This is a genomic window from Pedobacter jeongneungensis, assembly GCF_000633455.1.
GTDB classification, from domain to species: domain Bacteria; phylum Bacteroidota; class Bacteroidia; order Sphingobacteriales; family Sphingobacteriaceae; genus Pedobacter; species Pedobacter jeongneungensis_A.
Window position 1 is genome coordinate 173,015 of sequence record NZ_AYMG01000038.1, and the last position, 102,190, is coordinate 275,204.

The window sequence follows — 102,190 nt, forward strand, 5'->3', positions numbered from 1 at the left end:
GTAATCCAAATGGTAGCGGTCGCGATTCCTGAAGTCGAATTATTGATCAAAAAATCATTTTCAAGATGGGTAATTTGTCCGATACTTCCGGATATCTCGATACGGGGAGCTACATTAAGATCCTTCTCAAACTTGTAACGGGCAGAAAATTGATTGGGAAAAGTTAACGCATATTTATAGGGCACTACAACGTTGACATTCAAATTCCTGCCCGCCAAATAGCCAGCATATTCAACTCGAGCTTTAAAATACGGTAATTCAGGATAAACTGCCTGACTGCCCACAGAGATGGAGGTAGAGTAATCGGTTTCATAACCGGCAGGATATCCGGCCGGACCACCCCAGCCATAAAATCCAAACCCAGAGACTTCAACCATACCATAATAAAACCCCGGTAAACTGTAATCCTCAGTAAAAGTGTTATCTGACATTAGTCTATTGATTTTCGGCAGTCCAGCGCTGAAAATCCCCTTCTCCAAAGCATAAGTATTTAAAGCGGCTATAGCCTTTTGGTGAAGGGAAAGTTTTAATAGACTATCCACAAACCTATATTCAGAAAATGATAACCCCTTTACTGCGGTAGGGTTAATCTTGACGGAAAGCGCCGATTTGGCAACTACATCAAAAGATTTATGTTCGTCTTTCTTACAAGAATAAGTTGAAATTACCAACACAAGGATTATTGTGATTAGCATTTTTGATTGTTTAAGAGCGTTGTTTTTTTTCATTTTAATCTATTTTATTTTATTAATGTTTATTCTTATTCTAAAGAATGCCTATTAGTTGTTCTTAAAGAGTAGATGCAGGCGACATCCATCAACCTGCATTACCGTCATCACTAACTATTTAATCAAACTTAATTTTTCTTTATACTTCATTGCTGTTATAGCTATAATTGCAGTTTATTCTTTAGATTTTTCAGCAAGCTGAAAAGCTTTATATGCATTTACAACACCTCCGCTTACGCAGAGTTCAGAAAATGGAACTGAAACAAGCTCATTTCCTTTTCTAAACTCAACCTCATGCTCTACCTTAACTACGGACTGTAAAATAATTCTCTTGATTTCCGCAGCACTGAACCTTGGATAAAGGGATCTTAATTCCCCCGCAAGACCTGCCACAACAGGCGCCGCCATACTAGTTCCATCGAGTTTTTTGTATTGTGAGCCTGGAACGGTCGAATTAATCTGAACACCGGGTGCGAAAACATCAACCTGGGATTTACCGAAATTGGAAAAACCTGCCTTTAGGCTCTTATCATCTTTTAACGAGGATGCCCCTACTGTGATCCAGCAATCTATTGTTTTTTGAGCAACACCTTTACGGTTTGGAAAATTATCCTCCAGGTCTATATCCTTATTTTCATTGCCTGCGGCCTGAACCATCAGTACATCTTTGGATGCGGCATACTTAATTGCCTCCCTTACCAATTCCGGCTCAGCGGAATAGGATTTCCCAAAACTCATATTGATTACCCTGGCGCCGTTATCCACAGCATAGCGGATGGAATTTGCAACATCTTTATCACGTTCGTCCCCATCAGGAACACAGCGCACAGCCATAATCAAAACCTGGTCTGCTACTCCGGAAATACCAATTTTATTTGACCTGTCAGCTGCAATGATGCCGGCGACATGTGTACCATGCATAGCATCCGGTCCGGCAACATCACTGTTTCCATAAAATTTTTCCTTGAAATTTTTAGGATCATCCCCAACGACTGATCTCGGATCGAAAGCAGTATTAAGCTGATATTTCACTTCATTATCCAAATGTTCAAGACCAGACAGAATCTGGTTTTGATAAAATTCAGCATACGAAGTACGCTTTAACTGCTGAATTAAAACATTTTTGATCCGCTCCTCAGTCGGGTTCTGGGGAGAAAATTTTTCAACGTCCTGTATAGAAGGGTTTTCATTACCAATTTTTTTCAGGGTATTGTCCAGGGCATTTTTAAAGCTTGTTATCCCAGCGAGATTCTGTTTGGCCCGTTTAAGTTTCTCTTCCAGTACTGCCTTTTGTTCGATATACAATGCCCAGTCTTTTTTCTCTGCGTCGTTCAAGTCATTTTCTTTTTTATCGCCAAACCTATCTGATGCTGCGCGCACCAGACGGGTCAGTTCAAGGGTTTCTTTTCCAACCGAGCCGCCCGTTCCCCCTAGAAAGTTCCAGCCATGAATGTCATCGATATACCCGTTGCGGTCATCATCTTTTTTGTTTCCAACAATTTCTTTTTTATTGACCCACATGATGTTTTTTAAATCTTCATGTGTGGCTTCCACCCCGCCATCATTCACCGCTACTATGACTTTAATGCCTTTTTTGCCCTTAATCAGTTCTTTGTATGCCTTTTCCATACTGATTCCAAATACCGAATCTGCGGCCAAGTCTAAATTTTGCCAGTTGGTTTTTTGCGCAAGGGCAGGAAGCGAACCTGCACACAATGAAAAGAATAAGGCTACGATTATGCTTAAAGATTTTTTATTCATTTTTGTTGTTATTTTTTTTCCGTAAGAACTAAATCAGTCCAATTTTTTGGGCTGTTTATCTACTAAAATTCTATTATGAAGGTTAATTATGATTTAATAGATGTATTAAATCCCCTTCTTTATTTTACCTTCAAAAATTAATCCTGCTGACTACTGAGGAGAGAAACTGTGTGATTGCAACCGGGGTAATCACTACGTTAGTTGTCCGGCTATAACGGGCAATATTGAGCCCCATAAATGCTCCATCAGCGTTAAATACCGGTCCACCACAGTTGGTAGATAAAATCTTGCCATCGTGAAGAAACACTAAGCCGAAGCCATCTCGCTGCTCACTTTTACCTCCCGGATAGTCGTCGGCTATATTAAGCGGTCTTTGTGGATACTGGGACAATTTAACCTCGATATTTTGTTCAACACCATTCCTGCGAAGCAGAACGCCAAGGGATCCCCCTGGTTTTCCATTTTGTGTCTGTGTAAGAAACTGTTCGCTGGTGTGCACTGGCGTGCTGCCAACTTTCAGCAGTTCATCCCCAACTTTAATAAGAGTATCACCTGCTGCGCTTTTGTTTACAGCGTACACCAGCAGCTTTCCATTTTGCTCTTCAGTAAAAACACCAAGGTAACCGCCCCTTAACTTGCCTGCCATATTAAATATTTCCGAACCCAGTACACTGAAAGAAAATGTTCCGTCAGCATAAGGTGAAACCAGAAATTCGCCCAAAGATTCTTCTGTTTTTTTTACTGTTTTTTTCAAATCGATAGCGATAGCATTTTTTAGCTTATAGTCTACCCCCATCAACACTAAATCGGCTTTTTCATCCCTTGCTACTATTCTTGCCGGAACTTCCTTTTCTTTACCAATATCAACAGTAGGATCGTTTCCAATCAATGAACTTTTACCCAGCAGTAAGCCCTGTCCGACACCTTTATACCTGCCCGTACCTTTTAGGTTAATTGCGGTGGTAAATGCGGCGGTCATTTTCCCCTTTAACAAGCTGTATATTTTAAAGGTCGTACCTTTCCAGGTGCTGTTGCTTTTCCCCAATATTTTATTTATCTGATCAAAATTAAACGGGGAAGTCTCCATCTCAACTTTCTGTTTATTTCCCTCAGGATTAATGGCGGGCAGTCTTTGATAATCTACAGCTTGAAGCAGTGGAGTCCAGTATTTAAGGTATAGATCAACGGGAACATCAAAATTGCTTTGCAAGGCATTGCGTATACTGCTCCGTAATCCGATAACCTGTCCGGCAAGGTTAAAAGTAGGACCTCCGGAATCCCCTGGTTCCATCAGGCAGGTGGTTCTGAGCATGCCTGCCCTGTCTTTACTCTCTACTTCAGCGACATATCCGAATCGTATGAGTGAAATAGCAGGCTCTAACGGCGCAGGGTAGCCAATACTCAGGCAAGGTTCATTTACCGTCAATGCTAGAGTTGTACCCATTTGTGCAAAAGGGTAGCTGTCAGATTGGATGATTTTCAATACGGCGGCATCGATTTCCGCAATGCGCCCTAATCCGCTGGCCAGGCACTTCTGTCCATCGGGAAAAGTAACCTGATATAATCTTTTAGGGAATGCGGCATGAGCAACGGTAAGAATTACCCCTTCCGGACTCACAACTACTCCCGAAAACCTGTTCCCTGTAATTCTTTTGTTTTGCCCGTCATAATCACTAATCAAAACGGTGGCTTTTCTCCCGCGTTCGATGGCCAGCTTCAGCCTGGACTCCATTTCAGGAAGGCTCATTTTCTGGGCTCGGCTGGCGAATGAAAGGGTTAGGAGGAAAATTAGGAATATATAATTAAATCCAGATCCTTTGTGTGTTGGCATATAGATTTTAATGGCTGATGATTATTTGTTTAATTGGTATTGAGTTTTTTTGTTACCAGGTTTTTATCTTCCGGAAACAGTTTTTCCATCATTTCACCAAGCGCCGGACCGCGAAGGTTCCTTGCAATGATTTTGCCGGACGGATCTATCAAAAAATTAACGGGTATAGCGTCCACTTTGTACAAGGCACTAATCACCCCCTTGTAACCTTTCAGTTCAGATCCCTGATCCCATGTGAGTGAGTCCGTTCTGATTGCTTTAGCCCAGCTTGACCTTCCTTTTTCCCCTTCATCTAATGAGATCCCCAGAACCTTGAAATTTTGGTCTTTGTATTTTGCATAAACCTTACGAAGGTTTGGGTTTTCCATTCTGCAGGGCAGGCACCAGCTTGCCCAGAAATCAACCAGTACATAGCCGCCACGATAAGAATTGAGGGAAATCATTTTCCCATCTTCGCTGGGAATAGCGAAATCGGGCGCCTGAATCCCGATCACAATGTCAAAAAGCCTCGAATATTTTCTACCTGCGACAGATTCTCTCAAAGCTGCTGGAAACCTAAAAAAGTAAGATTTTGCTTTTGGAAGGTTATAAGCAGGATCAACAGTTTTGGCAAGCAGTTCCAATGCCACTAATGAGTTTGGATGGGTGGTAATAAACTGCTCCTGTGCAGGAATCTGACGCCCCGAAAGTTCCTTGTAAGCAGCTTCCACTTTGGGCGCTTCAGTCTTAACCATTTCCGACCATTTTCTGGCAGACTGCAGTGCGGCTTCCTGAATCTGAAATGGTTCTAAAAGCCTGACAAGCTCCTGATGGTCAAGATTCAGTTGCGTTCCACTGACTGCAGCATCTTTCAACAAACCCTTAGAGCTTACTTTAACCGTTCCATTTTCCAGATAGATATCAATCTGGTCCAGGCGATTAGGCTTTCTGGAATAACTGAATTCCGCCGGACGGACAAAAAGAGTTGCTTTTATGGAATAAGGTACTGAACCTGAAACAACGAATTTACCTTGCTCAATCTTTGCGCTATCCCGGTGTTCCTTTCCGTCAATATTGTAATAAACGCATGCCTCAGCTGGCCCGTCAATTGGCTTAACTTCTCCTTTAAGTACATATTTCTGCTGACTGAAAGCTAAAAACGGTATAATGGAAAACAGGATAATTATGATTTTTTTCATTATTGTGTGTTGCTGCTAATCTGTTGTTATGGATTTATTAGTATGCCGAAGCCCTATTTGGTCTTTGAAAAAATGTCTGCAAGCTTATCACTCAGCTCGGCTCCCCTTAAGTTTATGGCAATCACTTTTCCGGCAGGATCGATGAGAAAATTTGTCGGGATTGCAGTTACCCCGTACAGGATTGCTGCTGCATTTGAGTTACCCAGAAGATCTGAAAGCTGCTCATAAGGCAAAGCATCATCCTTGATCGCTTTAAGCCAGTTTTCCTTTGTTGTAGTTCCCCCGTCCATTGAAATACCCAAAACGGTGAATTGCTTATCCTTGTATTGGTTGTAAGCTTTTACCACATTTGGATTTTCTTTTCTGCAAGGTACACACCAGCTTGCCCAAAAATCAAGCAACACATACTTTCCTTTATATGCAGATAGGCTTTTCATTTCATCATTTGCATTCTTCATAGAGAAATCCGGTGCGAGCGACCCTATTTTAACCGGGGTTATCGTTCCTATCGCTTCAAGAAAACGCTGAGCAAACGCAGAAGACTGAAGTTCTTTGCTCAAGAATCCGATGAGCATCCTTGATTTCGGCGGATCGGTTTTAGGATTATATTTAGACCTGATCAAATCAAGACTGACTAAGGAATTCCCATGGGATTTAACAAAAGCAACCTGAGCGTCTTCCTTTTTTGAGGCTAGTTCATCAAACTGTCTTCTTAACTTTACCTGCAATTCATCATTACCTTCTGCATTTTTATAAGCGGTATTCAACAGGGTTTCCTCTTTTCTAAAAGCAGATAGTACCTCAACCAGGCTTTGCTGATCCTTATTAAGTTGCGTACCGCTAATCTTGGCATGAAGAAGAGAATCTGGAGATTGTATCGAAATTTTTCCACTCTCAAGATAGACGCCTATCTGGTCAGGTGCAGGTGACTGATTTAAAGTCTCTCCCCTTTGCTTAAGAATTACAAACGCTCTGGTTATCTGACCTACTTTTCCCTTCAACTGAAAAACACCATTATCAACTGCTGCTGAGTCTTTGCCCAGCCGACCATTAATATTATAATAAAGGTAGACCTTGGCAGGGTAAGTAATGTTTTTGACTTTACCCGTTATGAAATATTCTTGTTGGGCAAGCGCCGTAATCGGAAGTGCTGCAATCAGTAGTAAAATTAATTTTGTTTTCATTTGTTATATTTATTAGGGTAAACAGTGGGGTTAGGCTGAACAGTTCGTTTTGTTCAGCCTGTATACTAGTAATATCGGTACATGGAATGAAAGAGGGAGGTGAAGGTTGCGGTGCTATTTCCGTTAGGAACTGCATAAATCAAGGACTTAATGCGTCCTGTACCTTCGAAAACGGCTCCTGTCTGAGTCAATGTTGTGCCCAGTACGGTAAACCGGTAAACCTTGTATTTTCCATTCAGATAAGTTGCTACAACCAGGTTTCTAAAGTTGTTGGCAGTAATGGCATCATATTGTGCATCAATAAATTTCACATAAGTGATCTCTTCGCCTCCGAAATTATACATTGATGAACTGTAGACCTGGGTATCGATGTTATAGTATCCCAGGTTGCTTCCTTTTGCGAAATAAATAATTGGGTTATTCTTATTTATTGCAAAGAGACTGGCCGAGGCCAAATCGGGATAGCTGGAACTCAACAGATCACGTTTAAAAGCGATGGGGCTGAAATTACCGTTACCATATCTTGAGGGAAGAAGTAATTCAGTGTTGAGTCCGACAAGCATCATATCACTGCTATTGTCCTTTTTGAGAAGACCATAAGCTCTTCCGTTGGACGACTGTAAGCTATCCAGGGTACCATCGGTATTCCCCATGAAAACCAGCTGAGCGCCCATTTTATTTGAAGAAACATTGTAAGGGTAGCTAAACTTGCTGCCAGTGAGGAACCTGTCGGGAAAGTAGCTGATATCTGTCTGTTTGTAACGCAGGGTTACGAATGAAGCGGATTTTTTATCGAAGCCCAGGATATAACCTACATTGGCGTTATTGAATTTATAGGGTGCCAGTGTAAAGTATGGTGAAAGACTATAATCCCCTGAACGTTGCGGCAGAAAGCTGCTTGAATTGGGGTCCATCCCTTGTGCTGCTCCGTCGTTAACGATACCCATCAGGTTAGGATCGCACACAAGGGCTTGAAAATTACGGGAAGCAGGCACAGGTGGTTCATAGAATAACCCATCGGTACTGGAGAGTATTCTTTCATCTCTTACTCTATAAGCAAGCACTTCTTTGGAACTAACTGGAATCAGACAGGTATTATTGCTAACAAAAAATTTGGTAATGGGATTATACCAGGTGTAAAAAGCTGTAAAACCAATATCTACTGGCAGTCCAGCCATAGGAGCACCATTTTTTGCTGTGATGATATTGGTGACACTTTGATTTCCAACAGCATTAGTATAAAATGCGTCCATCTCTGTATTGCCATCTGCGGTTGCTTTCAGTAAATACCAACCTCGCTCAGCCCTGCTGACCACGTTGAATGAAATCTTCGAGAAGGAGCTCACACCAGTTACGGTATTGGACACTTCAAACTTTAGGTTAAGTGTGCCCAGACTGTCGAGCGTATAGCTCAAGGCTTTCTTATCTGAGATTTGCTTGTAAACCGTCAGGCTGGAGCTTGCCTGTACGGTTTTAAACCACTTGTAGGTGAAATTGGCTTCCTGCCCACCATAAGCCACAGTGGGATTTATACTCAGCACATCACCTATAAATTTTTCGCTTACAGTTGTTGCCGATATTGTGATATCAGGTAATGGAGTAATATCGTTGTTATTTTTTTTACATCCATACATTGCGCAGAAGATAACTAAGGCGGCAATTACGATGGAAAGTTTATATTTTAGACTTAACATGTTCTTGGATTTTATGATTAAAGATTAGGAAAAGTCACCGCAGTTGAAGGCAAAAGCGGATTCTCCCGAAGTTCGGTCAGACCGGCAGCCTTTCGGGTTGCATTTAAGTCTTTCAAAGCCTGGGTAAACTTGAAAAGATAGAATGCCTGTGCATTAAGGTCTACCGGGTTGGTAAGGGTTGTGATAAATGCAGCATCCCATGGTTTACCTGACTGTTCAATCATGAATTGATGTTTTACTGAACCATAGCTTCCCAGGAAAAACGAGGGTGTCCAGTTTGATGGCTGAAACAGGCGATCAGAAATGTAAATGATCCCTTCGGTATGATCGGAGTTACCTGGCTTGAAGTCATCTGAAGTAGTGATTTTAAACCTAAGCTGGTAAACTTTATCTTTCAGGCTGGGGTCCCTTTTAAGTACAACGGGAATATAAGCTTCGTACTTACCCGCATCCACCTTCATTAACTTTTTTATATTTTCATCATCAAAGGAAACGTATTGAACACCGGCTACCGCATCGGGATAGGCAGAGGTTGTATTGGGGTCCGTGAAAGCTGATAATTTAATAAAGCTAGTTTTAGAGGGCACAGTGCCCACTGTCCTAACCCGCAAAAAGACGGTATCGGTAGATCTGGATGAGTTAAGATAATAGAAGGAGGAATACGCCGTAGTGACTTCTTTAATATCGTATAAAGAATAAAATTCAAGATACTGTTGACCTGTATAAGCTGCTGGTAGTTCTTTTTTACATCCAGCCAAAGTTAGAACTGTCAATGAAACAGCGATTGTGTTTATGATTTTTTTGATCATCTCTAATTGAATTTAATGGATAAAATTATTGGCCAAGACCGATTTCTCTACTAGGAAGCGGCAGTACATATTCAGCTTCTCCGGTAGAATGGTCACTCCACATCATATTGGTTATCCCAAGGCGTTTGTACAGGTAAAAAATCTGACCTTCAGCATAAAAGTCTTTGATGTATTCTCTAATCAGGATATCCTGCCTGTTTGTTTCTGTAAGGGTAATCGGTGCGACCTCCCTCGCTGTACGATAGGCGGTATAATAGGTATTGGCATCGGTAAGGCTCGAACACTCCATCATAATCAAATACATTTCCGAGAGTCTGATCATCGGGATCGAAAACACATTACTATTGGGCACTGTTGTGGTCGCTGCCAGAAGATCTGCATACTTCTTGGTGGAGGATGCATTACCCGAAAAATATGAGGTTGAAATTGAATAAAACAGCGCATATCTGAGATCAGAGGTTTCACTCTGATAGAGGTCTGAAATGATCTTGGACTGCTGAATTACCTGAGTAGCCTGTGAACCACTGGAAACCAGGGCATCGTTGAAATTCTCGATGTTAAGGCCAAATAAATGCTCAGTAAAGAATACGTAATTTCTGGAAGAGAGGTTACTTCTAACGCCAAAGGTAAATTTTTTCGCTCCGTTAGGATCGACTGCATCAATAACCATTTTTGCATACCTCGCCGCATTCACTTTATCACCCATCCATAAACGTACTCTTGCCTGAAGACCAAGAACTGCGTAATAATTCATGCGGTTCTGCCTCCAGTACCAGTATTGCTGCTGATATTCTGTGTAAGCTGCGAATGTACGGTTTAGTGATGCGGGTGAGTATTTAGAAATGGGATCATAGGTTGCAAGCAACTGTTCAGCCTTATCCAGATCAGCGGTCAGTTTTGCCATGTAGTTGCTGTAGGAATCATACGAATAAGCGCTTTTATCTACCGTTGTCACATAAGGAAGATATCCCTTGGATCCTGGATTAGAAGGTATCGGGCCAAATAGTCGCATCAGATCAAAGTGAACAAATGCCCTGATTGCCAGTCCTTCCCCTTCTGTACACTTGGCTAGCCTTTCTTCAAGCACATTCTGAGTGGTTAGTGCATTTAAGAGTGTATTGGTATTCAGTATGGTATTATACTGATTTAGAAACATTGTGTTGAGCGCGGCATCCACTTCAGTGCTTTTATAGAGATGGTGAGCGAGCTGATAATTAACCCCATTAGTTGCTGTTGCAGCGGGGTAATACCAAAGCTGTGCCATAAAATCTGTACCACCACTGTTTAAAAACGCAGCGGGTGAATAATTTTTTCTCATCCCGATATAGATACCTGCAAGCGCATCAGTATACCCCTGAGGACTGGCGAATAGTTTATCCGCAGTGGTAACGGTTGCTGGTTCCACGGTTAGAAATTTTTTGCACGAACTGCTGAACATGATCAGGAACATCAGTCCTATTAGTTGAATCTTTTTCATTATGTTAGCTTTGAATTGTTCCATGATTAAAAAGTACAGGAAAGTGAAAAACTTGGTTTTAGGGAATATGGATAGCTTGTACCGCGTTCCTGCTCAATATTGCTCCAGTAGCCAATGTCGCTCATTGTTGCAGATACGGTAATTTGCTGAACATCCAGATGTTTTACCAATTTTGCAGGCAGGGAATAATTGATATTGATATTGTTCAGTAGGAAGGTTGTTTCGGTAAATGCAAACCTGTTATTCGGATATGTATTATCAGTTACTGTCAAAGACTTGAACCCGGTGACATCCCCTGGAGCTGACCAGCGGTAATCTGATACCCTGGCATCAACATTTACCCTCAGAAAAGCATTTTCAACCTTATTTAATAAAGTATAGTTAACTTTTGTCGCACCAAACCTAGCAGCGAAGCCTATATTTGCGGCGAATTGACCGATTCTGATCATCGTACTTAGTCTTCCATCAACTTTTGGAATACTCTGTCCCACTACCACTTTCGGCAAATCCCCTGAAATCGCGGTAGTCAGGGTTCCATCAGCTTTCAGGTAAAGCACTTTACCAGTAGCTGCGTCAACTCCTGGAGACTGGAGAACATATACGGCATCCGTTGACTGCCCCTCCACATACTGATAGTACACCTGGCCGCTTGAATTGGATGATGCTGCAAGCTGGTTGGCTTTTTTGAGTGCATCACTCAATTTCACCAGAATATTTTTATTATGAGCTGCAGATGCTGTCACTGACCAGTAGAATTTCTTTGCTGGATTTCTGACCAGGAAAACCGATGCGGTTATGTCACTTCCGTAATTGTTTACTTTTCCAAAGTTTTCGATGTAGCTGCTAAAACCATGCGAGTAGGAAAGATTAGCTGTAGTAATTGCATTATTAGTCGTTTTGAAATAATAGTTTGCTGAGAGGGTCAGCAACCCATCGAATAGTCCCATATCTATGCCCGCATTGTGCTGATAGGTGTTCTGCCATTGTAAATCCTTGTTACCAAAGGATATCAGGTTTGCACCTGAAAGGGATCTGTAAAGGGCAGTGCGATCATATTGATAACTGGACAGGGACTGATAAGGATCAAAGTTCATCCCTCCCGATACGCCATAGTTATAGCGGATCCTCAATGAATTGACCTTTGGTAGTAGCTCTTTCATAAAGCGCTCATTACTGATTGTCCAGCCCAGACCTGCTGAGTAAAACGTTCCGAACTTAGAGTTGGCACCGAAAGAGGAACCACCTGTAAGGTTGTAGTTGGCATCAACAAAAAACCTTCCATCAAAATTATAACTGGCAGTAAAACTGGCACCCACGGTGCGGGTTGTACTCTCAGTTGTTGTTGGTCTGCCGCTATTGATTGCATCTGCAAGATTTGATTGCTGATCGTTACTGAATCCTGTGGCTGTCAATGCATTGCCATTGGCTTTATCTTCGGTCACCTGACCATTAAAGCCGGCAAATACCGTACTTTTCCCTATAACTGTGCCGTAACTAAGTGTAGTTCTGGCCTGATAACTTTGTTGAAAATCATTAATTAGGTTATAAGATCCTTTAGTTGTAGCCGAGTTCTGCAGAAAAGCACTATTCGAGGGTGACCTAAAAATATCACTGCTCCCAACCTGTCTGTTATAACCTATTGAACTACTGGACTTAAGCCCTTTAATGATATCCCAATCCAGTGAAGTGGTATTTCTGAAAACTGTATATTTGGTTTTGTCAAAATCTGGCAGTGATCCATTATATGCGGGATTGGTGTAAGTGCCGCCAAATCCCGTAAACTGCGCAACCGCTCTACCATTTGCATCGTAGGGATTCCAGTATGGGTTCATGGTAATGTAGCTGCTAAAGTCTCCCCATGTACTATTTGAGGAATTATTGAAACCTACGGAAAGATTATTAGTAAAACGTACTTTCTTTAAGATGTAGGATAAAGTGATTCCACCATTGAAGTTATCCCGTTTGGAGCCTTTCATTACCCCTGTAATCTGATTATAGGAACCATTCAGGGTATATCGGAATTCATTATCACCACCGCTAAGTCCAATTGAATGAACCTGACCGATTCCAACCTGGGTGGGTATTTGCGCCCATTTGGTATCCACGCCTTCTACAGTGGCTTTTAGGTTTGCGTTGTAAAGCTGGTTATAACTATCCTGGGTACTGATACTCGTGCTGGTATACAAACCGGCTTTGCGCTCAATGGCTAGTTTATCAGCGGAGCCGAGCAAATTATAACTTGAAAAATCTGGTATTTCAATATTTAAGCCTGCGGAATAGGAGATTCTGATTTTTCCACCTACCGGCTTAATTGAAGTGATTACCACAACCCCATTGGCACCCCTGGCGCCGTAGGCTGCTGTTGAACTGGCATCTTTCAATATGACTACCGATTCAACATCATTCTGGTTCATATCCATTACACGTTGAAGGGTAACCTCAAAGCCATCCAGGATAAAAAGTGGAACGTTATAGGCATTCCTGATATTGGTACTCTGTATATTGGTCAGGTCAGTTGGAATGGTCGAAGTACCACGGATAGAGATATTGGGTAATGCATTGGGATTGGAACCCGATATGCTCTGCTCCTCGATATTAAAGGCTGGGTCAATATTTCCAATGGTTTTAAGCAGATTTCTGTTACCAAACATTTTGATCTGCTCTTTTGTGATTACTGTTACCGCGCCGGTAAAGCTTTCTTTGGGTTTATCAAACATCCCGGTAACTACAACTGCCTTTAAATCTGCATCCTGTGCCTGCATGACAATTCTGTAATTTGTTTTACCCGGAACAATTCTTACCGACTTCATCGCATAGCCGACATAGCTTACATTCAGCACACTATCCCCTTCGGATGTCATGAACTCAAAACTACCATCTGGCTGTGTTGCCGTTCTGGATATTTTTTTTCCGATAAGGTATACCGTAGCAGCTGGCAAGCCCTTGCCATCCTCTCCGACAACGATACCTTTAATCCTCACCGGTGGCAGAGGTTTATTTTGAGCTTTCGGCTCGATTCTGGATTTCTGTATCGTAATAAGCTTGTCCTCCAGACTGAATTCCAGATGTTGTTTGTCAAGTACCGCATGTAATGCAGCTTCCAGGCTAGCATTGGTTAATTTTACGCTAACCTTTGAATCGGTCAGTAAATCGTTCTTATAAAAAAAGTCGTAACCGGATTGTTTCTGGATCTTAGCCAGTACAATACTTACAGGTGTATTGGTTTCCGAAAGCGTAATTTTCTGCGCATTCGCCGTTGCAAATACCTGTATAACAGTAAATAATATAATTGAAATGGTTAGTTTCATAGCCAATAGTAGTTTATAGGGTAAGTGCCCTGCGAGACAGGACATTTTACCACATAAGTTTATTTGCATACTTTTGTGAAGTTTAGGTTTGGTTTAAGTTCTGTTGAAAGTTTTTTAATCAAGCGGCCTAGGCGGTACTGGATCCTGATAGCAGTCAGGGTTCAGTTTCCTATCATTTCCGCTAATTTGTCTGGTATTATTTGTAGTTATTTATTCCAAATTATTCCTTTCCTTTAATTGTTATCTAATTATTTTAAATTCTATTCTCCATTATTGATTAGTTGGTGACAAAAAGTTTCCGGCCTTCAATGTGGAACTCAACCCCACCTTTTTCCAAAATCTTTAAGATTCTGGACAGACTCGCATTTCTGTCGATAACACCACTGAACGTATCTGTATGAGTATTGCCTTCATAGACCACCTCCAGATTATACCATCGGGAAATCTGTCTCATGATCTGAGGAAGGGGTACTTGTTTGAAATTGAAAAAACCATCCTTCCAGGCAAGAACCGCATCTAAGTCAGCCTCACCGACATAAATTTTACCAGCCTGGTCCGAAATAGCCTGCTGACCTGGTTTTAAAACCATATTTTCATTTACCCTGACAAGCCCTTCGAACAGTGTGGTTTTAAGTAATGCTTCATCCTGATAAGCATTAACATTGAAATGGGTTCCCAGAACGGCTATACGCTGCCTTTCAGTCTGAACAACAAAGGGATGAGCTTTATCTTTTGCAACTTCAAAATAGGCTTCCCCAATCAGCTTGACGTTTCTTTCCTGAAGCCCCTGGAAGTTAGAGGGATATTCCAGCCTTGATGCGGCATTAAGCCAAACTTTGGTCCCGTCGGGAAGCGATACCTGAAATTCCTCTCCCCTTGCGGTACTCAGTATATTGATATTTTTAGCGATCGAACCAGCATTGGTACCGTTGTATATGAGATGTCCCTGGTCATTCTGCTCGATGACCACGCCGTGTTCGCTGGCGATCCTTCCCTTTGCGTTTGGGTTCAAGACAATTCGAGAACCATCAGCGAGGGTGAGCGTGGCTGTTTTTCTACCTGGGGGTAGATCATTCTTAGCCAGTTGATCTGTGGTTATCCGTTCTGGACTTCTGGATAACCAGAGGTAAGCAATTGAAGAAATCAATAGCAGAATTGCAGCAGCTGCCGTAAGCCTGAGCCATAGACGCCTTTTTTTGGGGACGACCGACAGCATTAGCAAATTTCTTCTGACCTCATCCAGATCCTGAGCGGTTTCTTCTGCTCCAAGGACTTTACGGTTGCTGAGATCAAACTGGAGGTGCCACTGTTCCACAATCGCACGATCATGGTCACTTGCACGATTCTGGTTATATTTTTTCAATAAATCTGTTTGATCTTCCATAATGAGGCGGATTTCTATAATTAGTAGATACCTGAAATTAATTTAGGGGGTATAGCCAAGAAAAATATTCTTTTTATTTCATGATAAAATAAAAAAAATGGATTTGAGCTGATATCTGAACTGAAATCAGTCCAAATATCAGTATTGAAAGGTATCAGTAGATTTGAACTTACATTCCTCCCTGGGCATCCGCCTGTTCTATCAGTTTTTGATAGGATTGGCCCGCCGGGGTTGCACGAAGTTCTGAAGAAAGCCCTTCAAACAGTGTTTTTGCAAATGCCGGATCTTTCGCAGGATTTAAAGAGGCGCGCAGCAAATTCAGGCTGACTAAAGAATTGGGATGCTCTTGGATAAACTTCACTTCTACCTGTGCTTTTATAGCAAATAACTGTTCGGATTTTTCACGGATTTCTGTTTGAAGCGCTGGATTATCTTTCGCCTGGGCATAATCTGTATTCATCTGGTCCTGGGTAGATTTGATACTTACCAGTGCATTATTCAACTCCATATGGTCTTTGTTCAACTGCGTGCCGGAGATCATTGAATTTTGCAATACACCAGAGGCAAGTATGTCAATGGTACCATCTTCAAGATAGATACCGACCTGATCGGCAATTGTCCCATTCGTCCTCTTAGTGCTATCCGCCTGTTTAAGTAATACAAATGCTTTCATTTTTGAGGGTACCTCTCCCCTGAAGGTAAATTTATCTCCGGTCAGCTGTATGGAATCTTTCAGTATCTTTCGGTCGATTTGGTACACCAGGTAGGCTTTAGCAGGCAGCTTTACATTCTTTACGGTAGCATTTACGGTATACTTTTGCTGTGCGGCTACCATCATTGGAAGAAATGCAATTGATAATAAAATACTGGTTTTCATTCGTTTGGTTTTTGGTTTTCAGATGATTAATTTTTCCAAAAGAATAACATTAGGTCATGCTAAGGTGCACAGTCATTTTAGGACGATGATCAGCCAGATGGTTATTTCCAGGTCGGGTTTGACTGATCAGTGAGCGCAAAATGCACTGTAATTGACTTCTTATAACTCTTGGTATATAGTTAAGATACCTGAAACCTGTCCAGGGGGTATATGATATAAAAAAATAAATTCAGAAAAATTACCGCATGAGAAGGTAAAGGAAGAGGTAAATCCCAAGCTTGCCCCTAAGTATCTTCAGGGCATTTTTCACATGGGTACGAACGGTCAGTTCGGAGATCCCCATGCGCTCGGCAATCTGGGCGTGACTAAGGTATTCATTTCTGCTTAATTCAAAGACCTCCCTCATTTTTGGGGGAAGGGCAGCAATTTCCTGCTCGATGATATCTTTCAACTGTTTTTCCCTTGCAAGATAATCGGTATTGCTGATCTCCTGGCTGGCAAAAGACTTGAGGGATTCAGCATATTGGTTATCGCGGTCCTGTCGTTCGATTTTTCGCAGTATTGCATTACGGACTGCGATATACAGGTATCCTGAAAGATTTTTTTCAAGAGTTATGCTTTCCCGCTTGATCCAGACAATGGTAAAGATATCCTGGATGATATCCTTGGCGGCATCCCGATCCTGCAACCACTTAAAGGCATACCGATGCAGGACGACTTTATATCTGTCGTAAAGTTCGGCAAAAGCCTGCTGGTTGTTCTCTTTTAGAAGATCAAGCAGTTCGCGGTCGCTGGAATCCTGATATGGAGTAACTACTTTCAATTATATGTCGGCAAATATATACACTGAGATTTACATTCTGTCAGCTAAGATAATTCAAACTGAAGAAGATGCAAATTATTTTCGCTGTTCAGGGTTAATTGCAGGATTAGTCAATTACCGTTTGGACAGTCCGGGGGCAGACTGCTAAGTGGGTCTAAGGTGGGAATTGACTTCTGGGTTACTAAACAGCCAGAGGGAAAGGTTGTTGCTGAGGCTACGTTGCGGGTAAGTCAACTTTGAAGGGGAATGAAACCAAAAGGGGAATATTGCATCTGGTAGGTGTATACCGCGATATTTTGGGAGAGAATTGCTTATTAAATCCCGCTGGCAAAAAGAAATACTTCCATTTGGAATATTCCCAATAAGTATTTACTTTTATTCAATAAAACAAACACATAAACGACTGCATGACAAATAATTACTAAATTTTAACCTCTCACCTATACTATTATGGGAAAAGTCAAATTTACCGCAGCCTTCTCTGGCGGCGAGGGTACTTTGAAGATAACCTTTGAAGACAAAAGTTCCATAACCTTTACTGCTGATGGTTCGCTGGAAGCGGATCTTAAAGACGGATCAAGAACCCTGATGTTCAGCGGAACATCTCCCGAGAGTCCGCAGGGCAATATCCATCTGGAAATTAGTGGTCAGGTTGCAAAAAAATACATATATAACTTCCCGCCGGGAAATATCACAGCAGATCCGGCAATTATCTTCGTAACGGGAAATACTGCTGTGAAGTCCAATTTTACAGAAGCCTTTTTTACTGCTATAGACCCGCAAAAAAGCTTTTTCAGGAAAAGCAAATCCAAAGGGGCTGCGGGGCTGGCTAAAGGAGATAAAAACGAAAAAAAGCAAAGCACTGGAAAAAATAAAAAGCGTAAATGAGAAGGGTTTTGGTCATTTTGGCTTACCTGCTTGGAGCAGTTGGGCCAGTCTTTGCTCAAAACAGTGAGCAGCTCATTAAAAAATCGATTATCGAAGGCGAAAACGAAAAAAGCATGGGCAGGCAGCAAATCCTGACCAATTATTTACAGGGTGTCGCTAAAAACCTGACGAGCAACGAAAAAGAAATTTTGCTGAAAGCCAATCTTTTCGCCCTGGATCCCATGGATTCGGTAAGCAAGTATAAAAGTGAAAACTACCTGAAAAAATCTTTTCAGCGCAACACCCAGCTGCTCATCGGGGGAGGAGTGGATAAAAACACAAAAATAAATTCCTTCACCATTGGTCTAAGCTACAACTTGCTGAACAAAAGGGATCCCTCCAATGTAAATGTTTACCAGGAACTGTTAAGCAAACCGGATTACGACCAGCTTAGCCGAAAGCTTATGGCAATCAACTTCAGGGTACTGGAGCAATACAAAAAAAATAAATGGAATGCGATTGCTCAGCAACTGAACAAAATCGCGGCCGATGCAAAAGGGAGAAATGATGTGTTGAATTTAAAGCAGGACATCCTTGATCTGCTACCTTCCCAACTTAGGGACGGGGTGGGAGATGCGCTGCCATTCCAAAATTCTTATAAAATGTTCGAAGATTCGGTATCCCATTCGCTGAAAAATCCTGGCCAGCCGCCAAAAGCCGGCAATGTCACCCTGTTCGCAGAGTTTCTGATGTCCGAATATTTCGCAACCCCTCTGGCATCCTCACTAAGGTCTTACCTCTCAGAGGCACAAAAAGAAGATGGCAAGCCCAAAAACACTTCTGCCGCTGTGAGTGATAGTGAGTTCAATAAAGTGATTGGCCAGATCAATGATGAGCTTGCCAAAAACACAACATCCGGCGGAGGCATTACGGTAGAATCCGCTTATCAGCAAGTCAGAAAAATCTATGACGACCGGATAAAGTCTATCCAGAGCCGGCCATTGCTGACGCTTGGTTACAATTACAAATATACACCCGACGCCATCTCCCATCAACACATTCCAGTGCTGGATTTTCTGTTGGGCTTTGGAAAAAATGGTCGAAAGAACAATGAACTTGTGATTTCACTGAGTGATACCCTGGGTACGGACACGATTTCTGTCAATAAATCGATCGGCCGAAATGTTACTAATTTAAATATCGGGATAAACCGTATCCTGTTCAAAGATAAATCCTTAGCATCCTTGCTGGAACTAAAATTCGCACTGGAAGAGCGGCTGATATGGAGTGGAAGGCTAAGTTCTGAAAAACGTGATGCTTTTTTCGCCAGTGCTACACTTCAAGGACGGCCTTCGTCAAAATCCCCATGGCTAAAGCTCGTCGTGAAATACAATAAGGACGCGAAGTTCCTGGGTTTTCTGGACGTAACGCTTAATCTGGACAACAAATCAAAATAAATTCTAACTGAAAAAGGTTTTTGTCTCTTATAGAATAAGGTTCTGCCTGGTAGAATCCCCAGCAGAACTTTAACCAAAAAGAGACTTAACAAATCCCTGAACAGTAGGTTTTGTGCCTAATATATAGCCTGCATAGCCAATTAAAACCCCTATCAACGCTTTGCCATTTATGATTACAAAGGGTGCTACGGGCGGAATTTTTTCTCGGGAATATACTATCCAGGTGACAAAGCAGCTGATACCGGTAACTATCACTACCAATCCGGCAATAAGCTGAAAAGTTTCTTTTACAGATTGCTTTGGCTGATCAGGAACCAAACCGAGCAGCCTCGCTGCGAGTTTCCTGAATTCGGCCTTACTCGCCGAGGTGGTCAGTAAAGCGCCCAGATTTATCAATAGCGTAGTATTGAGGGCATTGACCAGAAAATCCAGTGGCGGGTAAATGGTATATCCGATAATTTCAGTGGGTTTTGGTATAGCCGGATCCTTAAAATCTGGCTGTGCATGAAAAATACCGAAGTAGGTTCCCAAAAGATAAAATAGCAGCAGGCAGATCAATGCTGTATATCCGATTATTAACACTGGAGTTTTCATAATCTTAAATCGAATTTTTGATTTAAACTATTTTTATATCAGCAAGTTACGGAATATAAATAACTCCTTTCAATACTAAATATTAATTAATTCCTTTAACGAATAGGATACCAGGTAGACAAATATACTCCAATCCTTTTTTTAATAATAAAGAAAAGTTGAAATTCAGTCTATGTAGATACTTGGGCGTAAAAAAACCTGGTCAGAAGCTTTTTAGTCAGCTTCTGACCACGGATTTAGCTTCGTACACTTCTAAAGATATTTGGCTAGGACATCCTTCAGATGCTCACCCGTCAAGTTTTTTGCCAGGATTTTTCCATCCGGGCCGATTAGAAAGTTTTGGGGTATTGCTTGTATACCATACAATTTTGCGGCAGCATTATTAAAATATGACAGGTCACTCACATGCAACCAGGTCAAGCCATCTGCCTTGATGGCTTTCAGCCAGTCCTGGCGGCCTGCAGCACGATCCAGGGATACGCTGAGTATCGTAAAGTTTTTGTTGCCATATTTTTGATAAGCAGAAACGAGGTTAGGATTTTCCAGCCGGCACGGGCCGCACCAGCTTGCCCAGAAATCGAGAAGCACATATTTGCCCCTGAGGGCAGAAAGTGTCAGATTGCGCCCAGTTGAATCCGGTTGCGTAAAATCAGGTGCTAACTGTCCGATGGCCGTTTTGCGAATGTTATTAAACTGGTTAAGAACCGCCTTTGCGGTGGGAAGATTTCGTATGCTGACATCGAGGGTGCCAAAAAGTGGTTCTGCGGATAGATCCATTATACTTCCTGCGTAACGTCTGAAGGCCAAAAGGCCTACAGGGGTATTTCTATGGCGAGCAATAAACGGAATATATATCGAATCCCTGATTGCCTCTCCAAACCGGTTTGCCTTTTCCCTGAGTTGGGCATAAAGCTCGGGTTCCTTTTTGTGTTTTAACATCTCTTCATATATTGGAGCGGTATATTTTCTGCGATAAGCGGACTCTGCGGACTGAAGCTCATAGAATTCTTTTAAGTGAATGTTTCCTGTAGCCATGGTACCCTTAAGCGAATCCCTTGCCTGAACATTTGACTGGCCAGGATAAAGCAGGAGCTGTATGGAGTTTCTGGATGTAAAATCATAAGGATGAAGCTTATCCTGCGGTCTTTGTGCCAGGGATAATGTTGCCTGAAGCGGTTCATTTATTCTACCCCTGAATGTGGCAGCACCATTATACAGCAGCAGACTATCCCTGACTTTCTGATTATCCACATAGTAATCTAAAAAAGCGATGGTAGCCTTGGGGATATTGTCCAATTTCAGATGAATGGCATACTCACCTGCATACGGCGAAACCTGGGCAAAAAGGGAATAGCCCATCAGCAGTATAGCCAATAGAGAAAGAGTTTTTTTCATTTCGTAATTTTTTAAACGTAATAAATTTGTATTGCAGGCTAATAGCCTGCATTTTGAGTTAAATTAGTCGAATTTCTGATATCGGTCAGCGGGATTGGATAAAGCACTGCGGTTGCTTTCCATCCGGGCTTCACTCTGGAAAGCACATCATCTGCTGTTCCTGTTCTTTTAAGGTCGTTCCATCTTGCGCCATATTCACTAAAAAGCTCTACCCTTCGCTCCTGCGCAATTGCCCTCAGAACAGCCGTTTTTGTCACCGCAGTCGTATTGGAAAGTCCTGCGCGTCTTCGGATAATGTTGAGGTCAGCTACCGCACCATTTAGGTCATCGAGTTGTGCCAGGGCTTCAGCGCGGATCAGGTATTGTTCGGCGAGCCTGAGATAAGTGCAATATTCCCCGCTAGTGGTAGCATTTGTTACCTTCTGACGATATTTGAAAGGATAGTAATAAGTAGTTGTGACCCCGGACAGGGTACTTGATGTTACCCCTACCCAATTCCTCAAACGCGCATCCCCGGTCTCAAAAGCATTGATCAGATCAAATGTAAGCAGATAGTTGGGGATAGTCGCCACGCCCAGGGAATAGTAATAACCCTCATAGGTATAGCCACTGTACACCGCGGGCGAACCGGTAACCTGCCAGATGGCTTCGGTATTGTTTTTAGTAAAAATTGAGCTCAGGTTAGCTGTGGAAAGCAAGCTGTACTGGGTATTGAGTGCAATAATCAGATCAGCATTGGCACGGGCATCAGCCCAGTTTGCGGTATAGAGGTAGCATCTTGACAGGAGTGCTGCCGCAGCATATTTATTGGGCCTGATGCGTTCACCGGAAGCGGCAGAAAAATCAGCAGCAAGGCTATTCTTCGCATCAGTCAGATCACTGATGATTTGCGTATAAACCAGCGATTTAGGGCTGCGCGGCAGATCATTATTAATCTTTGCATCGGTACCCATTGCCAGGGGCACATCCCCCCAAAGGTTTACCAGATAAAAATAACAGAAGGCACGGATGAACTTTGCCTCACCCGTTGCCTGCACTTTCATTGCGTTGCTTAACCCCCCAGTGCTGCCGGCGACGCCGGAAATAATCGCATTGGCCTGATAAATATTGGCATAAAGTGATCTCCAGAGCGAGTATGAGGATACATCCTGGGAGTTGAGTGCATTTGCGAAGAATGGATCATAATATACATTAGTCGTGTAATAACTCATCTCATCGGCCGAAAGTCCTGGAAGCAGGCTCAGTCCTAATTGCAGATCCGGTGCATTGGTTATCGCCAGGGAACTGTACATTCCTGCAAGCGCCGATTTCAGTGTCGCATCGGTTTTGAATGTTGTTTCGGTAACCAGCTGTCCGGTCGGCGGATCAATATCCGTAAATTTTTTGCATCCGCAGAAAATCGAACTTCCGAGTACAAGAAGTGAGATTAGGTTGAGTTTATAGTTGGTCTTATTGATGTTCATAACTAAGGGCTTTTAAAATGAAAATCTTGCACCGGCAACAATTGTGCGCAGTGGTGGAATGTTAGTGGCAGCGGTTTCCGGATCATATCCTGCGTAACCGGATACGGTGAGCAGATTTTGTCCCTGAAGGAACACCTGAGCAGACGACATTTTAAGTCTGCTGGACCATGCCTTGGGAAATCGGTAGGAAAGGGACACATTTTTTAGCCTCATAAAGGCCCCATCACTCACAACGGCATCAGATAAGGCGTACTTGTCATAGGAACTGTATGCTGTGCCATCAGTGTTGATGCCGAATGTTCTGGTTGCGATCTGGCCGTTGGTTTCCTGGAAAAGGTCCCAGATGCCGCTATAGGTATTCACAGGTGTATATCCCGGAGGAGCTGTTCCAGAATAACCCGAATAGCCTACCCCCCATTTTTTATAGTGCCCGACAAGCTGCATGAGTATATCCAGCTGGAAACCCTTATATTCAAAACTGTTGGATATGCTGCCATAGAGGTGGGGAATGGTATTACCGATCTTCACCCAGTCTCCCTGTCCGTTCTGGGCGATGCCCTGTTCGGTCTGAAGGGAAGTTGTACCATTATTGTTCACATCACGGAAAGATGGCAAACTTGTCGCCGCTGAAACGCCGGTATACTGGTAGCCATAAATGGTATTCAGCGATTCACCGACTACCAGCGTATTGAGATAGGGGCTGTTCGCGATATTGTCGAAGGATACGAGTTTATTCTTGGCCAGGGTGAGGTTAAGTACGGTATTCCATTTAAAGGTACTGTTGCGGAAATTTTGTGTAGTGAGTGAAAATTCCGCTCCTCTTTGCTCAATGGTTGCCGGCATATTTGCATAATAGGAGGCAAAACCCGTAACCGTTGACAACGGATAGGTCACCAGGGGATTCCCCGTCCGGTTGAGAAAGAAGCTGCTGGATAACAGAATGCGGTCTTTCAGGAAACCAAGATCGAGTGCAAGTTCGAGTTTCCTGTTTACCTCCCATTTCAGGTTAGGGTTTGCAATTTTGGACGGAATCAATCCCGCGGTCCCATTATATCCATAAAATGTAGCGCTATAGGTATCCAGGTACTGGTAATTACCGATTTGGTCATTGCCCGAAGTCCCGTAACTTCCCCTAAGTTTCCCATAACTCAGTAAAGTTTGTTTATCCTTCAGAAAAGGCTCTTCTGTAAATATCCATGCACCACCCACTGAGGCGAAGTCCCCAAATCTGTTATTGCTGCCGAATTTGGAGGAACCGTCCCGTCTGTAGTTCACGTTGAGAATATACTTATCCAGCCAGTTGTAGTTTAGTCTGCCAAAGAAAGAGGAGTAATTATAGTCTGAGGAAAAATTCGCAGTATAGATCGTTCCTGCTCCCAGTGTTGAGGTCAGGAGTGCATCCGAGCTATACTGGCTCGCCGCTGTGTAAAAGGGCTGCACGTAACGGGTCTGCTGAAGTGTTGCACCTGCTAAAAGATTCAGTGTTCCGCGGCTGATTTTGCGCGTATAATCCATTTGCGGCTCCAGGTTCCAGGTTTCGGTATAGTTCTGCTGAAAATAAGCGTAGGGCTTACTTCCACTGGCGGGGTTCAGGGAGGCCGAGTACACTAAATTCTGTGCGTCGGTAAGGTATTTATTGTAACCGCTGTTTAACCTGATGTTCAGGCCTTGTACAGGTGTATACTTCAGGTTGATATTACCAATCAGGTTATTGGTTTTGGCGGTATAATTCTGATAAAGATATTTAAGCGGATTTTCAAAATAAAGGGCAAAGGTATTGAGATTAAACCAGTAGAGGTTTTGCCCTGATGCATCATAAAGCGGGAAATTCGGTGCCAGTGTAAAGGCATTGTTGGCCAGGTCTGAGGTGGTACCAAATTTTGCCACATTGCTGTTTTTATCGAAAGTCATCGTTGCAGAAACCGTGGCGGTAAACTTCCTGTTGAGTGAACTGTGCTCTACATTGAAATGAACAGCTCCGCGGGTATAATCATAATCTCCTGGTATGACGGTGGTTTCATGGTGATAGTTCCCGCTTAGCAGGAAGCTCATCTGCGCACTACCACCTGAAAAACTTGCTGAAGCATCCTGAAAACGGGCTGTTTTACCGAAAAAGGTATTTTGAAAATCGGTTGATTCGGTCTGGCTCCAGGTCAGCAAATCCGGCGCGAGGGAAGCAGTTGGTGTCGCTCCCGAATTTGCATACGCGGCCCTGCGAATGGTGAGGTATTGGTCCAGTGTCAGATTCGAGATACCGTGCAGGCTGGCTACTGAAGACACCCCACCACTGACATTGACGTCCATTTTGGTGTCTCCGGCCTTACCTTTTTTGGTTGTGATAAGCACCACACCATTTGCGCCCCTGCTACCATAGATTGCCGTTGCATCTGCATCTTTCAAAATTTGCAGGCTTTCGATATCCGATGGGTTGATCGCATTAAGGGGACTGTTGCCAAAGGAAGGCTTCAGGTTTGTTCCGGTGTTTCCTCCTGCAGTATATACTGGTTCTGAAAGGAAGGGAACACCATCAATGATGTAAAGCGGGTTTGTCCCTGCGGTAATTGAACCATTTGCCCTGATCTGTACATTGATGCCTCCGCCAGGGGTTCCACTGTTTTCGGTAATCAGTACTCCTGGCACACGTCCCGAGAGTGCCTGCAAAACATTGGTTACGGGTTGTCTGGCAATATCATCGGCAGTGACCTTGGCAATTGACGAGGTACTGATTCGCTCGGAAACTTTCTGACCATATCCCAATACCTGAACTTCATCCAGCTTTTTCTGGCTAATCTGGAGCTTGACAACCGTCCGCTCCCCTTTGGCATCACTCACGGCAAGTTCCTGATCTTCATATCCGATGTACCTGAATACCAGCACATCAGCTTCATTCAGCTCACCGAGTGAAAATTCACCATTTACCGAGGTGACTGTTCCCTTGTGGCTGCCTTTAACCATTACGGACACACCAGCGAGTGGAGTGAGCCCGTCATATACGGTTCCATTGACGCGGATAGGCGGCGTTAGGAAATCAGCAATTTTTTGGAACGCCGATTTCTCCTTTCTGGATATCACGATAGCGCGGTTATCCACAGTATACTGAAATGGCTGTTTCTCAAAAATCTGCTGTAATACCAGATGAAGTTCGACCTTGTTGACATTTATGGTGACAGGTTTTGCTTCTTTAAGCATATCGGCTGAAACAAGGAAATCGAATCCGGTCTGGTCACTGATCTGATCGAAGATCCTGGCCAGGGGCGCATTGCGTTGTGACAACGAAATTTTCTGTGCGAAGGAAACCGCGCCGGCCTGCATCATGATTGAGAACAGCAACAATATGGTCAGTTTCATGGCTAATAGGATTTTATGGGTGGCATGCGAAGGCCTTCCCCCTTTCTTGTGGTAAAATTTGTACATTTGTAAATACCTGGGTTAATGCGGGATGCCTCTCATTTTTGCGGATGTTAAAGGCAGCTCGCGGTTTTCAATCTGTTAATTATTTTAATGGCGATCCAAGGTCTTGGCCGCTCCAGGAGTCAACTGGGGCGGTTTTTTTTGGACGAGTAGCTATCAGTGTCTGACCAGTACCCTCCTTTCCGTTAGTTCAAAGTGTGCCAGTCCGGTTTGCTCGAGCATTTTGAGCACCTGACTGATGTTTTTGTTGCGTGATATTTTTCCGGTTAGCGCAATTGTGCCCACATCCCCTAAAAGTTCGATGTCGACATTATACCACCTCGAAATCTGTTTCATAACCGATTCGAGTTTTTCATCCTTGAACCTGAAGTATCCTTCCTTCCAGGAAAGGGCTTCTCTGAGGTCTGCATTCGAAACTGCAAATCTTGAACCCTCAAACAGTAGGGCCTGTCCCGGGCTAATCTGCTCAGCTTGACCATCCAAAAGCCTGGTTACCCGAACGCTACCCTGGACCAGGGTGGTTTTGATAAAACTTTCATCCTGATAGGCCTGTATATTGAAATGCGTACCGAGTACATCCACCCGCTGACCTTTCGATATGATTCGGAATGGACGGGCACTATCGTGGGCAACCTCGAAATAAGCTTCTCCCGTCAGCTCAACAGTTCTGTTTTGAGCGGAAAAGGCGGCAGGATAGCGCAAAGAGGAGGCCGCATTGAGCCACACATGAGTACCATCGGAAAGCACGAGCTGGAATTGACCTCCCCGAGGGGTCGCCAGGGTATTAAAATCCTGCCCGCGGGTAGATTGATCAGCAGCTTGTTGATAGATAAGTTCTCCAGCAGCGGTTGTGCTGACACGGGTTTGTCCCTGTTTGGCGAGTAATTTGGGTGCTCCCCCTTTAAGAACGAGCTTTTTGCCGTCAGCGAGTGTCAGCGTGGCGGCATCCTTTGCCGGCTGCACATCGTGGGCAAGGAACTGGTTTTCATTAGCTGGCTTAACCCGGTTCGAAATCAGGTAGGTGGCGAGAAGCAACAGCAGCAAAACCGCGGCCGCAACAAGCCGTGGCCAGAGGAGAACCCGCTTTGGTCTTGACAGGTAGGCGTCAAGCTTCCGGAGGCTTCTGATTTCATCCTGCAGCAGTTCTTCAGGATCTGGGAAAATTCCCTTAGGGGATTTGTCCTGATACCATCTATCCAATAGTGATCGTTCCTGGCTGTTTGCCGTCCCGTCGAGATATTTATCGATCAGTTCTTTTGCTTGTCTGAATCTCATAAAAAGTTTAATTATTTCGAACTTCTAATACCATCACCCCTAAGTAGCAGTAATGGGGTATATAAGAATGATTTTTTCAGAAAAAAACTAGGACGTTCAAGATTATCGGGCATAAAAAGGTAGAATAATCAAACTTAAGGTTGATGATATTAATAAATATTAGCTGTTTTTTTTCAGTATTACCTCCAAAAAGACAGCCTAAATACGTATAAAGAAAAAAATATCACTAAAACACAAAAAAATATCACTCATATTATAAGAAACAATATTTTCACGCCGAGTTTAACCCTAAGAATACGGAGTGCGTTACGGATCTGGGTACGAACGGTCAAGGGGCTCAGGCCAAGTTTTTCTGCGATTTCCTTATGGCTAAGTTCCCCATTCCGGCTGAGTTCAAATATCATCCTCATTTTTGGCGGCAGGGAGGATATTTCCTGTTCAACCTGTTCAAGAAGTTGCTTATTGGTAATTAGCTGGTCTGTAGCTTCGGCGGAATGCTCGATATGATCCTGTATCGATTCAAGATACCGAAGATGTACCTTATGATGGCGATAAACCTTAAACAGGCGGTTGCGCATGGATACAATCAGGTAACCGGTCAATCCTTCCCTGATCTCCAGGGCCTCCCGATTATCCCAAAGCCAGGTGAAAAGTTCCTGAACAATATCCCGCACTTCCTCCCGGTATGGGTACCGCTTGTAGACATGGGTATAAAGGAGCGCATAATATCGGCGATGAATTTCCTTTAGTGCGCTTCCACTGCCCCCTTTCAATTGTTCGATCAGTTCGTGTTCCGAAAGTTGACCGTATTGCTGCATTAGTTGATTTTAGAAATCGAATATATTACATTTATCTATGAATTTCAATACATAGCATACGAAATAATCCCTTATCATTTAAAAGAATCCTATCTTCCAAAAACAAGATCTGCTACCATCCCGGGGTTCACGAAAAAATTCGGTTTAATTATTATTGGACAAACCAATTAGGTTGATCCCTTCCCGACAATTTACTACCATACTGACAAACAAAACTTCACAACAATTTCATTTCTGGTTAGAAGGGGTCAATCTACTCTGGTTTATCCACATAGTACCTTGTTACGTAAAAAGTGTTTTTTTTTGTTACGTGCTTTAAAACTTGTTATTTATCAGTAGAGTAATGTAAGATACAAAATTTGGGGCAAGTAAGGTTTTTTCTTTTTGCTGTAAAGCCTAATTAAGCTCAGATCCGCCAGTACTGTCATTTTAAATGAGAAATAATGAGATTCTACGTTAAGTCAGCAATAACTTATTTCAAATCTTTGAGCTATCAGCAGTATCTGGGTAATCTAAAATCGATAAGGCTTTAAGGTAATACTTTTTGGCCTCTTCTTTTCCTCCTTTGGCAGAATGATAATCACCCAACGCATCATAAACGTTGAAACTATGTGGGTAGTTTATTTCATTTAATCGAAAGAAATTATATGCAGACGCTAATTTATTAGCTCTTAAAAAAGCATAGCCCATGTTATTGATTACACTTTCTGAGGGCAGTATTTCATATCCCATCGATTTAGAGATTTGCTTGTATCCCGATTTCAAGGAATCCAATATTGTATTGTCCTTAACAGCTGTACTGAACAAATCGTAGTTGTCAACAGATAAGAAATTATAGTCTCGGAAAATATAATGAAGTCCATCATATTCACTGATAAATGGAGCCGAGTTGTGACCCTCCGCTTCATAATATTTAATTTTCCAAAGAAGGTTTTTGTTGCTATGCAGCTGTAGTGCGCCTTTTAGTCTGTCCATGGCGAGAACAGCATCATTAAAAGCAGTTTTGGTTTTTCTCAGTTCTGCTGTATCAAGCTTTTTTTTAAAGCCATTAGCTACAGAGATAAATACAGTTCTGTTATCAAACTTTCTATCCGGCAGGATATTCTCTGCTTCTTTTGATAGCTTAGAATTATCGTACCATAAAGCTGGGTCAATTGCAATGTAAGAATTAAATGATTCGGTATGCTTCAATAATGTGTTAATAACAAAAAGCCCACCTAGAGAATGCCCTATCAACATGCGATATGGTGCAGTTGGATATCTGGCTTGAATTTCTGGAATCAACTCGTTCTGCAGGAAGATCGTAAATTTTTCCCCTCCCCCTGATGATTTAGCCGCGACGCTGTCTAAAAATATTCCCGAAGTTATGTGTCTAGGAGTGAAATCTCTTATCCGGTCGATGTTTGGTATAGCTACAATAATGGATTCTTGAAATACCCTGAGTGAACCCAAATTCTCCATCATTGCTACAATTCCATGAAAATGTTCCTCGCCATCTAGCACATAGATCACTGGGTACTTCTGTTGGCTATACATTTTGTTTGACGCACTTTTAGGAACATATACTGAGTATGGCCTTTCCTCTCCCAGTATCTTTGAATAGGTTTTGTAAGTTTTACCAATTGAAATATCATTATTTTCCTGTGAATAGCTGAATATTGGTGCCAGGAAAAGTAATAAAAAAAATATTATCCTCATGTTGATCGTATAGTGCCTTGGTAAAAGACAGGTTTCAAATTGAAATGTTGCACAACATACTAAATTTAATTACCGCGAGCAATTGAATCTAAGCGCATTATCAAGAAAGGGTGAAATAAAAATACAATAGCTTTTTCACTTACCAAATAAGGAGGAATCTATGATGATGTGGAGCAATAGCTCAATTAACGGTTCGTATATCAGCAGCAGCGATATTGGCGGTGGGTTTTAGTTTCCTTTTTATGATTATACTTCGTAAATTCATGAATGGTTTCTCTATTATTAAGTGTAGTAAATATGCTGCCAGTATGCAGGTTATCATACAAATTATAAGCATTAGATGACTTTCCAATTTAAACTGATCTAATAATTTGTGTGTGAGACGAATTATCCCTTTATGTGTCAAATAGATAGCAAACGAAAGGTTTGCAATAAAAGTTGTAGTTTTTGAATTCCACTTATACAAAAAGCTTTTCGGACTAATAGCACCTAAAACTATTAATCCAAAGCCAAGTGCGACCAACGGAAAACCAAAAATTGAAGCGCTAAAGGTTTTTTGGTCTTCACATAAAAAATAGGCACCTGTCAAAATACATAAACTTAGCAAAATAAACTGGTTTGCATATTGTGAAACTTTAGTATAAAATTTCGGCAAGAAGACATAAATGCACGCTAGTGAAACTCCAACTAAAAGCCCGTCCAAACGACTATAGGTCGGGTAATAAATGTATTTGTACCAATACATCCAACTGTCATCATCTTCAAATTTAGGCAAATACAGATAGTTATAACAATAAAGTCTAATTCCAAAACCAAATAAAAACAGCACTAATAACAACCAATATGATTTAGCAAATAATTTGAATCTTTGTAGGAAAATTAAAACTAAAGGAAAAAACAAATAAAAATGTTCTTCTACACATAGGGACCAAGCATGAGAAAAGGTTCCAAAATCCTTTACATCAAGGCCAATATTTTGAGTAAAAGTCAAAACCTTCCAGAGTGGTGGTAATGCTTCTCTTTCTCTGAAAAATGGAAAGCATAAATAAAGTCCGACTGTTACCAAAAAAGCAGGAACAATCCTAAAGAATCGTTTGATAAAAAAGATTTTAAATGAAATGGGTTGTTCTTGTTTGATTTGAGAGAAAATTTGAGAAGAGATTAAAAAGCCACTCAACACAAAAAACAAATCAACGCCTGCCCAACCGAACGAAGCTACATCTGGCAACCATTTAGGTTGTCCATGAGTAACTATAAAATAGTGATAAAAGAAAACTACTATAATCGCTAATGCTCTTAAGTGGTCAAGTCCATATAATTTCTTATAAATATCTAAGCCTGATTCTGTTGTCACTTTATTTTTTGTCTTGTCGGTTGTCTATAATGTAGGCGGCCTGAGAAATTATCACCAATTGATAAAGGTAGACAAGTCTGAGAAGCGTAGTGGGTTCCTTAAATCAAAACTAATAAATAAAAATTATGAAAAAATTACTTTGTGAATAAAACTGAAAAGAGGTTTTAATAAATTTTCTAATCTGATCATTAAAGTAAAATACCCGATTTGTAACGGAAAGTGAATTTGCCAATAATGACGGATAGTTATAGATATTGTATTTATTTTTGGTTTATCATTTACAGGTCGTTTCAAGAATATGAATCCACTTCTAAAAAACGCATCATTAAAACTATCGTTTCACCTAAATTCTTATATAAACTACTAGCCCATTCCACATAATACCAAGTTGGCAGCCTTATAAAAGCAGAGCGGTTTGATGGTATACTGAAGAGTGAACAGATCTGAGCTTACTACCAAATATGACACTGCATTGCAAATATCAGGGATCATTGAGGCCTAAAATACCAAAAGAACTCATTTGAGCATCAATATGATGACGCCAGAAGCAGCATATGCCTCTGAAGGGAACTTGCCTGGAGATTTCAGCTTCATTGACTGGCCGATTTCGTAGCGAATTGGCCAGCCCAAGAAAACACATAACTCAGTTTTAGTATGTTAATTATCAGTTTATTGGAGTAGTCAATTTAGACCGAAATAGACTGACCATAAATTCCGAAATGAGTTGATCAATATTAGCGAAATCTCCACTGGTTGCGTGAACCTAATACGAGTCATAAAGAAGCGGGGAGATTTCGAGCAGAGACGGTTCGTCATCCATGAAAAATATTCTTTTGATTGGCTATAAGTTTTGACAAATGTTAACAATTCAATTAATACTGAAAAATTTAGGTATAAATACGCTAAACGCTTTGCTCTAGTTTTGTCAGTCAAACTTCCTGCAATAACCAACATTAACATTCTGATTAAGAATAATGCAAACTTCGAAAGTTTCCGGTTGTTCTCTGAATTCATTAATACCTAATATCATGAACAACGAAGAAAATAATAACCAGGATTTGAACCGCAAAAATGATCTGAAGGGTGATAACACAGTTAAAAACCCTGACGATTGGACTACCGGCGATGAGCCGATGACAGGAGCACAAAGCTCATATCTAAAAACTTTATCTGATGAAGCGGGAGAGCAATTTGATGAAAATTTATCTAAAGCTAATGCTTCAAAAAGAATTGAAGAATTGCAGCACACGACTGGTCGGGGATTAGATTCAACAGAATAAAAATTAATGCGCTGCGGTTGATTCTCCAGCGCATTTAAATTATATCAGCTATAATTCTGCACCGCTTCCATCTCGGTATACATAGTTTAATACTATTGGCTCCCGGGTTTGCCAGAATCGAGAGTCGATTTCGTTAACCTTCCTAACTATACCTTTTACATCCGTTTCATCATTCAGAATTATATTCAGCTCATGCGGACCAACCTCAATAACATCGAATATATCCTTTTGCAGAGCTGATTCCTTTAATATGCTTATCATGTTTTTCACGCTTGAATAACTGATTTTAATTGAGAAGGTTTTCTGTTTTTAAAAATTCTTTGATGCACTCCTTTTAGGTTTTTCTAACAATGATCTTAATTTATTTCCGTCATTCTTGCGCCTACTTAAGCAAAGTGAGGGTTATAATTTAATGATTAAAATTTGTTAAGTTTTATTGACAATTAATTTCAATGAAAACCCGTACCTTATTGTTGACGATGATGAATTGGTACTTAATTCTCTTCAAATGTTTCTCACCAATGAGAAATGTTTGGGAACGGTGACCAATCCCGACCTTATTTATGCGGCAATATCAGATTTTGACCCCTAGGACATCATTCTGGATATTCGATTTGATCACGAGGATGGGCGGACAATTTGTGATAAACTTGTATTAAATAAGGAAACCGCACACATCTATATCATGCTACTTACAGCACTAAGTTATTATGAAATTGCGACAACAGATTGCATTGCTGCTGCTATTACAGGTAAGCCGTATAAGGGTAGTCCACTGCTTAACACCCATTAATGCAGATAAATACCTAACAGACACATCTTTAAGAGTGTATTTTGGTTTATTCTGATAATTAATTATCAGACAATTAGCCAAGATTCGTTTGCCTTATAATGAATGTATTTTGTATTCAGAATCGACCTGTTGCTGGCTGTAAACATTAATGAATTTACTTATACGGATTAACCTAGATTTCTCATAGTAAAAACTTCCAGATTAAGATTATGTCTCGTCTTGTAAGAGCATTTGTATTTTATCTAAAATATCCTCATTGCCAAAAGGTTTATCAATATAGTCATCTGCAAAGACTGGCTTACCTGCGTTATCAAGATGATAATCTATCACTCCAGACATTAGAATAATGGGTTTATTTTGAAAATCTTTGTTGCTTTTCAAAAGTGAACAAATTTCCCGCCCGTCTTCACATCCTAGAATGACATCGATAAGGAAAAGATCAGGAACAGAATATTTCAAGTAATCAAACATTCCTTTAGACGTAGTTGCGGTGTTCACACGATAGCCTGCCTGAGAAAAAAGTGTACCCAAAGCTTCTAAAATCTCAGGATTATCATCTAAAATAAATATTAATATCATTTTTTGGGACACAAATATAATGATCAAACATATTAAAAAATAAATATTGACAAAACCAAGATTTCTACATAACTGTTTTGTTCATGTACGTAATGCCAATAAAGAAGTGGTTGTGAACCCAAGATGGTCCTATATACCTTTTAATACGCACAATTGAAAAAGTTCAAAAAAAGGGATTAGCAGATAAATACTACAGCTTGAATTAGCCGACAACCTTTAGTTGTGATCAGCATATAAATTTTTGGAAGATGCTAATTTTCTTAGTAGTTTTGAGAGGCAAGCTAATGTTAGGGACAACAAGAGGCTGAGATGCCCTTGCTTAACAATATTTTGTAACCATAATATAGTAATCATAAAGCATTTAGATTGAATAAATTTTCTAATTCAAGTGACCCGGCACCAATGGTCGCGGCCGATATCGTAAAACTTCTAACTGAAGGCGTTCAGGCCACCGTTATATTTTCCTCAAGGGAAATGCACATCGGTTTCATAAACAAAGCTATGCTTGAACTTTGGAACAGGAAATCGATAATACTTGGCTCAAGACTTGCCGTTGAGGCTCCGGAGTTTGATAAATTTATTCCAATCCTTCAGGAGGTCTGGGACACCGGGACGGCTTTTGTAGCAGCCGAGGTCTTTGCAGATATCAATCATGATGGAAAACTAATTCCAACTCCTTTCGATATCGAGTACAGGCCTATTCTTGATGTTACGGGAAATACGATAGCCATCATCAATTCTGCAATGCCTGTGAATGAACGCATGGAAAAAAGCGAAGCTTTAAGAGATAAGGCGGTTGAAGAAAGACTATTGAATGTCAGTCTGGAAGATAAAAACGAGCAGCTGAATGCGGTAAATCAACAGCTTGAAGCATTAAATAAAGAATATGTTGCCACCAATGAAGAATTAAAAAAACTTAATGAGCAATTGGCGGCATTAAATGAAGAGTACAACGCCTCGAATGAAGAGTTACACCTTACACTCGAAGAAGTTGCGGTGCTGAACGAACGATATAATATTTCTAATCTCGTTTTACAGGAATTGAATGAAGACCTCAACCGAAACCGCACGCAGCTGACCAACGCCCTGCGGGCAGCCAGTCTCGGAAGTTACGACCTTGATATAGCGTCTGGCCTAATGGAATGTAGCGATCAATGCAAGCTCAACTTTGGCAGGCCACCAGAGCAGAGGTTTGACTTTAGCGACCTGCAACAATGTATACTTGCCGAATACAGGGATATTTTTTATGAGAAGGTGCAGCAGGCAATTTCTGAAAAGTCTTCATTTAATATTGAATATCAGATACAGTGGCCAGACGGAGCGCTTCATTGGATCCAGGCCAATGGTACCCCCCAATTTGATTCTTCCGGGACTGCTGTTCAGATTATTGGCGTTACTAAACTTATAACCGAGAAGAAAAATTACCAGGCTAAGAAAGATGAATTTCTTTCAGTAGCCAGCCACGAACTCAAAACTCCGATTACTGTTCTCAAAGCAAATCTTCAGCTTCTTGATAGGCTAAAGTCGAAGATTGAAAATACTACTGCAGTATCATTAATCGACTCGTGCAATAGAAGTATGGATAAGATAAACGTGATGCTTGTTGAGCTTTTAGATGTCAGCAAATATGCAGATGGAAAAATTGAACTGAACTTAAGCACCTTCAACGTCAATGATTTTTTACAAAATTCCGTTCTACACCTTCCTTTTGAGGAGTTGCATAAAGTTGAACTTAATTCTCTAAAGTTAGAAATTACAGCTGATGAAAACAGATTGGAACAGGTAATGATTAATTTTATAAACAATGCTATAAAGTATGCTGCAAGCAGCGAAAAAATTATTATTTCCGCGACTGAACATGAAAATCGTGTGAAGTTTTCTGTCCAGGATTTTGGCGATGGTATTGAAGTAGAAGATAGCAAAATGCTATTTGATAGATATTGGCAGGGAGACAAAAAGGGGAAAAACAGTGATGGACTTGGTCTTGGTTTATACATCTGCGCAGAAATTGTCTCAAAGCATAAGGGGACAATAGGCGTGGACAGTATTCCAGGTAGTGGTAGCCTCTTTTGGTTTGAGGTTCCTAAATCACAACATTAACGCTTGCTAAGTACCCTATCTAAAATCATTTAAAACATTTCCAAGAGCCGATTGTTTACTAGAATATTTTTCCGCTGTGTATTCTCGATTACTCGGCAAGTCATCATAAAAAACCAAGTAAGCATTGAATACATTCCAAAAAGGTAAGTTTTTGTTCTCTGGAACTTCAACGACTGAAAGCCTTGAACTCTTAACAAAGGCCCTGGATGCCTCCATATCCGGCATTATATTAACTGATAACAACCAGCCTGATAATCCCATTGTTTATTGTAACGTGGCCTTTGAGAAGATGACAGGGTATGATCGAAACGAAATTATTGGCCATAACTGCAGGTTCTTACAGGCCGATGACAGGAATCAAAAAGAAAGAGATATATTGAAAAAGGCGATACATGAGGGGACTGAGTGCACTGTCGATATAAGAAATTATAAAAAAGACGGAGACTTGTTCTGGAATGAACTTTACATGGCACCGGTGAAAAATTCTTCTGGTGAGGTAACGCACTTCATTGGCGTTCAAAATGACATTACCCTAAGAAAAAAAGCTGAGCAGGACCTTCGCCAGCAAAAGGCGTTCATGGAAAAGAAAGTTGAGGAGCGGACATTGGCGTTGCGGGATAGTGAAGCTTTTCTGACGAGTATAATTGAAACTGTCCGTGAGGGCTTGCTCGTTTTAGACCCTGATTTTACCGTTCTTAGCGCCAATAACCATTTTATTAAGACCTTTAAAGTTACGACTGAAGAGACGGTTGGCAGGGAGTTGTACGCCTTGGGGAACAACCAATGGGATATCCCAAAATTGCGAGAACTCCTGGTAAAAATATTACCTACAAATAACCCAGTAGTGGACTTTGAAGTGGAACACGATTTCCCACACATCGGCAGAAAGCTCATGCTTTTAAATGCATATAGAATAGAATTAGAAGGTTCATATAAGGATCAGATATTGCTAGCCATAGAAGATATTACCGACCGAAAGGAAATCGAGAGACGAAAAGATGACTTTCTCTCTATAGCCAGCCATGAATTAAAAACTCCTTTAACCACGATTAAGGGTTATATGCAAGTGTTACAGAAAAATGTACCACAAAATGCACCTGAGAAGTTCAATACTACTTTGGAAAAAATTAGTCAGTATATTGATCGCTTAAATAATCTGATTTCAGAGTTATTGGACGTTTCAAGGATACAAACCGGGAATATTGAACTGCATGAGGCAAGTATTGATTTTGACAAAATGGTATCTGAGGTTATCGAAGGCATACAAGCCTCTGCGCACAATCATAGAATTGTGCTTAAAGGGCAGACCGGGGAGACTGTCTTAGCGGACGAATCCCACATTATACAGGTATTAAATAATCTTTTATCAAATGCGATTAAATATGGGCCGGATTCAGAGCTGGTCGAAGTTCACATTTCTAATGTTAGCGAGTACGTCAAAGTATCTGTTAAAGATTTTGGCGTAGGCATGAATGCCGAAGATAAGAAAAGGGTATTTGAGCGTTTTTTCCGGGGTACTGAGGTCCAGAAAAGATTTCCTGGAATGGGTATAGGTCTTTATGTTTGTGATCAGATTATCAAAAACCACAAAGGAACATTGTGGGTGGAAAGTGAGAAAGGGCAAGGCTCCACATTTAGTTTTACTTTACCAAAAAACGGGAAGGGTGCTAATAATGGATAACAAAAAAATCTTAATATGTGATGACGATGAAGGAATCCTTGATGTATTGGAGCTTATATTAGAAGAAACAGGGCATACCGTTATACCGGAACAAAATAGTTTGAATGTTAGGTCAATACTTGATAAACATAGTCCCGATTTAGTAATTTTAGATCTATGGATGCCTGTACTTTCAGGGGATCAGTTGCTCAGCATGATCAGGAATAGTCCCTCATACAGCAATCTACCAGTGATCATAATTTCTGCAAGCACAGATGGACAAGAGATTGCGATGAATCATCGTGCATCAGCTTTTATCGCTAAACCTTTCGATTATGAAAACTTAATTTCTGTAGTAAATAAATTTTTGGATTAAAAGAGCCTGATGAATTCAAGATAGGGCATTGGCGATTTGAAATTTTACCTGACTTAAAAAGAAGTCGATATCAAATGGCTTTTGAACAAATCCCTCCGCATCGCAGCCTCTGGTGACTTCTTTAATACTTGCATGAGCACTCATTATAATGACCGGGGCTGTGGATAAACTGCTGTGAGATTTTATATTGCCGCAAACTTCAATACCTGAACCATCCGGTAACATCACATCCAGAATAAAAAGATCAGGAACCTCGTTTATATCCCTGTTCATGAAATCACTTACATTTGCAAATGAGACTACGCTATAGTTTTCAGACTCCAGGATCATCGTCACCATCTCTCTAATACCTTCATCATCCTCCAAAATAAATATTTTTCCCATTTTAAGCTACATCAATTAACCGATTTTAAATACTCTACCTGTGTAAAAGGGAAGCCCCAAATTGGCTGAGGCTTCCATATTACAATTAAACTAATTATCCTTATTTATTTTTCTAACCTGATTTTAATTTGATTTGTTTTAAAAAATTTACATTAATCAATCATAATTGATAAAAATCAAATATCTATTGCTCAGCGAAAGTCCAGACAGAAACAGATCCTGCCTCACAGGTGAAGTCTCCCCAGCCATCTTCTCCGATTACAACCTCTTGCTGAACATGACCTAAAAAATCTGTAAACCTTTTTCCGGCGAACTTTTTCCCGACTTCCATCCTTTTTAAACCTGCATCACCATTAGATAGAACTACTGCAAGTCCAGAGTTTGTATGCTCCTCATCCCCTTCCCTGGTCCATCCGATGCAGCTAGGGAAATCGAAATAATCTGTTTGCACTCCGTATGCCTTATCCCTTCTGAGTGAAAGTAGATTTTCCAATTGGGGAAGAGGTTCCATAGTCACTTCGTGGTCAAAGCCGTCTGTTCCAGTATCAGTATAGCTCGAACCATATACATCAGAATAAAAAACACAAGGGTACCCTGATTCCCGAAGAAGTATTATAGCATATGCGTGGGCCCGAAACCACGGTTCCACGGTCTGTTCTAAAGATTGTAATGGCTGTGTATCATGGTTTTCAACCAGTGTTACAGCAAGTTCCGGCCTTGCTTCAACCAAGCTACCGTGCAGAATTGTTGTCAAGTCAAATTCATTACCCGCTTTGGAAGCACGCGAGAAATTGGCCTGAAGACAGGCATCAAATAATGACATCCTGCCACCAGTCGCTTCAATATAATCCAGCATGGAGCCGAGATCGTATGGCGACCAGTATTCTCCAACGGTAAAAAGTTCCTCACCAGTTTCCTCCCTTAGAAAATCGAGCCATTCATTGTAAAATTCAGCCGGCATGTGTTTGATGGCATCCAGTCTAAAACCATCGAAACCCACCGTGTGGTAGAACCACAAACCCCAGCGCTTCAATTCCTCCCTTACCGCCGGATTTCTAAAATCTATATCCGTTAGCATCAAATAGTCATAGTTTCCATTTTCAGTATCGAGTACATTTTCCCATCCCTCACCATACTGATTTTGGATACTGTATACTGCTGTTTCTTCCGTTCTTGCATCATAATCAACTCCGGTAAAACACTGGAAATCCCATTTAAATTCTGAATACTTTCCACCCCGGCCTGGATAGTCAAATTTTGTAAAAGCATCTATCTCAAAAGGTTCGGAAATAAATTCATTCCTGTTCTCAGGATTGACTTTTCTAACTATAACCGGTTCGTAGTCATCTGCACCACCAAGGTGATTCAAAACAATATCTGCATAAACCTGGATGCCCGCTTCTCTGGCGTGCTTTACCGCCTCAAGATATTCGTCTTTGGTTCCATATTTTGTTGCAACGCTGCCTTTCTGATCGAATTCTCCAAGGTCATAAAGATCATATGAATCATAACCTGTTGATTGAGATCCTTCCATGCCTTTATGGGCCGGAGGAAGCCATATCGCGTCAATGCCAATTTCTTTCAGGCGGGTTGCATCTTCTTTAACTTTTCTCCAAAGGCTTCCATCTTTTGGATAGTACCATTCGAAATACTGCAGCATCGTATTATTTTCCATCTATTTTTTTTACCATAGAACTGGAATTATTAAAAATTGTTTGAAAGAAATTACGGTGGACGCTACATGTCATCAGGCAGGAAAAATAAACTGGTTTTAGGATGTGAAAATAGGCTGTAGAGCATATAGAAAACTTGCAACTTTGTTGTCACATAGCTTACATTAACTATAGAGTTTTAGCAATTACAATATTTTTTCCTTTCTCGTTATATATGCTCAAATTTCTCGAGGGACCTTCGTTTCAAGCTATCATTTTTCAGGTAAGTTACAAGACTGCAAATATTTTCTGGAATTAAAGTCAAGACAAACTATACGATGTTATATTTTATTATAGACTCAAAATCAGGTAAAAAATCTTTGTGCCATGCATGCTGTGGCGAACAATGTTAATGGACGAGATTCCGGTATTATTCGTTATCTTTTGATTGAGCGGATTGCACGCAGTACTAGCGTGACGGAAAAATCTTTACCTGATTTAAAAGTAATTTTAATTCTTAATATCCCCAATTAAGCTCTATTTCAAATAACAAAAACTGGCCAACAAATCTGCTTGTAAGTATCCTGTCAATCTTGATTAGGAGTATAGAAAATAGCACGCAAACCCAAATAGGTCTATATATCAAATGGCAGAACTGCTTTCGAAACAGTTCTGGGCGCGTCTGGAGGTGCTGGGTTCTATAGCCTTAGCATAAATAAATATTGGTCTATAATTTGCTATGGTAAATGCAGTATCTAACCAAAACTTTATGACTACTACAGAATTCAGTAAACAAACATCCATGTTGGCACCACATCTTCTTCAATTCGCAATGAGATATACAAACGACAGCGAAAATGCCCATGATCTAATTCAGGACACCATGGTAAAAGCATTTAAATATCATGCACAATTTGAAGAAGTCAGTAACTTAAAGGGTTGGTTATTCACCATTATGAAAAATACTTTCATCAATGACTATCGCCGGAAAGTTAGATCGCAATCGCTTATCACTAAAACAGACGAGCTCATTTACAGCGACTTAAGTTTAAGCGCGAGCCATAATGGCGCAGAGGGTTCGATGATAATGAAGGATATCAAAATGGCATTGAAAAGTATCCCCGAATGTTATTCAAAACCGTTCACTAGTCATTTTGAAGGCTTCAAATACCATGAGATAGCGGAAGAGCTAAATTTGCCTATTGGAACAGTAAAGACCAGGATTCATGTCGCCAGAAAATTATTAAAAGAATATCTTTTGACCTATGCAAAATTTGACTACAAAAAAGGCATGGCTTAATACAAATCCATCATAACATAAAAGCCGCTAAGTATTGCTAGCGGCTTTTATATTTTATAAAGATTTACTTTTAAGCCTGTGCGTCTCTTAAGGCTCTGATGGCATCGTGGCTAATATTAATGTCGCCCTGTTGTTTTAATAACGCGCTTCTAACGTTTTCTCCAAGCTCGTTTTCGGCAAGCGCATCACGGTATGCTTTTTTGATAGCGTCTTCTCCTCGTTCGCATTCTGCTAAGATGCTGTGACGGTCATCACCGCCGAAACTCGCCTTAATATCTATCCATGCTCTGTGCAGAGTTCCCAAGATGGTATTGCCAGTTTCAGGAGTCTCCGCATTTCTGCCAACCAAACCTGCCAGTTCAATCACATTACTACGGCTATCAGATGAGAGCTTTTCGAAGGTTGCCTTGAGGTCAATATTTTCCTCAGCTAAGTCTGCTGAAGCTTTATCAAAGCCATCAGCTCTGTCATTATTAATTTGGATAAGATCGTTTAATATTTCTACTGTTTTTTCTGAATTTTCCATGGTTCTGTATATTTTCCTATTACAACATGTGAATTAAAAATATGTTTGTATCGTGTCCAGAATTGTAGCAGTCGTCAAGAAAGCACCTCGGATTAAAAACTACAGCCGATTATTTGTCGAAGCAGGAGATACTTAGACTTGAGTAAATAATATTTGATATGTCATGTGTATCCAAACACCATCAATTCTTTATATATCAAAACCATTTATGGGAAGGGGATGTTTAAGCAAAGGGTAAAATATCTTATCCTTAAATTATTTAACGATGAGTACAGGAAGTATTGAATATTTAGACTTAAGGGAATTAGCTCATGAGAACTACAGCATTATTGATGGCGAATCCGACATTACCGGTTGGGCAGTAGTTGACGAAGGTGATCGGCAAGTTGGAAAAGTAAGAGATCTATTATTTGATCCAAAAGAGAATGCGGTGCGTTATGTCATTGTCGACCTTGATGGTTCCGTTTTGGGTATAGAAAAAAAAACAGTGCTCTTACCCATCGGCTTTATAACAATGGGTGAGGAGAAAAAAGAAGTAGTTATTCCAGTGCTTCATGAAAACCAGATCTCACTAATGCCTCAATACATCATCGGGGAAGTGACCCGAGATACCGAGGTGCAAATCCGCTCAGCAATAGGAAGTCCCGCTGCTTTGAGGATAGAAGAAGAAATCACAGAATTGGAACATTCTGATTTTTATCAGCATCACCATTTTGATAGAGGGAATATCCTTTCTGATAAAAAAGAAATTTCACACCCGGAAAACACTGCGGAACCTCGAGCCATTGATCGTGAAGAAGAGCAGACAACCATCCATGAGCTTATCAGAAGTTCTAAGGAAAACGGTAATGATGGAGATAACATTTTGGAAGGCGGAGACGTTAAATCTCTCACAGTAAATACGTCCAGTGGAAGCTTCAAGGTTGAGCCATAAGAAAACGGTACTTACCGAATTTTGGGGAATGAAGAGAAAATAGGCGTTATTTATGCAGAGCCAGGGCACGATGAATCTGTTTGGAGAACAATGGATCAACTGAATGACAACCTGGTTTTAGAAATCGGAAAGGCTGTAACTTTACATAATTCCGGTGAATCGATCTTTAAGTAACCTAATTAGGCTACTCTGATAGAACAGATTCCACCTTGCAATGCCAATGACCTAGATATGTATCTCTGAAAATTAGCAGTTAATATTTCTGTTAGGCAAATGTTTTACATGTTTAAAACTGAGCTAGCGCGCGGAGCGCGTCCGGAAAATCATATAAAAAACAGGTGGCTTAAATGCCACCTGTTTTAGTTTAAGTTGATTTTTCCAGTGCTCGCAAAATCCAATAAAATATCAAAAGCCTTCTGCCCTCTCTGCATCGCAACACCTGAGGTAATGCTTTTGAGTTTGTGCTCATCATTATTAAAAGCTCTAACATTTTGAAAGTAGCCTGTAATGGCATTGTAGGCACCGAAAAATGTGCCTTTTGTGGTCGCATGCTTACGTTGTTCCTACCCGATATATCACATTCGTTCAAGAGTACTTATTACTTCCCAGCAAAGTGATATTCGGTTTCCTCGTTCCTTTAACCAATGTTTGCCTAAACTTAGACTCCTCTCTATACCGCCAGTCGTGTACAAGCTTACGAATACCCTCTAACAGATTGGGCTCCTGTTGACTGGAAGACTGTACCATACGATGTGGGTACAGCGTGCATGCTCACGATACCTTAACGAGGTTATCATATTTAGTTCGTCCCATCTTTCTCATGCGGCATCGCTCCGCTGGATTGACTTTGTTCCGAGCTTCCCACTCCCCGTTCTCTTGGCAGGTTAAGGGCCGGATGGACTTTATTAGATAAGCCGCTAACACCAGCATTCCACTGGATTGATTAAAAGTTAAATCCACCCTTACGGGTGAGACCCGTACAGCTTATTAGGCTGCACAACGAGTCGCACTGTTTTGACAAACTACTCTTACCGGGGTAAAGGCTGCAGATATACTCCCCGAGCCATCGTGTGTGGTAGTAAGAAAAATATATTGCTCAATTAAATCATCCCTACCCACTTTAATATACTCAGGGAGTTTGGCGGTAATAAAAATCCTTTCGCCTTTACCAAGCGCGCCAGCAGTTTCATATCTGATACCGTTGTTTTTTCCTACAATGCTGTCAAAGAAAGAAAAAGCATCTGCATTTTGGACGATTTGGTAGTCTTTGCCAACTACACCTAAGACTTGCTCAGTATCTGTTCTTACATTTGCGAAGTAGTTAGGTACTGATAATTGCGGTTCGACAGGTTCAGCCATTGCAATTGAAAGATCATAATTAATATTATCTAATGTATAAAGTGGACGTTTTTCTACTTTATAGTTTAATCCTGCAAAATCGATTGCTTGTGCACTTGTCGGATAGTCTTGGATTATTGTTCCCAGACTGTGCCATGCTTTTTCCTTAACGGAAAAAAAACTGTGCCTTTGCGTGCGTTCGTTGTAATAAAGATTATGTGCCATGATTTGTGGTTTTAAGATTTCTGCTTTTTGTGGTCAGGATTTCGGATGATATCACTTTTACTTTTGGAGTGTCGGTCATGAGGAAGCGCGAACCGCTTTCCATATCGCGTAGGGTATCATTTATATTTTCGTGTGCGGTCTGCACCTCAATACGGACGATAAAAAATAATTCTTCTGTTTTCATGGTAAGCTAACACTACGGCACACCTCGTGTTATGAATCTGCTTTATTTGTGCTTTTAGGCTGATTTCACTATAACGCCTGTTTGCTTTTTAATGTCACTTTCATGATTTTTTTTCCAGTTATGTGGCAAATAGTTCTGAATTGGGTTGGTTGGATTGCTGGAAAGCTTTTTTAGCACATCTTCAATCCATACCATTGGATTAATGCCATTGAGTTTACATGTTCCCATAAATGAATACAGCATAGCACTTCTCTGTGCGCCATCATGGGATCCACTAAAGAGAAAGTTGCGTCTGCCCAATGCGATTGGTCTGATACTTGATTCCAGGGGATTATTGTCAATATTGAGCATTTCATCTTCCATATAGACTGAAAGGCGTTTGAAGCGCTTCATGGTGTAAGCAAAAGCTTTGTAAATAGCACTTTTTTCATTTAGCTGACCTGCGTTATCCTCCAGCCAGCGTCCAAAGCTTTTCCATATCGGTTTTGACAATTCAGTTCTTGCCCGTGCTCGCTCTTCGGCCGTTTTATCTTTAATCTCCCGCTCAATATCATATAGTTGCCCAAATATTTCAAGCGCGTAAGCTGCCCTTTTAGGATCATTCTTTTCTGCCTCAGAAAAATATCTGCGGCTATGGGCCATGCATCCAAGCAGTTTGATATCCTTATTTGTGGATAGTGTGTCGTAGCAGGCATAGCCGTCCGATTGGAGATAGCCTTTATAACCTGCGAGAATAAGCTGAGGCACTTCCTGATTGCGGCCGGGATGATATTCAAAGTATACCAGTTTGGCAGGAGGAGCCTGTGCTGCCCAGAAATATCCTCTATGAGTGGTTCCCTGCTTATTTTTATCCATTACCTTCATCGTTGTTTCATCCATCATCAGGTAATTGCTTTTCAGAATTTCCTGTTTCAGGCTTTCGTAAAGAGGCTGTAATAGTGTACAGGTTTTTGCGATCCAGTCCAGTAATGTGGAATGGGCGAGTTTGATGCCTACCCGTTCAAAACGGGTCATTTGGCGATAGACTGGGAGGTGATCGCAATATTTCTCAACGATCAGTGTAGCCAGTAGCGAAGCATCAGCCATGCAGTTTTTGATTACCGAGGTAGGAAGTGGAGCAATAATAAATGTGCTTTTTAATCCCGGATCACCCACAGGTGTAGGCAACAGGTATTTATAGCGTATGATCTTTTTGGCACTCAGTCGTGCAGGATTACATTTAAGACGGTAAGAGATTTCACTCCCGGTACATTTGCTTCCCTCTGGAATATTTTACGGGTGGATTTCCTGCACTTCATCCACAAGGGTCTCAGGAATGACAAAGTGTTTCTTTTTTTCTTTTTCAGCTTGCTGTGGCTTGTTTGTGATGGCTTTGGAAGGCTCTGGTACGATAACCTCAACCGTCACTTCGTCAGTCAGTCCAAGGCGCAGCTGGCCGGGAGTTTGTTCCCTGCCCAGATAGCGTTCACTCTTGCTACCAAAGCTGAGCTTAAGCAGTTGTTCCACCCGGTGCAGCAGCTGTTCGTTCATTGCCCGCAATTGCCTGAGATCTTCCCTGATCAGGATATTATCCTGCCTGGCCTGCTCATATAATTCCTTATAGTCAATCTGCTCTGGTGGCTGCATCAATGGCGCTTTCTTACCTTAAATATAAGAAATGACATCGATTTTAGCAAGTGTTTCTTGATGTTTTTTATGCCTTAATGCTCCAGGAACAACCTGTTTTTTTTATTGGCAATACGCTGTTTTTCTTTCTGGAATTCTATGCCCCGTATCACCTGCAACAACTGGATCTCACTGATATGCCTACCCTGGCCATCTGTCCGGAGCGGGGGTACTTCAAAGTTTCCATTGTCCATTTTCTTGTAATAGATTACAAAACCTCCATGCTCCCAAAACAGCAGTTTGATACTCTGGCGGGATCGGCTCAAAAATATAAAAACATCTCCGTTACCGGGATCTTTGTTCAATTCGCCCCGGACAATACCCGCAAGCCCATTAAAACTTTTCCGTCCATCAACACAGTCCGGATAAACGAAATATTTTTTGCCCCCGGGTACCATCATCCCTTATAATTATTAAGTAACAAACCAATGTAATCGGCCTCCACTTGCTGATGAAGATTAATTTTTAGATCACCTATACATAAACTGGCAAAAACTTTTGGTAAAGATGGCACAGGTATTATCGGTTCTTCAACCGAAAGTTCTATAAACTTGCCCTGAGTGACATATTTACCATCTCGCTGATGTTTCTGCCAGGTATAAAAAGTTCCACTGGGTACACCATGGGATTTGCAGAACGCGGCAACGGAGGTGGAATCCTTAATTGTTTCAAATTCTTTTAAAAGCCTGAGGATTTCCTGCTTGCTACGAAAAATGATCTTTCGGCCGGTATTGATATTTTGATAATCCATAGTGAGTATTTTATGGACGTAAATTTAGAGTATCGAAAATGCTGAGTCAATCTGTGCCGTAGTGTTAGCTTACTTTTCATGGTATTTTAATTTTGGTATTCGTTTAGGAATTGATCGTATTGGAGATTAAATGCACCAGGGTTTTCCTCTTGCAGGTTTTGGGCGTAGCCCTCCCAATACAACTGATCGAGTAATTCGGCAAATGCGGCATACATGTTTCAAAGGTTTAGTTAAGCCCTGCCCAATCGAGCAGGGCAAAAAAAAAATTAGGCAGGGATAGTAATTTCGGCTTCGATTTCCGCAAGTCGATTTGTACACAGGTCGCGAACGAAAAGTGCAACGGCCTTAATAATCACAGGGTTTTTTGTAGAAAATTTATTGCGTTTATCATCCGAGATTTCAAGTTCACAGCCTTGATAGTAGTTTGAGGTGGTATCTTCGGCTTCCTCCTTTTGCTCAATCTCAAATTTATCAAGGTTGTCAATGGTATGCACAAGCCTTCCACGCTGAACCATGCGGCGGTGTAATTCTTCCACCAGTTTTAACGTTCCCTCCAGATTAAGAGCAGGTTTTTCAGTTATGACCTCGGCTGTTTTGGGATCTTCGTTTTCTAGGTTAGGTTTTGGCACTTGTAACATTGCTCCAGCGGATTTCGGGGAATCGCTATTTTCCTTTGCATCTTGCACTTTCACAGTGGACAGGGTGTTTTCCTTTTTCGATTCTTCATTAATCGTGGTTTTGTTTTCGGTGCTTGCATTTGCCTTCCCTGCCATCGGCTGATAAAATGGATTTTTGGCACCTTTGATGTCTATAAATTCTGCTTTTCCGTTTGCGCTATTTACATTTTGATTTTTCATGATTTCTGATTTTTAATGTTGATTATAAATTGTTTAATGATTTCCCCGATTGGGGCAATGTTCCGGATTTGCTCCGACTGTGGGAGGGCTGGGGTTGGGGGGCTTCTGTCTCTTAATGGATTCATAGCATAATTTTTTAGTATTCAAAGTCAGTTGGCAGGAGCCTCCTGGCTTTTTGTTAAGCCACCTCTCCTTGATACAATCCAGATTGCAAGGCAAGACTTTGCGAAAAACAAATACGCTTTGGAGCGCAGCGAGAAAGGAAGATTTTTTTTCAGCAAACCCTTTAGGGCCTGGTCTTTCCGGCAAACGGATTGTTCAGAAATTTGCTACTCAAAATGCCTACAGGTTTTTTATTTCAATTAAAAAACTTTTAGCATGAAAAAAAACCTTGAGCAAGAATGATAATTGGGGACACGCAAACCTGTGCGTTTTATGATTTCATCTGAAAAATTAGATAAAAATTTGGAAAGGATGTTTAGGATGTATAACTTAGACTTTGAGAGCGTTAATTTAGATAAACGGAAGAATGGCTACAGCTACGCTTCCGTTTTTTCTTTTAAATATTTTGCTCGCACCGAGATTTTTTGGTACAGAAGAAAGGGTTCTTTTATAGAAACATTGAGGTGGGTGAATAAAAAATATCAATAAAAAATAAGCTCTTACATCATCCTGGAGGAGCTATTTAACTTACATAATTCCTTCATCCATGAAACTATAATAGCCATCGCTACATACGATGATGTGATCGAGTATTGGTAAATCGAGCAACTTTCCCGCTTCGGTAAGCTTTCTGGTCAATCTGATATCGGCTTCACTTGGGTTTGATTCTCCCGATGGATGGCTATGGGAAAGAATTATTCCACTTGCACAGGCTTTAAGTGCAACAGCGAAAATGATTTTGGGATCTGCGATTGTTCCCGACATCCCGCCCTGCGAAATATTGACAATTCCCAGAACCCTATTTCTCCGGTTGAGCAATATGATTTTAAATTCTTCAACAAGTTCTATTTTATTGACATCCCAGTTGTTAAGCAGTAAACTATAGGCCTTACTGGCGCTATCTATCTGTGGGCGTTCAACAGGTTTGAATTTTGGTTTGTAGCTGATTTCGATTTCTGCAAGGTTAAAAAGTGAGTTTTCCATAATATTTTGAATTAATTATGATGCAGACAAAGGTTTGAGGGTTGCCAAAGCAAAAGAAGCAACGGAATAAATGGGAAAAAAGGGGAAGGGTTCAGGAGCGTTTATGCCGGAATTTCTTCTTGCGTGCCAACACTCACACCTAAATTGTACCAAAATTAAATGCCCCCATTGATCTTTATACTTTCAAAAATCGGATTAAGTTATTAAAGGACTATTAAAATAGCCAGGTTTGTTACTATAATATCATAGGTGTTTCTTGAATATTATGGGCAATTTGTCTCTCAAAATCTAATTGACCCCGAAAATGATAACGCAGGTATCTTGTTTTGTTTAACTATCAGATTTCAGCGAATTTCATTTATAAATCCAGTAACGGATCCCAGCGAACCGATGAAATATCAACGATCTGATCATCGACAACCATGATTCTTTCCCAGCTCAATAGCTGTTCCATCGTAAATCTATCTGTGAAATGATGTTTACCCGTCAACAAACCATTACGGTTAACCACTCTGTGCACAGGTAAATCTGGACGTAATTCGTGCGCATGATTCATCGCAATCCCAACTAATCTCGATGAGCTCGCCGATCCCAAAGCTTTTGCAATTGCCCCGTAAGTTGTCACGCGACCGGATGGTATCAAAGCCACCAGCTCATATACTTTACTGTAAAAATCCGGCATTGATTTTTGGAGATTTTGATCTGACATAAATAGAAAACATCGATAAGGTTCGCCAAAGCAAAAAGACCCCTTTGCGCCGATCCAAATTGACCCCCTTGAAATCGCAGATTCGTTTGTGCTGAATGGTTTGTAGGAATATGTTTTTGTTTAGCTTTTAGCCGAACAAAAACTGCTGACTACAATGTTCAATAAGCCTATCAAAATGAATAAACTAAGACAGATCATCCGTCTGATTAAACTGGATAAACAAAGCTCATGATTACTAATTTAATTAGCAATATTAATCTAAACACTGTAGGAATATTTATCTCAAATCATTATTAATCGTCTGCATTATTGCGCTTTAATTTACTTCGGGAGTATAATTAAGATGGTTACCTACTATTTATCCACAAATCCTGTGGATAAATGGTTTAAGAAATACTAATATAATTAGTATTTTTACAACTTAATTTTTTGCAGTATGACAAGAGAAATGGAAATCCCAAGGGATGTATCGATAGATGCATTGGATAACCCGGGTCGTGTTACCGGTTTTATATCCCCTGCTGAGGATTATAAACAACGAAGGCTACATATTGCTCAGAAGATTGTTAACGATCCGACAAACACCTTTTACTTTGAAGCGGATGATGAGCAGATGCGCTATTTCGGTATTTTAAAAGGTAGCATTATCATAGTTGATAAATCGGTCAAGGTTTCTTCTGGAATGCTGATTGTTTGTTGCGTAGATGATGAGTGGTTAACCAGGAAGCTGCTGATAAATGGAGAAAATACTTATTTATGTATTAATGACAGCATGGATGCCTGCCTGAATATTACCGGAAAAAAAATTACCGTATTTGGCGCTGTTACCTGGACCTGTTTACCTCATTCAAAGAACAACAATGTTCGCACTGGCAGACTGTAATAACTTCTATGCGAGTTGTCACCGGCTCTTTGAACCTCAATATAATGGTGTTCCGGTAATCGTATTGAGCAATAATGATGGCTGCGTGATTGCTCGGAGCAATGAAGCCAAAGCATGCGGCATTGCTATGGGGGCACCTTTTTTCAAGATAAGAGAAGAGATCAAACAACATCATGTTGCAGTATTTAGCAGCCATTATACTTTGTATGGAGATATCAGTGCCAGAGTAATGACCAACCTGGCCAGGTTTACCCCGAATGTGGAGGTCTACAGCATTGATGAGTGCTTTCTTGGATTAACAGGATTTAACAACCTTCCTGAATATGCGAAAGAGATTAGGGAAGCTGTTATTTATAATACCGGCATTCCGATAAGCGTAGGCGTTGCGCCGACTAAGGTGCTGGCAAAAGTAGCAAATAAAACCTCCAAAAAACATAATGGTGTAATGGTGTTGGAAACTGAAGATCAGATCAGCGAAGCATTGGCCGACTATCCTGTTGAAGACCTTTGGGGAGTAGGAAGACAATTTGCGCACAAGCTCATAAAAGGCGGAATCGAAACTGCAGCGCAGTTCAGGGCCTTGCCAATGGATTGGGTACAAAGCAATATGACCATTGTGGGACTGAGGATGTGGCGCGAATTATGGGGAGAAAGCTGCATCCCTTTAAAATCAGTTTTGGAGCCCAAAAAAGGCATGTGTACCAGCAGGGCGTTTGGAAAGTTGACCACAGATTACAACGAACTTAAAGAAGCAACCTCAAGCTATGCTGCAAGGCTGGCGGTTAAGCTGAGGAGGGAAAAACTTTGCACGAGCGTTTTATCAGTCAGGCTTTTAACCAATAAGTACAAATCAGAAGCTGCCCAGGCCTTTCCTTCAATTACCATACCTCTGGAGCATCCGGTAAACAATACCGTTGATTTAGTTAAAGTAGCATTACTTGGATTAAAAAAAATATACATGCGTGGTTATCTTTTTCAGAAGGTAGAAGTTACTGCCACAGGCTTGCTACCCGAGTCGGAGGTGCAGCTGAATATATTTAGCGACTGGAATGGTGCAAAGCACGATAAAATATCCGGTGTACTCGATAAGATGAACCGTCACTACGGAGCCGGCACCTTGAGAATGGCGGGTGAAGGCAGTAAGCAAAAATGGTCGATGAAACGGGAGTTTTTGCGCCCGAGCTATACAACGGATTGGAACGATATCATAAAAGTTAAATAATGAGAGAATTGATAGCATTAATAAAACGCTACTTACTTAAAGAAGCAGCTACGCTGAATCAAAATAAGGATAGGCCAAAGGCTAAAAATAAAAAGTAAAACACGGTGAGTTTGGTAATGTTATATTTGAATATTACAAGAAAACTATGTGTGCACGTTATACCTTAACAGCTGAGGAGAAAGAAATCCTGAAAACGCATCCGCACCAGTTGCAGGCTGAATGGACGCCAAATTATAATTTAGCTATAACACAAATGGGCCTTGTCATTACTGCCGATGAGCCAGACATTATCCAACAGATGAGCTTTGGTATTGTACCGCATTTCGCAGAAAGCCTAAAATTAACACGTGATACCTGGAACATCAAAAGTGAAACAGCCTTGGAGAGTAATTTATGGAGACCGCTGCTCGTCAATCATAAAACATGTATCGTCATTGCAGATGGCTTTTATGAATGGAAAGATCTGGGGAAGGGCGATAAGCAGCCATACCGGTTCACGGTTAAGGACAGAAAAATGTTTTGTTTCGCAGGGCTTTGGTCGCAGTGGGTTGACCCGGAGACCAAAGAGAAATTCAGAACCTACGGGATTTTGACTACCGAAGCAAATGCCATTGTTGCAGAGATACATACGAAACCACGTATGCCTGTCATCCTAAACAAACAGGAGGAAGAGATTTGGCTGAGCAAGACACTTTCAGTAGCAAGCAAAATGACCGTGCTGGATACCTTTCCTGCTGAGCTGATGAAACGAACCAAGGTAGGCAAAAGGGTTAATGCAGTTTCTACCTTAAAGAAACCTAATAATGATTCAGATTTACTGTTGCCCTTAAACACAGATGATGATGTCTAATATAATCAGCCGAATCTATTGACCGGATGATAAGGGATTATGAAAATTGAGATAAAAAAAAAGTCCCGACCAGTGGCCGGAACTTTCCAAATTTCCCAAAACAGCGATGTTTTTATTTAGCGCTATTTTTCTTTTCTGTCACTTCAGCTCTGATTTCCTGAGCCAAGACTTTTAGGTCTTGCATTGCTTTACGAACGCGCGTACCTGCCGCAGCATTACCATTTTCATAAAACTTTGTAGCATCAGCCTCGATTGCTGATACCAATTCTTTTACTTTTTCAAACTTTTCCATAATTGTTTTTCTTGCTTACCAGAAGTTCAGCGATTATAAAATTTAATTGTTACTTACAAAAAACAAGCCACTAAAATACAAAAAGAGTCTAAACGCCCAAACCCTGACTGGCAGAAACCTCTTTTCCCTTTGATTTTGTTACCGCTTTATTCAGCGAAGATTCTTTGAGAAACTGCTCCCTTTTCTCCGCCCTACCGTTTGTGGCAAACATATTCAGCTGTGAATAACGGGGCACTGCTTCAACCTGCAACTTCACCTGCTCGCCATTTTTTTCGACGGTAATAGATGGACGGTCACCATTTTTCAACTGCGCTTCCAGTTTCGCACGGTCTTTTGGATTATCGAGCTCTTTGATGTTAAATTTATCAAGGACTTCTTTCAAATTGAAACCATACGATGGATCATGATACTGGTTCATATTGTAATTCATATGCCTGTCTCTGGGCCCGTCCAAATCGAGCTTCATCCATGCTTTATAGGGTAAACCGCCCTGAGTGAGCATATCCTCTCTGTATACTGCCCTGCCTTCAATAAGGTTGACAGATTGGGAAGCGGTAAAACCTTTACCTCTTTCCACCCATATCGTCTGAGGAAGTGGAGGGTTGCGGAACGTCCTGCCGAACTCCTTATCCACATAATTTATCTTACCGTCTTCCATGGTCGCCAGTTTAATTTTGTGGGCAGCATCCTTTCCTACAGCCAATTCGGCGTTGCCGGTATGTTTCTTAAATACCTCAATTGCCTCGGCAACATTTTCTCGTTTAAAGACATTGTTTTTTCCAGCGGTTTCGCTCGGAGAAATCACCAGATAATTTTGGCCAGCCTCTAAGGGCTTACCTTCGTTCAGGGCAATATCGTACTTGTTTAAATAATAATTTTCCGACTGGCCCGATTGTTTGAAATAAAGATTGAGATCTATCTGGCCTTTATGACCATTTACCTGATCCTTTAACACAAACTCAGGAAGATTGGCCTTCATGTTGTCTTCCATTTTCTCCTGTAGCTCCTTACCGAAGCCAAGTGATTTCATCTCGATTTTGAGATCTTCAAGGTTGTTTAAATTCATAACGATTGTTTTATAATTAATGATTTGCGCATTTGCGCGATATAATTTCACCAATAAGGGGTTGAACAGGTCTCATTCAACTAGCTCAAAGTGCGCGAAGTCCTTTTCCAGGACATAATTCTTGTAGGATTGATTCCCGGATCAATATTGGATTTAGACTACTTCCTGATTTGATTATCTCTGAGCAGCACAGGAAAGCCTGCTTTTACTTTTATTTTTATTCGTCTGACCTTTTTGGAAAAAAGTCCTTTTGCAGCATCAATGCCAGCGCCTGCGGCCTGCATCCCTATCGACTGATCCATTGTCAATAGCTGCAAGCTACGCACGGCATCATCAGCTCCCCCTGATATCGCATTGTCGACAATCGCATCCGGGGCAACAATCCCTTTGATACCATCAAGGCTATAAATGGATAGATCCACGGGAATGATACTTTTATCAATGCGTATAGTTTTAATGTCCACCAGCAATCGTTGATTGGTCAAATTGCAAAGGCCGAATAACTCATGCCCTTTGGGAACCAATACCCCGGCAATGGTGACCGTATCAGAGAGCACCAATTTAATCACGGCGCCCTGGACGAGCGTTTGCTTTGCGGCAACTTGCGCCGGGATTGCAGCAAAACGTTCATCGGGTGCGTTATTGACCTGCTTGAGATAGGCATCACGCACACGCTCGGGATGCTGGATGTCCAGCACTTTTTCAAGCATACCACTGAGCTGCTTCATTTCCTGATCTTCACCGGCACCTCCTTGCATGGTAGACATTAGTTTTTCCAGTTTATCCACATCGCTAGCCATACCAGCCACTTTAATGTTCCGGTCCTTTAAAGTAGTCCCTGGACTTTTTTCAATCGGTGCATTAATCTGTGCATTTAGCTGCTGAAGTTTCAGGTCAATATCCTGAGTTGGATCCTTATCTGTTGTAGCGCTAAAGCCCAGTTTTCCTGCCACACTTTCCAGATAGGTATCTGCTGAGTGAATGGAATCTTTTTGATTCTGCTGATAAATCGCCATTTTATCGGCTGCTTTCTCTTTACCAAAAGTCGCCTCAGGAAGTGCAGAATTAATTTCGTGATTTTTAGCAATAATGTATTGATGACCACTTCCCCCACCCATAGCATAAAAAGCCATGCTTAAGAATGGTAAGATCAATATTGGTAGGAAAAGCAAAATTTTTCGCTTCTCCTTGATTTTTTCGTTTTTCATATATTTCATTTGTTTAAGTAGTTGCGTTAATTATCAACCTGATCAGGGCTACGCTCGCCACGGCAATAAAAATGAAGAGCAAGATCAGCGTTGCTTTTGTGGAAATATGGCGGCATTTCAGATTCAGATAATCTGCCAATGACCTTTGACCAGCCAGGATTTTTTGTCGCAACTGATACTGAATATTTTCCCTAGTAATTTGTTTTCTGAGCTCTCGATTCATCTGCTTAAGGGTTTAATGGTTCATCATGGTTATCCAGAGTCTGCCATTGCTGGATTAAAAATCCATGAGGATTATTGTCGGAACGGGACACATTTCTCAGTGTCCCTGTCGTCACCAGTTTCCTTCGAACGGTAGAGGTCGAACGTATCAGGCGCTGGGTGGCATAGCATTTAAAAACGTAGGGGTATGAATCAAGATCTACCTTGGTGCTATCCACTGAGATTTCCTGGGAAATATTGGCAGAAATGAGGCTATTGAAATAACCTTTTTCTTTAAGGTTATCATAAGCCCGCTTGGCACTTTCATCTGCCAGGTTTATTGCTGAAGTGATATTGGCCTGGATTACTTTTTCATCAGGATCAAGGGTAAAAAAATAATGGTGAAACATCTTTACGTGATCGCGGATTTCAACGGCAATGTTGTCTTTTCGTTCGCCGACCGCAGCTTCCAGTACTTTACCGTTGGCCAGGATATATACCCGTTGCTGCGCCCTGTCTACTATGGTAAACCCTTTATAAATGGCGAATACTGAAATCATCAGGCATGCCATAATTACAAGAAGACTGAATCGTTTGATGTGGCTAAAAGCGGTATCAATATTTTTGAATTGTGTAAACATAAGCTGTCTTTTTTAAGTGGATTTACCTGAAATTTTATTTTTATGGTATGATGACTGGTCAGGAAAATAATCTCCCTGACCTGCGGCAGCATAACCCTGAGACTGCAAACGGGCCTTATCACCAAGGGCATCGGCAACCATGCCGCCAGCGCCCATTGCAGCTCCTGCGGCAGAGTTTGGTGCCGCCACCACCAAAGAATTGACTTTGGTCAGGATCGCATTTCCACCGCCTGCATGCACTACGTAATTGGCCACGTTAGGCACCGAGAAATAACCTACAATACCAATGATGAGAAATACTAAATAGGCAGTATCCGTTGCAGAGAAAAATGTATCACCCTGCGCTTCGATTTGAGAAAGATCTACCTTTATCATATTTTGCTGAATTTTTCCCAGGATGCTTCCGAATATATTGGCAATGGGTAGCCAGAGAAAAATGTTCACATACCTGGCGAGCCACACCGTGAGTGTTTGCTGAAACCCATCGAAGACTGCAAACCCAAAAACCAGTGGTCCTAAAATGGCGAGCACAAGGAGAAAAAATATCCGGACGGTGTTGATGCACAGCGAGGCTGCTGCGTATATTACTTCCAGCACTTCTTTCAGCCAGCTTTTGATGGAATTACGCAGGTTATAACTCTGTTTTTCCATCCAAAACTGCATCGAATTACCCAGCCCGTCCAAAAAAGATTCATCTTCCCTGTTGGGATCTTTCGGATGGGTATATTTATACCATTTATCACGATCTCCATTTCCACTGTCTCCAACATACATCTGCCAGTTTTTAGATTTCTTGATGGCCGCCTCTTTTAACTTCAGCAATCTTTCAATTGCCTTGTTACTGTCTGAAACCATTGCACCCGTCGCAGTTACCGTTGGTTTGAGCACGCTATTCATGATGCCAAGCACTGCCGGAAACATGATGATACACATACCCAGCGCGAAGGGACGAAGCAGGGGATAAAAATCGATGGGTTCAGCTGCAGCTAGCTGCCGCCACACCCGGCTGGCGATATACCATAGGGCGCCGAAACCCGCAAGCCCCCTGGCCACATCAATGAGTCTTGAGCTTAAAGGGATCATTTCCTCATAAACATGGTCCAATACGGCCTGCATTCCACTGAGCTCGCCTGCTATTCCTTGCGAAAAAACCAGTGAAGGAAGGAGAAAAAGGGCAAAAGTGATGCCTGCACACTTAAAAAAGCGAGTTAATAATCTTTCCATGATTCAAAATTTTAATTGATTTTAAACAATTCCCTGGTTCCCTGCATATCCGCCAATGCAGCTTTCCGCTGAAGCAGTAATGTGCCTGTCTGCTGATTGAAAATTCGGAGGAAAGTGAGCTTATCTGTTGTATCCAGAAATATCCTGTCAATTGACGAAAGTCTTTCTTCGTCGCTCATTCGAAGGGAGCCTGCGGTGAGTACAAGGGTGAGCTCATCTAGGTTGTCCATGCTTTGAGCAAATAGGCCGGAATATACCCCGGCGATGTAATCTAACTCCTGGGCATTCATCAGGCCGGAGGCCTGAAAATTCTTTAACGACCGTTTATACTCCGATACAATATCCTTTTGAGCGGAAATGATATCAGCAACCCGTGCATACTTTCTTACTACGGGGCTGACCATCATCAGTCCATCGAGGAAAGTTTCATGGAGCGAAAAATTGCCCTGCGAAATATTCTTTACTGCATTATAGCCGCTGGAGATAATGGTATATCCCTTTTTCATATCACTGAGGATATTTTTGAGCTGGCTCAATTTTTCTACATTGATCAGCAGTTGTTGCGCTTCGGTTGATTGGGCACGAATATTTAAAGCAAATAGAATGCTGCCGGCAACCATACATACCACTAACCATAACTTCTTATTTCTCATACCATCCCTCCATTCTATTTAACACATCCAGTTCTCTTGATCGCTCAGCGCCCAAACGGTTTACCGAACCAGCAAAGCTGAAAGCAAAATTCCTTTTATCTGCAATGCGCTGATGCAGATCATCAATCCTCAACAGTCGCTCATCATCAGTTAATTCAAATTTTCCTGAGGTGATGATGAGCAACAACTCCTCTAAATCGGCCAGACAGTCCGAGAGCAATTCCGTTCGTACCAATGCGGCATAAACCTTGTGTTCTTCCGACAAACCAGAATTTTTTGATAAAGCGGCAAGTGTCCCTGAGACATCAATTTGCATCTGGATAATTTCGGCGACCTTGATATTATTCCTAACTGCTGGACTAACCGATTTCAAGGAGCTGAAAAATGCGCGGTGCAGATCAAGTTCACCTTTGCCGGCATCTTTGATGAAACCCAGCCCAGACTTGCCGATCTCGTATCCCTTTTTGAGATAGCCCGCATAAAGCTTCAGTGCCGCGACCTGTTCAATCAAATACTTTTGCTGGGTCTTTTTCTGGGAAAACCATTCCGACCAGGTCTGTGCCTTTGCGCTAAAAGAAAAAAGTATAAGCATACCAAACCCACAAGAAATAAATTTATTCGATTCCATAAAGCTCCTTCAGTTTGGCCACCTCATCCAGAGAGTTTGACCGTTTGATACTTAAATCGATGTTGCCGGCATTAAACTGTTTGAGGTCTGTATAATTCTCCTCCATTTTTTTAGCCGCGGCACCAATGATTTCCAGGCGTTTTCCATCACTCATCTGGGTTTTAAATGAATGGACAACCAACAGGACTTGATCCAGGTTCTTTACACTTTCTTCCAAAATGCCCAGATAGGTCTTTTGCATGGCCTCGAGCTCATCGACCGTAAAGTGCTTATCCTTCTGGAACAGCCCCCAGGCCCATTTGTATTCATCGACAATGGCGATCTGCCGCTGGGTAAGATCCTTTACCCTTTTATAATAAGTAATGGCTGTTTTGACTTTCCAAAGCGAGGTATAATATTCACTATAAAGCTCCTTTTGCCGCTCGGTCCAGTCGGCGATCTCGGTGAGTTTAAGTTTTGAAAGTTGGTTCTCAAGCACCTTCTGTGCATTCTGTAGCCAGATGGTTTCATTTTGTAATCTTTGAACCTTTAGGTCTACTGCACGGATGACCTTCTTTACGCCTGCCTTGATTACCTCCAATACCGCCAGCTGAGCGTTAGCGCCCTTTGGGAGGCTTACGCAAATGGTCATCGCACTGACCGGAAGAATTACCATATAATTTTTCATAATCTTTTTGATTTTGGTCGCCAGCGAGCCCAAGACTTTCCCTGGACCGCATAAGCTGTTTCTGATTTTGGTGCGTGGCCATGCACTGTTTGTTAGAGATCTCATATTTTTTTTGTGCTTATTGTTTGATGTATTTTCTTTTCCCAACCAGCAGGTAGCCAGAATCAGGATGAATGGTGATGAGCTTACCTTTTCTTATTTCGCTCAAGCTTTTCGTAGCCTCATCGTACAACGCTTTCCATTCTTCCCGTTCGTACTGCCTTTTGCCGGTTTTGCCATTTTGAATCAAATTAAATCCCGTTCGACGATGGATGAAGAACATGTTTTCCTCACCTGCTTCAACAGCAAGGGTATCATCAGCCTTACTGAATTCTCCTCCGGCAGAATTGATGAAGGTTCCGGGCAGAAATGATCGCGAATGGTCGGTCTGACATCCAGTTATTTGGATCAGGCTAACCATCGCTAAAATCAATTGGTAATTTTTCATGATTAATTATTTTTAAAGTGTTACGGATTTGTTTCTGATGTCACCGGCGAGGCTTTCAATTCCTTTTCTGACGCTTCCAAGCTTTTCAGCATATTGCTGAACCAAGAGCTTTTCCTTTTCTTCTGTGGTATAGCAGAGGTACTCTTCTAAACTGACCTCAGTTCGGTAGACCTGGCTATGTTGCCCACCCAGAGAGATGAATACTTCCTTGTATTTTTTAGTGGGGTCATTATTCCGGTTCATGGAAAGAATCTGCGATTTTTCCTTTTCAGTGAGCCCCAGTAATTCCTGGATATCATTAAACTTATTCTGGTACTTACTCTGATCAAGCAGGATCTTACAGTCCGAGTTATTAATAATGGCCTGCTTCACCACAGGCGAAGAAATAATGTCTTCCACTTCCTGGGTGACAACGACTGCTTCTCCAAAGAATTTCCGGACAGTTTTGAACAGGTATTTAATGTATTCGGCCATGCCCTCTTTGGCAATCGCTTTCCAGCATTCCTCGATCAGGATCATCTTCCGAAAGCCTTTAAGTTTTCGCATCTTGGAAATAAACACCTCCATGATAATCAGCGTCACAGCGGGAAAAAGGATCGGATGATCTTTGATGGCATCAAGTTCAAAAACAATAAAGCGTTCGGAAAGCAAATCAAGCTGCGAGGTCGCATTCAGCAGGTAATCAAATTCCCCGCCGCGGTAGTAAGGTTTGAGTACATAGAGAAAGCTATTGATATCAAAATACTGGTCACGAACATTATTTTCTTCGAGTACCGAAAGATATTCGCCAGCCAGAAACTCATAGAATGAATTGAAGCAGGGAAAGATATCCGGATGATGCTCGAGGTGTTTAAAATAAAGGGTCAGCCCGTTTGAAAAACCCACATACTCAGAGCGGGTAAAGGTTTCCCCCTCTTTTTTGGAAAGTGCCAGCAGCAGCGTTTTGATGCTTTCCTTCTTCTCGGTATCCAGGACATCCCCTTCCGCTAGATAGAAAGGATTAAAGGCAATGGGACTAGCTTCACTATAACTGAAATAATATCCGCCGACCAGGTCACAAAGCCCTTTATAGCTATGTCCGACATCAACCAGCAATACATGGGTACCTTGTTCGTAATAGCTACGCACCATGTGATTGGTAAAAAAAGATTTACCGGATCCTGAAGGACCGAGAATAAACTTGTTCCGATTGGTGGTAAATCCTTTGGTAATGGGCTCATCAGAAATATCCACGTGTACAGGGCGACCCGAAAGCCTTTCGCCCAACCGAATGCCAAAGCCCGATCTTGAATCCCTGTTGTGGCTTTCCATATTAAAAAGACAGGTAGCCTGCTCTAAAAAGGTATCGAAAGTATCGTTCATAGGAAAGTCTGCCTGATTGCCGGGCAAACCGGCAAACCAGATCTGCGCCTGTCCATCTGTTTCCCGCTTGGCAACAGCTTCAATTGCTGCCATTGCAGACGAAACCCTGTTCTTGATTTCCCTTTGTTCCAATGGATCATCCGACCAGGCCATTATGTTGATGTGCGATTTTACAGGAAGTCTCCCCAGCGCCACTGCCTCATTTAGAAAGTCATTCACAGCGTCCCTTGAAATTGAGTTTTCCCTGGAGTAGGTAGAGAGTGAATGCAGACGAAGTTTTTTAGCTTCCAGGCGTTTGATGGTTTGTTGCGCATCACCCAAGAAAACATATTGATTTAGGATGTGACTGCCTTTCAAAAGCTGTCCAAGCGGACTGGCAAACCCGATACTAAACTTTGATTTATCCGTAGAATAAGGCTCATAATTGATCCGGCTGCCACAGAAAGCTGATAAGTCATCGGTATCTGCCAGGGTGTAGATTTCCATCTTTTTCTCGCCAACTGAAATCCCGTTTTGTAAATTAACATCCCTAATAATGGGCATTTCTCCTTCCCCAATTAAAAAGCAGTAACGCTCTATAACGCCAGCTTTATTGGATGTTCCTGCCAGTTCTTCATCGGATAACCTTTGCAGGCCGACAAATCCCGAATCATGAACGATACGCTGGAACTGTCCGGCTTTGTCCAAAAAATCTGCTACCAAAACCGGATTAATGGTTTGCGGAGGAACCAGGGATTTCCGCAGGATATTGCTAGCTGCTGAGGAGGAGGATTTCTTTCCAGCAGGTTTTTTGGTCAAAAAAACATAACAGCTGTGCTGAATGCAAGGACGTTCATTAAAAAACCGTTCACTGGAGTGTGAAAGAAAGTTTTGCCCATTTTTTTCAAAATCTGCTTTGAACTGCTCGGTTAAAAACCAATCCTGCTTGTGAAATACACTTTCCGGGGGCAAAACTTTAATAGCCTTTACCCAGGTCTGATGATAAGCCTCATAATCCCGCTCGGATAGGGAGAATATCTCGGGCAAGAGTGCTTTAAATCCAATTGTGATATCTCCGCTATGAGACAGGATGCAGCTATGTTCTATTTTATAAATGGGCAATATATTGAAGGCTTCTTTCATAAGTGTATGGTTATTGATAATGCGGATATTTAAGTTTGGTAAAGATTCGTCGCGAAGAGAATCTAATGTATTTAGGCAGCCCCTTTTTCGCCAGGTATTTCATGAGCCCGTGTTCACCAAAGCGGTAACTGAGCCGAAAGGTAGTGATGAATAATGCGCTGCCTAACAAGCCAATCATCGGCAGAACAATCAGCAGACTAAGCCTAGAGATGTATAGGATTGCAAAGGACAAAAGCAGCAGTACAAGCCCGACAGCCAGATAAGCGATATATTGCGCCTTTAATCCCTTAAACACGATTGGCTTCGACACTCCCTTATTGATTTGATAAATGGTTGCCATAATTTTTAAGTTTTTTTATTATCCATCAATTAAAATCAAAACTTAATCCAGCTAAATCCCGAAAAAGGACTTGAGTACGGTGGCGACGACCACCAGAAATATGCAGCTACCAAACCAGGCGGCAGCGACCTTATTGGTATCAGATTCCCCGGCGTTCCACTTATTGAATACCTTGATGGCGCCGATGATTCCTACAACAGCGCCAATGGCATACATCAGATCGCATCCGGTATCGAAATAACCTTTGACCTTGTTTGTTGCTTCCTGAATCCCGGCATTTCCATCCTGGGCAAAGCAGGAAACTGAAAATAGAAAGTTGAGCATCAGCCAGGCAAGCGAGAACATTGCGACCTTTAACAAGGCTATCCTTTTAGCTGCTTTTAATGAATGATTTTCCATGTTAGAATTTGTTAAGTAAAAAATCAGAAAATTAATCCCATAGGTATTCGAGTTCCTCCAGCGTAACCGAAAAGGGTGCGTAGTTACGGATAAACTCATTGATTTTTCCAATATTGGGGTTGGAACCGATGCGTCCATATTTTTCGCTGATCATAGCGGCCAGAGCGAAAAAGTCCTGCTTACTGCCGTCTTCTTTTTCTAGAATCCCGAATATTTCTTTCAGCTCCTGGATCACGTCAGGCACTAAGCCCAGCTGAGCTGATTTAGCTTCTTCGTCGATACCCAAAGGATCTCCAGCAACTGAAAAACTCAGCGCCCCCATCCTCACAACTTCCAGCCCCTCTGGTATCTTGGATTTACCCATAATTTCATGCGCTGGTGGATCAACTTGATTTTCATTAAGTGCGGCAGCACTGCCTGAAATTACTGTTGGTCTGGAAATGGATCCCGAGATAAAATCCATTGCATCTTTACGAAATACTATAAACAAGAGTGCCAGATACCAGAGTGCACTTAATACGGCGAAGAAAATTAGAAAATTTGCCCAGGAAAATTGTTGTAACATAAATTTGAGATTTTAAGTCCTGCACCATTGCCGGCCCTTGTCGGAACAAATTTTGGAATGTGGTGAGTTTTTATTTCTGTATTACGCCCGTACTACCGAACGATTTTTTATAGAGCATGCCCTGGAAGCTTAAAAGACACTTTTGATTAGAGGTGTCTGACCCGTGATGTTGTGTTTTAACTTAGTTAAGTAATCTGAGACAACACTATTTTCGTTTATAGGAGATAGGCCTAATAATCTTAAAACCCTCTAGAATTAACGTCGAAGGTTTATCATTCGGCGTTTACTAATATTTCACCTATATGGAGATTTGGAATAATTATGCTGGTAACAGTTTATTTTCCAGCATTAGCTCCCGCGTCTTTAAATGGAAGGGATGATTTTAAAATCTGGTTCTATCATCTATACATGCAGGAGCATTATAGCGCATGAAATTACTCGGTCTGGACTATCACCTGGTATATACCAATGAATTAATCATCAGGAAAAATTCCGGTATGTTGCTAACTGCGTTGCAACTTCTTTTGCCTGTTGGCAATGAGATGCAACAATATCCTGATTAGAAAGCACGGTGTTAAAGGAGCAATATATTTAAAATTTGAAAATCGACATTTACACACCGAGCATCAGGCATATTCCAATTTTTAATTTTTAGCCCATCATTTAAAAATGTCATTTACAATAGACGATGAACAATTCAGTTGAAAAACGATTCTTTGATGGTATTACTTGATTGTGGATTTGAACTGCATTCTTAGAGATGGTTAATTAGGGCCTTTTTCAACTCTGGAAAATTATTTTTAGAAGGAATCCGGAACACCTTGCGTTCAAATTCAATAGCTAAATTATATAAATATAATTTGTTATATAAATGCAATTAGTTATATTTGTATCAGCATTGCCCAAAGGACAAATGTAATGGCCACGCAGAGCCGTATTTGCGCGCAGCACCGACAGGGTGCTGTTTTTGTTTAAACACAGTCTTTTCCTTCCTCGAAATCTTTGAACCTAGTGTAGAATTCTGCTTTTGAATCCTTGTCCACACAAAAAGTAGTGACGATTTGTTCATCAGGCTTTACATCAACCGTAACAATCATGAAGTCGAGGCTAAAAGCCCAGTAGTGATGTTTACAAACCCCTTTCTCATCCTTCCAACGGTAATAAAGGATATCCTTACAAGGATGTGCCTGTAAGATCGGTTTAATCCAATGCACCCTATTGGCACGCTGGCAATCATACATCCGTTCATGGTAAATTCGCGTCTGTCTGGTAACAATATGGGTAAAAGTTTCGGAGTAATCTCAATATTGTTCCGACCTGGAGCGATGATGAATAATTTTTATCCGTTTGCCATTCACAACCAGCGGATTATAAACAAAATCATTTTTAAAAACTTCATACAATTCATCCAATTGTCCTTTATTAAAGGATACATCTAAGTTATCTTCCTCAAAGTAAGGCCTGAGCTTTATAAGTGCCATTATTTTTTCATGCTAGCCTGATGATCCATGATACTGAATTTTGTTTCCCAGGGTTCACTTCCTTCCTCAAGAAGATAACCCGATTTTTCTTCGAGATAAGAAATAAATTCTTTTTTTCCAGGATGGAAATGATCGAAATCGCCCTTTGCAAATCTGGCTTTGTATGTAATAGCACCCACGAAAAGATCTGTTAACTGAAAAAAGAGATTCTCTGTATTTAGATGCTGAAACGAAATAAATGGTGAATCTCCATGGTGCAGATTGCCAAAAGTCTCCTGAATCTTATTGAGACGTTCTTTGCCTCTTCCATTGATCACGTCAAGATAAGTCTGGTATCTGGAACCATCATTATTATTATTCTTTAAAAGAAAATCGATCATCTTATAGTAGAAGTTCTCATGAGACCCATTATAAAATTCATCCTGACTGAGCCGGTCTTTATGTTTGACCAAAACACATTTAAACTCCATGGAAGATTCAAAAAAAAGGTCTACAAGTGCTTTATAGAAATCAACCCTGGAATTTGAAAATTTATTCCACTTAATTTCAAAAGTTGATTTAAACCTGAGCTTTATATTCTTTATTTCCTCATACAGCCGAGCGTAGTCGTCAACTGAAACCTTCACATATCCGATGCACATGACTGATGATGAGTCTTTTTCAAAGTGACAGCTTTCATCGAGAAATATTCTGTAATCCATATACAAAATTAGCAAAATAACTAAAGTGCAACACTTCCCGAAAAAACAGTTGCTTAAAATATCAATTGTTTTTAATTTAGTCCTGTGAATAAGCAGTAGCCAAACTATCTGAAATTAACCACCCGAAAGCCAAAATAAGTTGAGGAATATTAAAAATAATTTGTTATTTATTCTTAAGTAATCATAGTATCAGACGATTAAGGATTTACTATAGATAACAGACTAATTCAAAACATTTTTGGGATAAGATGTTACGAAAAAAGATTGCTCAAAAAACTGAAGCTAGTTTGAACAAAATAAAGCAACAATTATATTTTTCCTTCCAATAGTGAGGAGTCAAATAATAATGATCAAAAAGTAGATGGTAAAATGCATCCCATATATTTACAAAATATTGAATCTTTAGCAAACGTTCAGTTTCGCATCATGGAAGCCAAGCAGGAGTATGCTCTACTGGCCGACAGCATTTATGAACTCGAGCTTGACCCGCGGGAAAAGCAGCTGCTAATTACCAAGCTCACTGATTCCTATTACAAAATTCTCAAAAATCTTTTTCTGGAAGAAATTTTGTTGAACGAAAAGTTATTTTAAAAATGTCTACTGGACATTGCATATCTTTCACTTATTTCCAGATATATTCTCCGTCAAATCAAAAGAATATCCCTGAAAATTTTAAAACATATTTATTGCTAGCCTGACTTGAAATTCAAGTTAAGGTGAACCGAAATTTAATTTAGATGGGTAAAGCCTCTTGTTAATCTAAAACCTGTTATACAAAAAATAAAGTATACACTTAAAAGCCATAACGGCTCCGTTGATCCTCTGGGATCCAGGCATCGCTGTCTTCAATACGTTTGGATACGAGCTGTTGCATCTCATCAAGATAACGGGTTTTGCTCATCGATTTACGCCTTTTGATATCGGCAAAACGTTTGAAGTATCCGGAGATATTTACCTGAAAAGCGTGACTGAAAAACTCCATGAGTTCCGACAGGCTGATCTTGCCTCCGTTCACCTGCCCCGTTTCATAAACCCCATACACCAGTTCCACCATATTGACTGCCTCCCCTGTCCACTTGATATCTTTGAAAGCATTTTTGTGCATCCCCTCTTCACCACCTTTCTGCATTACGATTTCCTGTTTGATAGATTCCTGCAATTTTTCATAGGCGATAAACTTAGAAAAAAGGTAATCTGCAACAGTTGAAAAAGACGGGTCAACATCCGGAACTTCTGCGAATCCAACCAGCTGGCCACCTCCATTTCTGGTAAAGTACCGATCATCCAGGTCAGTCGCCCCTAGGCGGTAGTATTGATAGATGAACTCATTTTGCCTGAAAAACCTGTTGATAAACTGAAGCTGCGACTCCAGATGGCAGATCTGTTTATCCTTACCCAGGAGCGGCATGCTGTTCTCAATTGCATAAAGCTCAGTGATGAAAATCAGCAGCGCATAAATCCGGGGCTTGCCTTTTTTAAAAAAGTAAATCTCCTCCGCCTCATCTGCGAAACCGGTTTTGGAATGTTCAACCTTTAACTGCACCAGGGCTTTCTGAACGATGGCCAAACCATCTCTGAACTTTTCAAGTGAATGTTGAACAGTGGTAATTTCTTCAATTTGAGGCAAAACCTCGGCATACAGTTTTTCTGATAGTTTTTGTAGTTTCATGACCATTTAGTTTAGGTTAACATTTTGAGCAGCAGCCAATCAGATATCAAAAAAGTATTTTTTCAAAGGACCACACAAAACAAAAGCGAAAAAATTCCGTTAAAAAAGTACCTCCTTCCGACAGGACAATATTAGCCAGGTAAATGCAATGAAAAGTTGATTTGTGACACAATCGACAATGCATGAAAAATCATCCAAGAAATGAGGCCGATCTTTTAGAAATGCTGGGCTTCATCATTCCCCTTCCCGCACCTTTCCAAAAGCGTGTAAACAAAGAGGCTATAACCGAGACATTTAGAAAAAAACAGTTACTGCTCAAACCAGGTGAAACAGCCCGAAGGATATACTTCATCCGCTGTGGTTTCCTTCGCGCCTATTTCATAGACAACAACGGAAAAGAATGTACTACATGGTTTATGGGGAAAGGAGACCTGATGATCTCGGTTTATAGCTTTTTCACCCAAAAACCTGCTTATGAGTACATAGAAGTACTCGAAGACTGCAAGCTCCAGTCATTAACCTGGAACCAGTTGAACAGTTATTATGCTGATTTCGAAGAAGGCAATTTGCTTGGCCGGATTGTTACTCAGAAATATTATTTGCTAAGTGAAGAAAGGGCACTTTTCCTGCGCACCCAAACCCCGGAAAACCGATATGAGATGCTGATCGAAAAACACCCTGATATCGAACAGCAAACGACTCAAAATAACATCGCTTCCTACCTCGGAATTAGTAGGGAAACATTGTCCAGAATTCATCGGAAAAAACTCGGATTGTGTCAGGTGACACAAAACAGCATACAAAATTAACATGATTTTACACCTAAAAATATTATCATGAAAACAAAACTCAAAATTTTCATACTCATCACGCTCACGGTCTATGCCTGCAAAAAAGACGTGACCGAACAGTTACCACCACTTCCCGGAGATGCAAAATCCACCCTGACCTTAGCAGATGCCAAGGCATATATCGAGCAGGAACAAAATAACCTGACGCAAACAAATCCACACCTAACAAATACGGAATTAGACTGGAAAAGTGCAAGCAATACCGAAAGAAAAAATGGCAATATCTGGACGATTAACCTTTCCGGTCAGCCAATATACCAGGGTATTAAGCAAGGCTACCGGCAGCTCGCCATAAAGCGGAACGATAAAACCAATGAAATTGAGGCGCGAATTCTGGAGATCATACCAGATGCAATTTATCTGCAAAAAGGCAATGTTCATCCATCAAACTTCACAGGAAGGATATTCGAGTACGATACCTCATGTAAATTAACAGGAGGGCAGATCTATAGCGAAGGCAAACAGGTGGGAGATATAGGGCCAAAAGAGCATTTCGAGAAACAAAAGATGAGTACTCTTGGCGATCTCAATCCGCTTAAAGGTGTTCAGGGAAAACTAATGAGAATGCAGGTTATCGAAAGCTGCGCGTGGTACCAGGACAGTTATGTTGATGGCAATGGAGATTTCACGGTCCATTCGGAGAGAGTCTGCAGCTATTCATTTTACGATGACGGTACAGGTTTTTGGGGAGGCGGTGGCGTATCTTCCGGCGGAGAAAGTTCGGGCGGTGGCGGCGGGGGTGGCAGTTCATCTGCAACAAACCCCACACCCGAGGCTCCTGCCCCTTCTAACCTGCCTGGGGAAAACAATAATAAAGTCGATCCAAAGAAAATGATGGATTGCTTTTCACAAATCACTAGTCCAAATGCAGCATTTGTGGTCAAGGTTTATGTAATAGAACCCCAGCCTGGAACCTCATTCAACGTTGGATCAAACAGTTTTGGTCACGTTGCCATATCCCTTAGTAAAACAAGCGGCAACACAACCATCACCCAAACCATAGGATTCTATCCTACGGGATCTGGATTAGAAAAACTTGACTCAAAATCTCAGATCCTGGATAATGGTGATATTAAATATAACATTAGTTCTACTTATTACGTTAACAGTGAAAGCTTTCAGAAGGTCATAGAATATTTAAGCAATCCGCCCGAGCGGTATCATTTTACAGATTTTAACTGTTCAGCGTTTGTATACGGAGCCGGTCAGGCTAGTGATATTCCGATCCCAGATCCTACAACAACAATAGGAATTAGTGGCCCAGGGGGTGCAGGCTATGCAAGAACACCTACAGGTATGGCAAATGCTCTGCGAACGCAAAAAGCTAGTAATCCAAACTCAGACATTAATCAGGGAGGTGGAAGAGTTCCAGCTAGTAAAGGGGAATGTTATTAAAAAATACATTATGAAAAGAAAAACAAAAATCATATTGTTCGCTGTCTTAGGACTGGTCGCTATCGCCAATCTACCCCCACTTGCATTCTTTTTTCGAGAAAATTATAGTTATCGAAATAAAGATGGAAGTTTCAAGTACCAAGAACAGTCAGGTAAAAGTTTAGATTACGAAGTTTGCAAGATTAGATTTCAACGATTCAAAATAGAGAACCCAGGCAATCCCAATAAAACCCTTTATAGAACTTTTAGCTTAAAGCCATGGAGATTTTGGGAATGGTCCCAAATGATATTTAACTATGAGAGATTTACCTTGCCATATTATAACAAAGAATATCAATCATTGGAAAGATAAGGTAGTTATTTGATCTGGAAAGCCTCAAAAGACAGCAGCACACTCAACATCATATTCGGAAGAACTTAGTGTTTTTGATTATTAAGTACGTCTATAGAAGCGTCTATCGCTTCGTCTACAATATTCAATAGAAAATTATTCGCTGTTATTAATATTCTCACATAAAATCCCATCATCAACTTTTATATCTTCATAACATACAGGATACTTACTGCAAGCCCCGCAATGCTAAAGACTAAATATTATGCTTCCGTGCCTTGCAAAACTGTCATCATCATAACAAAAATATAGGATAACTTTTTTTCAACTTTGATATTATGGATGATTGTAGATATCGTCTGCTTATCGAATGAATTGGGAAATCATCAAGCACTAGGTTTCAAGCCCTAACAGAGACGAAGCTACAATCTAGATAATTATTTCCATCATATATTAAACAATGTTTCTGATGCGTAGCATCATTAAACACGTATAATTACATAACATTACTAATACGATATTATTTTAATGGATAAATGATTAAAAATCATAATTCTAGTTGAGCTATCTAATATCGATTGCTAAATCCTATCAGATATTTTGGCAATTAAATCGAAATACTGTTTTTTCGAAAACTCTAATTCAGTCTTTAAAAATTCAATCTGCTTATCTTTTTCAAGGATTACAGTATCAATTAATTCTTTTTGAGTTTCATAATAGTTTTGAATGAATGCCTTATCTATTGTATTATTATGAAAGCTAACAACTGGAGTGTCATCAGACAATAATTGTGTGATTGTTATATTATACAACTCTGCTAATTTTTCGGCCTGAGTCTTATTTATTCTTTTTGGATTGTGTTCAAGTCTAGAATAGGTATTCTGACTTATACCTAAAATATCCTCTCCAACATATTTTTGTGTGAAATTATTTAATTCTCTGAAGATTCTAAGCTTAGAATTAGGAATTGTATTAATCGGATTCTGCATAGGATTTAAGGACTTTTCTAATTACAAAGATAGTATAAATTATCCAATTTTTGCGTTTTTTATCCACACTAAAATGCCAATATTTGTTATGTAGCAATAAATACTTAAAGTTTTAAAATATTAATAACTTTGCAGTTCTCTTTTAAAATATAAAGAACTGCTTACAAGCCTCGCCAACGAATCTGGTAAATTTCACGCGAGCGTAAGTGATGCATCTATACCCTATAAAATAGGGTCGGTGCTCGCTTATGTTTAACGTGTGAAACCATTTCGTATGAAATGGTTGGCTTACCAGAGCCAGTTGGCGTTAGACTTTGCGAGTGCCGACCCTATTGTTGCAAAATATTGGTGCCGCTGTTCTATTGTGGCTTGTTATCAAAAATAGCAAGCATGTCAGAATATCAAATTCTTTACGATAAGGACTTATTAATCCAGCTGAAAAACGGAAGCCATTCCGCATACACGGAAATTTACAACCGCTACTTCTATTTGATGTATATTTTTGCTTATAAAAAAATTGGAGACGAGGAGCTTTCGAAAGACTTTGTACAGGAACTTTTCATAACCTTATGGAGCAAAAGAGAATCACTTTCAGAAACCGGTAAACTCTCTTCATATCTCTACATCTCTATCAGAAGCAGGATGCTGGATTACTTTGCACATCAAAAAGTAAAAAACAAATATCTCGATTTTCTAAAAACATATGAAAGCACGGCAGATGAAAAAACTGATCATATCGTGCGAGAAAAAGAGCTTGCCAATTACATTGAAAAACAAATTCAATCCTTGCCGGATAAAATGCGTCAGGTTTTCGAATTAAGTAGAAAGGAACATCTGAGCAATAAAGAAATTGCTCAGAAACTAAAAATCAGCGAAAGCAACGTTTCATCACAAATATCCAATACACTCAAAATTTTCAGAACTAAGTTCGGAGACATAATCTCCATAATACTATAATTATTTCATAAGAATCTTGACATCTCATTAAGCAACTCGTACCAGTTCAAAATCAAATGGATCTGAATGGACAACGAACAAGCTTTTGCGCTTTTAAAAAAATATAATTCAGGGGAATGTACCGAGATTGAAAGGGTATTAGTGGAAGAATCATTTTTCGCCTTTAACGAGCAAAGCGTGGAAATTTCTTTTGAAAAACTAAAGACACTCAAGAAAGAAATTGCAGGAAACCTGCCCGTTAAAAATACCAGGGCAAAATATAAAAAATTAGCTATTGCCGTCACATCAGCAGCAGCAGCAGTAATAGCCTTGGGTATTTATCTTATTATACAAAAAAATGAAACACACACAACAGGCAACCTGGTACTTGCAGAAAATATTTTCCCAAAAGGAAATGCAGCGCTGATTACATTTTCAAATGGCCGAACGATCAACCTAGATAAGAATCAAAAAGAGGTAAAGATAAGCGGCTTAGATTTAACCTATAATGATGGCTCAAAGGTAAATATTAATGAAACTGGAGCGTTTCAAACAATCTCCACTCCAAATGGTGGAGAATATAAAATTGTGTTGTCCGACGGCACCAAAGTCTGGCTAAACGCCGCTACAGTATTACAATATCCATCAACTTTTAGAGAGCGGGTTGAAAGAAGGGTAAAGTTGGTTAGCGGCCAAGCCTACTTTGAGGTAGCGAAAGACACAAAGCATCCCTTTGTTGTAACTACCCAGAATCAGGATGTTATGGTTTTGGGTACAAGGTTCGACATAAACGCTAACTCAGAAAACATTAAGACAACCTTATTAGAGGGTTCGATAAGCCTGAAGTTAGCTACCAACAACAAAACCAGACATTTACCATTGATATTGGTTCCTGGAAACCAATCAATCAATCATAGTGATTATCTTACTAAAACCTCTGTAGATACTTCACTGGTGGTAGCCTGGAAAAATGGTAAGCTAAAATTTCAAAATGCAAATTTAGAGACAATACTTTCGGAAGCAGAAAGGTGGTACGATATCCAGGTGAAATACGAAAGTAGCGTTCCGGACATCCAGTTGACAGGGGGAATTTCGAGAAAATCCAATCTAGCAACCCTACTCAGACTGCTCAAATTAAGTGGTATAAAATTTAAAGTCGATAACGTATCCGGAAAAAACATATTGTCAATTGCTCCCCTATAATCAACTTACCTATTACCAAACCAAAAAAACAAATGCCTATGTAGAAAATTTGAGATTTAATTTTAGTTAATGATTCCAGATAAAAAAGCCGGCGGTGTTTTCGAAGAACACCGCCGGCAAAGTCTGGAGAATTTGACATCAAGTACCAACCTAACATTTTATTAACCAAACCAAACAAAAGTATGATTTTTTATCATCAGAGAAGAAAACACGACCAAAAAAATCTTTATTCCCCTACAGGTGTGAATTTTTCGGGTTCATGCTGGAGATACCTTAAAAGTTTATTTAGCCGTTGCAGCATCTTCACAATACTGTTAGCGTTATTTTTGACCGCTGAATCTAAAGCGCAGAGTATTTCGGTAAACGTAAAACAGGCGACATTAAAGTCTGTTATGAATAAAATCGAAGCACAGAGTGGATTCGATTTTTGGTACAATAAAAACACACTAGATGAGGATTTGAGAATAGACATCGTCGTAAAATCAGAACCGTTGAGCGAGGTTCTGAAGAAAATGTTTGAACCCAGACAAATTAGTTTCGAAATTATAGACAAGACAATATTTCTAAACCCTTTTCAGAAAAAAGTGCCTATGACTTCAAGCAGCTCAGCAAATAATGAAGTAAGAGGGAGTGTAAAAGATGAAAAAGGAGAGCCCATCCCAAACGCTACTATAAAAATCAAAGGCTCGACACTTGCAGCGTTTGCAGATAATAACGGATTATTCAAATTAACAGCGGTACCCGAATCCGGCGCAGTTATTATAAGCTCATTAGGATTCAAGTCACAAGAAACTTATTTTTCTAAATCAAATCGTACCGAATTAAATATAGTTCTCTCTGAGATGGAACGAACACTTGATGAAGTTTCAGTTATCTCGACAGGATATCAAAATATCCCAAAAGAAAGAGCGACAGGAAGTTTTACTCAAATAGATAACACGCTTATCAATAGAAGTGTTGGACAGAATATATTAGACCGATTAGATGGAGTAACAAATAGCTTAATATTTAATAAAACCAATCCATCAGGTACAGGGGCGAGCAGCTCATCGCTATCCATCCGTGGACGAAGTACAATATTAGGCAATGCAAATCCTTTAATAATACTTGACAATTTTCCTTATCAGGGAGACTTAAGTAATATTAACCCTAATGACATAGAAAATATAACTGTTTTGAAAGACGCAGCTGCCGCATCCATTTGGGGTACACTTGCAGGGAATGGAGTTATCGTAATCACCACAAAAAAAGGGAGATTGACCCAGAAGGTAAATGTAAGTCTCAACGCAAATATCAAGGTGTCGGAAAAAGCTAATTTAAGTAGTCAAGAAAGATTAAGTAGTGGCGAATATATTGAGGTAGAACGCGACCTGTTTAATAAAGGAAAATTCAACTCGACCATTAGTAATGGTTTTGCCACGTTATCCCCTGCGGTAGAAATCATGCTCAGCAGAAGGTTAAACAATATTAGCGAATCGAGGATGAACCAAATGCTCGATTCTTTATCACGTTATAATTCGATTGAGCAATGGGAGAATTACTTTTACCGCCAACCAGTTGCGCAACAATATCAATTGAGCCTTGATGGAGGTAGCAGCAATCATAATTATTTTATTTCGACGGGTTTGGATAAGTCTCTAGGTGACCGCAACAGTTCATCAAACAATCGTAAAACTTTGAATGCCAATAATATTTTTAATTTACTAAACAACAGATTGGAGATGGTAATTGGTCTTGCTTTAACCCAAAGTCAATCTGGTTTTAATTCGCGTGCCTACATCCCACGATACCCATACGAAAACGTTGCTGATGATAATGGAAATGCGCTTGCCGTGACCGATGGAGTATTACGTCTCCCTTATGCACAAAGTGCGGGAAATGGAAAACTGCTGGACTGGCTATACCGCCCGTTGAACGAAGATTTGCAGAATTCAACCACGAAAATCAGTGATTATCGTTTAAATACACAATTAACTTACCAAATTTTGAAAGGGCTGAAAGTATCGGCCAACTATCTTTATCAGCAGGGTAAAACGGTAAACGACGTATTGGACGGTCAAAATTCTTATTATGTACGCCAACAGGTCAATACACTTTCATCAATTAATTCAAGCACAGGCATAGTTACCCGACCTTTACCTATAGGCGATATACTTGCGCGTACCAGTTCTGGCTATCAGAGCAACTTTGGCCGTTTACAATTCATTTATAGTAAAAACTTTAGTGAGAATCATGAGCTAAATGGACTATTCGGAGGTGAGATTAGAGAAAATGTTTCCAATAGTGCAGCCTATACACTATATGGCTACAACAATGATACACAAACCGCACTGAACCAGCTGATCGACTTTACAAAATTCAACACTTATTTCTACAATACTACCACTTCCCAAATTCAAACGGGCATTTACAATTATGGCAGTGTAGAGCGCAACAGGTCTCTGTATGGTAATTTAGATTACGGTTTTCGCAGGAAATATCATCTATCGCTAAGCGCCCGTAAAGATGAGGCTAACATATTCGGTGTAAAGAGTAATCAGAAAGGTGTTCCGTTGTGGAGTGCGGGTCTGTCTTGGCTTGCTTCATCAGAATACTTCTATCCAGCTTTTCTACCTCAATATTTAAAGTGGAGAATGACTTATGGCTATAATGGTAATTCAGATCAGTCAACCTCGGCTTACCTAACCGCAATAATTGATAATGTGGCAAATATTTATGGCCAGCTGCCTGCCAATATCCAAAATCCTCCAAATCCCTCACTGGTCTGGGAAAAAATAGCCAACCTAAACCTGGGTTTAGATTTCGCCACAAAGGGCAGTCGGATATCAGGTAGCGTTGATTTTTACATCAAAAATGCAAAAGACTTAATTGGCTTTTCTTTTGTGGCGCCGCAGACCGGCATTACACAATACCGTGGAAACTCGGCCAGTCTAAAAACCTATGGATGGGACTTCAGTCTGCAAACCACTAACACCAGAGGTCAACTGAATTGGAAAACAGGGTTCCTTCTAAATTTAGTCAAAGATCATATAACCTCCTATGGAAAAGCACCAAATAGTAATAGTGCGTTGGTAATGTCAATTGCATATACTCCGATGCTAGGTTATCCAGTAAATGCAATTTTCAGTTACCCAACCAGCAATCTCGATAACGCGGGAAATCCACAAGGTTATCTAAATGGAGTCGTGAGTAGAGATTATGCTGGTATTGCCAATTCAAACAATAGGAACGACCTAACTTTTCATGGATCAGGAAGCCCTACATTATTTGGAGCTGTAATGAATACATTTAGCTGGAAACATATTGAATTATCCCTTAACATCACATTTAAGGGTGGCTACTATTTCAGGAGAAACTCGTTGAACAATACAAACCTCTATAATGGATCTTATTATACTACAGATTATCTTCAGCGATGGAAAAGTTCTGGTGATGAAGCTAATACAAACATACCAGCTTTAGTTTACCCTGCGATATTGAACAGAACAAACCTTTATGTTTATTCAGATAAACTAGTTGAGCGTGGTGACCACATCCGATTTAAAGATCTCCGTATTGCTTACACCATCAATCAGCCATTCAAACAAGTTGGTGTCAAGCAACTCAATCTTTTTTGTTATGTAAACAACCTGGGTATTTTGTGGCGAGCAAATAATCACAATATAGATCCTGATAGCCAATTGATCGATCAACAAACAAGCATTGCATTCGGATTAAAAACCACTTTTTAAACTTTCTTGAGATGAAAAATAAATTTAATATTTTTGTTATTCTGTGTTGTACTATAATATTACTTAGTTGCAAGGATGATTTTCTAAATGAAAAGCCCAAAACCAGTCTCGTCGTTCCTACGACATTAGGAGATTTTGAGGCAATGCTTAATAGTCCTGTAATATATAAAACAGGAGCTCTTGGTCAAATGGCATGCGACGATTATGAGTTTACGGACTATGCTTCATGGCAGAGTACAGGGACAGCCACAGAAAGGAACTCATATATATGGGCAAGGGATTTATTTGCAGGTGAACAATCGCGACCAGACTGGAATGAACCTTACAGCTCAATTTTTTATGCGAACAACATCCTCAAAGGTTTAGCGGAAATTAATCCGCGGACTGATATTTCAAAGTATAATCAAATAAGAGGCTGGGCATTGTACGTGCGCTCTGCAGCATTTTATGATTTGCTTCAAAATTTTGCGCCACCATATGATCCCTCAACCGCATCTGAAGATTTGGGTATACCACTGCGGTTAACTCCTGGTGTCGATGAAATTTTACCAAGGTCAAGTGTTGCTGAATGCTATGCAAGAATATTAACTGATTTAATAGAGTCGGGTGATCTACTTACAGCCACATTTCCTATTACAAATCGCTACATGCCTTGCAAAGCTGCAGCGTTTGGCCTCCTATCAAGAATTTACCTGAACATGAATCTCTACAAAGAAGCTTCAAAATTTACGGATTTAGCTTTGGCTGAATATAATAAATTAATTGATTATAATAGTCTTTCTCAAACTTCTGGCACCCCATTTTCATTTACTCATGACGAACTAATTTTAAATAGCTCTCAAGTATCAACTTATGAGATTACAATACCAAGAAACATAAATACCAGGGTAAGGGTATCTCCAGATCTCATAAAACTTTATGACACCAAAGATCTCCGACTAAGTATATTTTTTGAAAGGATGAGTAATGGAAATTATAGTATGAAGCGTGGGTATTATGGTAGTACTGGCAATTATGGTTTTTCTGGCATAGCAACCGATGAGCTTTTTTTAACAAAAGCAGAATGCCAGGCGCGAAATGGAGAAACTGCAAATGCACTATTCACCCTGAACCAGCTATTAGTTAAACGATATGCTACGGGCAACTTTGTACCTACTGTAGCAAATTCCGCCACAGAAGCGCTAACAAAAATACTTGTCGAAAGGAGAAAAGAACTTGTTTGGAGAAACTTAAGGTGGCCAGATTTACGACGGCTCAATAAAAGTGGGATGGGAATAATTCTTAAACGATCTTTAAATGGAGCGGAATATATATTAGCTCCAAACAGTTCCCTCTACACTTTCCCAATTCCTGATGATGAGATAAACGCTAGTGGAATTCAACAAAATTTAAGATGATGAGGCTATTTTTAAGGAAATTAATATTAACATTTACAATATTAAATGTAGCAGTAAGCGTCCAAGCTGATGTAATAATCAAAGGAACTATCGTACATAATGTGGCAAATTTAGATATCAAAAACATTTGTTTTGAAGTATACCAAGATTATATATCACCCCAAGTGAACCAGTCCAAAAAAATTCTCTGTTCTGTCGATTCAAAAGGGTATTTCTCAACCACAATTAAAGGATATAAGAATGCATTTTATATTGGAACATACTTTGTTAGTTCGACTAATAAAGAGGTTTTTGCATTGGATAATCAAGTTCTGCATAAACCATTTTTATTTGAAGATAATGACAGTCTAAATATAACGATCAATCTTCGAGGGAAGTGGATTCAATTCAAAGGAAAGGGATCTGAAAGGCTAAATTGCCAATTTCAGATGGAATCACAGTCGATTTCGGAAGGAGGTTTAGCAAGAGTTCGTGATTTGGGAAACAAAGAAAATTTTTATGATGCAAATGCACTGGAAAGTAAATTATTGGATCAACTTTGGGTCAGTAAATTAACTATTTTACAGAGCTATAAAAATAACTTTTCACCATATATCTATAACCGTGTATATCTAGATTCTTGGTATTACCAGAAATATTCACACTTAAACTCGTTATTATCCACTTATGCGTTGACATACCCCATAAGAAATAAGGGGATAATAGATTTTGTAAAAACAAAATATTCGAATGACTTGCAAATTCCTGAAGGTATAAATCCGTCATCAGAAATGTTAGGTCAATACATTCGATATCTTTATAAATCAAATTACTTGAAGCTAATCATTGGAAAATTTGATCTTGGGAACCTAACATACAATGTTTCTATGCTCGAATTATTTCAAAAAATTAAAAATAATTATTCAGGTCCTACAAGAGATTATTTATTCTTAACATTTTTTTTAACAGGTGGAAAATATCAAAATGATACGTTAGCCTTTCTGGAAGAAGCAAAGAAATTAATTACATTGACCGCAGTCAAAGATGAGTTGGCAATGTGGCTGAATCGGCTTAACACATTTGACAAACAAAACTTTACTCTAACGGATATTGATGGCAAAACTGTTTCTTTAAACAACTTAAAAGGAAAAGTTTTGGTACTAGACTTTTGGTTTTTAGGATGTTCGGGGTGTTTAAAAATGTCACCATACCTTGAAAAAGTACAAAATTATTTTGAGAATAGGGATGTAGTTTTTGTTAGTATAAATACTGATGATCTACCCAGATTTAAACTTGGTTTAGAAGATGGAGGTTACACGAATCCAAATCAGTTATTATTGTACACTTCAGGTTTAGTAAGACAACACCCACTGCTTGAATACTTCAAGATTTACGACTTTCCAACATTAATTGTTATTAAAAAAAATGGAGAAGCTGTTAGTTCAAGAGCTCCTGATCCCAGATTGGATAATGGCCTTGCTCTAAAGAAAATGATCGAATCAGCATTCTAGACAGTGAAATAGGAACGGCAGAAAAATATTATTTCTGCCGTTTTTTTTTTACAAAAGCCAATTACTATGGATTGTAGGTACCTTCAGATGAACCTGGTACAGGCTCAGCATCCGAGGGCAAGTCTGCATAATTGAAAGATGACCCCTTATTTTCATCTGTTGTAATCACACACTGATGAGCACTATTAGAAACGCAATTGTTCGTAGGATCCGCAGATGGTTCTAAGACGTACTGTGTGCCATTATTGATATAGCGATAAGTCAAAAGTTTGGAATTTGAGGCTGGTTTGAATGCACTCCCAACTACAATCAGAGCTACAGCTGCGAAGCCCATGATCATTTTTTTAAAATTTTTCATAATTTGAAATTTAATTTTTATTATTTATTAATTTAAGGATTTCTCCAGACGGAGTGCTATAATGGCCAACAGGATAAATCCAATGTTAAACCACAGATGCTCCGTCCAGGTTAGGGTTTCGATGACACCCCCACAATGACATGGCAGCTTACTCGCCCAGATCAATGCGATCAAAATATACGTTGTAAAAATTATCATTAGTCCCAAAAAGCACCAAAGTCCCATTTTTGCAATTTCCGGTACCAACACCAGCACTGCAATCAAAAGCTCGGCAATCGGAACTACCCAGCTAATGAAAACGGCAAATCTTCCGATTAATTCAACTTTCGCAATACCATTCATAAACCGTTCATGGCCCATAATCTTTTCATATGCCGTATAGGCGAAAAGCGAGGCTAAAATGATATGCAACACGAGTTGAAAAAATTCCGCAGACTTTGGGGAAAGCTTAATTGAAATATTTGAAATTCTTAAAATTTTCATGATATCTGATTGAATGTTAATCGATAATGTGGTATCCGCCACCGGGAACGCATCGCTCCCATCATCTCATTTGAATCTTTGTCACAGCACTCCTTTCTGATTTAAGCACACTTAATTGTTGTGTCAGTCAAATTTCGAAACTATTCCCAAAAAGAATACTATACCATTGTCGCCGATTAAGGGGACCATAGTTGCCAATAAATCTGGTTATTGGTTTTTGAAATACCTGTTGAGTCCATGGTTTCTAATTCCAAGAAAAGATGCGATGTCTCGGTGTCTGGCAATATTAAACAGTGACCTGTTGCGTAAATAGAATAATTCAAAATGCTCCCATCTTCTTATACTTACCAAATCGGATGTGTGTTGTTTACGAAACCGGTCATAGTACATCCGTAACTTTTCTCCCAGAATAAATACTTCAGGAAACTTAGGCATTAGAAGCAGCAAATTTTCATAACTGATTTCAACAACTGTTGTATCGTGGTAAATTTCTATATCGATATCCGAAGACTGCTTGCTAAAGAAACCATTATGAAAGATGAAATCGCCAGCGAACCAAAACCAGGTAGTTTGCCCGTTGCGCTGTTCCTCACTTGGAGTAATCTCGCGAGCATACCCAGCAATTAGGAAATAGATTGATTGCTGTTCATCTCCAACATTTAGAATGCATTGATTTTTCCTATACGACCGCTCGTTTGCCAAGGGCCTTAGCGCATTTATGAGAGCGTCTGAGAGGTCATGTATTTCAGCCAGGGCGGACGTAAAAGCTTGATAATAATCTTCCCGTACCATAGAATAAAAATATCTTTCGACTATTCAATACCAAGAAGGGGGCCATGCCCCTCTCTTGGTGTCCTTGCTTCCGACGGCGAGGTAAAGAACTAAAGTCGAAATGATCAGTTAATTGATAATTTCTAATGGCAATCTAAATTCTATTTATGCCCAACTCAAGAATTTTATATAACAGGTATCAAATATTATATAACAGGCACCAAAACAAGCATTTTTTAAACTTTGTCGAATGTGACCAATGTCTCCATTTAATAGTAGTACTTGCTAATTTAGAAGACATTTCCGATATTGTGACACTCATCAAGACACTTGTGTTATGGAACTAAGCAGTATTATTATTGATGATGAGCCTCATGCCATTACTGATTTAAATGAGATCATTGCAGTGACACCGGATGTATTTGTCGAAAATACGTTCACGAATATCAATGATGCAATCGTTTTCTTAAAGGAAACCGGCAAGGTGAATGTTATCTTCTGCGATATAAGTATGCCTATTGTAGGGGGGCTTGAGGCAGCGCCGCTGTTAAATGAATATTGTGATTTCCTTGTCTACGTGACCGCTCACAGATTCCACGGCCCTGAAACCTATGAAGCTGATGCATCAGGTTATTTAATGAAACCTGTTAAATACGATAAATTCGTCAGACAAATTAAGGTTCTAAACAAGGCAAAAGAGGATGAACAATTTGGAAAAGATGAGAAAGTTCTTTTTGTAAAGGGTGACGATAAAAACAGCATGCTTAAAATTTTTTATGATGACATCATATATATTGAAGCATTGGAAAATTACATTAACATCCATACAATAAAAGGCGAAAAGATTACCTATATACAGCTCAAAGCACTTGAGCAAAAATTGCTCAAAAAAGAAACTTTTTTCAGGGTAGCGAAGTCAATCATCATATCTGTTAATTTTTTAGAAAAAATAGAGGGTTACAGAGCCCTTATGACTGATGGGATATATTTTAATATTGGAAAAGTCTATCGACCAGCCATAAGGGAATTCATTAAAAAAAATAGGCTAAACTAATTAACGGGTAGCACTTGTGGATACGGTCACCGTGGTAAATACAGAAGTTGTTGGATCGGTCTCATTCTTTTTGTCGGCACCGTTAGATTTCATAAATCTAAATATAGTACGCTTGATTAGTGGAAGGTGTTTTTGATTTTTCATGACTTTAGGTTTTAAGTAAAGTCCAATTCTACTTTAGGGATTTATGGCTAACATTTATATTATATATCATGTACCATTTATTATATAACAGGACCAAAAAGAAGTATGCGGAAGTATTATTTCATATTGCATTCTGGATAATTTTCATTGTGGGAGAGGTTATTGTTGCCACTTCCATCGTTGATGGAAACCGGCCGATTCTGCATTATGTGCTATATTACTTCCTCAATATTTCTTTGGTATATTTTCACATCTGGTGGTTACTATACTATGTTGGTACTCGCAAAACCGGTATTAAATTGAAATACATAGTATTTGTTTTATTAGAATTATTCATATACTTTTTCCTCGCTGCTTTAATATCAAAAATTTTGGGGCACGCTCCTGATAAGCACTTCGTAAAAGTATGTCTGCACTATAAGTTCTTGATTCCAACTTTATGGAGGGGCATCTATTTTTTACTGCTAGCGACTGCCTACTATTTGTTAAAAAGGAATCTTCTACAGCAAGAAATTGAGCTAAAATCTGAACTGGAGATTGAAAAGCTAAAAAGTAAATTGTTGGTTTCCGAAAAAGAGTTTCTGCGAGCGCAAATCAATCCCCATCTTTTATTCAATACATTAACATTTATACGTAGCGCAGCAAGGCATAATCCAGAGCATGCCAGGGAAGCAATATCATGCCTTGCAGATATCATGAGATATGCGCTTCAGGAGAGCAAAGATGGTTTCGTGAACTTAGAAAGTGAGATTGAGCAGATTAATAATATGATCCAACTGAACCGTCTGCGTTTTGAAAACCACTTAAATCTAGAGTACGCAACCAATATTGAGGATGGGAACATCAAAATCATACCGATTATACTCCTAACCCTGGTGGAAAATATTTTCAAACATGGAAACGTACTGGCTCCGAACTGTCCGGCAAAAATTACGATTTCCAGTGATGCAAGTACCATCATATTTGAATCCTGCAATCTTTCAGACTTCACACCCCCTGACGATACAGACAAATTAGGATTAGTTAATATCAGAGAAAGGCTAAATGCGTCTTATCCAAACAGATTTACATTCACACATTCATTACATCATAATCTATTTTTAGTTAATCTCAGGATTAATATCTTAGTCTAATCCAAAAACCACATTAATTTATGACGCTCGAAACAAGAACTTTAGTAACCAGTATGATTAATGGCTATTTCATTGACCCAGATGGCGCAAAAGAATCAACAGTTATACAAGCGCTCAGGACCGCTGACAACCAAGAAGATTTTATAGAAATATGCAAAGGGATTGAACGTCAGGGAAGTTGGTACGCTATACCAACCCTAATGGCTTTATTCAAAGTTAACGAATCAGGTCCATTTAAGGTAGCAATAAGTAACGCACTCGAAGGGATTCGTTCTAGGCTGATCTGGGATAAAGCTTTTGTGGAGAGACTTTTTGATTTTGACTTTTGGAAGATTAGCTGGCGAGCAGGTCATGAACGCTTACTGAGCTTTATCACTATCATTTTAAATATTTCCAATAATGCAGAAAATGAATCTTTGGCCAATAATATTCTAATTCAATGTGAAGTGGATATAAGCCCATATACAACATTTGGCGAAATGAAAGTAGCCTTCCCAAACTGGAACTTCGAAAAAGATCTAAAAGAGGTAATCGATACTGCTTTTCAGGAAACTTCTTTTTCAGAATTGGTCAGGGAAATGAGGCTACCCGAATCTTTGGAAACACAATTCAAAAATACCGTGGTAGGAATGAAATGTGATTATTTGATCACGTTATTAAAACTTGGCGCACAGCACAAGGACATCCATATTGCTATGTCGATGGCGCAGTGTTTAAATTATAAATAGTTTAAGATTTAGCGGGCCTCTTGTTTCTAAGGGCATAGATATCACCTTGTGCCTTTGCGATCCGAACAATTATCTTTTCAATGTCTTCAATGCTAAACCAAATCATCTTACCACAATCCCTGTTTTCATCTAAACCGATTGCAGAACCATATTCAAATTTATTGGTTGCCTGTATCGTTGGGTAATGGGCAAACTGATTTCTTATGGTATTCAATTCTGTAAGTTCATCAATCAATCTTTTGTAAGGGTGCCTTTTGGTTTTAGTTTGAACAAAACCTTCCTGAATACCTCTCTCCAATAACAACGTTCTGATGGAAGTTTTTTTTTTGTTCAAAACTCATTCTATCAAAGATTACCGATTTCATTTTTCGCTGCACTTTTTTATCTAGCGAAAATTCTGATGCTAACAACCATTCAAGCGCTTTTTCAAAGAAAGCAAAATGTGCTAATACCTTGCCACGATGAAGGTATGTGTTAGCTAACCAATCAGGATCATAAAACGATGGATCAAAATCATCTAAGCTGGCCATATTAACGAATATCTTTCTTAACCCAGTTTGAGGGTGTGGTGTAGTAGTATCAAATCTTTATTATATAATCAAATACTTTCCTTATCAGTTCGAAGGTATTAATTAAATATTTCAATTGCAGGCTATATTTTGACGTTAACTGACGCCGCATGGTTTTCAAACGGATAAGCCTACCTATTGGTAAATTCCTTGATGAACCTTTTGCTTCGAGTTATACATCAACGCTGGTTTGTCTGGAAATTGCTTGGGTGAGCATTTAACTGATTAAATTTCGGGTAATCCATTGCTATAAGTTTTGAGCTTGTATATACCTTTCCAAATCATCAACGGATTTGAACTGACCAACCCTGATATCGCCAAAGATCATCATGACAGTGAAATCGTCAAACTGATTTAAATATCCTGCGTAATCTTGGTTATTCAAAACTGACTCTATTATTGGTTTTACATGATCATAAATCGGCCTAGGGGCTATTAGCAACCTGGTAAGCTTGTTGCCTGTAGCGCTTTCTGCATTACCTAGCAGGTAGTTATTTTCAACAATTGCCTGATGTGCTTCTTGTATGGTCACAAACGTAAATTTAAAATTAAAGCTGTAGTTATACATCTAAATCTTTTCAACATTTTTTCATGCCAGAGAAAATTATATCGGGTAAAAGAATAGTATTAAGAATTTTCAAACCGCCGCGTAAATTTAACAACATTTAATAAGTTATAAAATTTAGCATATCTCCGATAATTAAATTTATTTTATTTCAGCTTCACCTAATTGAAGCGCTATTTGGGGGATATCATTGCCGTTAAAAATACTATGTATGCCCTGATTGTTAGACAGGGCGTGTTTCGAAATGAGTGATTAACAACAATCTTAATTAAATTATTATAGCCGCAAGAGCTGCTGCAAACAGTGAAAATCAGTTCTTTTATTACCATTGCAGTTGTTGAAATCCTCCATTGATCCTGGCACATTAAAAGCCCAGCAAGTGATTACATTGACGAATGGCAACTCATCGAAAACATAAAATTTATAAATGGTCTAGTGCGGATTGCGCTCGTATTTCTTTTTTTGTTTAAAAAATTTCAAAAATGTAAATTTGAAAAAACGCTTTAGACATGACAGGAATAGAATTAACAGAAAGATTGATCGAAGACTTAAGAAGATCAGTACATACAAGAAACACAGTGCCTGATGTGATTACGCAAATCAAAAATATCGGCAATGATCAACCAGCCGACTTCTTAGGCGCTTTGAATACCATTTCATTTGATGCGCATTTAAGTATTGTATCAAACATTATTAGTTTGGAAGGCGATGTTTTCATTCCATTTGATGGGCATAATATCAATGAATTCGCAGCAGCTATTTCTGGTAATAAAGCTATTTATGCTGATAAAATACAAAGCATTCTTGACAATGAAGATTTAGTTGGCATTGATTTAAATTTTGGTTCAGTTGAAGAAGCCAAACCAATCAGTGAAACCTTGATTAAAGAACTGGAAGAGGTACACAATTTTTCAGGCAACAATCTTTAAAATTTTGCTAACTCATCACAGATGGTTTTCAAATGAGTTTGAAAGCCATTTTAACCCTCGATCAAATCAATCGATAAAAATGACTGGCAAACAAATTTTTCTCTTTAGCGACTGAGAATCAAATGATGCTCTAAATTCAAGAGATAACGGGACTTGACGGTTTTGCTGATCACAGGTTAGCGCATAAGTCTCTGAGTTTTTTATTTTAGTCACCTGATTTTAGCCAAGCATGGATCTTGGGGTCAACATCATTCGCCTGCAAACCGTATCTTAATTTCAAGGCGTTGATTATAATTGCCACTATTAATCAAAGTGACAATGTGTCTTTTGGATTTCCTTTTTTTTTAGCCAGCCTTTTCTTCTGTTTTACCGAACTGGTCGCTAGCAAACTCCCTTTACCATTCCCATCGTTTTCCTCATCACTTCCAATAACTGCGCACTGGGATCGAAGCAAATCTGCAACCTGAGATTTAATGGATTCGTAGTTTTCCTTTATTTCTTCTGAGGATACAGCTTTCACAATCGGTATTGATTGGTATCGTTTCTCCTCTCTTGCTATCGCATCATGATCATTATGAATCTCACAATGAAACATCTTGAGTGCTATTTTCTCTTCCGGATTATCCGCTACCATGCCGACAAATTCACCAGAGGACAGGGATGCTATCTTGGATGCTGGAATGGCATAGTCCAGTTGCCTGGATTGGGAGATGGAGATATCACTGCTGTTAATACTTTTAGATTGTCTGTCCTGCATAATTTTCCCAAAAGTCTCGCTCAGTGTTTTCGCTGTACTTCCCGTTACTTGCCCTGCAATGATATTCCCTACGATTCCGGTAATGACATCGGATTGTTCCGCGCCATAATCCTTTTTTAACTGGCTAAAGTCCTGCACGGCTAAAGCTGTGGCCACCTTATTACTTCGGGCAGTAGCAATCAGGCTATCGATATTATTAAAAAATATTGTTGGGAATTCATCGAAAATCAGCGCACTTTTCAATTTGCCTTTTTGGTTAACCAGTTTAATCATCCTGGATATATATAGGGAAAGGACAGCACCATAGACCTGCAGTTTTTGTGGGTTATTGCCTACACAGATAATCTTTGGTTCCTCGGGGTTATTTACATCCAGAGAGAAATCATTTCCGCTTAAAACATAATAAAGTTGCGGTGAGGACAGCCTCGCCAGTCCAATCTTGGCCGATGCAATCTGTCCCTCTAGCTGTGCCATAGCTTCATTTTTCCAGGCGCTGATAAACGGGTTAATTAATACTTTAATCTCCTCTTCCTGCTGCAGTACGGTAAACAGCTGTTCATAGTCTGCCTGCATCAGTTCAATTACATGTGGAAGGGTACAGTATTTACCATCCTTATATCTTTTCAGGTACCATATTATGGCGGTCAGGAAATTAATCGGGCTTTCTACAAAGAAATCGCCCTGCTTTTTTATCCAGTCGCGATTCAGGCCCATCATTATAGTTCTGCTCGCTTCTGTAGCATCTGTAATGTCGGTCATTGCCGCAGGGTCAAGGGGGTTGCAACGATGGGTACGGTTAAGGTCATCAAAATTAATCACATAAAACTTTGGCTTAATTTTGTACCGTCCAATATACTTGCGCAGGCAGTTGTATGCAATTACCGAGAGGTCGTCATACTTAAAGTCATAAATAAACATGCTGAACCCCTTCCCCATCAGCTGGTCAATCAGGTGACGGATAACAAAGTATGATTTTCCGGCTCCCGGTGTACCTGCGACCAGCAATCCCCTGAAGAGGTTGATGAGATTAATCCAGCTATCTCTTATCTCTCCTTTATAATTATATTTAGCAGGCAGGTTCACAGAATATTCGTTTTCAAGGAGCCTTTCCTCCTGTGGAAAGGTTTCATTTTCCGAATTAAATATATCCTTAGCTAAACTTTGCTTGATTCTTCTAGAAATCCAGGTACCTGCAGCCAAAATCAATAGAAAGCCGATGGTGGTTACCAGACAATAGAGCCAAATTAATAAGGTATCTGCCCCATGAAAATAAAAGAAAAAAATAGCGCAGGAATATAAACATAGCCCCGCTACCATATAGAGATAGATTTTCTTTAATGAAATGTCTTCATCCTTCTTTCCCTTTACACCCAGGAGCGAAATAGCCAGAAACAAAAGCGCAGCAAACTTTGCGAACCACCAACCCTCAAAAATTGCAAGCTTATCCAATTGGCCGACTATGCGATCTGTAATTTCCGAATGCAGATTCCACCTTTCAAACATCCTGAAAAATCGGATGTAAAAATGCATGGCGAGTAAAGAAACGCTAATCATCCTGCTTAAGTCGAGTATCTTCCTTAACCCTTGAGTATCTTCACCTGTATTCATAGCCTTAAATATTATTTGATAAATCCCTGTTTTTCGAATGCCTTTTTCTCTTCTTTTTTTTTCTGGCATGCATCAATGGAGCGTCTGGAAGCGGGTATGGCTGTTCAAATAAAAAATGCAGAAGCCCTTCTCCGAATGATTTTGGATGATCATTTCTCAGTGCCAAGGAATCAGGAAATTTATCGGCCCTGACTTTAGTATCCTGGATGGTAGAATCCACTAACCTGGTGTCCGCAGTGTTAAGTTTTTCCAAAACTGCTTTGGCACTGAACTCTTTACCCAAATCACTTCCATTAAATACGCAACGGGTATTGTGATCAACATAGGTCAGTCCGTATATCCTGCCCTCACTATTCTGCCGATAAATAAGTGAAATTCCTTTTTCCTTCAACCTGTCAAACAACTGTTGTAAGGTCAATCCATTTTCGTCTGTAAGTTGCTCAAGGATAACTCCTTTCAGCGATTCGGCATGCATTTTCCTTCTTTCGAGGTTTAATTTAAACTTACCTTCAACTTTGGTCAATATCGGATTCCCAGCAAAAGAACTGGCTTTAAAAGGAATTCCAATACGGATGCCATTACCATCCAAAACCGAATAGACAAGTCCTTTCTTTGCAAACATCACCGAATCTTCAGGTCCCCGGTCAGCAACAACATTGAAGCTTTTTAGGACTGCATTGTATTCTGAAAACGAGGTGAACTTATAACTCCTCAAAACTGCCGTCACAACATTATAAATTGATCTCTTGGTTTGTTTCTCCCCGTAAATAACCATATCAATATTGACAGGGACAATGTGCTGCTCTTTACTATGGCCGTCTGCCTTAATTAGTTTATATCGAACTTCAATATCCTTTCGGACTTTTTCTGAAAGTACCTTTCCAATATTGTGAAGATCAATCCTAGTCGAATCCGCTTTGATATTAGTGGTTACAATATGCATGTGCGGGTGATTTGCATCCTGATGTTCATACACCAAGAAAGGCTGCTCGCCAAATCCAATACCGGTCATATAGTCCACAGCAATCATTTGCAATTTTTCCGTTGAAAGGATTTCCGACGGGTCAAAGTTGAGCATAATGTGTACTGCGTTAGTTTTCACCCTGCTGTTCAGCTTAGTCAAATGTTCAAACCTCGCGACCTTATGCAGAAGCAAGAGTTGCCCAATGTCCAGCCCAAATCTATTGGCAAGGATTGGTATTGCAGTTCCCAAAGCAACCTTGGATTCGTTATAATTAATTAACCCCCGAATACTTTTGCCGCTTAATATCCTCGCAACCATTTCAGCGACATTTGAGTTACCAACTCCAATAATTTATCTACTTTGTGTCCAACATTTTTGTATAGGTCGCTGGTCCGCATAAAGTAAAATGACCGCTGCGCCTCATTTTCCGATGTATGGAAATACCGGGTTTGCTGATTGATGTTGATCCCAATTGACCGCAGTTCTTTACGTATAGATACCAACTCTTCCATTGGTGCATTCATCGTTATGTCCCTGGTGAGCATCAGGATTTTTTCTCTTGAAAGGATATTTCTTGCTACCTCCCCAATTGATCGACAGTTGCTTTGATGCAGAATTTTTTCCAGGCGCTTGTAAGTATTTTCATTTACCCGAACGATAATTGGGTGGGAAAGCAGCTGCTCTGGATTTTTAGATTTTTTCCTTGGCATAACCTTACATTTAATTTGATTTTTAGCATTTTCGAGTTCCGAGAAAAATGCCCGACCATAAGGGCGCAAGATTTTTTTGTGTATACAAAAATACATCTTGCAAAACACTCGGGTGGTTAAAGTATTCCTATAGGTAAATCCTCATAAGCACTGTTAACTTTATTTTGGTTGCGGCTGGTGTGCCCTCTTAGCATCATCCTTGTGCAGCGGAATGGAATTGATTTTTCTGCGGATATTCATATGGAGTTGACGATAATATATTTTTGATCCTGGTTTAATTTTAATTTTCATATCCTATGGTTTGAATGCAAATGTATATACTTCATTTGAGTGCTAATGGTACTTACCAGCATAATACCGTTGTGTTATACGACTGGTTTATTAATTGAGTTGTAAGTTTACTATGGCGCCGTGGATGAGCCAGTTTACGTATGTGGTTATAGCGCATCCCTAGTAATCCACGTAGCCAGTACAGACACAAAAAAATTTCCAAAAGAACATAAAAAACCGACAGCAGGTAAAATGAATGTAAGATGCGCTGTTGCTGTTAGGCATGAGTATAAATAAATTTTATTATTATGATTTCCCCGATACACACCAATCAGACGAAACCAGTTATTGCGAGATATCACAACTACACAAAAGTAATTGGGTGCTAGAGGTTCAAAATCATCTGAGCGCTTTGTACATAAAAATCCCTGGTCAGAAACCTGCACCATCTTCTATCTTCAGGCCTCATGCAGGTTATTTTTTTGAGTCATATTTTTGAGCAAAAAATAGGAATTGAAAACAGATTATAACTATATTTGCCTTAAATGGGTCATATAATATTAGGCAAGCCTTATGCAGGTTAACTTTGGAGATTTTATCAGAATTGAACGGGAGAAATTAGGATTCACCCAAACTGAACTTGGCGCGAAAATAGGGATCAATGCCGGTGCGATTAGTAAAATTGAACATGGAAGAAAGTCGATTACGTCCTCAAAGTTACAGGTGATTGCAGAATTGTTTCAGATCGAACTGTCCAGAATTAAGGAACTGTACTTTGGAGAAAAGATAGCAAATGAAATATTCCTAAACAATTGCCCAGATACCACTTTAGCATTAGCAGAATTAAAACTGAAATACCTTAAAAGTTTAAATACCACACAATCCCAAATAAATTTTAACCAATGAGTGAAGAGCTATTACAGAGAGATCTAATTAAGAATGCTGAGAAAATTGGCAAATGGGATTTTTACAATATCGGAGCAACGAGCATACGAGCGTTGAAGGGGTTTGGCATCATCAGAAATGTTGACTACGGGTCAATAGAAAACAAAAAGGTAGATGGGATAATTGTTCTGAAAAAAAACGTTATCGCCATAATAGAATACAAAACGCCTGCATCGTTTAAAACAAAAGCACAACAGGATAAAGCCATCAAACAGGAACTTGAAGTGGCGAAAAAATTAGATTGTAAAATTTTAATTGCAACCGACACCAAAGATGCTGTATGGGTAAATGCTTTAACTGGCGAGCGGATAAAAGATGAAGATGGTAAAGAGTTAAAGACACTCTTTGATCCGAAAAGTGATAAAATTGCTGACTTAATTGAAAAGGTTTCCTTTTCAATTAACGAAATCAACAATGATATCAAGCCAAAAAAACTTGTTAATCCTACTGATCTGGCAAGACAGATATGGCAGGACATATGGTCAGTTAGCGGCGCAACACCTGAAAACTGTCTGTATACATTTGTTGAATTATTCATTTTCAAATATTTAAGTGATTTAGGGGTACTATCTGGTTTTTACAACTTTAACACGGTAATGGCTAGTTTTGAGACCAATAGCGCAGACGAAATTTTAGAGAATTATGCGAGCATCATTCGTCCGAAAATAAAAGAGTTGTTCCCTGAAAATCCTGTAGATAAGACGACCATAATTAACGGCACCATATTCGTGAGTAAGGACCAAAAGGCGGTCAAAGGCTATAGTACTGTTTTTAAAAAAGTATTACTGAAATTTAAAGAATATGGCAAATTAGAACATATTGATTATGATTTCAAAAGTCAGCTTTTTGAAAGCTTCCTCAAAGAAAGTATAAGTAAAAAAAACTGGGGTCAGTTTTTCACACCGCTGAAAGTGGTGAGGGCTATCGTTGAGATGGCAAAAGACGAAATCAAAGACGGGGTAAAAATATGTGACCCTGCTTGTGGCGTTGGTAAATTTTTACTGGAGCCTATCGTTACAAAACTGGACTATCTGTACGATATAAACAAGACCGGCATCGTTCCGAAAATTACCATTCATGGATACGACAAGGGGTTTGATAAGGATGAACAGAAAACAATCATTTTGGCAAAGGCTAATATGTTAATTTATTTTTCTGACCTTATCAAAGAAAACCCTGGACTGACAAAAGAATTTGCGCAGCTATTCAACCAAAGTTTTATTTTAAAGACCAATTCAATTTTAGGAACACTTTCTGATGCGGTTGAAGATGAATACGATCTGATATTGACGAATCCACCATACGTCACCAGTGGAAGTAGCAATTTAAAGGAAGAGATAAAAAAAGATGGCGATTTAGCCAATTATTACAAGGTAAGTGCCCTAGGCGTGGAGGGGCTTTTCATGGAATGGATCGTTAAAGCGTTAAAGCCTAATGGAAAGGCATACATAGTTGTACCTGACGGACTATTAAATAGGCAGAATGATAAAAATCTTCGGGAATTTATTCTGCAGGAATGTTATATCGATGGTATCATATCGTTACCATTAAACACTTTTTTTACGACAAACAAGAAAACCTATATTTTTTGTATTACAAGGAAAGCTGATAAAAAACATATCCAGACCGATCCTGTTTTTAGCTATCTGGTCAGTGAAATCGGAGAAACGAGAGATGTGTATCGGTTTGAGATTGACCAGAACGATCTCTCTGAAGGGGTCGCTTTATATTCCTTTTTCAAAGGGAATAAAGCAGGATTTGAGCGGTTTAATACTGATAAAAGGTGTAAAGTAATTCCTTTTAATTTTTTCTCTGAAAATGTTAACGAAAACTGGGTAATCGATAAACTATGGACGACTGAAGAAAAAATCAACTTAGGCATTTCAGAGAAGACAGCAAACGTCTCTTTGTTTGAATTTTCGTCAATTATTGAGGATACCGCCATTACCATTAAAGGCTTACAGGAAGAAGTAAAAGAACTTGCTGAAAAAAAAAAGTCTGAACTAATCTTCAAAGACTTTAAGCTTGACGAATTATTCGACATAGAAAGAGGGCTATCGAAGTTTACCAGAAAATATGGGGATGTTAATAAAGGGGACTTCCCTGTTTACTCTGCATCTAACAAGGAAGCACTAACCTCTGTAAATTCTTATCAATATGACGGTGAGTTCCTTACATGGGCAACGAATGGATTTGCCGGATTTATGAAAATAATTGATGGCAAATTTTCTATAAACGGTGACCGTGGCTTATTGAAGCCAAGAGTTGAGAACATAAATATTCATTACGTTAAGCACAAGATTGAACCCATCCTAAGAGGAATGGCAAAAGGCAGAAAAGGGGAAAATGGTGAAGATGAATTTACCAAGGTTTACCCTTCTATGATTAAAGATTTGCTTATTGAAATGCCAGTAATGGCAGACCAGCTTGATATTGAGGCTCAGCTAGAATTAGTAGAAAAGATAAATACAATAGCCAACATTAATGAAAAGGTTTATCAATATGAACAAAAATTCGCTGAATTAAAAATCTCTTTGGCAAACGATTTTAGGTCCAAAGAATTTACCTTGGCTGAAATCCTTAATCTTCAAGATGGATTTGCATTTCCATCTTCTGTTTATACAAAACAGTCACGGGATATTAAACTAATCAGGATCCAAGATGTAAATGGAAAATCTGAGCCCAAAAATGTAAGAATACCTAAGGATTATATGTTCTCCAATAAAGAAAAATTTATTGTCAAAAAGGGCGATTATTTATTATCCCTTTCGGGTGCTGCCGGTTTCAATCTCATTAAATGGACGGGGGAAGATGGCTATCTAAATCAGCGGATCACAAAGCTTACCTTCAAATCGGAATTCCAACCTAAGTTCATAGAGGACTATCAGGAGTCTATAATTGAACAGGTTTATGACGAGTTAAACAGTCTTGGCAACAGTGCTAATAACAACTTATCACGCAAAGATATTTCCAGAATAAAGATAAATATCCCAATTTCAGAAGATGGAGAAATTGATAAAGCGGCTCAGGTGGAAATCCTTAATATTCAAAGAAGAATAGCTGTAGTCAAAACATCTATAGTTGATGAATTGCAAAAAATCAGAGTGCCAATTGTATCTTTGGACTAGTCAATCTCATGTTTAAGCTTTGAAAACCAGTGCGTTGTATTTAGGCGGCACTAATATTTTAAAGTGCAGGCTTTGACTAGCTGCAGCCAATAATTATATCATAAATATATTTTTAAGAACTATGGAGGAACTGGAAGAAAAGATATTTGACTTCAACGAAGACGAAGAAGAGCCTGCTGTAATATAGTATGAAATTAACAGCTATGGTGCAGATTACACAGTTGAAACTTTAATATCGAAGTTAAATCGTGGGGATATTTATATCCCAGACTTTCAGCGAAATTACATTTGGAATCAGGCCGAAGCCTCTAAGCTGATTGAAAGTTTACTATTAGGTTTACCGGTTCCCGGCATTTTTCTTGCGCAAGAAGACAGCAACAAACTTTTAGTTATTGACGGTCAGCAAAGACTTAAGTCCCTGCAATTTTTTATTAACGGATATTTTGATCCCAAGGACGGCGTTAAACCTAAAGTATTCAAACTAACTAAAGTGCAGACAAAGTTTAATGGACTGGCATATCCTGATCTTGAGGAATCTGACAGGCGACTGATTCAGGATTCAATAATACATTCAACCATAATCAAACAGGAATCCCCTTCAAATGATAATACAGCGATTTACCACGTTTTTGAGAGGTTAAATTCAAGTGGAAGAAAACTCACACCTCAAGAAATCAGGACGGCAGTGTATAATGGAACCTTCAGCGAAATGGTGGTAAGGCTTAATGAAGATAAAAACTGGCGTCAATTGTTCGGATCGGTTAGTGCCAGATTAAAGGACCAGGAATTAATTCTAAGATTTCTGGCAGTCCGGTTCAGTGCTGAAAAATATTTCCGGCCAATGAGCGAATTTCTGAACAAATTCAACATCAAAAACAGGAATATTGACAACGTAAAAATACAGGAGTATGAAATCGAATTTCTGGCGCTGGTCAAGTTCCTGAACAATTGTATAGGACCGAAAGTATTTAGACCTGAAGGCGTATTCAATGTATCGGTCTATGAGTCCATAATGGTAGGCCTTTCAAAAATAAAGACCAGCAAAGGTTTGCCAGAATGCAAAGATTTTGTAAAGAACTACGCCCGATTAATAGAGGATGAGAAATATAAGCAGTCTATCTCACGTGCGACATCAGATGAAAGTGTATTTCAAACCAGGCAAGCGTTAACTGCTAAATTTTTGGACAGATAATTGGTCAATGAGGTTAGAAGTACAGGAGCGACGACTAGATGAACTCGCCATCGAAATCGGCAGGGTTGATGATCTTGAATTAAAGTCACATCTATCAAAGTATTTATGCATATTGATTTCAGGGTTCATAGAAAACTATATCAAAGAGCTCGTGCTAAACCTGCACGAACGAAATTGTAAAAAGGAAATCTCAAAGTTTATAACATCAAAGGTAAGAGGTCTTACAAATCTTGACGATCCCAAGCTTATCGCTTTTCTCGAAACCTTTAACGAAGAATGGGCCAGAAGATATAAAGCAGAAAGAAATGATGAAATGGAAGCTGCTTTGAATAATATTTATGCGCAGAGAAATGCAATTGCTCATGGAAATGCAAGCAACAGTAATATAACCTATTTATCCATTGTCAAATACTTTACACTCATTAAAGAGTTGTTAAATATCTTGAAAGCAATAATAAAGAAGTAGCCAGCAAGATTTCACGAGGGTGTCACCACTCTATTAGAATAGCCATCAGTCTCTTTTTATGCACTTCCAACAGAAATCAAATTGTGGATTTCTTAGTCTTTATTTTAAACTGTTGATTATTGCTCAGAGAAAAGTTCTTTAATAAGTTCGCACTTGTAAATACTCGTTGGTATCCTCGACGTTGCCATCAAGGAAAGGAGTAAATATTTGAACTTGAGAAAAGATTTTCATTGGGCTGTGATAAAGTTCTCTAAACACATAATTCATCATTGATATCATTCACAAGCTTTCGATTCTTTTACATAAGTGCGTGAATTATCCCGAAAAATATTCGCTAAGCGCCATTCCCAGTACACTTCAGCGACTAGACAAAATTTTCCTCAACTACTTCTACATATATATTATATAACTCCATAAATATATTATCCAGCAATATTAGAATAGCAAAACGAACAAAATAATTATCGTATTTGTAATCTGCATCAACTAGTGTTTTGAGAGTTGGCAGATTCTCCTGATAGGATTGTGTATTGTGCGCACATCGGTTTCTGTGTTCATACATTTGTGTATATTTTTTATGCAATGAGGTTTGCAAAAGGGTATTTCCAGCCGCAAATTGACCTGTATCCAGAATATTTGGCTCCTTTATAAATTCCCTTAAATTACGCTGGTCACATGCCGACAAATTGGAGGTTGAGAAAGTATTTTTTATAAAGTCGAACGTATCTGTTTTGACCTTGTTCTTACCCAGGTCTATACTCACATCAAAACTTAATCGGTGTTTCTTTATTTGCTTAATTAAATCTTTATATATTTCGCTCTTCTCATCATAATGAGAACACTCACCCATTTTACCCTTACCAAATTTTTCATACCTATATTTATAATCATTTGTTGCCACGTCCCAACATATACATTTCATTTTCTGTTCCTGAAAACCTGTCATTCTCAGAAAAACCGACTGCATAATATACTCGCTTAATGGATAGGTTTCAATCCCATTACCTATTCCTGCATGAGCGTAAGCCACCTCCTGCAGGATACTAGTAATGGGTGACATGATAAATTTAGTATGCTTATTCATGGCTATATTTTCTATAGATACCAATAGACGCGTCAATGCGTTCTTTCAAATACTTCAAAGCACCAGGTGACCTTTTGTGCAGTGGATTTAATTTAAAGTCAGCAATATGGCTATCAACTTCCTGCTTTATTAAATCTTTCTGCGTTACATCTACAATTTTATTTTGAAATATGATCATGTAGATTAAACCAAAGAAATACACGTCCATATCGATTATGGAGGTAAAAACTTTTTGAATTTCAAGAATTTCCAGGGTTTCCTTCAACCTAATAAACCGAGTTAGATACTCATCATCCGGAAAAATATCTGTAAATTCTTTGAACAATGATGAAACGTTCTCGCCAACGACTGAATAAATATATTGCTCATAATAAGTCTCCATATTAGGCTTGTATCCCCTAGCCAATCCTGCGGAAGTATCTTGCTTAGCATATTGTGAAAGCAGGGATAAAAACCTTACAAAATCTGCTTTGGTATCTGCATTAGAATTTTTAATTATGTATTCTTTTATAAATTCCGGATTAAAAAACCTATCATAATCCTGCTTTAAAAAATACAATGATGCCCTACTTTCTTGTGGTAATAAACGTTTCCCCTGGATGTTAATGTTCCTAAAAACAGATGAAAAATATTTCTGCTGTATGTCCTGCTCGGCAGCTTGCGGAACCAAATAGGAAAAACCTAAATAATTTTTATCCAAAAAATCATCCGAAAGATTAAAATTTACGTCTTTATAGTTTCCGGCAATAATTTGCCCGAGTATCTGCTCCTTAGTATTCCCTTTCTCGGTCAGCTTTTTGAAATTCCAGTCTAATATAATGTCTAAATCATCCTCTTCCGCTGGTAAATCGACCCCATCGTCATTGTCACTTACAAAGCTTTCCAGTGTTGTCTTGTAAAAATCCTTATCAGGAAAAATGCCTAGATGAGCCAATAAAATACTGGTTAATCTTTTTTGACCATCCAGAATATAATTGTGACTTATCCCTCCATCTATAAATGCTCCAATTGTAATTGGTGGTACAAACTCCTTTTTATTGAAGGATTTGATTAACGTAGTGACATTTTTTTCTTCCCATACGAAATATCGTTGGTAATTAGGTAAAAGAAGATTTTGCTTCAAAATAAGCTCGATCCAATGCTTGAGTGAATACTGCCCATAATATACTCGGTTGTCCATGAGGTAATTTAGATTTATCGAAGCCACCCTTTGTAGGAGGGCATAATTATTAATTTGGATGTTAAAAAAATATGTTATTTGTTGTTAAGCCATACGTCAAGTCGATATTTGAAGAGCAAAGATATCTAGCGGCTACAAGTAGTTTTTATTAAAGCTTATTATTTTAAAAAATTCAGTGCTGCGAATATAAATTAACAAATACGACAAATCAAAGGGTGAAATTACCTTTTCTATTTTCTTTTTTTTTAGAAACAGAATGAAGATCTTGCATGGATTGATAATTTCATTTCGAAAATTTAGATATAATTGTTTTCGATTTAAATTGACCGATACAAAGTTTTAATATTTGCAATTCGGACATGTATGTTAATTTCATACTTGCCAATTTACAACGAAACTCTTTGTTTATGCAATGATATCCAATAATTCAATGTATAAAAAAGCTAATAAAAATAATGTTAAAAGCTCAGCCAATAAATGACTTTTAAGAAATTCAAGGTAGAAAAGGCACGTGTAGATTATGCACCAAAAGAAATTCAGCAATCAAAATTCAGAGAATAACCATTTTTATATTTTGATCATAGGGGCTGGAAATTAATAACCTCAGTAATTGTATCTTTCAAAAATCCGGGTTAGTAAGAACCTCAAGAATGATTAGATTGGCACTTTAAGATAATTTAAACTTTGATATTGAACAGCCTCGCAAAAATAATCCAGAAATAAATAGTGTTGCCCTAAAAAAGTTCTGCACTCTGGGCAGGTGTTAGCAAAATAATGCTCATTTCTGGTTGCCGAAAAGTGTTCTTGAACAACTACCCCCTGTTGCTCTGCAAGTTTAATTTCTCCAGCTGAAAACGACTCTGGGCCATAAATATCAGGACTATATTGTCCATTGTTTTGAGCTACAATGGCTACCTTCATTTCCGCATTGCGCTTCCAGCAGTTTCCGTCAATGATAAGCATTTCTTTTTCGGGTATCTTTTCCATTTATTTTTACAGTGTATGAATTTCCAAATTAATGAAAATCATCAAATTATAAAAGTCAAATCTTATCCATGGAAGCGGGACAGAATCCATATTGCTGAGAAAAAAAGCTATTCATATATTTGATTGATTTCTGAATGGAATCCTGAAAATAGCAGTAATAATCTTGAAACAAAATGTCTGAGAAATTCGAAATCATAACTAGGATAAAGCCGTTATTTGATGAGTTAATAAATCAAAAATTTATTAGCTATTTAGAAAAGCCTGAATTTGTCAGGGCCTGTAATCGTCTAGAGATTGACTCTGAATACACAAATGCATTTAATAAAGCTGTAGAACTCGGTAAAAATGATTTTTTTAACTTTTCCGCTAATGGAATTGACTACAGTGACTTTCTACCCGACTTCTTAAATCAACTCTACACCAACAGGCGTGAACATTTCGCCGGCATCATTTCCGAATTATTGATAAATGATTTGGCTTGTGCCAAGCGCCTTATTATTTTAGATTCAATCCTGGAGGATTTAAAGACATTGGGCCTATCCAGTCAACAGCATTCAGATCTTATTAAAGCATTTGACCAATATGACCGGAATCTTTTATTGAAAGCAGAACTGTTAGTGGGTATATTATTGGAAAGAGTCGTGCAGGGAGGGGGGAAAATGGAAACGACTATCATCACCTTCGGACTACTTTGATCGCTAACCCAAACCTAAAAGATTATATTCCAAAGTTTTTATTTGATCATCCTAAAATTGACACCATCAGGCCATTCGCCCAATCTTTGGGAGGTTACGCCATCCGCCGGGCATTTATTCATGGGGAATTTGCAGAATTGCTTAAATTCCTTTCGGATACCAAAAATTCTTCAAACATTGCCAAAGCGATTGTTATTGACAATGAGTACATTCACATCACCTGGCAGAAGGCTCTTTCGAGAATGGAAAGTGATCCTCAAGGCGCTATAACTATTGCCAGAACCTTAATTGAGACTGTTTGCAAACATATACTCGATACCAGTGGCAAAGAATACAATGATGCAGAAGACTTGCCTGTATTGTATAAATCAGTTGCCAGCCTTTTGAATTTAGCACCGGACCAACATACACAAGAAGTTTTTAAACAGATACTTGGCGGTTGTTTTTCTGTTGTCCAGGGATTGGGCACGATGAGAAACAAAATCAGTGATGCTCATGGGATGAGTGAAAAAAGGATAAAGCCTGCCCGCCGCCATGCACAGTTAGCAGTAAACCTCTCTGGTTCACTTTGTCAGTTTTTATTGGAGAGTTTTATTGAGAAAAGGGATAATTCTTAAAACAAGCTTGACTTGTAGTATCCGTATCTCCTATTTTCGATATCATTACATTTGTAAGTTTTCGGACCGCATAATTTAGCCCTTCCGATCTTGATTAAAAATCGCATTGAAACACAGATTCCAATTTGACCGAATCACAAGCTCTTTCCAGCCAGGAGTAGTGACTGTGTTGTTAGCATAACTTTAACGATAATATATTATTTGTAATCATTTTTTTGTGCAATTTTGGGTGAAACAATTAATCTCAAATTTATAATATGAAACTAAAAATCATTTTAGCGCTCGCATCCACTCTCTTTATTACCTCTTGTAAGAAAGAGCCTAATGAACGATAAAAAATTATCATCCCAAAAAACTATATATTATCGGGCAATTTTCAACCATATGCTTCGGAATTTTTAAAGATTCAGGATGTTCTTGAAAAACTTTCCAAATTAAATTTTAGTGACCAGGCGAAATTAATTACAACACTGACTCCTTCTAAGAAAAATCAAGTTAATTTGTTCAGTTTCAAAAATAAGCAATTAATGACTCAATCAGTCAATCAAATGAATTCATCAGATACAGAGTCAAATATTGCAGATTATATGTCAGTATATAGCCCTTATTCCAACGATCCGGAATGGCCTGACGAAAGTGAATACGTTATGCAAGGTGTTTTTGGAACTATCTTTCGTTACCAATGGACGGTAGGCTATAATACCCACGGTTTTTTTAAAATAAAATCCAATGAACGGTGTGAACTCTTATTTTATGGGAATGATAAGGGGGCAGAACTTAAATGGGGCATCAATGCCGTAAACCATGAAGGCAGCACACTTTTGGGGCTTACAGGACCAATCTCTTGGAGTGAAACGGCAAATTTTAATTATTTCCAACCTGGTCTTTATCATGTTTATTTTAATGTTTTAGGTACCTTAACAGTTGCCGGAATAGGTACGATAGAGGTTACAAACTCAAGGTACGCCAATACTTTTGCTATATGTGGAAATAATATTAATTAAGGCGACAATATAGCAAATTA

92 protein-coding genes and 1 pseudogene (1 of these 93 only partly in view) are annotated in these 102,190 nt (G+C 39.7%); 31 read left to right on the plus strand and 62 right to left on the minus strand.

Features of this window, described 5'->3' with window-relative positions; translation table 11 throughout:
- The 12 genes from U859_RS0128005 to U859_RS0128060 form a co-directional block, all read right to left on the minus strand.
- Window positions 1–728, minus strand: the 5' portion of a protein-coding gene (locus U859_RS0128005) for a hypothetical protein (RefSeq protein WP_025146529.1). Its footprint begins 313 nt before the window's first position; only the first 728 of its 1,041 coding nucleotides appear in the window; it begins with the start codon at window positions 726–728; its stop codon lies beyond the left edge, outside the window.
- Between the two features lie 174 nt (window positions 729–902).
- Entirely contained in the window at window positions 903–2,489 is a 1,587-nt protein-coding gene (locus tag U859_RS0128010) for a S8 family peptidase (RefSeq protein ID WP_025146530.1), read from the minus strand.
- 130 nt (window positions 2,490–2,619) lie between these two features.
- On the minus strand, window positions 2,620–4,236 hold the full coding sequence (locus tag U859_RS0128015; protein WP_025146531.1) for a trypsin-like peptidase domain-containing protein: 1,617 nt from the start codon (window positions 4,234–4,236) through the stop codon (window positions 2,620–2,622).
- A 113-nt stretch (window positions 4,237–4,349) separates the two neighbouring features.
- Window positions 4,350–5,498, minus strand: a complete 1,149-nt coding sequence (locus tag U859_RS0128020; protein ID WP_025146532.1) for a TlpA disulfide reductase family protein — start codon at window positions 5,496–5,498, stop codon at window positions 4,350–4,352.
- A 53-nt stretch (window positions 5,499–5,551) separates the two neighbouring features.
- Entirely contained in the window at window positions 5,552–6,682 is a 1,131-nt protein-coding gene (locus U859_RS0128025) for a TlpA disulfide reductase family protein (protein ID WP_025146533.1), read from the minus strand.
- 65 nt (window positions 6,683–6,747) lie between these two features.
- Window positions 6,748–8,376 carry a PKD-like family lipoprotein gene (locus U859_RS0128030; protein ID WP_025146534.1) on the minus strand — a complete coding sequence of 543 codons (1,629 nt, stop codon included), beginning with the start codon at window positions 8,374–8,376 and terminating at the stop codon, window positions 6,748–6,750.
- 17 nt (window positions 8,377–8,393) lie between these two features.
- Window positions 8,394–9,185 carry a DUF4843 domain-containing protein gene (locus tag U859_RS0128035; protein ID WP_025146535.1) on the minus strand — a complete coding sequence of 264 codons (792 nt, stop codon included), beginning with the start codon at window positions 9,183–9,185 and terminating at the stop codon, window positions 8,394–8,396.
- A gap of 25 nt (window positions 9,186–9,210) precedes the next feature.
- Window positions 9,211–10,662 (minus strand): RagB/SusD family nutrient uptake outer membrane protein, encoded by a 1,452-nt coding sequence (locus U859_RS0128040; RefSeq protein ID WP_162800071.1) that lies wholly within the window; start codon window positions 10,660–10,662, stop codon window positions 9,211–9,213.
- A gap of 26 nt (window positions 10,663–10,688) precedes the next feature.
- The gene (locus tag U859_RS0128045; protein WP_025146537.1) at window positions 10,689–13,970 is read right to left on the minus strand and encodes a SusC/RagA family TonB-linked outer membrane protein; all 3,282 of its coding nucleotides are present in this window, start codon (window positions 13,968–13,970) and stop codon (window positions 10,689–10,691) included.
- A gap of 277 nt (window positions 13,971–14,247) precedes the next feature.
- Window positions 14,248–15,354 (minus strand): FecR family protein, encoded by a 1,107-nt coding sequence (locus tag U859_RS0128050; protein WP_025146538.1) that lies wholly within the window; start codon window positions 15,352–15,354, stop codon window positions 14,248–14,250.
- A 169-nt stretch (window positions 15,355–15,523) separates the two neighbouring features.
- Entirely contained in the window at window positions 15,524–16,231 is a 708-nt protein-coding gene (locus U859_RS0128055; protein ID WP_025146539.1) for a DUF4369 domain-containing protein, read from the minus strand.
- Window positions 16,232–16,469: 238 nt separating this feature from the next.
- Window positions 16,470–17,054: an RNA polymerase sigma-70 factor gene (locus tag U859_RS0128060; protein WP_025146540.1), complete on the minus strand. Its 585-nt coding sequence runs from the start codon at window positions 17,052–17,054 to the stop codon at window positions 16,470–16,472.
- Between the two features lie 450 nt (window positions 17,055–17,504).
- Here U859_RS0128060 and U859_RS0128065 point away from each other — a divergent pair, with 450 nt between their 5' ends.
- Window positions 17,505–17,942, plus strand: coding sequence for a hypothetical protein (locus tag U859_RS0128065; RefSeq protein ID WP_025146541.1), 438 nt, complete (start codon window positions 17,505–17,507; stop codon window positions 17,940–17,942).
- Complete coding sequence (locus tag U859_RS0128070) at window positions 17,939–19,378, plus strand: hypothetical protein (protein ID WP_025146542.1); 1,440 nt, start codon at window positions 17,939–17,941, stop codon at window positions 19,376–19,378. Before U859_RS0128065 ends, U859_RS0128070 begins: the two co-directional genes overlap by 4 nt.
- Window positions 19,379–19,447: 69 nt before the next feature.
- Here U859_RS0128070 and U859_RS0128075 read toward each other — a convergent pair whose 3' ends face one another.
- The 8 genes from U859_RS0128075 to U859_RS0128110 all read right to left on the minus strand — a co-directional run bounded on the left by U859_RS0128075 (window position 19,448) and on the right by U859_RS0128110 (window position 31,386).
- Window positions 19,448–19,972, minus strand: coding sequence for a hypothetical protein (locus tag U859_RS0128075; RefSeq protein WP_025146543.1), 525 nt, complete (start codon window positions 19,970–19,972; stop codon window positions 19,448–19,450).
- Window positions 19,973–20,224: 252 nt separating this feature from the next.
- A complete protein-coding gene (locus tag U859_RS31405; protein WP_025146544.1) occupies window positions 20,225–21,367 on the minus strand; it encodes a TlpA disulfide reductase family protein in 1,143 nt (380 codons plus the stop codon).
- A gap of 38 nt (window positions 21,368–21,405) precedes the next feature.
- The gene (locus U859_RS0128085; RefSeq protein WP_025146545.1) at window positions 21,406–22,830 is read right to left on the minus strand and encodes a RagB/SusD family nutrient uptake outer membrane protein; all 1,425 of its coding nucleotides are present in this window, start codon (window positions 22,828–22,830) and stop codon (window positions 21,406–21,408) included.
- Window positions 22,831–22,842: 12 nt separating this feature from the next.
- Entirely contained in the window at window positions 22,843–26,178 is a 3,336-nt protein-coding gene (locus U859_RS0128090) for a SusC/RagA family TonB-linked outer membrane protein (protein WP_162800072.1), read from the minus strand.
- 219 nt (window positions 26,179–26,397) lie between these two features.
- The gene (locus U859_RS0128095; RefSeq protein ID WP_025146547.1) at window positions 26,398–27,516 is read right to left on the minus strand and encodes a FecR family protein; all 1,119 of its coding nucleotides are present in this window, start codon (window positions 27,514–27,516) and stop codon (window positions 26,398–26,400) included.
- Between the two features lie 248 nt (window positions 27,517–27,764).
- Window positions 27,765–28,334 carry an RNA polymerase sigma-70 factor gene (locus U859_RS0128100; protein WP_025146548.1) on the minus strand — a complete coding sequence of 190 codons (570 nt, stop codon included), beginning with the start codon at window positions 28,332–28,334 and terminating at the stop codon, window positions 27,765–27,767.
- 477 nt (window positions 28,335–28,811) lie between these two features.
- Window positions 28,812–30,032, minus strand: a complete 1,221-nt coding sequence (locus tag U859_RS0128105) for an alpha/beta hydrolase-fold protein (protein WP_025146549.1) — start codon at window positions 30,030–30,032, stop codon at window positions 28,812–28,814.
- Between the two features lie 181 nt (window positions 30,033–30,213).
- Window positions 30,214–31,386, minus strand: coding sequence for an acyltransferase family protein (locus U859_RS0128110; RefSeq protein ID WP_025146550.1), 1,173 nt, complete (start codon window positions 31,384–31,386; stop codon window positions 30,214–30,216).
- A 1,028-nt stretch (window positions 31,387–32,414) separates the two neighbouring features.
- Here U859_RS0128110 and U859_RS0128120 point away from each other — a divergent pair.
- Window positions 32,415–32,666 (plus strand): DUF3072 domain-containing protein, encoded by a 252-nt coding sequence (locus U859_RS0128120; protein ID WP_025146551.1) that lies wholly within the window; start codon window positions 32,415–32,417, stop codon window positions 32,664–32,666.
- A 1,000-nt stretch (window positions 32,667–33,666) separates the two neighbouring features.
- Here U859_RS0128120 and U859_RS0128130 read toward each other — a convergent pair.
- Window positions 33,667–34,038, minus strand: coding sequence for a two-component system response regulator (locus U859_RS0128130; protein WP_025146553.1), 372 nt, complete (start codon window positions 34,036–34,038; stop codon window positions 33,667–33,669).
- A gap of 366 nt (window positions 34,039–34,404) precedes the next feature.
- On the opposite strand from U859_RS0128130, the gene U859_RS31410 reads away from it, so the two are divergent.
- The 3 genes from U859_RS31410 to U859_RS0128145 all read left to right on the plus strand — a co-directional run bounded on the left by U859_RS31410 (window position 34,405) and on the right by U859_RS0128145 (window position 38,174).
- The gene (locus tag U859_RS31410) at window positions 34,405–36,138 is read left to right on the plus strand and encodes a PAS domain-containing sensor histidine kinase (RefSeq protein ID WP_162800073.1); all 1,734 of its coding nucleotides are present in this window, start codon (window positions 34,405–34,407) and stop codon (window positions 36,136–36,138) included.
- Between the two features lie 124 nt (window positions 36,139–36,262).
- On the plus strand, window positions 36,263–37,819 hold the full coding sequence (locus U859_RS0128140; RefSeq protein WP_025146555.1) for a PAS domain-containing sensor histidine kinase: 1,557 nt from the start codon (window positions 36,263–36,265) through the stop codon (window positions 37,817–37,819).
- Window positions 37,812–38,174 carry a response regulator gene (locus tag U859_RS0128145; protein WP_025146556.1) on the plus strand — a complete coding sequence of 121 codons (363 nt, stop codon included), beginning with the start codon at window positions 37,812–37,814 and terminating at the stop codon, window positions 38,172–38,174. Before U859_RS0128140 ends, U859_RS0128145 begins: the two co-directional genes overlap by 8 nt.
- Window positions 38,175–38,189: 15 nt before the next feature.
- Here U859_RS0128145 and U859_RS0128150 read toward each other — a convergent pair whose 3' ends face one another.
- Entirely contained in the window at window positions 38,190–38,558 is a 369-nt protein-coding gene (locus U859_RS0128150; RefSeq protein ID WP_025146557.1) for a response regulator transcription factor, read from the minus strand.
- 184 nt (window positions 38,559–38,742) lie between these two features.
- On the minus strand, window positions 38,743–40,233 hold the full coding sequence (locus tag U859_RS0128155; protein WP_025146558.1) for an alpha-amylase: 1,491 nt from the start codon (window positions 40,231–40,233) through the stop codon (window positions 38,743–38,745).
- A 746-nt stretch (window positions 40,234–40,979) separates the two neighbouring features.
- On the opposite strand from U859_RS0128155, the gene U859_RS0128160 reads away from it, so the two are divergent.
- A complete protein-coding gene (locus U859_RS0128160; RefSeq protein WP_025146559.1) occupies window positions 40,980–41,510 on the plus strand; it encodes a sigma-70 family RNA polymerase sigma factor in 531 nt (176 codons plus the stop codon).
- 70 nt (window positions 41,511–41,580) lie between these two features.
- Here the strand turns inward: U859_RS0128160 and U859_RS0128165 are convergent, their stop codons facing one another.
- Window positions 41,581–42,036, minus strand: coding sequence for a PA2169 family four-helix-bundle protein (locus U859_RS0128165; RefSeq protein ID WP_025146560.1), 456 nt, complete (start codon window positions 42,034–42,036; stop codon window positions 41,581–41,583).
- A gap of 265 nt (window positions 42,037–42,301) precedes the next feature.
- On the opposite strand from U859_RS0128165, the gene U859_RS0128170 reads away from it, so the two are divergent.
- Window positions 42,302–42,970 (plus strand): PRC-barrel domain-containing protein, encoded by a 669-nt coding sequence (locus U859_RS0128170; protein WP_025146561.1) that lies wholly within the window; start codon window positions 42,302–42,304, stop codon window positions 42,968–42,970.
- A gap of 1,008 nt (window positions 42,971–43,978) precedes the next feature.
- Here the strand turns inward: U859_RS0128170 and U859_RS0128180 are convergent.
- The 10 genes and pseudogenes from U859_RS0128180 to U859_RS0128240 all read right to left on the minus strand — a co-directional run.
- Window positions 43,979–44,533 (minus strand): annotated as a pseudogene (locus tag U859_RS0128180) (DUF932 domain-containing protein); the annotation flags it as partial.
- Window positions 44,523–44,717, minus strand: a complete 195-nt coding sequence (locus U859_RS0128185) for a hypothetical protein (protein ID WP_025146563.1) — start codon at window positions 44,715–44,717, stop codon at window positions 44,523–44,525. The gene U859_RS0128185 and the pseudogene U859_RS0128180, both read right to left, overlap by 11 nt.
- A gap of 54 nt (window positions 44,718–44,771) precedes the next feature.
- A complete protein-coding gene (gene tnpC / locus U859_RS0128190; RefSeq protein WP_115684189.1) occupies window positions 44,772–45,986 on the minus strand; it encodes an IS66 family transposase in 1,215 nt (404 codons plus the stop codon).
- 3 nt (window positions 45,987–45,989) lie between these two features.
- The gene (locus tag U859_RS0128195) at window positions 45,990–46,343 is read right to left on the minus strand and encodes a hypothetical protein (protein WP_025146565.1); all 354 of its coding nucleotides are present in this window, start codon (window positions 46,341–46,343) and stop codon (window positions 45,990–45,992) included.
- A 74-nt stretch (window positions 46,344–46,417) separates the two neighbouring features.
- Complete coding sequence (gene tnpB / locus U859_RS0128200; protein ID WP_025146566.1) at window positions 46,418–46,783, minus strand: IS66 family insertion sequence element accessory protein TnpB; 366 nt, start codon at window positions 46,781–46,783, stop codon at window positions 46,418–46,420.
- Window positions 46,780–47,133 (minus strand): IS66 family insertion sequence element accessory protein TnpA, encoded by a 354-nt coding sequence (gene tnpA / locus U859_RS0128205; RefSeq protein WP_025146567.1) that lies wholly within the window; start codon window positions 47,131–47,133, stop codon window positions 46,780–46,782. The genes tnpB and tnpA overlap by 4 nt, the downstream gene beginning before the upstream one ends.
- Window positions 47,134–47,219: 86 nt before the next feature.
- Window positions 47,220–47,348 carry a hypothetical protein gene (locus U859_RS32565; RefSeq protein ID WP_262496827.1) on the minus strand — a complete coding sequence of 43 codons (129 nt, stop codon included), beginning with the start codon at window positions 47,346–47,348 and terminating at the stop codon, window positions 47,220–47,222.
- 51 nt (window positions 47,349–47,399) lie between these two features.
- Complete coding sequence (locus U859_RS0128215) at window positions 47,400–47,990, minus strand: hypothetical protein (RefSeq protein WP_025146568.1); 591 nt, start codon at window positions 47,988–47,990, stop codon at window positions 47,400–47,402.
- 690 nt (window positions 47,991–48,680) lie between these two features.
- The gene (locus U859_RS0128235) at window positions 48,681–49,136 is read right to left on the minus strand and encodes a RadC family protein (RefSeq protein ID WP_025146570.1); all 456 of its coding nucleotides are present in this window, start codon (window positions 49,134–49,136) and stop codon (window positions 48,681–48,683) included.
- A 358-nt stretch (window positions 49,137–49,494) separates the two neighbouring features.
- Window positions 49,495–49,845, minus strand: a complete 351-nt coding sequence (locus U859_RS0128240; protein WP_240183110.1) for an MGMT family protein — start codon at window positions 49,843–49,845, stop codon at window positions 49,495–49,497.
- A gap of 436 nt (window positions 49,846–50,281) precedes the next feature.
- On the opposite strand from U859_RS0128240, the gene U859_RS0128245 reads away from it, so the two are divergent.
- The 3 genes from U859_RS0128245 to U859_RS0128260 all read left to right on the plus strand — a co-directional run bounded on the left by U859_RS0128245 (window position 50,282) and on the right by U859_RS0128260 (window position 52,800).
- Entirely contained in the window at window positions 50,282–50,728 is a 447-nt protein-coding gene (locus U859_RS0128245; RefSeq protein WP_025146572.1) for a LexA family protein, read from the plus strand.
- Window positions 50,706–51,950 (plus strand): Y-family DNA polymerase, encoded by a 1,245-nt coding sequence (locus U859_RS0128250; RefSeq protein ID WP_025146573.1) that lies wholly within the window; start codon window positions 50,706–50,708, stop codon window positions 51,948–51,950. Before U859_RS0128245 ends, U859_RS0128250 begins: the two co-directional genes overlap by 23 nt.
- Before the next feature lie 145 nt (window positions 51,951–52,095).
- Window positions 52,096–52,800: an SOS response-associated peptidase gene (locus U859_RS0128260; protein ID WP_025146574.1), complete on the plus strand. Its 705-nt coding sequence runs from the start codon at window positions 52,096–52,098 to the stop codon at window positions 52,798–52,800.
- A gap of 112 nt (window positions 52,801–52,912) precedes the next feature.
- Here U859_RS0128260 and U859_RS0128265 read toward each other — a convergent pair whose 3' ends face one another.
- From U859_RS0128265 to U859_RS0128325, 13 genes are all read right to left on the minus strand, one after another.
- The gene (locus U859_RS0128265) at window positions 52,913–53,092 is read right to left on the minus strand and encodes a hypothetical protein (protein WP_025146575.1); all 180 of its coding nucleotides are present in this window, start codon (window positions 53,090–53,092) and stop codon (window positions 52,913–52,915) included.
- Window positions 53,093–53,180: 88 nt separating this feature from the next.
- Window positions 53,181–54,158: a hypothetical protein gene (locus U859_RS0128270; RefSeq protein ID WP_162800074.1), complete on the minus strand. Its 978-nt coding sequence runs from the start codon at window positions 54,156–54,158 to the stop codon at window positions 53,181–53,183.
- A 158-nt stretch (window positions 54,159–54,316) separates the two neighbouring features.
- Entirely contained in the window at window positions 54,317–55,366 is a 1,050-nt protein-coding gene (traM, locus tag U859_RS0128275) for a conjugative transposon protein TraM (RefSeq protein ID WP_037505923.1), read from the minus strand.
- 227 nt (window positions 55,367–55,593) lie between these two features.
- Window positions 55,594–56,208 carry a conjugative transposon protein TraK gene (traK, locus tag U859_RS0128280; protein ID WP_025146578.1) on the minus strand — a complete coding sequence of 205 codons (615 nt, stop codon included), beginning with the start codon at window positions 56,206–56,208 and terminating at the stop codon, window positions 55,594–55,596.
- A 12-nt stretch (window positions 56,209–56,220) separates the two neighbouring features.
- The gene (traJ, locus tag U859_RS0128285; RefSeq protein ID WP_025146579.1) at window positions 56,221–57,432 is read right to left on the minus strand and encodes a conjugative transposon protein TraJ; all 1,212 of its coding nucleotides are present in this window, start codon (window positions 57,430–57,432) and stop codon (window positions 56,221–56,223) included.
- Window positions 57,433–57,443: 11 nt separating this feature from the next.
- Window positions 57,444–58,085, minus strand: a complete 642-nt coding sequence (locus U859_RS0128290; RefSeq protein WP_025146580.1) for a hypothetical protein — start codon at window positions 58,083–58,085, stop codon at window positions 57,444–57,446.
- A complete protein-coding gene (locus U859_RS0128295; RefSeq protein WP_051584799.1) occupies window positions 58,075–58,713 on the minus strand; it encodes a hypothetical protein in 639 nt (212 codons plus the stop codon). Before U859_RS0128295 ends, U859_RS0128290 begins: the two co-directional genes overlap by 11 nt.
- Entirely contained in the window at window positions 58,700–59,380 is a 681-nt protein-coding gene (locus tag U859_RS0128300; RefSeq protein ID WP_025146582.1) for a hypothetical protein, read from the minus strand. The genes U859_RS0128295 and U859_RS0128300 overlap by 14 nt, the downstream gene beginning before the upstream one ends.
- 118 nt (window positions 59,381–59,498) lie before the next feature.
- Window positions 59,499–59,867 carry a hypothetical protein gene (locus U859_RS0128305; RefSeq protein WP_025146583.1) on the minus strand — a complete coding sequence of 123 codons (369 nt, stop codon included), beginning with the start codon at window positions 59,865–59,867 and terminating at the stop codon, window positions 59,499–59,501.
- A gap of 12 nt (window positions 59,868–59,879) precedes the next feature.
- Window positions 59,880–62,351 carry a TraG family conjugative transposon ATPase gene (locus U859_RS0128310; RefSeq protein WP_025146584.1) on the minus strand — a complete coding sequence of 824 codons (2,472 nt, stop codon included), beginning with the start codon at window positions 62,349–62,351 and terminating at the stop codon, window positions 59,880–59,882.
- Window positions 62,352–62,361: 10 nt separating this feature from the next.
- Window positions 62,362–62,691 carry a DUF4133 domain-containing protein gene (locus U859_RS0128315; protein WP_025146585.1) on the minus strand — a complete coding sequence of 110 codons (330 nt, stop codon included), beginning with the start codon at window positions 62,689–62,691 and terminating at the stop codon, window positions 62,362–62,364.
- A gap of 51 nt (window positions 62,692–62,742) precedes the next feature.
- A complete protein-coding gene (locus U859_RS0128320; RefSeq protein WP_051584804.1) occupies window positions 62,743–63,036 on the minus strand; it encodes a DUF4134 domain-containing protein in 294 nt (97 codons plus the stop codon).
- Window positions 63,037–63,121: 85 nt separating this feature from the next.
- Window positions 63,122–63,655, minus strand: a complete 534-nt coding sequence (locus tag U859_RS0128325; RefSeq protein ID WP_162800075.1) for a hypothetical protein — start codon at window positions 63,653–63,655, stop codon at window positions 63,122–63,124.
- Window positions 63,656–64,083: 428 nt separating this feature from the next.
- Between U859_RS0128325 and U859_RS32570 the strand changes: the two genes are divergently transcribed.
- Window positions 64,084–64,218, plus strand: coding sequence for a hypothetical protein (locus U859_RS32570; RefSeq protein ID WP_262496828.1), 135 nt, complete (start codon window positions 64,084–64,086; stop codon window positions 64,216–64,218).
- 408 nt (window positions 64,219–64,626) lie between these two features.
- Here the strand turns inward: U859_RS32570 and U859_RS0128330 are convergent, their stop codons facing one another.
- From U859_RS0128330 to U859_RS0128350, 3 genes are all read right to left on the minus strand, one after another.
- Entirely contained in the window at window positions 64,627–64,896 is a 270-nt protein-coding gene (locus tag U859_RS0128330) for a hypothetical protein (RefSeq protein WP_025146588.1), read from the minus strand.
- Window positions 64,897–65,135: 239 nt separating this feature from the next.
- Window positions 65,136–65,837, minus strand: a complete 702-nt coding sequence (locus U859_RS0128340; protein WP_025146590.1) for a DUF3800 domain-containing protein — start codon at window positions 65,835–65,837, stop codon at window positions 65,136–65,138.
- A gap of 793 nt (window positions 65,838–66,630) precedes the next feature.
- Window positions 66,631–67,506, minus strand: a complete 876-nt coding sequence (locus U859_RS0128350) for an RteC domain-containing protein (RefSeq protein ID WP_025146591.1) — start codon at window positions 67,504–67,506, stop codon at window positions 66,631–66,633.
- A 182-nt stretch (window positions 67,507–67,688) separates the two neighbouring features.
- Here U859_RS0128350 and U859_RS0128355 point away from each other — a divergent pair, with 182 nt between their 5' ends.
- Genes U859_RS0128355 through U859_RS0128365 form a run of 3 tightly spaced genes read left to right on the plus strand, consistent with a single transcriptional unit; the run spans window position 67,689 to window position 70,104 of the window.
- Window positions 67,689–68,315 carry a Crp/Fnr family transcriptional regulator gene (locus U859_RS0128355; RefSeq protein ID WP_025146592.1) on the plus strand — a complete coding sequence of 209 codons (627 nt, stop codon included), beginning with the start codon at window positions 67,689–67,691 and terminating at the stop codon, window positions 68,313–68,315.
- Between the two features lie 27 nt (window positions 68,316–68,342).
- Window positions 68,343–69,752, plus strand: a complete 1,410-nt coding sequence (locus U859_RS0128360; RefSeq protein WP_025146593.1) for a hypothetical protein — start codon at window positions 68,343–68,345, stop codon at window positions 69,750–69,752.
- A 10-nt stretch (window positions 69,753–69,762) separates the two neighbouring features.
- Window positions 69,763–70,104 carry a hypothetical protein gene (locus U859_RS0128365; RefSeq protein ID WP_025146594.1) on the plus strand — a complete coding sequence of 114 codons (342 nt, stop codon included), beginning with the start codon at window positions 69,763–69,765 and terminating at the stop codon, window positions 70,102–70,104.
- Window positions 70,105–70,664: 560 nt separating this feature from the next.
- Here U859_RS0128365 and U859_RS0128370 read toward each other — a convergent pair.
- Window positions 70,665–71,072, minus strand: a complete 408-nt coding sequence (locus U859_RS0128370) for a helix-turn-helix domain-containing protein (protein WP_025146595.1) — start codon at window positions 71,070–71,072, stop codon at window positions 70,665–70,667.
- A gap of 390 nt (window positions 71,073–71,462) precedes the next feature.
- On the opposite strand from U859_RS0128370, the gene U859_RS0128375 reads away from it, so the two are divergent.
- The 5 genes from U859_RS0128375 (at window position 71,463) to U859_RS0128400 (ending at window position 79,829) form a co-directional block, all read left to right on the plus strand.
- Window positions 71,463–72,029 carry an RNA polymerase sigma factor gene (locus tag U859_RS0128375; RefSeq protein ID WP_025146596.1) on the plus strand — a complete coding sequence of 189 codons (567 nt, stop codon included), beginning with the start codon at window positions 71,463–71,465 and terminating at the stop codon, window positions 72,027–72,029.
- A 66-nt stretch (window positions 72,030–72,095) separates the two neighbouring features.
- A complete protein-coding gene (locus U859_RS0128380) occupies window positions 72,096–73,211 on the plus strand; it encodes a FecR family protein (RefSeq protein ID WP_025146597.1) in 1,116 nt (371 codons plus the stop codon).
- A gap of 392 nt (window positions 73,212–73,603) precedes the next feature.
- The gene (locus tag U859_RS0128390) at window positions 73,604–76,942 is read left to right on the plus strand and encodes a SusC/RagA family TonB-linked outer membrane protein (protein WP_162800076.1); all 3,339 of its coding nucleotides are present in this window, start codon (window positions 73,604–73,606) and stop codon (window positions 76,940–76,942) included.
- A gap of 11 nt (window positions 76,943–76,953) precedes the next feature.
- Window positions 76,954–78,339, plus strand: a complete 1,386-nt coding sequence (locus tag U859_RS0128395) for a RagB/SusD family nutrient uptake outer membrane protein (RefSeq protein WP_025146599.1) — start codon at window positions 76,954–76,956, stop codon at window positions 78,337–78,339.
- Complete coding sequence (locus U859_RS0128400) at window positions 78,336–79,829, plus strand: TlpA family protein disulfide reductase (RefSeq protein ID WP_084153176.1); 1,494 nt, start codon at window positions 78,336–78,338, stop codon at window positions 79,827–79,829. Before U859_RS0128395 ends, U859_RS0128400 begins: the two co-directional genes overlap by 4 nt.
- A gap of 64 nt (window positions 79,830–79,893) precedes the next feature.
- Here the strand turns inward: U859_RS0128400 and U859_RS0128405 are convergent, their stop codons facing one another.
- From U859_RS0128405 to U859_RS0128415, 3 genes are all read right to left on the minus strand, one after another.
- A complete protein-coding gene (locus U859_RS0128405; protein WP_025146601.1) occupies window positions 79,894–80,187 on the minus strand; it encodes a hypothetical protein in 294 nt (97 codons plus the stop codon).
- A gap of 27 nt (window positions 80,188–80,214) precedes the next feature.
- Window positions 80,215–80,670 (minus strand): MauE/DoxX family redox-associated membrane protein, encoded by a 456-nt coding sequence (locus tag U859_RS0128410; protein WP_025146602.1) that lies wholly within the window; start codon window positions 80,668–80,670, stop codon window positions 80,215–80,217.
- Between the two features lie 207 nt (window positions 80,671–80,877).
- Window positions 80,878–81,462, minus strand: coding sequence for a Crp/Fnr family transcriptional regulator (locus U859_RS0128415; protein WP_025146603.1), 585 nt, complete (start codon window positions 81,460–81,462; stop codon window positions 80,878–80,880).
- Between the two features lie 316 nt (window positions 81,463–81,778).
- Here U859_RS0128415 and U859_RS0128420 point away from each other — a divergent pair, with 316 nt between their 5' ends.
- The 3 genes from U859_RS0128420 (at window position 81,779) to U859_RS0128435 (ending at window position 84,500) form a co-directional block, all read left to right on the plus strand.
- The gene (locus U859_RS0128420; protein ID WP_025146604.1) at window positions 81,779–82,495 is read left to right on the plus strand and encodes a LytR/AlgR family response regulator transcription factor; all 717 of its coding nucleotides are present in this window, start codon (window positions 81,779–81,781) and stop codon (window positions 82,493–82,495) included.
- Between the two features lie 212 nt (window positions 82,496–82,707).
- Window positions 82,708–83,772, plus strand: a complete 1,065-nt coding sequence (locus U859_RS0128430) for a sensor histidine kinase (protein WP_025146605.1) — start codon at window positions 82,708–82,710, stop codon at window positions 83,770–83,772.
- 20 nt (window positions 83,773–83,792) lie between these two features.
- Complete coding sequence (locus U859_RS0128435; RefSeq protein ID WP_162800077.1) at window positions 83,793–84,500, plus strand: hypothetical protein; 708 nt, start codon at window positions 83,793–83,795, stop codon at window positions 84,498–84,500.
- 1 nt (window position 84,501) lies between these two features.
- Here U859_RS0128435 and U859_RS0128440 read toward each other — a convergent pair whose 3' ends face one another.
- On the minus strand, window positions 84,502–84,834 hold the full coding sequence (locus U859_RS0128440) for a hypothetical protein (protein ID WP_162800078.1): 333 nt from the start codon (window positions 84,832–84,834) through the stop codon (window positions 84,502–84,504).
- A 482-nt stretch (window positions 84,835–85,316) separates the two neighbouring features.
- The gene (locus U859_RS0128450; RefSeq protein ID WP_162800079.1) at window positions 85,317–85,601 is read right to left on the minus strand and encodes a hypothetical protein; all 285 of its coding nucleotides are present in this window, start codon (window positions 85,599–85,601) and stop codon (window positions 85,317–85,319) included.
- Window positions 85,602–86,143: 542 nt separating this feature from the next.
- Between U859_RS0128450 and U859_RS0128455 the strand changes: the two genes are divergently transcribed.
- Window positions 86,144–86,563 (plus strand): hypothetical protein, encoded by a 420-nt coding sequence (locus tag U859_RS0128455; RefSeq protein ID WP_025146610.1) that lies wholly within the window; start codon window positions 86,144–86,146, stop codon window positions 86,561–86,563.
- Window positions 86,564–86,870: 307 nt separating this feature from the next.
- Here the strand turns inward: U859_RS0128455 and mobC are convergent, their stop codons facing one another.
- Genes mobC through U859_RS0128470 form a run of 3 tightly spaced genes read right to left on the minus strand, consistent with a single transcriptional unit; the run spans window position 86,871 to window position 90,602 of the window.
- Window positions 86,871–88,928 (minus strand): conjugal transfer protein MobC, encoded by a 2,058-nt coding sequence (gene mobC / locus U859_RS0128460; RefSeq protein ID WP_025146611.1) that lies wholly within the window; start codon window positions 88,926–88,928, stop codon window positions 86,871–86,873.
- A gap of 4 nt (window positions 88,929–88,932) precedes the next feature.
- On the minus strand, window positions 88,933–90,210 hold the full coding sequence (locus tag U859_RS0128465) for a relaxase/mobilization nuclease domain-containing protein (RefSeq protein ID WP_025146612.1): 1,278 nt from the start codon (window positions 90,208–90,210) through the stop codon (window positions 88,933–88,935).
- Window positions 90,192–90,602 carry a hypothetical protein gene (locus U859_RS0128470; protein ID WP_025146613.1) on the minus strand — a complete coding sequence of 137 codons (411 nt, stop codon included), beginning with the start codon at window positions 90,600–90,602 and terminating at the stop codon, window positions 90,192–90,194. The genes U859_RS0128465 and U859_RS0128470 overlap by 19 nt, the downstream gene beginning before the upstream one ends.
- A gap of 843 nt (window positions 90,603–91,445) precedes the next feature.
- On the opposite strand from U859_RS0128470, the gene U859_RS0128480 reads away from it, so the two are divergent.
- From U859_RS0128480 to U859_RS0128495, 4 genes are all read left to right on the plus strand, one after another.
- Complete coding sequence (locus U859_RS0128480) at window positions 91,446–91,778, plus strand: helix-turn-helix domain-containing protein (protein ID WP_025146614.1); 333 nt, start codon at window positions 91,446–91,448, stop codon at window positions 91,776–91,778.
- Entirely contained in the window at window positions 91,775–94,945 is a 3,171-nt protein-coding gene (locus tag U859_RS32310; protein ID WP_025146615.1) for an N-6 DNA methylase, read from the plus strand. Before U859_RS0128480 ends, U859_RS32310 begins: the two co-directional genes overlap by 4 nt.
- 232 nt (window positions 94,946–95,177) lie before the next feature.
- On the plus strand, window positions 95,178–96,137 hold the full coding sequence (locus U859_RS30740; protein ID WP_262496830.1) for a DUF262 domain-containing protein: 960 nt from the start codon (window positions 95,178–95,180) through the stop codon (window positions 96,135–96,137).
- Between the two features lie 7 nt (window positions 96,138–96,144).
- Window positions 96,145–96,603: a HEPN domain-containing protein gene (locus U859_RS0128495; RefSeq protein ID WP_025146616.1), complete on the plus strand. Its 459-nt coding sequence runs from the start codon at window positions 96,145–96,147 to the stop codon at window positions 96,601–96,603.
- Window positions 96,604–96,967: 364 nt separating this feature from the next.
- Here U859_RS0128495 and U859_RS0128500 read toward each other — a convergent pair whose 3' ends face one another.
- The 3 genes from U859_RS0128500 to U859_RS0128510 form a co-directional block, all read right to left on the minus strand.
- On the minus strand, window positions 96,968–97,687 hold the full coding sequence (locus tag U859_RS0128500) for a hypothetical protein (RefSeq protein ID WP_025146617.1): 720 nt from the start codon (window positions 97,685–97,687) through the stop codon (window positions 96,968–96,970).
- A complete protein-coding gene (locus tag U859_RS0128505; protein WP_240183111.1) occupies window positions 97,680–98,810 on the minus strand; it encodes a DUF262 domain-containing protein in 1,131 nt (376 codons plus the stop codon). The genes U859_RS0128500 and U859_RS0128505 overlap by 8 nt, the downstream gene beginning before the upstream one ends.
- Before the next feature lie 711 nt (window positions 98,811–99,521).
- Complete coding sequence (locus U859_RS0128510) at window positions 99,522–99,854, minus strand: hypothetical protein (RefSeq protein ID WP_025146619.1); 333 nt, start codon at window positions 99,852–99,854, stop codon at window positions 99,522–99,524.
- Between the two features lie 173 nt (window positions 99,855–100,027).
- Between U859_RS0128510 and U859_RS0128515 the strand changes: the two genes are divergently transcribed.
- The 3 genes from U859_RS0128515 to U859_RS0128525 all read left to right on the plus strand — a co-directional run bounded on the left by U859_RS0128515 (window position 100,028) and on the right by U859_RS0128525 (window position 102,170).
- Window positions 100,028–100,549 carry a hypothetical protein gene (locus U859_RS0128515; protein ID WP_025146620.1) on the plus strand — a complete coding sequence of 174 codons (522 nt, stop codon included), beginning with the start codon at window positions 100,028–100,030 and terminating at the stop codon, window positions 100,547–100,549.
- Complete coding sequence (locus U859_RS0128520) at window positions 100,546–101,166, plus strand: abortive infection family protein (protein ID WP_025146621.1); 621 nt, start codon at window positions 100,546–100,548, stop codon at window positions 101,164–101,166. Before U859_RS0128515 ends, U859_RS0128520 begins: the two co-directional genes overlap by 4 nt.
- A gap of 527 nt (window positions 101,167–101,693) precedes the next feature.
- On the plus strand, window positions 101,694–102,170 hold the full coding sequence (locus U859_RS0128525) for a hypothetical protein (protein ID WP_029986262.1): 477 nt from the start codon (window positions 101,694–101,696) through the stop codon (window positions 102,168–102,170).
- Window positions 102,171–102,190 lie beyond the last annotated feature (20 nt).

Bases quoted from the DNA above. Each gene is read 5' to 3' on its own strand.
- tnpB (WP_025146566.1), bottom strand. From the start codon at position 46,783: ATGATGGTACCCGGGGGCAAAAAATATTTCGTTTATCCGGACTGTGTT.
- U859_RS0128405 (WP_025146601.1), bottom strand. From the start codon at position 80,187: ATGAAAAATTTTAAAAAAATGATCATGGGCTTCGCAGCTGTAGCTCTG.
- U859_RS0128340 (WP_025146590.1), bottom strand. From the start codon at position 65,837: ATGGATTACAGAATATTTCTCGATGAAAGCTGTCACTTTGAAAAAGAC.
- U859_RS0128025 (WP_025146533.1), bottom strand. From the start codon at position 6,682: ATGAAAACAAAATTAATTTTACTACTGATTGCAGCACTTCCGATTACG.
- U859_RS32565 (WP_262496827.1), bottom strand. From the start codon at position 47,348: ATGTATGCCGCATTTGCCGAATTACTCGATCAGTTGTATTGGGAGGGC.
- U859_RS0128455 (WP_025146610.1), top strand. From the start codon at position 86,144: ATGACAGGAATAGAATTAACAGAAAGATTGATCGAAGACTTAAGAAGA.
- U859_RS0128360 (WP_025146593.1), top strand. From the start codon at position 68,343: ATGAAAACAAAACTCAAAATTTTCATACTCATCACGCTCACGGTCTAT.
- U859_RS0128415 (WP_025146603.1), bottom strand. From the start codon at position 81,462: ATGGTACGGGAAGATTATTATCAAGCTTTTACGTCCGCCCTGGCTGAA.
- U859_RS0128265 (WP_025146575.1), bottom strand. From the start codon at position 53,092: ATGGAAAAGTTTGAAAAAGTAAAAGAATTGGTATCAGCAATCGAGGCT.
- traK (WP_025146578.1), bottom strand. From the start codon at position 56,208: ATGTTTACACAATTCAAAAATATTGATACCGCTTTTAGCCACATCAAA.
- U859_RS0128020 (WP_025146532.1), bottom strand. From the start codon at position 5,498: ATGAAAAAAATCATAATTATCCTGTTTTCCATTATACCGTTTTTAGCT.
- U859_RS0128150 (WP_025146557.1), bottom strand. From the start codon at position 38,558: ATGGGAAAAATATTTATTTTGGAGGATGATGAAGGTATTAGAGAGATG.
- U859_RS0128095 (WP_025146547.1), bottom strand. From the start codon at position 27,516: ATGAGATTCAGACAAGCAAAAGAACTGATCGATAAATATCTCGACGGG.
- U859_RS0128240 (WP_240183110.1), bottom strand. From the start codon at position 49,845: ATGTCAGATCAAAATCTCCAAAAATCAATGCCGGATTTTTACAGTAAA.
- U859_RS0128495 (WP_025146616.1), top strand. From the start codon at position 96,145: ATGAGGTTAGAAGTACAGGAGCGACGACTAGATGAACTCGCCATCGAA.
- U859_RS0128480 (WP_025146614.1), top strand. From the start codon at position 91,446: ATGCAGGTTAACTTTGGAGATTTTATCAGAATTGAACGGGAGAAATTA.
- U859_RS0128035 (WP_025146535.1), bottom strand. From the start codon at position 9,185: ATGATCAAAAAAATCATAAACACAATCGCTGTTTCATTGACAGTTCTA.
- U859_RS32310 (WP_025146615.1), top strand. From the start codon at position 91,775: ATGAGTGAAGAGCTATTACAGAGAGATCTAATTAAGAATGCTGAGAAA.
- U859_RS0128055 (WP_025146539.1), bottom strand. From the start codon at position 16,231: ATGAAAACCAGTATTTTATTATCAATTGCATTTCTTCCAATGATGGTA.
- traM (WP_037505923.1), bottom strand. From the start codon at position 55,366: ATGAAAAACGAAAAAATCAAGGAGAAGCGAAAAATTTTGCTTTTCCTA.
- traJ (WP_025146579.1), bottom strand. From the start codon at position 57,432: ATGGAAAGATTATTAACTCGCTTTTTTAAGTGTGCAGGCATCACTTTT.
- U859_RS0128410 (WP_025146602.1), bottom strand. From the start codon at position 80,670: ATGAAAATTTTAAGAATTTCAAATATTTCAATTAAGCTTTCCCCAAAG.
- U859_RS0128305 (WP_025146583.1), bottom strand. From the start codon at position 59,867: ATGAAAAATTACCAATTGATTTTAGCGATGGTTAGCCTGATCCAAATA.
- U859_RS0128510 (WP_025146619.1), bottom strand. From the start codon at position 99,854: ATGGAAAAGATACCCGAAAAAGAAATGCTTATCATTGACGGAAACTGC.
- mobC (WP_025146611.1), bottom strand. From the start codon at position 88,928: ATGAATACAGGTGAAGATACTCAAGGGTTAAGGAAGATACTCGACTTA.
- U859_RS0128400 (WP_084153176.1), top strand. From the start codon at position 78,336: ATGATGAGGCTATTTTTAAGGAAATTAATATTAACATTTACAATATTA.
- U859_RS0128245 (WP_025146572.1), top strand. From the start codon at position 50,282: ATGACAAGAGAAATGGAAATCCCAAGGGATGTATCGATAGATGCATTG.
- U859_RS0128380 (WP_025146597.1), top strand. From the start codon at position 72,096: ATGGACAACGAACAAGCTTTTGCGCTTTTAAAAAAATATAATTCAGGG.
- U859_RS0128250 (WP_025146573.1), top strand. From the start codon at position 50,706: ATGTTCGCACTGGCAGACTGTAATAACTTCTATGCGAGTTGTCACCGG.
- U859_RS0128090 (WP_162800072.1), bottom strand. From the start codon at position 26,178: ATGAAACTGACCATATTGTTGCTGTTCTCAATCATGATGCAGGCCGGC.
- U859_RS0128015 (WP_025146531.1), bottom strand. From the start codon at position 4,236: ATGAGCCTTCCTGAAATGGAGTCCAGGCTGAAGCTGGCCATCGAACGC.
- U859_RS0128100 (WP_025146548.1), bottom strand. From the start codon at position 28,334: ATGCAGCAATACGGTCAACTTTCGGAACACGAACTGATCGAACAATTG.
- U859_RS0128270 (WP_162800074.1), bottom strand. From the start codon at position 54,158: ATGAATTTAAACAACCTTGAAGATCTCAAAATCGAGATGAAATCACTT.
- U859_RS0128130 (WP_025146553.1), bottom strand. From the start codon at position 34,038: ATGATATTAATATTTATTTTAGATGATAATCCTGAGATTTTAGAAGCT.
- U859_RS0128395 (WP_025146599.1), top strand. From the start codon at position 76,954: ATGAAAAATAAATTTAATATTTTTGTTATTCTGTGTTGTACTATAATA.
- U859_RS0128070 (WP_025146542.1), top strand. From the start codon at position 17,939: ATGAGAAGGGTTTTGGTCATTTTGGCTTACCTGCTTGGAGCAGTTGGG.
- U859_RS32570 (WP_262496828.1), top strand. From the start codon at position 64,084: ATGAAATTACTCGGTCTGGACTATCACCTGGTATATACCAATGAATTA.
- tnpA (WP_025146567.1), bottom strand. From the start codon at position 47,133: ATGGATTATCAAAATATCAATACCGGCCGAAAGATCATTTTTCGTAGC.
- U859_RS0128315 (WP_025146585.1), bottom strand. From the start codon at position 62,691: ATGGCAACCATTTATCAAATCAATAAGGGAGTGTCGAAGCCAATCGTG.
- U859_RS0128260 (WP_025146574.1), top strand. From the start codon at position 52,096: ATGTGTGCACGTTATACCTTAACAGCTGAGGAGAAAGAAATCCTGAAA.
- U859_RS0128215 (WP_025146568.1), bottom strand. From the start codon at position 47,990: ATGAAAAATCAAAATGTAAATAGCGCAAACGGAAAAGCAGAATTTATA.
- U859_RS0128515 (WP_025146620.1), top strand. From the start codon at position 100,028: ATGTCTGAGAAATTCGAAATCATAACTAGGATAAAGCCGTTATTTGAT.
- U859_RS0128375 (WP_025146596.1), top strand. From the start codon at position 71,463: ATGTCAGAATATCAAATTCTTTACGATAAGGACTTATTAATCCAGCTG.
- U859_RS0128075 (WP_025146543.1), bottom strand. From the start codon at position 19,972: ATGAAAACTCCAGTGTTAATAATCGGATATACAGCATTGATCTGCCTG.
- U859_RS0128290 (WP_025146580.1), bottom strand. From the start codon at position 58,085: ATGAGAAATAAGAAGTTATGGTTAGTGGTATGTATGGTTGCCGGCAGC.
- U859_RS0128010 (WP_025146530.1), bottom strand. From the start codon at position 2,489: ATGAATAAAAAATCTTTAAGCATAATCGTAGCCTTATTCTTTTCATTG.
- U859_RS0128320 (WP_051584804.1), bottom strand. From the start codon at position 63,036: ATGTTCTCGCTTGCCTGGCTGATGCTCAACTTTCTATTTTCAGTTTCC.
- U859_RS0128050 (WP_025146538.1), bottom strand. From the start codon at position 15,354: ATGGAAGATCAAACAGATTTATTGAAAAAATATAACCAGAATCGTGCA.
- U859_RS0128325 (WP_162800075.1), bottom strand. From the start codon at position 63,655: ATGTTACAACAATTTTCCTGGGCAAATTTTCTAATTTTCTTCGCCGTA.
- U859_RS0128370 (WP_025146595.1), bottom strand. From the start codon at position 71,072: ATGCAGAATCCGATTAATACAATTCCTAATTCTAAGCTTAGAATCTTC.
- U859_RS0128330 (WP_025146588.1), bottom strand. From the start codon at position 64,896: ATGTATGATTGCCAGCGTGCCAATAGGGTGCATTGGATTAAACCGATC.
- U859_RS0128435 (WP_162800077.1), top strand. From the start codon at position 83,793: ATGACGCTCGAAACAAGAACTTTAGTAACCAGTATGATTAATGGCTAT.
- U859_RS0128300 (WP_025146582.1), bottom strand. From the start codon at position 59,380: ATGAAAAATTATATGGTAATTCTTCCGGTCAGTGCGATGACCATTTGC.
- U859_RS0128045 (WP_025146537.1), bottom strand. From the start codon at position 13,970: ATGAAACTAACCATTTCAATTATATTATTTACTGTTATACAGGTATTT.
- U859_RS0128500 (WP_025146617.1), bottom strand. From the start codon at position 97,687: ATGAATAAGCATACTAAATTTATCATGTCACCCATTACTAGTATCCTG.
- U859_RS0128235 (WP_025146570.1), bottom strand. From the start codon at position 49,136: ATGGAAAACTCACTTTTTAACCTTGCAGAAATCGAAATCAGCTACAAA.
- U859_RS0128390 (WP_162800076.1), top strand. From the start codon at position 73,604: ATGAATAAAATCGAAGCACAGAGTGGATTCGATTTTTGGTACAATAAA.
- U859_RS0128350 (WP_025146591.1), bottom strand. From the start codon at position 67,506: ATGAAACTACAAAAACTATCAGAAAAACTGTATGCCGAGGTTTTGCCT.
- U859_RS0128365 (WP_025146594.1), top strand. From the start codon at position 69,763: ATGAAAAGAAAAACAAAAATCATATTGTTCGCTGTCTTAGGACTGGTC.
- U859_RS0128030 (WP_025146534.1), bottom strand. From the start codon at position 8,376: ATGTTAAGTCTAAAATATAAACTTTCCATCGTAATTGCCGCCTTAGTT.
- U859_RS0128145 (WP_025146556.1), top strand. From the start codon at position 37,812: ATGGATAACAAAAAAATCTTAATATGTGATGACGATGAAGGAATCCTT.
- U859_RS31405 (WP_025146544.1), bottom strand. From the start codon at position 21,367: ATGAAAAAAACTCTTTCTCTATTGGCTATACTGCTGATGGGCTATTCC.
- U859_RS0128105 (WP_025146549.1), bottom strand. From the start codon at position 30,032: ATGAGGATAATATTTTTTTTATTACTTTTCCTGGCACCAATATTCAGC.
- U859_RS0128120 (WP_025146551.1), top strand. From the start codon at position 32,415: ATGAACAACGAAGAAAATAATAACCAGGATTTGAACCGCAAAAATGAT.
- U859_RS0128160 (WP_025146559.1), top strand. From the start codon at position 40,980: ATGACTACTACAGAATTCAGTAAACAAACATCCATGTTGGCACCACAT.
- U859_RS0128295 (WP_051584799.1), bottom strand. From the start codon at position 58,713: ATGGAATCGAATAAATTTATTTCTTGTGGGTTTGGTATGCTTATACTT.
- U859_RS0128465 (WP_025146612.1), bottom strand. From the start codon at position 90,210: ATGGTTGCGAGGATATTAAGCGGCAAAAGTATTCGGGGGTTAATTAAT.
- U859_RS0128185 (WP_025146563.1), bottom strand. From the start codon at position 44,717: ATGAAAACAGAAGAATTATTTTTTATCGTCCGTATTGAGGTGCAGACC.
- U859_RS0128420 (WP_025146604.1), top strand. From the start codon at position 81,779: ATGGAACTAAGCAGTATTATTATTGATGATGAGCCTCATGCCATTACT.
- U859_RS0128430 (WP_025146605.1), top strand. From the start codon at position 82,708: ATGTACCATTTATTATATAACAGGACCAAAAAGAAGTATGCGGAAGTA.
- U859_RS0128170 (WP_025146561.1), top strand. From the start codon at position 42,302: ATGAGTACAGGAAGTATTGAATATTTAGACTTAAGGGAATTAGCTCAT.
- U859_RS0128355 (WP_025146592.1), top strand. From the start codon at position 67,689: ATGAAAAATCATCCAAGAAATGAGGCCGATCTTTTAGAAATGCTGGGC.
- U859_RS0128040 (WP_162800071.1), bottom strand. From the start codon at position 10,662: ATGAAAAAGATTCAACTAATAGGACTGATGTTCCTGATCATGTTCAGC.
- U859_RS0128310 (WP_025146584.1), bottom strand. From the start codon at position 62,351: ATGAAAGAAGCCTTCAATATATTGCCCATTTATAAAATAGAACATAGC.
- U859_RS0128165 (WP_025146560.1), bottom strand. From the start codon at position 42,036: ATGGAAAATTCAGAAAAAACAGTAGAAATATTAAACGATCTTATCCAA.
- U859_RS0128065 (WP_025146541.1), top strand. From the start codon at position 17,505: ATGGGAAAAGTCAAATTTACCGCAGCCTTCTCTGGCGGCGAGGGTACT.
- U859_RS0128470 (WP_025146613.1), bottom strand. From the start codon at position 90,602: ATGCCAAGGAAAAAATCTAAAAATCCAGAGCAGCTGCTTTCCCACCCA.
- U859_RS0128525 (WP_029986262.1), top strand. From the start codon at position 101,694: ATGACTCAATCAGTCAATCAAATGAATTCATCAGATACAGAGTCAAAT.
- U859_RS0128195 (WP_025146565.1), bottom strand. From the start codon at position 46,343: ATGCAGCCACCAGAGCAGATTGACTATAAGGAATTATATGAGCAGGCC.
- U859_RS0128155 (WP_025146558.1), bottom strand. From the start codon at position 40,233: ATGGAAAATAATACGATGCTGCAGTATTTCGAATGGTACTATCCAAAA.
- U859_RS0128085 (WP_025146545.1), bottom strand. From the start codon at position 22,830: ATGAACATCAATAAGACCAACTATAAACTCAACCTAATCTCACTTCTT.